The sequence below is a fragment of the Thermoanaerobacterium sp. CMT5567-10 genome (genome assembly GCF_030534315.2).
Classification (GTDB): Bacteria; Bacillota; Thermoanaerobacteria; order Thermoanaerobacterales; family Thermoanaerobacteraceae; genus Thermoanaerobacterium.
In genome coordinates this window covers 755,001-870,343 of record NZ_CP130558.2, presented here as the reverse complement: position 1 = coordinate 870,343, position 115,343 = coordinate 755,001, and the positions used below count along the sequence as shown (strand labels likewise).

Annotated in this window: 110 protein-coding genes, 2 pseudogenes and 3 riboswitches (1 of these 115 only partly in view); of the genes and pseudogenes, 99 read left to right on the top strand and 13 right to left on the bottom strand. The window is 38.1% G+C overall.

What is annotated here, in order from left to right; all coding sequences use genetic code 11:
• The 4 genes and pseudogenes from Q2T46_RS04535 to Q2T46_RS04520 form a co-directional block, all read right to left on the bottom strand.
• Window positions 1–1,224, bottom strand: the 5' portion of a protein-coding gene (locus Q2T46_RS04535; RefSeq protein ID WP_303264089.1) for an APC family permease. It extends 132 nt beyond the left edge of the window; 1,224 of the gene's 1,356 nt are visible here — the first part of the coding sequence; its start codon is at window positions 1,222–1,224; the stop codon falls past the left edge of the window.
• 151 nt (window positions 1,225–1,375) lie between these two features.
• Window positions 1,376–2,292 (bottom strand): annotated as a pseudogene (gene metA / locus Q2T46_RS04530) (homoserine O-succinyltransferase).
• A 63-nt stretch (window positions 2,293–2,355) separates the two neighbouring features.
• A riboswitch (SAM riboswitch) is annotated at window positions 2,356–2,464 on the bottom strand.
• A 93-nt stretch (window positions 2,465–2,557) separates the two neighbouring features.
• The gene (locus Q2T46_RS04525; protein ID WP_303264090.1) at window positions 2,558–3,001 is read right to left on the bottom strand and encodes a hypothetical protein; all 444 of its coding nucleotides are present in this window, start codon (window positions 2,999–3,001) and stop codon (window positions 2,558–2,560) included.
• Complete coding sequence (locus Q2T46_RS04520) at window positions 2,998–3,324, bottom strand: YtrH family sporulation protein (RefSeq protein ID WP_303264091.1); 327 nt, start codon at window positions 3,322–3,324, stop codon at window positions 2,998–3,000. The genes Q2T46_RS04525 and Q2T46_RS04520 overlap by 4 nt, the downstream gene beginning before the upstream one ends.
• 104 nt (window positions 3,325–3,428) lie before the next feature.
• Here Q2T46_RS04520 and Q2T46_RS04515 point away from each other — a divergent pair, with 104 nt between their 5' ends.
• The 11 genes from Q2T46_RS04515 to Q2T46_RS04465 all read left to right on the top strand — a co-directional run bounded on the left by Q2T46_RS04515 (window position 3,429) and on the right by Q2T46_RS04465 (window position 14,981).
• Window positions 3,429–4,592 (top strand): geranylgeranyl reductase family protein, encoded by a 1,164-nt coding sequence (locus tag Q2T46_RS04515; protein WP_303264092.1) that lies wholly within the window; start codon window positions 3,429–3,431, stop codon window positions 4,590–4,592.
• A 76-nt stretch (window positions 4,593–4,668) separates the two neighbouring features.
• Window positions 4,669–4,893: a copper chaperone CopZ gene (copZ, locus tag Q2T46_RS04510; RefSeq protein WP_303264093.1), complete on the top strand. Its 225-nt coding sequence runs from the start codon at window positions 4,669–4,671 to the stop codon at window positions 4,891–4,893.
• 162 nt (window positions 4,894–5,055) lie between these two features.
• Window positions 5,056–5,988, top strand: a complete 933-nt coding sequence (cysK, locus tag Q2T46_RS04505) for a cysteine synthase A (RefSeq protein ID WP_303264094.1) — start codon at window positions 5,056–5,058, stop codon at window positions 5,986–5,988.
• Window positions 5,989–6,035: 47 nt separating this feature from the next.
• Window positions 6,036–6,099: riboswitch (Fluoride riboswitch) on the top strand.
• Between the two features lie 81 nt (window positions 6,100–6,180).
• On the top strand, window positions 6,181–7,716 hold the full coding sequence (locus tag Q2T46_RS04500; RefSeq protein ID WP_303264095.1) for a MutS-related protein: 1,536 nt from the start codon (window positions 6,181–6,183) through the stop codon (window positions 7,714–7,716).
• Complete coding sequence (locus tag Q2T46_RS04495; protein ID WP_303264096.1) at window positions 7,713–9,206, top strand: MutS-related protein; 1,494 nt, start codon at window positions 7,713–7,715, stop codon at window positions 9,204–9,206. The genes Q2T46_RS04500 and Q2T46_RS04495 overlap by 4 nt, the downstream gene beginning before the upstream one ends.
• A 147-nt stretch (window positions 9,207–9,353) precedes the next feature.
• Window positions 9,354–9,743: a type VII toxin-antitoxin system MntA family adenylyltransferase antitoxin gene (locus tag Q2T46_RS04490; RefSeq protein ID WP_303264097.1), complete on the top strand. Its 390-nt coding sequence runs from the start codon at window positions 9,354–9,356 to the stop codon at window positions 9,741–9,743.
• Window positions 9,736–10,164 (top strand): type VII toxin-antitoxin system HepT family RNase toxin, encoded by a 429-nt coding sequence (locus Q2T46_RS04485; protein ID WP_303264098.1) that lies wholly within the window; start codon window positions 9,736–9,738, stop codon window positions 10,162–10,164. Before Q2T46_RS04490 ends, Q2T46_RS04485 begins: the two co-directional genes overlap by 8 nt.
• Before the next feature lie 4 nt (window positions 10,165–10,168).
• Window positions 10,169–11,875 (top strand): DNA polymerase/3'-5' exonuclease PolX, encoded by a 1,707-nt coding sequence (gene polX, locus Q2T46_RS04480; RefSeq protein ID WP_303264099.1) that lies wholly within the window; start codon window positions 10,169–10,171, stop codon window positions 11,873–11,875.
• A gap of 74 nt (window positions 11,876–11,949) precedes the next feature.
• Window positions 11,950–12,052: riboswitch (SAM riboswitch) on the top strand.
• Between the two features lie 130 nt (window positions 12,053–12,182).
• The gene (locus Q2T46_RS04475; RefSeq protein ID WP_303264100.1) at window positions 12,183–13,475 is read left to right on the top strand and encodes a homocysteine synthase; all 1,293 of its coding nucleotides are present in this window, start codon (window positions 12,183–12,185) and stop codon (window positions 13,473–13,475) included.
• A 129-nt stretch (window positions 13,476–13,604) separates the two neighbouring features.
• On the top strand, window positions 13,605–14,324 hold the full coding sequence (locus tag Q2T46_RS04470; RefSeq protein WP_209454776.1) for a PspA/IM30 family protein: 720 nt from the start codon (window positions 13,605–13,607) through the stop codon (window positions 14,322–14,324).
• 6 nt (window positions 14,325–14,330) lie between these two features.
• On the top strand, window positions 14,331–14,981 hold the full coding sequence (locus tag Q2T46_RS04465) for a hypothetical protein (RefSeq protein WP_303264101.1): 651 nt from the start codon (window positions 14,331–14,333) through the stop codon (window positions 14,979–14,981).
• A gap of 161 nt (window positions 14,982–15,142) precedes the next feature.
• On the opposite strand, the gene Q2T46_RS04460 is transcribed toward Q2T46_RS04465, so the two are convergent.
• Entirely contained in the window at window positions 15,143–15,433 is a 291-nt protein-coding gene (locus Q2T46_RS04460) for a hypothetical protein (protein ID WP_045410988.1), read from the bottom strand.
• A 114-nt stretch (window positions 15,434–15,547) separates the two neighbouring features.
• A complete protein-coding gene (locus Q2T46_RS04455) occupies window positions 15,548–16,174 on the bottom strand; it encodes a class I SAM-dependent methyltransferase (protein WP_303264102.1) in 627 nt (208 codons plus the stop codon).
• Between the two features lie 118 nt (window positions 16,175–16,292).
• Here Q2T46_RS04455 and sigY point away from each other — a divergent pair, with 118 nt between their 5' ends.
• The 3 genes from sigY to Q2T46_RS04440 are packed head-to-tail and all read left to right on the top strand — an operon-like array spanning window position 16,293 to window position 17,528.
• Window positions 16,293–16,823, top strand: coding sequence for an RNA polymerase sigma factor SigY (gene sigY, locus Q2T46_RS04450; RefSeq protein ID WP_303264103.1), 531 nt, complete (start codon window positions 16,293–16,295; stop codon window positions 16,821–16,823).
• Window positions 16,820–17,185, top strand: coding sequence for a DUF5345 family protein (locus Q2T46_RS04445; RefSeq protein WP_303264104.1), 366 nt, complete (start codon window positions 16,820–16,822; stop codon window positions 17,183–17,185). The genes sigY and Q2T46_RS04445 overlap by 4 nt, the downstream gene beginning before the upstream one ends.
• A gap of 13 nt (window positions 17,186–17,198) precedes the next feature.
• Entirely contained in the window at window positions 17,199–17,528 is a 330-nt protein-coding gene (locus Q2T46_RS04440; protein WP_303264105.1) for a zinc ribbon domain-containing protein, read from the top strand.
• A gap of 76 nt (window positions 17,529–17,604) precedes the next feature.
• On the opposite strand, the gene Q2T46_RS04435 is transcribed toward Q2T46_RS04440, so the two are convergent.
• The gene (locus Q2T46_RS04435) at window positions 17,605–17,757 is read right to left on the bottom strand and encodes a DUF1540 domain-containing protein (RefSeq protein ID WP_013297273.1); all 153 of its coding nucleotides are present in this window, start codon (window positions 17,755–17,757) and stop codon (window positions 17,605–17,607) included.
• 191 nt (window positions 17,758–17,948) lie between these two features.
• Between Q2T46_RS04435 and Q2T46_RS04430 the strand changes: the two genes are divergently transcribed.
• The 11 genes from Q2T46_RS04430 to Q2T46_RS04380 all read left to right on the top strand — a co-directional run bounded on the left by Q2T46_RS04430 (window position 17,949) and on the right by Q2T46_RS04380 (window position 36,393).
• A complete protein-coding gene (locus Q2T46_RS04430; protein WP_303264106.1) occupies window positions 17,949–18,263 on the top strand; it encodes a DUF2703 domain-containing protein in 315 nt (104 codons plus the stop codon).
• Between the two features lie 21 nt (window positions 18,264–18,284).
• The gene (locus Q2T46_RS04425; protein ID WP_303264107.1) at window positions 18,285–20,681 is read left to right on the top strand and encodes a heavy metal translocating P-type ATPase; all 2,397 of its coding nucleotides are present in this window, start codon (window positions 18,285–18,287) and stop codon (window positions 20,679–20,681) included.
• A gap of 341 nt (window positions 20,682–21,022) precedes the next feature.
• Entirely contained in the window at window positions 21,023–21,928 is a 906-nt protein-coding gene (gene murB, locus Q2T46_RS04420; protein WP_303264108.1) for a UDP-N-acetylmuramate dehydrogenase, read from the top strand.
• Between the two features lie 23 nt (window positions 21,929–21,951).
• The gene (locus Q2T46_RS04415) at window positions 21,952–22,683 is read left to right on the top strand and encodes a PHP domain-containing protein (protein WP_303264109.1); all 732 of its coding nucleotides are present in this window, start codon (window positions 21,952–21,954) and stop codon (window positions 22,681–22,683) included.
• 5 nt (window positions 22,684–22,688) lie between these two features.
• Window positions 22,689–23,543 carry an RNase adapter RapZ gene (rapZ, locus tag Q2T46_RS04410; protein WP_303264110.1) on the top strand — a complete coding sequence of 285 codons (855 nt, stop codon included), beginning with the start codon at window positions 22,689–22,691 and terminating at the stop codon, window positions 23,541–23,543.
• A gap of 53 nt (window positions 23,544–23,596) precedes the next feature.
• On the top strand, window positions 23,597–24,568 hold the full coding sequence (gene yvcK, locus Q2T46_RS04405; RefSeq protein ID WP_303264111.1) for a YvcK family protein: 972 nt from the start codon (window positions 23,597–23,599) through the stop codon (window positions 24,566–24,568).
• A 383-nt stretch (window positions 24,569–24,951) separates the two neighbouring features.
• Entirely contained in the window at window positions 24,952–30,492 is a 5,541-nt protein-coding gene (locus Q2T46_RS04400; protein WP_303264112.1) for an alpha amylase N-terminal ig-like domain-containing protein, read from the top strand.
• Between the two features lie 483 nt (window positions 30,493–30,975).
• On the top strand, window positions 30,976–32,298 hold the full coding sequence (locus tag Q2T46_RS04395) for an ABC transporter substrate-binding protein (RefSeq protein ID WP_303264113.1): 1,323 nt from the start codon (window positions 30,976–30,978) through the stop codon (window positions 32,296–32,298).
• Window positions 32,299–32,382: 84 nt separating this feature from the next.
• The gene (locus tag Q2T46_RS04390) at window positions 32,383–33,261 is read left to right on the top strand and encodes a carbohydrate ABC transporter permease (protein WP_303264114.1); all 879 of its coding nucleotides are present in this window, start codon (window positions 32,383–32,385) and stop codon (window positions 33,259–33,261) included.
• The gene (locus Q2T46_RS04385) at window positions 33,261–34,085 is read left to right on the top strand and encodes a carbohydrate ABC transporter permease (protein ID WP_303264115.1); all 825 of its coding nucleotides are present in this window, start codon (window positions 33,261–33,263) and stop codon (window positions 34,083–34,085) included. Before Q2T46_RS04390 ends, Q2T46_RS04385 begins: the two co-directional genes overlap by 1 nt.
• A 175-nt stretch (window positions 34,086–34,260) precedes the next feature.
• Entirely contained in the window at window positions 34,261–36,393 is a 2,133-nt protein-coding gene (locus Q2T46_RS04380) for an alpha-amylase family glycosyl hydrolase (protein ID WP_303264116.1), read from the top strand.
• Window positions 36,394–36,641: 248 nt separating this feature from the next.
• Here Q2T46_RS04380 and Q2T46_RS04375 read toward each other — a convergent pair whose 3' ends face one another.
• A complete protein-coding gene (locus Q2T46_RS04375) occupies window positions 36,642–38,735 on the bottom strand; it encodes a methyl-accepting chemotaxis protein (RefSeq protein ID WP_303264117.1) in 2,094 nt (697 codons plus the stop codon).
• Between the two features lie 254 nt (window positions 38,736–38,989).
• Here Q2T46_RS04375 and Q2T46_RS04370 point away from each other — a divergent pair, with 254 nt between their 5' ends.
• The 8 genes from Q2T46_RS04370 (at window position 38,990) to Q2T46_RS04335 (ending at window position 48,726) form a co-directional block, all read left to right on the top strand.
• Window positions 38,990–40,264, top strand: a complete 1,275-nt coding sequence (locus Q2T46_RS04370; protein ID WP_303264118.1) for an MFS transporter — start codon at window positions 38,990–38,992, stop codon at window positions 40,262–40,264.
• 474 nt (window positions 40,265–40,738) lie between these two features.
• Window positions 40,739–41,989 carry a maltose ABC transporter substrate-binding protein gene (locus tag Q2T46_RS04365; protein WP_303264119.1) on the top strand — a complete coding sequence of 417 codons (1,251 nt, stop codon included), beginning with the start codon at window positions 40,739–40,741 and terminating at the stop codon, window positions 41,987–41,989.
• 49 nt (window positions 41,990–42,038) lie between these two features.
• Complete coding sequence (locus Q2T46_RS04360; protein ID WP_303264120.1) at window positions 42,039–42,959, top strand: carbohydrate ABC transporter permease; 921 nt, start codon at window positions 42,039–42,041, stop codon at window positions 42,957–42,959.
• A gap of 69 nt (window positions 42,960–43,028) precedes the next feature.
• Window positions 43,029–43,856 (top strand): sugar ABC transporter permease, encoded by an 828-nt coding sequence (locus Q2T46_RS04355; protein ID WP_041587532.1) that lies wholly within the window; start codon window positions 43,029–43,031, stop codon window positions 43,854–43,856.
• Between the two features lie 142 nt (window positions 43,857–43,998).
• A complete protein-coding gene (locus Q2T46_RS04350; RefSeq protein ID WP_303264121.1) occupies window positions 43,999–44,982 on the top strand; it encodes an acyl-CoA dehydratase activase-related protein in 984 nt (327 codons plus the stop codon).
• Window positions 44,979–46,055 (top strand): hypothetical protein, encoded by a 1,077-nt coding sequence (locus tag Q2T46_RS04345; protein ID WP_303264122.1) that lies wholly within the window; start codon window positions 44,979–44,981, stop codon window positions 46,053–46,055. The genes Q2T46_RS04350 and Q2T46_RS04345 overlap by 4 nt, the downstream gene beginning before the upstream one ends.
• A 116-nt stretch (window positions 46,056–46,171) precedes the next feature.
• Window positions 46,172–46,987 carry a RodZ domain-containing protein gene (locus Q2T46_RS04340; protein ID WP_303264123.1) on the top strand — a complete coding sequence of 272 codons (816 nt, stop codon included), beginning with the start codon at window positions 46,172–46,174 and terminating at the stop codon, window positions 46,985–46,987.
• Between the two features lie 14 nt (window positions 46,988–47,001).
• Window positions 47,002–48,726, top strand: coding sequence for a glycoside hydrolase family 13 protein (locus Q2T46_RS04335; RefSeq protein ID WP_192403099.1), 1,725 nt, complete (start codon window positions 47,002–47,004; stop codon window positions 48,724–48,726).
• 73 nt (window positions 48,727–48,799) lie between these two features.
• On the opposite strand, the gene glgP is transcribed toward Q2T46_RS04335, so the two are convergent.
• A complete protein-coding gene (glgP, locus tag Q2T46_RS04330) occupies window positions 48,800–50,419 on the bottom strand; it encodes an alpha-glucan family phosphorylase (protein WP_303264124.1) in 1,620 nt (539 codons plus the stop codon).
• A 189-nt stretch (window positions 50,420–50,608) separates the two neighbouring features.
• Between glgP and Q2T46_RS04325 the strand changes: the two genes are divergently transcribed.
• The 17 genes from Q2T46_RS04325 to Q2T46_RS04245 all read left to right on the top strand — a co-directional run bounded on the left by Q2T46_RS04325 (window position 50,609) and on the right by Q2T46_RS04245 (window position 70,819).
• Window positions 50,609–50,845: a hypothetical protein gene (locus Q2T46_RS04325; protein WP_303264125.1), complete on the top strand. Its 237-nt coding sequence runs from the start codon at window positions 50,609–50,611 to the stop codon at window positions 50,843–50,845.
• Window positions 50,846–50,931: 86 nt separating this feature from the next.
• Window positions 50,932–51,897, top strand: coding sequence for a DNA-binding protein WhiA (gene whiA, locus Q2T46_RS04320; RefSeq protein WP_303264126.1), 966 nt, complete (start codon window positions 50,932–50,934; stop codon window positions 51,895–51,897).
• Window positions 51,890–52,156, top strand: coding sequence for an HPr family phosphocarrier protein (locus Q2T46_RS04315; protein WP_013297295.1), 267 nt, complete (start codon window positions 51,890–51,892; stop codon window positions 52,154–52,156). Before whiA ends, Q2T46_RS04315 begins: the two co-directional genes overlap by 8 nt.
• Window positions 52,157–52,207: 51 nt before the next feature.
• The gene (locus Q2T46_RS04310) at window positions 52,208–53,515 is read left to right on the top strand and encodes a DRTGG domain-containing protein (protein WP_303264127.1); all 1,308 of its coding nucleotides are present in this window, start codon (window positions 52,208–52,210) and stop codon (window positions 53,513–53,515) included.
• 10 nt (window positions 53,516–53,525) lie between these two features.
• Window positions 53,526–56,960, top strand: coding sequence for a DNA polymerase III subunit alpha (locus Q2T46_RS04305; protein ID WP_303264128.1), 3,435 nt, complete (start codon window positions 53,526–53,528; stop codon window positions 56,958–56,960).
• Between the two features lie 73 nt (window positions 56,961–57,033).
• Entirely contained in the window at window positions 57,034–57,231 is a 198-nt protein-coding gene (locus Q2T46_RS04300; protein WP_013297298.1) for a hypothetical protein, read from the top strand.
• 70 nt (window positions 57,232–57,301) lie between these two features.
• Complete coding sequence (pfkA, locus tag Q2T46_RS04295) at window positions 57,302–58,267, top strand: 6-phosphofructokinase (protein WP_303264129.1); 966 nt, start codon at window positions 57,302–57,304, stop codon at window positions 58,265–58,267.
• Window positions 58,268–58,278: 11 nt separating this feature from the next.
• The gene (gene pyk / locus Q2T46_RS04290; protein ID WP_303264130.1) at window positions 58,279–60,030 is read left to right on the top strand and encodes a pyruvate kinase; all 1,752 of its coding nucleotides are present in this window, start codon (window positions 58,279–58,281) and stop codon (window positions 60,028–60,030) included.
• Between the two features lie 44 nt (window positions 60,031–60,074).
• Window positions 60,075–60,497 (top strand): thioesterase family protein, encoded by a 423-nt coding sequence (locus tag Q2T46_RS04285; RefSeq protein ID WP_013297301.1) that lies wholly within the window; start codon window positions 60,075–60,077, stop codon window positions 60,495–60,497.
• A 213-nt stretch (window positions 60,498–60,710) separates the two neighbouring features.
• Window positions 60,711–62,819 carry a glucan 1,4-alpha-glucosidase gene (locus tag Q2T46_RS04280; RefSeq protein ID WP_303264131.1) on the top strand — a complete coding sequence of 703 codons (2,109 nt, stop codon included), beginning with the start codon at window positions 60,711–60,713 and terminating at the stop codon, window positions 62,817–62,819.
• 95 nt (window positions 62,820–62,914) lie between these two features.
• Window positions 62,915–64,282 (top strand): 23S rRNA (uracil(1939)-C(5))-methyltransferase RlmD, encoded by a 1,368-nt coding sequence (rlmD, locus tag Q2T46_RS04275; protein ID WP_303264132.1) that lies wholly within the window; start codon window positions 62,915–62,917, stop codon window positions 64,280–64,282.
• 302 nt (window positions 64,283–64,584) lie between these two features.
• Complete coding sequence (locus Q2T46_RS04270) at window positions 64,585–65,094, top strand: helix-turn-helix domain-containing protein (protein ID WP_125475718.1); 510 nt, start codon at window positions 64,585–64,587, stop codon at window positions 65,092–65,094.
• 505 nt (window positions 65,095–65,599) lie between these two features.
• Window positions 65,600–65,812, top strand: coding sequence for a helix-turn-helix transcriptional regulator (locus Q2T46_RS04265; protein ID WP_303264133.1), 213 nt, complete (start codon window positions 65,600–65,602; stop codon window positions 65,810–65,812).
• 32 nt (window positions 65,813–65,844) lie between these two features.
• Complete coding sequence (locus Q2T46_RS04260; RefSeq protein WP_303264134.1) at window positions 65,845–66,570, top strand: site-specific DNA-methyltransferase; 726 nt, start codon at window positions 65,845–65,847, stop codon at window positions 66,568–66,570.
• Complete coding sequence (locus tag Q2T46_RS04255) at window positions 66,567–67,640, top strand: DNA cytosine methyltransferase (RefSeq protein ID WP_303264135.1); 1,074 nt, start codon at window positions 66,567–66,569, stop codon at window positions 67,638–67,640. Before Q2T46_RS04260 ends, Q2T46_RS04255 begins: the two co-directional genes overlap by 4 nt.
• 1 nt (window position 67,641) lies before the next feature.
• A complete protein-coding gene (locus tag Q2T46_RS04250; RefSeq protein WP_303264136.1) occupies window positions 67,642–69,507 on the top strand; it encodes an McrB family protein in 1,866 nt (621 codons plus the stop codon).
• A gap of 22 nt (window positions 69,508–69,529) precedes the next feature.
• Window positions 69,530–70,819, top strand: coding sequence for an LlaJI family restriction endonuclease (locus Q2T46_RS04245; RefSeq protein ID WP_303264137.1), 1,290 nt, complete (start codon window positions 69,530–69,532; stop codon window positions 70,817–70,819).
• Between the two features lie 23 nt (window positions 70,820–70,842).
• Here Q2T46_RS04245 and Q2T46_RS04240 read toward each other — a convergent pair whose 3' ends face one another.
• Window positions 70,843–72,072 carry a CGNR zinc finger domain-containing protein gene (locus tag Q2T46_RS04240; RefSeq protein WP_303264138.1) on the bottom strand — a complete coding sequence of 410 codons (1,230 nt, stop codon included), beginning with the start codon at window positions 72,070–72,072 and terminating at the stop codon, window positions 70,843–70,845.
• A 256-nt stretch (window positions 72,073–72,328) separates the two neighbouring features.
• On the opposite strand from Q2T46_RS04240, the gene Q2T46_RS04235 reads away from it, so the two are divergent.
• From Q2T46_RS04235 to Q2T46_RS04175, 13 genes are all read left to right on the top strand, one after another.
• Window positions 72,329–72,481: a hypothetical protein gene (locus tag Q2T46_RS04235; protein ID WP_303264139.1), complete on the top strand. Its 153-nt coding sequence runs from the start codon at window positions 72,329–72,331 to the stop codon at window positions 72,479–72,481.
• Window positions 72,482–72,624: 143 nt separating this feature from the next.
• Complete coding sequence (locus Q2T46_RS04230; protein ID WP_028992620.1) at window positions 72,625–73,014, top strand: RNA polymerase sigma factor; 390 nt, start codon at window positions 72,625–72,627, stop codon at window positions 73,012–73,014.
• A gap of 81 nt (window positions 73,015–73,095) precedes the next feature.
• Window positions 73,096–73,299: a hypothetical protein gene (locus Q2T46_RS04225; protein WP_028306835.1), complete on the top strand. Its 204-nt coding sequence runs from the start codon at window positions 73,096–73,098 to the stop codon at window positions 73,297–73,299.
• On the top strand, window positions 73,286–73,456 hold the full coding sequence (locus tag Q2T46_RS04220) for a hypothetical protein (protein WP_156946390.1): 171 nt from the start codon (window positions 73,286–73,288) through the stop codon (window positions 73,454–73,456). The genes Q2T46_RS04225 and Q2T46_RS04220 overlap by 14 nt, the downstream gene beginning before the upstream one ends.
• The gene (locus tag Q2T46_RS04215) at window positions 73,423–74,781 is read left to right on the top strand and encodes a DEAD/DEAH box helicase (RefSeq protein WP_303264140.1); all 1,359 of its coding nucleotides are present in this window, start codon (window positions 73,423–73,425) and stop codon (window positions 74,779–74,781) included. The genes Q2T46_RS04220 and Q2T46_RS04215 overlap by 34 nt, the downstream gene beginning before the upstream one ends.
• Window positions 74,782–74,785: 4 nt before the next feature.
• Entirely contained in the window at window positions 74,786–75,187 is a 402-nt protein-coding gene (locus tag Q2T46_RS04210) for a hypothetical protein (RefSeq protein WP_180367002.1), read from the top strand.
• Window positions 75,188–75,308: 121 nt separating this feature from the next.
• Window positions 75,309–76,061, top strand: a complete 753-nt coding sequence (locus Q2T46_RS04205) for a hypothetical protein (RefSeq protein WP_303264141.1) — start codon at window positions 75,309–75,311, stop codon at window positions 76,059–76,061.
• Between the two features lie 58 nt (window positions 76,062–76,119).
• Window positions 76,120–78,042: a bifunctional 3'-5' exonuclease/DNA polymerase gene (locus Q2T46_RS04200; protein WP_303264142.1), complete on the top strand. Its 1,923-nt coding sequence runs from the start codon at window positions 76,120–76,122 to the stop codon at window positions 78,040–78,042.
• A gap of 4 nt (window positions 78,043–78,046) precedes the next feature.
• Window positions 78,047–78,844: a phage antirepressor KilAC domain-containing protein gene (locus tag Q2T46_RS04195; protein WP_303264143.1), complete on the top strand. Its 798-nt coding sequence runs from the start codon at window positions 78,047–78,049 to the stop codon at window positions 78,842–78,844.
• 15 nt (window positions 78,845–78,859) lie between these two features.
• Window positions 78,860–79,285: a DUF4406 domain-containing protein gene (locus Q2T46_RS04190; protein WP_303264144.1), complete on the top strand. Its 426-nt coding sequence runs from the start codon at window positions 78,860–78,862 to the stop codon at window positions 79,283–79,285.
• Window positions 79,282–81,837: a DNA primase gene (locus tag Q2T46_RS04185; RefSeq protein ID WP_303264145.1), complete on the top strand. Its 2,556-nt coding sequence runs from the start codon at window positions 79,282–79,284 to the stop codon at window positions 81,835–81,837. The genes Q2T46_RS04190 and Q2T46_RS04185 overlap by 4 nt, the downstream gene beginning before the upstream one ends.
• 300 nt (window positions 81,838–82,137) lie before the next feature.
• Complete coding sequence (locus Q2T46_RS04180) at window positions 82,138–82,440, top strand: VRR-NUC domain-containing protein (RefSeq protein ID WP_303264146.1); 303 nt, start codon at window positions 82,138–82,140, stop codon at window positions 82,438–82,440.
• A 91-nt stretch (window positions 82,441–82,531) separates the two neighbouring features.
• Complete coding sequence (locus Q2T46_RS04175; protein WP_311062406.1) at window positions 82,532–82,987, top strand: hypothetical protein; 456 nt, start codon at window positions 82,532–82,534, stop codon at window positions 82,985–82,987.
• A 151-nt stretch (window positions 82,988–83,138) separates the two neighbouring features.
• Here Q2T46_RS04175 and Q2T46_RS04170 read toward each other — a convergent pair whose 3' ends face one another.
• A complete protein-coding gene (locus Q2T46_RS04170) occupies window positions 83,139–84,056 on the bottom strand; it encodes an Abi family protein (RefSeq protein WP_004464047.1) in 918 nt (305 codons plus the stop codon).
• 303 nt (window positions 84,057–84,359) lie between these two features.
• Here Q2T46_RS04170 and Q2T46_RS04165 point away from each other — a divergent pair, with 303 nt between their 5' ends.
• The 13 genes from Q2T46_RS04165 to Q2T46_RS04105 all read left to right on the top strand — a co-directional run bounded on the left by Q2T46_RS04165 (window position 84,360) and on the right by Q2T46_RS04105 (window position 93,307).
• Window positions 84,360–84,590, top strand: a complete 231-nt coding sequence (locus tag Q2T46_RS04165) for a hypothetical protein (RefSeq protein WP_303264148.1) — start codon at window positions 84,360–84,362, stop codon at window positions 84,588–84,590.
• 135 nt (window positions 84,591–84,725) lie between these two features.
• Window positions 84,726–85,085, top strand: coding sequence for an HNH endonuclease (locus Q2T46_RS04160; RefSeq protein ID WP_303264149.1), 360 nt, complete (start codon window positions 84,726–84,728; stop codon window positions 85,083–85,085).
• Between the two features lie 120 nt (window positions 85,086–85,205).
• Window positions 85,206–85,757 carry a P27 family phage terminase small subunit gene (locus Q2T46_RS04155; protein ID WP_003515999.1) on the top strand — a complete coding sequence of 184 codons (552 nt, stop codon included), beginning with the start codon at window positions 85,206–85,208 and terminating at the stop codon, window positions 85,755–85,757.
• On the top strand, window positions 85,757–85,939 hold the full coding sequence (locus tag Q2T46_RS04150; RefSeq protein WP_303264150.1) for a hypothetical protein: 183 nt from the start codon (window positions 85,757–85,759) through the stop codon (window positions 85,937–85,939). Before Q2T46_RS04155 ends, Q2T46_RS04150 begins: the two co-directional genes overlap by 1 nt.
• A complete protein-coding gene (locus tag Q2T46_RS04145; RefSeq protein WP_303264151.1) occupies window positions 85,914–87,212 on the top strand; it encodes a site-specific DNA-methyltransferase in 1,299 nt (432 codons plus the stop codon). Before Q2T46_RS04150 ends, Q2T46_RS04145 begins: the two co-directional genes overlap by 26 nt.
• A gap of 5 nt (window positions 87,213–87,217) precedes the next feature.
• A complete protein-coding gene (locus tag Q2T46_RS04140; protein WP_303264152.1) occupies window positions 87,218–88,471 on the top strand; it encodes a site-specific DNA-methyltransferase in 1,254 nt (417 codons plus the stop codon).
• 116 nt (window positions 88,472–88,587) lie between these two features.
• Complete coding sequence (locus tag Q2T46_RS04135) at window positions 88,588–89,280, top strand: virulence factor (protein WP_303264153.1); 693 nt, start codon at window positions 88,588–88,590, stop codon at window positions 89,278–89,280.
• Entirely contained in the window at window positions 89,273–89,608 is a 336-nt protein-coding gene (locus Q2T46_RS04130) for a DUF6329 domain-containing protein (RefSeq protein WP_023062550.1), read from the top strand. Before Q2T46_RS04135 ends, Q2T46_RS04130 begins: the two co-directional genes overlap by 8 nt.
• Window positions 89,605–89,835: a DUF4314 domain-containing protein gene (locus Q2T46_RS04125; RefSeq protein ID WP_013782362.1), complete on the top strand. Its 231-nt coding sequence runs from the start codon at window positions 89,605–89,607 to the stop codon at window positions 89,833–89,835. Before Q2T46_RS04130 ends, Q2T46_RS04125 begins: the two co-directional genes overlap by 4 nt.
• Window positions 89,836–89,976: 141 nt before the next feature.
• The gene (locus Q2T46_RS04120) at window positions 89,977–90,876 is read left to right on the top strand and encodes an amidoligase family protein (RefSeq protein ID WP_046499168.1); all 900 of its coding nucleotides are present in this window, start codon (window positions 89,977–89,979) and stop codon (window positions 90,874–90,876) included.
• 61 nt (window positions 90,877–90,937) lie between these two features.
• Window positions 90,938–91,405 (top strand): gamma-glutamylcyclotransferase family protein, encoded by a 468-nt coding sequence (locus Q2T46_RS04115; RefSeq protein ID WP_094397705.1) that lies wholly within the window; start codon window positions 90,938–90,940, stop codon window positions 91,403–91,405.
• 3 nt (window positions 91,406–91,408) lie between these two features.
• The gene (locus Q2T46_RS04110) at window positions 91,409–91,603 is read left to right on the top strand and encodes a DUF5049 domain-containing protein (protein WP_014256686.1); all 195 of its coding nucleotides are present in this window, start codon (window positions 91,409–91,411) and stop codon (window positions 91,601–91,603) included.
• A gap of 54 nt (window positions 91,604–91,657) precedes the next feature.
• Complete coding sequence (locus Q2T46_RS04105; RefSeq protein ID WP_303264154.1) at window positions 91,658–93,307, top strand: terminase large subunit; 1,650 nt, start codon at window positions 91,658–91,660, stop codon at window positions 93,305–93,307.
• Here Q2T46_RS04105 and Q2T46_RS04100 read toward each other — a convergent pair.
• Window positions 93,304–93,708, bottom strand: coding sequence for a hypothetical protein (locus Q2T46_RS04100; RefSeq protein WP_008409535.1), 405 nt, complete (start codon window positions 93,706–93,708; stop codon window positions 93,304–93,306). The two genes, Q2T46_RS04105 and Q2T46_RS04100, sit on opposite strands and share 4 nt — an antisense overlap.
• Before the next feature lie 107 nt (window positions 93,709–93,815).
• Here Q2T46_RS04100 and Q2T46_RS04095 point away from each other — a divergent pair, with 107 nt between their 5' ends.
• The 14 genes from Q2T46_RS04095 (at window position 93,816) to Q2T46_RS04035 (ending at window position 105,547) form a co-directional block, all read left to right on the top strand.
• A complete protein-coding gene (locus tag Q2T46_RS04095) occupies window positions 93,816–95,138 on the top strand; it encodes a phage portal protein (protein ID WP_303264155.1) in 1,323 nt (440 codons plus the stop codon).
• Window positions 95,077–95,802 (top strand): head maturation protease, ClpP-related, encoded by a 726-nt coding sequence (locus Q2T46_RS04090; protein ID WP_003516023.1) that lies wholly within the window; start codon window positions 95,077–95,079, stop codon window positions 95,800–95,802. The genes Q2T46_RS04095 and Q2T46_RS04090 overlap by 62 nt, the downstream gene beginning before the upstream one ends.
• Window positions 95,803–95,815: 13 nt before the next feature.
• On the top strand, window positions 95,816–97,012 hold the full coding sequence (locus Q2T46_RS04085; RefSeq protein WP_303264156.1) for a phage major capsid protein: 1,197 nt from the start codon (window positions 95,816–95,818) through the stop codon (window positions 97,010–97,012).
• 20 nt (window positions 97,013–97,032) lie between these two features.
• Window positions 97,033–97,341, top strand: a complete 309-nt coding sequence (locus Q2T46_RS04080; RefSeq protein WP_027622121.1) for a head-tail connector protein — start codon at window positions 97,033–97,035, stop codon at window positions 97,339–97,341.
• A gap of 3 nt (window positions 97,342–97,344) precedes the next feature.
• Window positions 97,345–97,686: a head-tail adaptor protein gene (locus Q2T46_RS04075; protein WP_027622120.1), complete on the top strand. Its 342-nt coding sequence runs from the start codon at window positions 97,345–97,347 to the stop codon at window positions 97,684–97,686.
• Complete coding sequence (locus Q2T46_RS04070; protein ID WP_303264157.1) at window positions 97,673–98,104, top strand: HK97 gp10 family phage protein; 432 nt, start codon at window positions 97,673–97,675, stop codon at window positions 98,102–98,104. The genes Q2T46_RS04075 and Q2T46_RS04070 overlap by 14 nt, the downstream gene beginning before the upstream one ends.
• The gene (locus tag Q2T46_RS04065; RefSeq protein WP_303264158.1) at window positions 98,101–98,445 is read left to right on the top strand and encodes a hypothetical protein; all 345 of its coding nucleotides are present in this window, start codon (window positions 98,101–98,103) and stop codon (window positions 98,443–98,445) included. The genes Q2T46_RS04070 and Q2T46_RS04065 overlap by 4 nt, the downstream gene beginning before the upstream one ends.
• Before the next feature lie 5 nt (window positions 98,446–98,450).
• Window positions 98,451–99,050 carry a major tail protein gene (locus Q2T46_RS04060; protein WP_303264159.1) on the top strand — a complete coding sequence of 200 codons (600 nt, stop codon included), beginning with the start codon at window positions 98,451–98,453 and terminating at the stop codon, window positions 99,048–99,050.
• A complete protein-coding gene (locus Q2T46_RS04055; RefSeq protein ID WP_303265812.1) occupies window positions 99,050–99,433 on the top strand; it encodes a hypothetical protein in 384 nt (127 codons plus the stop codon). Before Q2T46_RS04060 ends, Q2T46_RS04055 begins: the two co-directional genes overlap by 1 nt.
• Complete coding sequence (locus Q2T46_RS15520; RefSeq protein WP_399388097.1) at window positions 99,430–99,621, top strand: hypothetical protein; 192 nt, start codon at window positions 99,430–99,432, stop codon at window positions 99,619–99,621. Before Q2T46_RS04055 ends, Q2T46_RS15520 begins: the two co-directional genes overlap by 4 nt.
• 27 nt (window positions 99,622–99,648) lie before the next feature.
• Window positions 99,649–101,937, top strand: coding sequence for a phage tail protein (locus tag Q2T46_RS04050; protein WP_303264160.1), 2,289 nt, complete (start codon window positions 99,649–99,651; stop codon window positions 101,935–101,937).
• A gap of 12 nt (window positions 101,938–101,949) precedes the next feature.
• Window positions 101,950–102,723 carry a distal tail protein Dit gene (locus Q2T46_RS04045; RefSeq protein WP_303264161.1) on the top strand — a complete coding sequence of 258 codons (774 nt, stop codon included), beginning with the start codon at window positions 101,950–101,952 and terminating at the stop codon, window positions 102,721–102,723.
• Between the two features lie 96 nt (window positions 102,724–102,819).
• Window positions 102,820–105,342 (top strand): phage tail protein, encoded by a 2,523-nt coding sequence (locus tag Q2T46_RS04040; protein ID WP_303264162.1) that lies wholly within the window; start codon window positions 102,820–102,822, stop codon window positions 105,340–105,342.
• Window positions 105,343–105,352: 10 nt separating this feature from the next.
• Window positions 105,353–105,547, top strand: a complete 195-nt coding sequence (locus tag Q2T46_RS04035; protein ID WP_132029513.1) for a hypothetical protein — start codon at window positions 105,353–105,355, stop codon at window positions 105,545–105,547.
• Between the two features lie 13 nt (window positions 105,548–105,560).
• Here Q2T46_RS04035 and erm read toward each other — a convergent pair whose 3' ends face one another.
• Entirely contained in the window at window positions 105,561–106,349 is a 789-nt protein-coding gene (gene erm / locus Q2T46_RS04030) for a 23S ribosomal RNA methyltransferase Erm (RefSeq protein ID WP_058258360.1), read from the bottom strand.
• A 251-nt stretch (window positions 106,350–106,600) separates the two neighbouring features.
• Between erm and Q2T46_RS04025 the strand changes: the two genes are divergently transcribed.
• The 9 genes and pseudogenes from Q2T46_RS04025 to Q2T46_RS03985 all read left to right on the top strand — a co-directional run.
• Window positions 106,601–107,176, top strand: coding sequence for a hypothetical protein (locus Q2T46_RS04025; RefSeq protein ID WP_303264163.1), 576 nt, complete (start codon window positions 106,601–106,603; stop codon window positions 107,174–107,176).
• Window positions 107,173–109,641, top strand: coding sequence for a glycosyl hydrolase family 18 protein (locus tag Q2T46_RS04020; RefSeq protein ID WP_303264164.1), 2,469 nt, complete (start codon window positions 107,173–107,175; stop codon window positions 109,639–109,641). Before Q2T46_RS04025 ends, Q2T46_RS04020 begins: the two co-directional genes overlap by 4 nt.
• An 86-nt stretch (window positions 109,642–109,727) precedes the next feature.
• A complete protein-coding gene (locus tag Q2T46_RS04015; RefSeq protein ID WP_303264165.1) occupies window positions 109,728–110,147 on the top strand; it encodes a holin family protein in 420 nt (139 codons plus the stop codon).
• Entirely contained in the window at window positions 110,144–111,148 is a 1,005-nt protein-coding gene (locus tag Q2T46_RS04010; protein ID WP_303264166.1) for an N-acetylmuramoyl-L-alanine amidase, read from the top strand. The genes Q2T46_RS04015 and Q2T46_RS04010 overlap by 4 nt, the downstream gene beginning before the upstream one ends.
• Before the next feature lie 57 nt (window positions 111,149–111,205).
• A complete protein-coding gene (locus Q2T46_RS04005) occupies window positions 111,206–111,424 on the top strand; it encodes an SHOCT domain-containing protein (protein ID WP_028306865.1) in 219 nt (72 codons plus the stop codon).
• A gap of 61 nt (window positions 111,425–111,485) precedes the next feature.
• Window positions 111,486–113,054, top strand: a complete 1,569-nt coding sequence (locus tag Q2T46_RS04000; RefSeq protein WP_303264167.1) for a recombinase family protein — start codon at window positions 111,486–111,488, stop codon at window positions 113,052–113,054.
• Window positions 113,054–113,509, top strand: coding sequence for a recombinase (locus Q2T46_RS03995; protein ID WP_303265813.1), 456 nt, complete (start codon window positions 113,054–113,056; stop codon window positions 113,507–113,509). The genes Q2T46_RS04000 and Q2T46_RS03995 overlap by 1 nt, the downstream gene beginning before the upstream one ends.
• Window positions 113,472–115,040, top strand: coding sequence for a recombinase family protein (locus Q2T46_RS03990; protein ID WP_303264168.1), 1,569 nt, complete (start codon window positions 113,472–113,474; stop codon window positions 115,038–115,040). The genes Q2T46_RS03995 and Q2T46_RS03990 overlap by 38 nt, the downstream gene beginning before the upstream one ends.
• 76 nt (window positions 115,041–115,116) lie before the next feature.
• Window positions 115,117–115,340: pseudogene (locus tag Q2T46_RS03985) on the top strand (recombinase family protein); the annotation flags it as partial.
• Between the last annotated feature and the right edge of the window lie 3 nt (window positions 115,341–115,343).

The following is a 115,343-nucleotide window of genomic DNA, read 5'->3' as shown; positions in this document are numbered from 1 at the left end:
TGTCCATATTGCGTAAATGAAGCCTAAAAGCGGCACAAATGAATTTTTGATGAAGCTTAGTACATTTACCTTCTTATCTCTTTTTATGAGAAGCATGATTTCAGATGCTGCCGTAAAAGCGTAAACAGGCAAGAAAGAAAGCGTAGCCAGCAATATTATGAACGTAAAGGCTGAGACTAAAGACTTTGTATAGTTCATCAACAACAGCAGATTAACCAGTACAGAACCTATAATCAACGAAACATGAGGTGTTTTGTATTTTGGATGTACTTTAGCAAAGATTTCAGGAAACAATCCATCTTTTCCTGCCGCATACGCAACACGGGCTGTTGATAAAAGCCATCCAACCGTCGTGCCAAGAACGCTTATTACAGAGCCAACAATAATTACAGTTGCTATGTTTTTACCTAAAAACTGTTTAAGTATGTCAGCAATTGGAGAAGCACTTTTTGCAAGTTCGTTTTGAGGCATTGCACCCATCGCAGAGAGATTTATAGCTAGATACATTACTACTGCGATTAATATGCCAAAAATCGTGCTTAACTTCACATTTCTTTCAGGGTTTTTGATTTCTTCAGCAGTTATCGACGCAGTTTCAAGTCCTACAAATGCCCATAATGTGGAAGTAGCTGCTGCAGACAGTGTATTTATGCCCTTTCCTGCTGGAAACAAAGGTAAAACATTGCTTGTTTTGAAATGCACTGCAGACACAATTATGAAAAATAAAAAAAGGCATACTTCAAAGACAGTTATGGTTGTTTGTGTCGAGCCAGCTCTTTTTACACCTATTATATTTATTATTGTAAAAATCCACAAAATAGCGCTTGTGTATAAAAAAGCTGCTAGGTGGCTTTGAGATAAAATTGGAAATAGAGCACTTGAGTAGCTTGCAACTGCTATGACTACAGCGGCATTTCCGATCCAAGAACCATTCCAGTAAAGCCATGCATTTATAAAACCTATAAAGTCGCCAAAAGCTAATTTTGAGTACTCATACGGACCACCAGCCTTTGGAATCTTTGAGCCTAGGTTTGCAAATGACAATGCTAAAAGGATTGACCCTATGCCTGTAATGAGCCATGCAAGTATTGTTGCACCGGGACCGGACTTTGATGCTAATGTAGCTGGAAGCATAAATATGCCAGATCCCATCATGTTGCCTGTCACTAATGCTGTCGCAATAAATAAGCCTATGTCTTTTTTGAGCTTTTGTGTTTTCTCCATATATATGATTCCTTTCTATAAATTTTTAAAATAGCATAATTAAATTAGCACAGAGCAGTAAAAAAGTCAATGAATAATTTTGCAGGATATATATAAAAATATGCAGGAATAGAAGATTATCGACATCTCTATTCCTGCACAAATATATTGTCTATTCAATGGAGTTTATGTCATACGGCGTTTTTTGATATACGTAGTAATTTAACCAGTTTGAAAAGAGCAGGTTTGCATGGCTTCTCCACTTTACAATTGGTTCATTGTTGGGGTCATCTCCCGGGAAATAATGTTTTGGTATTTTTATCGGTATGCCTTTTTTTAAGTCTCTTTCGTATTCCGATTTCAGTGTCAATGGATCGTATTCAGAGTGGCCTGTGACAAATATTTGTCTGCCATTTTTTGCGCTTATTATATATAGCCCTGCTTCATTTGATTCAGCAAGTATTTCAAGGTCATCAACTAATTGGATATCTTCCTTTCTTACTTCTGTGTACCTGGAATGGGGAGCATAAAATTCGTCGTCAAAACCTCGCAGTAAATCGACATTTTTTTGGATACTTTATGCAGAAATACGCCGAACATTTTCTCTTTTAAAGGGTATTTAGGAATGCCATAATGGTAATAAAGACCAGCTTGAGCACCCCAGCAAATATGAAATGTAGAGTACACATTGTGTTTACTCCATTCCATTATCTCTTTAAGCTCATGCCAGTAATCAACATCCGAAAAGTCCAAGGTTTCTACCGGTGCTCCTGTTATAATAAGTCCATCAAATTTTTCGTATTTTATATCATCAAATGTTTTGTAAAAAGTTTCCAAATACTCTGGTGCAGTGTTTTTAGGTTTATGAGAGGCAGTATATAGAAATGTTAAATCTATCTGCAAGGGATTATTGCTAAGAAGTCTTAATAGCTGTGTTTCTGTGACGCTTTTTGTAGGCATTAAGTTTAAGATTGCGATTTTTAGTGGCCGTATGTCTTGATGAATCGCTCTTTCTTCGGCCATCACAAATATGTTTTCCTTTGCTAAAATATCAATTGCAGGTAGTCCGTCAGGTATTTTTATTGGCATTTTTGTACCTCCTTAAGCGTAAAATAAAAACGCCTCCTGAGAAGAGGCGTAAATACTCACATCTTCTCATCTCCCAAAGCTAAACGCTTTGCAGGAATTAGCACCATTTTCATAAAAATATGACGGTTGCCGGGTTTCACAGGGCCAGTCCCTCCACCACTCTTGATGAGTTTTGAATTTATAATATTAAATTGTTAAATTAATTATATATTCGTTAATTGTTAATGTCAATAACAAGTTAACTTGCTCTTTATTTTTCCTTCATTTATTCATTTATCTGTGCGGTTATGTATATTTCTATTGTCGTACTTACTACAATGTGTTTTACTTTTAAAGATACTTTTTTATTCTCAATAGATAGAATTCGACCATCGAATATGTTAAAAATTAAATCTGGATTAATTTTTTCGACTTGCTTTCCATAAATATCTTTCAACTTTTCATTAACATATTTTTCAACTTCTATTCTGATTTTACTGTCACTATTAGAAACATAAGGTTTTATATCAGTTACTACTCTATACGATTGATTCTTTAATGATTCATTCAATTTTTCTATTTTTTCATTTAGTGCTGCATTGTTTAATTTATATGCATCTCTTTCAAATGATATTTTTTCGATCACGATGCCATTTACCACATTTACAATTGATCCCCCTATAATTACACCTATTAAAAAGACACTTACGAATGATGTGATTTTATTCATTTGAATTCACCTATTATGCAGGTAATCAATTTAAATCCGGAATAAGAACCTAGAAAAGCACCAGAAAGAATTAATCCTTGTTTTGCTAGCTGTGTAAATTCACCGCTAAAACCAATTTCAAGACCTCTTATTGTAGTAAAAGATCCTCCAAGCCCCACCAGTATAGCCCAAAGTCTTATATCTTTCAGTATGGAATTAATTATTTTTATGGGAGACTCAAATATGAAAAGGGATGAAAGAGAGCCTAAAATAGTACCACCAACGACTACACCAAGGGATGTAAAATATGGTATGAAAAAAATTCTGAATACTTTTATTAACATAAAACCACCTCATATATTTATATGCTTATCAAATTTAAAATATCTGATGTGCAACTTTTATTTGTTAAGCATTGCAATTATAATTTAATATAGAGGTGAAAAAAATGTATGATGTAATTATCATTGGCGGCGGACCTGCAGGATCTACATTAGCTAGAAAATTATCAACTCAAGGATATAGAGCTTTATTGATAGAAAAGCATACTATACCGAGATATAAAGCGTGCGGCGGTGGAATAACGCCAAGGTGCTATAAAATGTTAGATCTTGATATAAGTGATTATGTGGAGGATACCACATATAAGATTGCTTTTAAATTTCCAAACAATAAATCAGTAGTCCTAGAGACTGAAAAACCTATCATATATCAAGTGGATAGAACTAAATTTGATAAATATTTAATAGACAAAGCGAATGAAATGGGATGTGAAATACATGATGGAGAAACGGTTTTTGATTTTTACAACAATGACAAAGAAGTTGTTGTTGTGACAGACAAAGGCGAATATGAAACAAGGATATTAGTAGGTGCGGATGGAATAAACAGTACTGTGGCACATAAAGCAAATTTATTAAACGGCAAAAAAGGTATTGCACTTGAAGCAGAAATATACGTTGATAATAGCGATGTTGAAAGATTAAAGGGAGAAGTTGTGGTAGACTTTAATGCTATAAAATACGGCTACGGCTGGGTATTTCCCAAAAAAGATAGATTGTCTATCGGCGTTGGAACTTTTTTAAGTAAAACATCAAAAATAAAGGAAAATCTTTCTAATATGATTGACGAAATTGTAGTTGGCAATGTAGAAGAATGCAAAATATACGGGCATCAACTGTCATTTCAGAATGGAAGAAATGGGACATTTAACAATGATAAAATAATGCTAATTGGAGATGCCACAAGGCTTGCCGATCCATTTACAGGTGAGGGAATATACAATGCTTTGCTTACTGCAAATATATCATTTGACGTTATAAAAAAGCATTTCAATGGAGAATGCGAACTTGACGAATATACTCTTAGGCTTAATAGAGAAGTTGTGCCTGACATAAGATGGGCATACAGATTAGCGCAATTTACTTACAATAATATGGACTTCATAGAAAAATCAGTAAGATATTTTCCAAATGTGCTATCATACTTTGTAGATATAATGATGGGGGATAATAATTATATGAATTTTAAGATAAAAGTTCCATTGTATGCACTGGGTATAATGAAATCTAAGACGAAAATGAAAGTAGAAAGAGATGTGAACATAAAATAGTTGACATCAAGATGCAGTTAAATTAAACTATGTATAGGTAATACCCCTAATGAGTATATGAAAGGAGAGTTTAAATATGAGTTTATTTGGTCCAAAAGGCGAGACTACAACGATTGATGTAAGGGGAATGTCATGCAATCATTGCAAAATGACTGTAGAGAAAGCCTTAAAAGCACTTGATGGAGTATCAAAAGCGACAGTAGACTTAGATAAAGCCAATGTCACTGTAACATACGATCCCAAAAAAGTTACAATAGATAACATGAAAAAAGCAATTATTGATGCAGGATATGAAGCTTAAAATATTATAATTGTTTTATTTATGTTTAACCGCTAATGCGGTTATTTTTTTATATTTACTGTATAATAAAATTAAAAATATTATTTACAAAACTTATTAATTGATATATAATAAATACATAAAATCCAATCGGAATACTTAAAATTAAAAGGAGAGGATAAAATGTCAAAAATAGCAAAAAATCTTACGGATCTAATAGGTAATACACCGCTGCTGGAGCTGTCTAATTACAACCAAGAAAACAATCTTAAAGCAAGATTAATTGCAAAATTGGAGTACTTTAACCCATTAAGCAGTGTAAAGGACAGAATTGGATATGCTATGATTAAGGACGCAGAGGAAAAAGGATTAATAAATAAAGACACTGTGATAATTGAAGCGACAAGTGGCAATACAGGTATCGCATTGGCTTTTGTTTCTGCAGCGAAGAAGTATAAGTTAATCTTGACTATGCCTGAGACTATGAGCGTTGAAAGAAGAAATTTACTTAAAGCACTAGGAGCAGAAATAGTATTGACACCGGGTCCTGAAGGCATGTCTGGGGCTGTAAAAAAAGCTGAAGAGTTAGCAAAGCAGTATGGAAATGCATTTATACCACAGCAGTTTAAAAATCCTGTTAACCCTGAAATACACAGGAAGACCACTGCTGAAGAGATATGGAGAGATACGGATGGAAATGTAGATATATTTGTCGCAGGCGTTGGTACAGGCGGAACAATAACAGGTGTCGGTGAAGTTTTGAAATCAAAGAAGCCTAATGTAAAGATCGTTGCAGTAGAACCTGCTGATTCGCCAGTGCTATCTGGTGGCAAGCCAGGTCCACACAAGATACAAGGCATAGGTGCAGGATTCGTACCTGAAGTTTTTAATAAAGACATAATTGATGAGGTATATCAAGTAAAAAATAACGAGGCATTTGAGACGTCAAGAGCATTGGCAAAATCTGAAGGATTATTAGTTGGCATATCATCTGGTGCGGCTGCATTTGCAGCAACTCAGATTGCAAAAAGGCCCGAAAACAAAGGCAAGACTATAGTCGTATTGCTTCCTGATACAGGTGAAAGATACCTTTCGACGACATTGTATCAAGATTAAATAAGGTACTTTAACATAGAGAAATAAAATGATATAATATATGTGACAATAAAAAAGAGGATGAAGCTCCCTCGTTTAAATTGCTGAAAAGCTGATGGCTTCTACAAATAATGTAGATAGCTATCGGCTTTTTAATTTTTTAGATAAAGTATTTTTTAAATGTCACTCTAATTATCTTAGGAGGTGTGATAAATGGCGTTTCAAAGTATATTGTTTATAAATGCTGAAGATATTACAAACGTTGATTTATTAAATGAACCAGTATTTTTTAAGGATTTGAATATTGATCAAATAATAGATGCAATAACATTTGGAAGGAGCGAATACAACCTCAAACCGTTTTTCTATAAATCGCCTGTTGACAAAGAAACAATTAAATATCGTCAGCATATAATGAGGGATCTTGAAAATAATAAACTTTTTGAGTGCATAAAATCTTTTTCTGAGAAATTTCAACATATGCGAGAAAATCTGAAACAGATAGATAAACTTTACTACAAATATCAAAAAGAAAGATGGTTTTTAGATGCAGTTTTGATGTATTGTGATGCTGTAGCTTCTCTTGCCAACGATTTAGCACAGATTGATTTAAAGTCTACAGGCTTTATCGTATTTCGAGAATATATTTTAGATTATGTTAAAAGCGATTCTTTTATATCTTTAAACAATGCGACAAAAAAGCTTGAAGAAGATTTGTCATCTATAAAGTACAGTATACTTATAAAGGGAAACAGTATAAAAGTAAGTAAATACGATTCAGAGATAAATTACAGCGACATAGTAGAAGAAACTTTTAAAAAGTTCAAAGAAGGTGAGACGAAAGATTATAGGAAGAAGTTTTCTGAGCATGTAGATATGAATCATGTGGAGGCAAGAATATTAGATTTAGTAGCCCAATTATATAAAGAAATATTTGAGGAGCTTGATGATTACTGTATTAAAAATATCCATTATATAGATGATAAAATCAGCACATTTGAACGGGAAGTCCAGTTTTATATGTCGTATTTGGAATTTATTTCGAAGTTTAAAGATGTAGGATTGAAATTTTGCTATCCCCAAGTTGACAGCGAATCAAAAGAAGTTTTTGATTATGGATGCTTTGATTTGGCTTTGGCTAATAAACTTATTTCTAATAAATCGACAGTTGTCACAAACGATTTTTATCTAAGTGGCAAAGAGAGAATCTTCGTTGTATCTGGACCTAATCAAGGTGGGAAAACGACATTTGCTAGGACATTTGGGCAAGTTCATTATCTTGCCAGCATTGGATGCCCTGTTCCAGGATATAAAGCACAGTTATTTTTATTCGACAATATCTTTACACACTTTGAAAGAGAGGAAAATGTTAATGAACTTCATGGAAATTTAGAAGACGAATTGATTAGAATTTATGATATTCTCTCCAAAGCTACGCCTTACAGTGTTGTTATATTAAATGAAATATTTACGTCTACTACTTTAAAAGATGCCATTTTTCTCAGCAAAAAGATAATGGATAGAATTATAGAGCTGGATTTGCTTTGTGTTTGGGTGACATTTATAGATGAATTATCGACTTATAGCGAAAAGACAGTAAGTGTAGTTAGCACGGTCGTACCGGACAATCCTTCACTTAGAACTTATAAGGTTGTACGAAAGCCTGCTGACGGATTATCTTATGCCATTACGATTGCGGAAAAATACAAACTTACCTATGAACATATTAAGGAGCGTGTAAAAAGATGAAGACATTTTTGCTGGACAAAGATCGCGATTTTGATATGAAGCATGAATTGCCATGGAATGAACAGATACTGATACAGGATTTGGGATTAAATGTGGTTTTTGATGCTATGGCACAAGGTGATGAATTTTTGTATGATGTAGTTTATAAAGTCATTTTGACAAGTTTGAATGATGTAAATGAGATAATTTATCGTCAAAACATTTTAAGAGATTGCCTTAAAAATCCTTCTGTCGTCAGAACCATTTATGGCATTGCGGTTGAAACATTGGAAAATGAGAAGAAAAATTTTTGGAGCATCTTTAGTAGTTTCCCGTCTTCAATTTTGCACAGCTCAATTGAACTTATGTATATGTATGTGGATATGCTTATAAAATTGAGAAAAATTGCGGAAAAAAACATCGATAACTTTGAATCAGAAGGTTTTAAATCATTATTTTCAATGCTTCAAAGAGAATTAAATGATGAATACATTGAAGCCGTAAAAACGCATTTAAAAGAATTAAAATTTGAAAATGGGGTATTGATAACTGCAGAATTGGGAAAAGGCAATAAAGGGATTAATTACATTCTAAGAAAACCTAACGAAATTAAACAGAGTTTAATTGAAAAGATTTTTTCAAAAAAGACTACGGCTTTTACATTTTACATCGCTGATCGTGATGAAAGTGGCATGAAGGCATTATCAGAATTAAAGGACAGAGGAATAAACCTTGCAGCAAATGCTTTAGCACAATCCGCAGATCACATTAACGACTTTTTTAAAATGCTTAGGACAGAATTAGCATTTTATATCGGCTGCATTAATTTATATGAGCAACTTATGAAGATAGGTGAGACTATATGCTTTCCCGTGCCTTTATCAGCGGATGAACGGAAACACTCATTTGTCGGTCTATATGATATTAGTCTGTCTCTGGCAATGAAAAAGAGAGTAGTATCAAACGACTTAAATGGGGATGAGAAGGACCTTTTTGTCATAACAGGTGCTAACCAAGGGGGAAAAACGACGTTTTTAAGAAGTATTGGATTAGCTCAATTAATGATGCAGTCTGGTATGTTTGTAGCTGCAGAAAAATTTTCTGCTAATATTTGTGCTGGATTGTTTACACACTTTAAAAGAGAAGAAGACGATGAGATGAATAGCGGCAAATTAGATGAAGAATTAAGCAGGATGAGTGATATTGTCGATAATGTAAGGAAGAATTCCATGATACTTTTTAATGAATCATTTGCGGCTACAAATGAAAGAGAGGGCTCAGAGATTTCAAGGCAAATAATAAGCGCATTGCTAGAAGTTCGAGTAAAAATATTTTTTGTCACTCATCTTTATGAATTATCTCGCAGCTTGTACGATAAAAAATTGGACAATGCAGTTTTTTTACGAGCCGAAAGAAAGTCCAATGGTGAAAGGTCTTTTAAATTGGTTGAAGGTGAACCGCTTAAGACAAGCTATGGAGAGGATTTGTACAAGAAAATATTTAAAGAATAATAGTATTGTATTTAGAATAGAAAGGTGTCGCCGTGATAAAAAAAATATCATTTGAAAATGGACCATACTTTATTATTTTTGTTTTACAGTGAAAATGATATAATATATTAAGAATATATTGGCAATTATTTAGGTTGGGTGATATTTATGAATTATTTATCAATACTCAAAGAATTTTTCAAAGATAGAGAAGATATTATTATGGCTTTTTTATTTGGCTCTGTTGCAAAAGGAAAGAGCATGAAAGAGTCTGATATAGATATTGCGGTATATTTTAAAAATTATGATGAAAAGTTGGTATTTAAGTTGTGGAACGATTTAGAAGATTTGCTCAAAAAAGATGTCGATCTCGTAGTGCTAAACATTGCAAATGCTACAATCGCATGGGAAGCATTAAGAGGTAAAAAGATAGTAGTAAACGATGAAAATTTTTATTTAAATTATATGCTTAACGTATCTATGGAAGCTGAAGATTTTAGAGAAGTAGTTTTAGACATATATAAAATAAGGCAAGAAAGAAGGAAAATAAATGCTTAATGAATCAGATAAATTAAATATATTGAAAAGAATAGATTTTATACAAATAGAGTTAAATGATTTAGATGAATACAAAAAATTAACATACGAAGTGTACAATACTGACAGAATTACCAGAAGGAATGTGGAAAGAATAATCGAAAATATATCAAATGCTTTAATAGATATTTCAAAAATAATAATTGCAAATGAAAATATCCATATACCTAATTCTTATAGAGAAATTATTTTAAAGCTCGGTGAAATAGAAACAATAGATGAAGAACTTGCAAAATCGATTGCCGAAGTAGCCAGGTTACGTAATGTACTTGCACATCAATATCTTGACATTAAATGGAGTTATGTAAAGACATTTATAACAGATAAAATAAACGATGTCTATAAATTTATCGACGCAGTAAATAAATATGTAGAGATGTGATAAGATGGATAAGAAAACCGTTATCAATATACTAAATGAAATAGGGCTTTTGTTAGAATTAAAGGGTGAAAATCCTTTTAAGTCGAGAGCATATTATAATGCTGCTCGTACAATAGAAGTCCTTGATGACGATATTGAAAAATTAATAAAAGAAGATAGATTAAAAGATGTAAGGGGTATAGGTGATGCGCTTAATAAAAAGCTTACTGAGCTTATTACTACAGGTAGACTTGAATACTATGAAAATCTTAAAGCATCGATACCTGAAGGCCTCATTGAGATGTTAAAAATACCAGGTCTTGGACCTAAAAAGATAAAAACATTGTACGACAAATTGGATATAAAGACGGTTGGTGAGCTGGAATATGCCTGTATTGAAAATAGACTAGTTGAATTACCTGGATTTGGTGAAAAGACACAGAAAAAAATCCTTGAAGGCATACAATTTATAAAACAGTTTAGTGGTAAGCATCTATTTATGGATGCATATTTAGAGGCCACATCATTAAAACAATACCTTATTGACAGTGGATTGACAATAAGATGTGAGATTGCTGGAAGTTTAAGGCGAAGAAAAGAGATAGTGAAAGATATAGATATTCTTGCTACGTGTGATAATCCTGAGAAGCTAATGGACGTATTTACAAAATATGAAGGTGTAAGGGATATTGTTGCTAAGGGAGAAACTAAGACTAGCATAACATTGAAATCTGGCATAAATGTAGACTTAAGGGTTGTTAAAGATGAAGAATATCCATATGCATTGCACCATTTTACAGGCAGCAAAGAGCATAATACAGCTATGAGGCATAGGGCAAAGCAAATGGGAATAAAGATGAATGAATATGGTCTATTTAAAGATGATTTGCTTATTAAATGCCGTGATGAAGAAGAGATATTTTATAATCTCAATTTATCGTATATCCCGCCAGAACTTCGCGAAAATATGGGTGAAATTGAAGCGGCAGAAAAAGGGCTACTTCCAGTATTAATAGATGAAAAAGATATTAAAGGGGTTTTTCATGTACATACGATATACAGCGATGGTGCAAATACACTTTCTGAGATGGTTAATGCGGCAAGAGATCGCGGTTATAAAATTATTGGTATTACAGATCACAGTAAATCTGCATTTTATGCAAATGGACTTAAAGAAGAAGATATTTTAAGGCAATTGGATGAAATTGATGAATTGAATCATAAATATGCTGATATAAAGATATTAAAAGGTATAGAATCTGATATATTAAGAGACGGTTCACTTGATTATGACGAAGATATTTTGAGAAGATTTGACTTTGTCATTGCATCTGTTCATTCCAACTTTAAAATGAGCAAAGACGACATGACAGAGAGAATGATAAAAGCTATAAAAAATAGATACACAAAAATCATTGGACATCTAACAGGGAGACTTCTCCTTGCAAGAGATGGTTATGACCTTGATGTGTATAAAGTCATAGATAGTGCTGCTGAATATGGTAAAATAATTGAAATAAATTCGAGCCCTTATAGACTGGATCTAGATTGGAGATACATAAAATATGCAAAAGAAAAAGGTGTAAAATTTGCAATCTGTCCAGATGCACACAGGATAGAAGGGCTTGATGACATAAAATATGGCATTGGCATTGCGCGTAAAGGTTGGCTTGAAGCGAAAGATGTGATAAATACGTATGATTTTGATGAGTTGAATAAGATTTTGAGATAAATGTCCAAGAATACCTATTGACATTATTGATTTAAAGTGTTAATATAATTAACAATATAAAGAAAATATCGAACCTCTTATCAAGAGTGGTGGAGGGACTGGCCCGATGAAACCCGGCAACCGGCATATATTTTGCGTCTGGTGCCAAATCCTGCAGGGAAACCTGAGAGATGAGAGGAGCGGCGTAAATTTAGCCCTCTTCTACATCGAAGAGGGCTTTTAATATTCTAAAAAAGCGAAAAGAGGTGAATTATAAGAATAACATTTTAATTTCCTTAAACTAAAACTGTGAAGAGGAGAGATTTAGATGAGTGAAGAAAGAAAGTTAAAATTTGACACATTGCAGGTGCATGCGGGGCAAGAACCAGATCCAACTACAGGTGCAGTGGCAGTGCCAATTTATCAAACATCGTCATATATATTTAAAGATACTGAACATGCCGCTTCTTTATTTAGCCTTAAAGAACCAGGTAATATTTATACAAGAATCATGAATCCCACCAATGATGTATTTGAAAAGAGAATAGCAGCCTTAGAAGGTGGTGTTGGTGCTGTTGCAACAGCTTCTGGCTCTGCTGCTATAACATACTCGATTTTAAATATAGCAGGTGCAGGTGATGAAATAGTATCTGCAAGCACATTATATGGTGGAACATACAATCTATTTGCTTTAACATTGCCTAAACTTGGCATTAAAACGACATTTGTAGATCCAGATGATCCTGAAAATTTCAGAAAAGCAATAACAGACAGAACAAAGGCATTATATATAGAGACAATAGGAAATCCTGGAATAAATATACCTGATTTCGAGGCTATAGCAAAAATAACGCATGAGAATAAAATACCGCTAATTGTAGACAATACATTTGCAACACCATATCTTTTCCGTCCGTTTGAATATGGGGCAGATATAGTAGTACATTCAGCGACAAAATTTATAGGAGGCCACGGGACATCAATAGGCGGAGTAATAGTAGATTCAGGAAAATTTGATTGGGCAGGAAGTGGAAGGTTCCCTGAATTTGTAGAGCCAGATCCAAGCTATCATGGAATTAAATATGTTGAATCATTTGGACCGGCCGCATATATTACAAAATTAAGGGTACAGCTTTTAAGAGACACTGGTGCATCTTTAAGCCCCTTCAATGCATTTTTATTTTTACAAGGACTAGAGACTTTGTCATTAAGAGTTCAAAGACATGTAGAAAATGCACAAAAGGTAGCAGAATTCTTAGCAAAGAATCCAAATGTGACGTGGGTAAACTATCCTGGACTTAAAGAAAATAAATACCATGAGCTTGCAAAGAAATACCTACCGAAAGGTGCAGGTTCAATATTGACATTTGGAATAAAAGGTGGAATAAATGCTGGAATCAAATTCATAAACAGCCTTGAATTATTCTCATTGCTTGCTAATGTTGGTGACGCAAAGTCTTTGGTAATTCATCCAGCAAGCACAACACATTCGCAATTAAACGAAGAAGAATTGTCATTAGCAGGTGTAACGCCTGACCAAATCAGATTGTCAATAGGCATAGAAGACATCGACGACATATTGTATGACCTTGACCAAGCACTTAAAAAAGCAGCAGAATAATTATTATAGAGCTCTCTTCACAATAGAAGAGGGCTTTTAATATAGCTAATTAAAAACGGATAGATTTCACAAGATCTTCACATTTCTGAGGTAATATTAGAATATAAAATTGTAAAGGAGAGATTAATTATGAGTTTAGTAAAACGCATATCTAATATTTTTAAAGCTAAGGCAAATGACATAGTAGAAAAGATGGAGGATCCTGAAGACACCTTAAATTACTCATTAGTAGAGATGAGAGAAAATTTATCTAAAATAAAGAAATCTATGCTAGATGTGGCAACATTAAAGAAAAAATTAGAAAATGAATTAAGCGACATCAATATTAAAATATCAGAATACGAGAAAAATGCTGAATTAGCTTTAGAAAGCGGTAGAGAGGATTTAGCAAAAGCATCAATACAAAATAAAAATGATTTAATAGAAAAAAAGACAAATCTTGAATCACAGATAAAAAGCATAGAGGAGCAGCTTAAGAATATAGAAAAAAGTAAGGAACAAATGGAAGACAATTTAATAAAATTACAGAGCAAAAAAGAAGAACTTATTACTATGAAAAAAGTATCAGATGCACAGGTAATGATAAAAGAAACGTTGACAGGTATTGCAAATGATACAACTGATTTAGGTGAAAGAATAAGAAATGCAGAAGAAAAAATTAAAGAAAAATATGCAAAATCACAAGCTATTGATTATATGGTTGATGCAGGTATGCTTGATAACATATTAGATGATGAAGATAATGTAGAAAAAGAATTAAAAGAAATTGAAAAGCAAAAAAGAGCTGAAGAAGAATTTGAAGAACTTAAAAAGAGAGTAGCTGCAAAAAATCAAGCAATTAAGGAGTGAGTTATAATGGGATGCGGCGGAAGAGGTTTTTATAGGTTCTTTGACTTAATTGATGATTTTGGATGCTGCGGAAATAAAGGATTCTATCATGAAAGACATTACGAATATGACAAATACGATGAGATGATAACTGTAATAGATAGATTGTACGCAGAGGGTAAAATAGATACTGAATACTACCAAAGATTGAGGAAGGAAGCTGCAATTGGCAATCTAACAATGGACGATTTAATGAGAATTGAGATAAATAGCCAAAAGAAATTAAATCGTGAATACAAAGATATGGATCCCGAATTAAAAAAATATTATGATAAATTAAATCAAATTGATAAGGCCAAAGAAGAATCAGAGAAGATAAAAAATGATTTATTATCAGAGATTGAGAATTTGAAAAGAAAATCTGAAAGCCTAGAGAAAGCTGCAGAAACGATGATTTCTGTAGACGAGGCTTCAACAAAAGATTATATTAAAGAAAAAATAGAAATTGAGAGTAAAATATCGACTCTTGAAAAAAGAAAACAAGATCTTGACAAAGATATTTCTGATATGGACGAACTTAAAAATGAATTAAATCTTAAAATCCTTGAATTAAAATCATTAAAGCAAAGAGAGAGGCTAAATGACCTAAAATTTGATATAAAGGATATGAATAAATAGAACTCTAAAAGGGTTCTATTTATTATTGCAGTATAAGGAAATATATTATATAATCTAATTGAGAATGAATTTCAAAATCAAAGAATTGTAAAAATAAATATTTCAGATATGATTTCAGATACGAATTAACTGCGTAAAAAAGGAGCCATGTGGCTCCTAAATTACTTTTGCTGTTCGTTAATTTCGTTCTTTAGCGCGTTTGTGCATGCATTTAACATATTTTGCGCATCTTTTTCATCTATATTTCCACCCATCATATTTTGCACATCTTTTGCTGTCAGGCCTTTCATGTAGTTATACATCGCATTATAGTTGAAATTTGAACCCATCATGTTAAAACCATAGCCGTTATTAATTGTATCGGCTTTTGCTCTTAATGCAGGTATTTGCGTAAATGCTATAGCACCTATTATTAGCACACCTGCAAATATAGCTATAACTTTCTTTCTCATTTAAAATTCCTCCTTGTTTTTTTATTGTGATTTTATTATACAATGCAATTATAAAGATCTTATGAAGATTGAGAAATTTTTTATAGAAATTTTTTATTTCACATATCGACTTTTTTATTTGCCTGCAATTATAAGTTTCATTATGTCAAGAGCCAGATTTTCTTCTTTAAGTATTTTAAATCCTGAAATCTTCAAGTTTTTTACAGTATCTCTATTTATGTTTGCACCCCATGTGTTTACAGTAAGAGGATTGAGGGTATCCATTAGTGTACCTATGATTAGTTTTTTGCTTCTTACGTGTTCAAGCATAAAAAGCTTCCCATCATTTTTTAATACTCTTTTTAGCTCTTTTAATCCTTTTATAGGATCCGGCACAGAACAAAACACACAGCTTGTTACGATAGCATCAAATGTATTATCATTAAACTCAAGGTTTTCTATATCCATTACTCTAATATCGACATCTTTGCCATACCTTTTGGCTTTATCTTTTGCTATTTCTACCATTTTAGGTGAAAAATCAATACCATAAATGTTTTTACCTTCAGGATAATATAAAATATTACTGCCAGTGCCAATACCTGCTTCAAGTATAGTGTTTCCTGAAACCTCGGACCAAAGCATCTTTCTCCACTTTTTACCGCCTGAAGACTCCATAAGGCTTTCCATCAGATCATAATATTTTGCAATTCTTTCATATCTTCTTTTAATAATTTCAGTTCTATTCATTGAGCTTCCCATATTGAATCAACTCCTTCATGTAATATTATACCTTAGTCTACTTTGTAGATAAATCTGTTAAAATAAATGTGAACTTATTTGAAATTTATGCGTTATATTTATGAGAGGTGGGCATGTGATGGATGAGAGCAAACTTATAAATGATGCAAAAAGCGGCGATAAATATGCATTAAATCTGCTTATAACTGAAAATTATAATATTGTTCTCGGGTACTGTATTAAAATGACAGGAAATATATCACTTGCCCAGGACATAGCACAGGAGGCTATGCTAAAAGCGGTATTAAATATTAATAAGTTTACACCGGATTTTAAGTTTTCTTCTTGGTTAATAAGGATTGCCATCAATATTTACAAAGATTTTTTAAGAAAAAACAGAATAACTGAATGTATAGATGATATAGATATATTTTCCGAAAATAGTGTAGAAGATGATATTATAAATAAGGTCCGCTATAAAGAAGTTATGAAAATATTGTTAAGCCTTCCATATGAAAAAAGGGCGGTATTTATATTGAAACATTATTATGGATATAAATACGAAGAAATTTCTAAAATAATGAATTGTCCAGTTGGTACGGTACGTTCAAGGCTGCACTACTGCATTAAGTATATTCTAGATGAGATGGAAAGAAGGGAATTGATATGAAGAAATGTCATAATGATATAGATCCTAAGCTTATAGATTCTTTTTATAATGAGTCAGATAATAAAAGCATTGATAATGATGCATTTAATAAGCTCAATAAAATTTCAGATATGTTTGATATTTTTAATGAGCCTGACGTAAAAATTAATGCATCCGAATTTATTCAAAAAGCTAATGAAATACGTAATAAAAAAAGAGATAGAAAAGAGCTTGTAATTTTCATACTTGCTTCAATTACGTTTATAGTATTTTTAATTCTAGCTGCATTTAAAGACTTTAAGTTAGTAATCATTTGTCAAATTATAATTTATTTATCTTTGCCGTTGACTGTTGTGCCATTATTAAAATTCAGAGAGGAGTAGAGGGGGTTAAAAAATGAAGTATTTATTATTTATTCTATTATTTATGTTACTTGTATTACAGGCAACATGGATATTTATAGATGCAAGGAAAAAAGGTGAAAAATATTATTGGCTCTGGGGTTTGTTTGGACTTTTAAATGTGCCATCATCATTAATAATCTATATTTTAGTGACGCGCTATGAAGTCTCGAAATGTCCGAAATGTGGTGCTTCAATAAAAAGAAGCTACAAATATTGTCCATATTGTGGCAATATGTTAAAAACTTCATTATGTCCGCATTGTGGCAGGGAGATTAAAGATGAATGGGTATATTGCCCGGATTGTTCAAAAAAATTAAAATAAGATAAGAACATAAAAGAAAGCGTTGTATATACGCTTTCTTTTAAGAGTAAAAAAATAATAGAAAATAGACTATTTGCTATCTTGACTTAAATGTTGTACATTCAGTTTCTGCGCTGGTCTTTGCTGTCGGGGTCTTTGGATTTACTTCGATTGATTGTGCATGGCATCTCATATCTTTCCAATATGTGCATGTGTTGACACCGCACTTTACTACGCTTTCTGCATTCATAAAGAACACCTCCAATTGATTTTAATCAAAATTATTATTTGCATATAGGATGCAGTTATGCATAAACTTATGAAAAGTTATCAAAATAATATTGACATAAACATATCGGAATTGTATAATAACATCAAAGATACCTATAGGGGGTATATTAAGTGATCATGTAATGTGATAAATTTTTAGGAGGTGGGAATATGCAGATGAGCTTTTTATACTTCGAAGGATGTCCTAATTCAGATTCAGCATTAAAATTGTTAAAGGAGGTTTTATCAGAAAAAAATATTAAAGATGATGTAGACACAATAAAAATAGAATCTGAAGAATATGCATATAGATATAAATTTTTAGGTTCGCCATCAATTTATATAAACGGAGAAGATATTGAAAAAGAGAGAAGGAATGATGAACCTCTTTATGGTTGTAAGGTATATAAAATTATAGATGGATATTCAGGTATACCTTCAAGAGAAATGATATTATATGCCATTAACGAGGCTTTAATTCAATAGTAAATTAAGGAGATGAACTATATGCCAGAAAAAACTACTTTAAAAATATCAGGTATGTCATGCGCATCATGTGCAGCCAAGATAGAAAAAGGCCTTAAAAATATGGATGGTGTCGATGAAGCAAATGTCAACTTAGCGATAGAAAAGGCAACAGTTATATATGACCCGAATAAAGTTGACATAGATGATATGACGAAAAAAATTGAGGACTTAGGATATGGAGTCATTAAGGATAAAGTAGAACTAATACTAATAGGTATGTCGTGTGCATCTTGTGCTGCAAAGATAGAAAAAGCATTAAATAATTTACAAGGCGTAAATAGAGCTACGGTTAATTTTGCAACTGAAACGGCAACAGTTGAATTTGATTCAAGCAAAGTAGATGTAGCAGCAATGATAAAAGCTGTTAGAAATATCGGCTATGATGCAAAAGAAAAAACTGGCATAGGAATGGATACAGAGAAAGAAGAGAGAGAAAGGGAAGTTAAAACATTAAAAAGGCTAGTTACAATTTCTTCTATATTGACAATACCATTACTTATATCAATGTTTGGAAGGATATTCGGTTTTTCTGCAGGGATTTTGGATAATCCATGGGCGCAAATAATAATATCATTTCCAGTCCAATTTATTATTGGATATAGATACTATAAAGGAGCTTGGCATAATTTAAAAAATATGTCAGCAAATATGGATACATTAATTGCAATGGGAACAACTGCAGCATATTTTTATAGCTTGTATAATGTATTTACAAAACCCATGTCAGAGATACACAATTACTTGTATTTTGAAGCGTCGGCAGTTATCATAACGCTTATAACTCTTGGTAAGCTGCTTGAAGCTATAGCAAAAGGTAAAACATCTGAAGCAATAAAAAAACTTATGGGACTTCAGGCGAAAACTGCAAGAGTCATAAGAAACGGAGAAGAAATAGATATACCGATTGAAGAAGTAGAAGTGGGAGATATAGTTGTAGTAAGGCCAGGTGAAAAAATACCTGTAGACGGTGTAATTGTAGAGGGAAGTTCTGCCATAGATGAATCTATGATAACAGGAGAATCCATTCCTATTGATAAAAATGTTAATGACGAGGTAATAGGTGCCACAATAAATAAGACAGGTACTTTTAAGTTTAAAGCAACGAAGGTTGGGATAGATACGGTACTATCACAGATAATAAAAATGGTTGAGGATGCACAGGGATCAAAAGCACCTATCCAAGAGATTGCTGATAAGGTATCAGGGGTTTTTGTACCTGTAGTCATTGGAATTGCAGTGGTTACATTTTTGATATGGTACTTTGTTTTAGGAAATTTTAATGCGGGTATAATAAGTGCAGTATCTGTACTTGTTATAGCATGTCCTTGTGCATTAGGTCTTGCAACACCGACATCTGTTATGGTAGGTACAGGTAAAGGTGCAGAAAATGGCATACTTATAAAAGGCGGCGAATATTTACAAAAAGCAAAAGAGATTAATGCAATTGTACTTGATAAGACTGGTACGATAACTAAAGGTGAGCCAGAAGTGACTGACATAATATCATTAGGCGATTTAAGTGATAATGAAATATTGTATATATCTGGTATTGCTGAAAAAAATTCTGAGCATCCGCTTGGGAAAGCTATTGTGAATAAATCAAAGGAAAAATACGAAAAATTGCCGGATCCGAACAAATTTGAAGCTATACCAGGCCATGGTATTTATGCTATAATTAACGAAAAAGAATATTACTTTGGCAATAGAAGGTTAATGGAAAAGAATAATATAGATATTTCTAATATAGAGTCCAAATTAGAACAGATAGAGAATGAAGGCAAAACAGCAATGATATTAGCATCAAATGAAAAAGTGGAAGGCCTAATAGCTGTTGCAGATACCCCTAAGGAAGATTCATCAAAGGCTATACAAGAATTGAAAGCTTTAAACATAGATATATACATGATAACTGGTGACAACGCAAGAACTGCTGAGGCTATTGCAAAGCAAGTAGGTATTGATCATGTATTAGCAGAAGTTTTGCCAGAAAATAAAGCAGAGGAAGTTATAAAGTTGCAAAAACAGGGTAAAATAGTTGCAATGGTTGGTGATGGCATAAACGATGCTCCAGCATTAGCACAATCAGATGTAGGTATTGCCATCGGCACAGGAACAGATGTAGCTATAGAGACATCAGATATCACGTTAATTAGCGGAAATCTTATGGGTTTAGTTACGGCTATAAAATTAAGCAGAGCGACGATGAGAAATATCTACCAGAATCTGTTTTGGGCTTTTATCTATAATACAATAGGTATACCATTTGCTGCTATGGGACTTTTGAGTCCTGCCATAGCAGGGGGTGCAATGGCATTCAGTTCAGTATCAGTTGTATCAAACGCCTTAAGGCTGAGGAGGTTCAGATCAGCTAAGTAGTGAGGTGAGTTATATGGAATGCCCAAATTGCAAAAGCACTAATGTGGGCAAGATAGGCAATAACCTATATTTTTGTAGGGATTGCAATTGCGAGATTAAGATTAAAAAATGTACGGCTGTTGTTAGTGTTTATGACTCTGAGGGCTGCATCAGCAAAAGATTTAAAGTTTGCTATAATGTTTGAGAAGGCTTAATAAGCCTTCTATTTTTTTCTTTTTTGTGGTTACGAAAAGTGATATACTTTTAGATAGAGTCAATAAATTGGAATTAAACTGAATGATAATTGATAAAATATTACTATGTAATAATTTTCTTGTAATTCCATGTAGGGAGTTGATATATTGAAAAACATTGTTGAAATATTAAAAAAGGCTATTTCAGAAGAGAATATTTATATAAATGAACCAATGTCAAGACACACCTCATTTAGGATTGGCGGGCCTGCAGAGGTATTCGTGATACCTCAAAATAGGGAAGAACTGATAAATGTGCTTGATATCATAAGAAATGAAAATATACCTTATTTTATACTTGGTAATGGAACAAATATCATAGTTTCAGATAGAGGAATAAGGGGTGTCGTGATTAAACTGACTGCTATTAGAAAAATATCTGTTGAAGGTGAGTACATTGTCTCAGAGACTGGCGCATTGCTTTCAGCCATTGCAAATACAGCTCTTGACAATGAACTTACAGGCTTTGAATTTGCAAGTGGGATACCTGGGACATTAGGTGGAGCCGTGACGATGAATGCAGGTGCATATGGTACCGAAATAAAGGATGTCATCGAAAAAGTTGAAGTTATTGATGAAAATGGGAATATATACGAAATAAAAAATGGAAATATGAAATTTGCTTACAGAAGCAGTGCAATACAGTTAGACAACTTGATAGCTTTAAAAGCATGGATACATTTAAAAAAAGGAAATTATAAAGACATAAGGGCTAAAATGGATGAACTGAACGGTTTGAGAAAAAAGAAGCAGCCGCTGGAGTATCCAAGTGCTGGAAGCGTGTTTAAAAGACCTGAAGGGTATTATGCTGGAAAATTGATTCAAGATGCCGGTCTTCAAGGATACACAATCGGCGGTGCACAAGTATCTGAAAAGCACTGCGGATTTATTATAAATAAAGGTGATGCTACTGCAGAAGATGTTATAAACCTCATAAGGTTTATACAAAAAACTGTGAAAGACAGGTTTGGCGTTGATTTGCACACTGAAGTAAAAATAATAGGGGAAAAGTAACTATATGAAAGGAATACATAAAAATGAAGCTATTTGCTGACTATCACACACATACGGTATTTAGCCACGGAAGGGGTACAATCGAAGACAACGTAAAAGTTGCGATAAAAATGGGACTTAGAGAAATTGCTATTACTGATCATGGACCGGGACACATTTTTTTCGGTATTAGAAGGCACGAATACAAGAAAATTAGAGATGAAATTGACAGGATGAATGATAAATACCCCAATATTAGAGTTTTAATGGGTGTCGAAGCAAATCTTATTAGCTTGGATGGAGATATCGATGTGGATGATGAATTAATGAAATATTTGGATATATTGCTGATGGGCTATCATACGGGTGTTATACCTAAGGACCTATATAATTGCCTTCATATGTTTGGGAAAAATGCAGTCAGCAAATATTTTGGTTCTATGAAATCTATAGTAAGAGATCAGAATACAGATGCAATTATTAAGGCAATTAATAAATACAAGATAAATATTATTACACATCCTGGAGCAAAAGTCGACTTAGATACTAAGAGACTTGCATTAGCGGCAAAATCAAGAGGAACTGCGCTTGAAATAAACTCAAGCCATGGATACATGACTGTAGAATATGTAAGAATCGCAAAATCAGTTGGAGCAAAATTCGTCATCGACAGTGATGCCCATACATCATCACGTGTTGGAGATTTTAGCAAAGGGATTGAGATAGCAAGAGAGGCAGGTCTTACAGCAAAAGATATAATAAATGCAGAGGAGTGATACAAATGAGGTTTGTCATAATAACAGGATTATCAGGTGCTGGAAAGAGTCAAGCATTGAAATCGATGGAGGATATTGGTTTTTTTTGCATTGATAATTTTCCGCCAGCTTTAATACCGAAGTTAGCTGATTTATTCTACGGTTCAAAAGATATCGACAAAGTTGCTCTTGGCATGGATTTACGTGGCGGACAACTATTTAAAGATATTTTTTCTGCAATAGACTATTTAAAGAAAAATAATTATGATTATGAAATAATATTTTTAGAAGCTTCTGATGAAGCTTTAATAAAGAGGTTTAAGGAGACGAGGAGAAGGCATCCTTTGTCAGATGGCGGCTCAATTATAAGTGGTATCAAAGATGAAAGGCAAAAGCTGACTGAAATAAGAAGAATGGCAAATAGCATTATCGACACAACAAATTTAACAGCGGCGCAGCTTAAACAAGAATTGTACAATATATTCATTGAAGGAAGAAAATTTAAAGGGATAATTGTCAATGTTATGTCGTTTGGATTTAAATACGGCATACCGCTTGATGCAGATCTTGTCTTTGATGTGAGGTTTTTGCCAAATCCATACTATATAGATGAGTTGAGGCCACTTACAGGAAATGATAAAAAAGTAAGAGAGTATGTCATGAAATGGGAAGAAGCTAAACAGTTTCTCAACAAATTGGAAGACATGATTGAATTTCTCTTGCCGTTTTATATAAGGGAAGGTAAATCACAGCTTGTAATAGCTGTTGGATGCACAGGTGGAAAGCATAGATCTGTAACTATTGCGAATGCATTGTATGAATTATTGAAAAAAAGGGACTATACTGCTATTCTAAATCATAGAGATGTGGGTGAAGAATAATTCACTTTCACCGTTTTAAATTGTCTTCAATGATAAAAAGGGGTTGCGTGATAATGGGTAATTTTGACTATTTAAATGGGCCCAAAGTCGTTGTGATAGGAGGGGGAACCGGATTATCCACAATGCTTAGGGGGTTAAAGCAGTATACACATAATATTACAGCCATTGTAACTGTTGCAGATGATGGTGGTGGATCTGGAGTATTAAGGGAAGATTTGGGTATTTTACCTCCTGGTGATATAAGAAACTGTATACTTGCACTTGCAAATACTGAACCTACAATGGAAAAACTATTACAGTATCGATTTACAGATGGAATGCTGAAAGGGCAGAGCTTTGGAAATCTATTTTTGGCTGCAATGAATGGTATATCAGACAGCTTTGAAGAAGCTGTAAAAAAGATGAGTGAAGTTTTAGCGGTTTCGGGAAAAGTTTTGCCTGTCACATTGGATGATGTCAAATTAAAAGCTAAGTTGAAAAATGGGGTAGTAATAGGTGGAGAATCTTTAATACCAAAAATGCAGCTAAAGGAAAACAGCCCAATAGAAAGGGTTTTTTTAGAGCCGAAAGATGCCAGACCTGTTGAAGAAGCTATATCGGACATTCTCAATGCAGATGGCATAATTCTAGGCCCGGGAAGCTTATACACAAGCATAATACCAAACCTTTTGGTGAACGGGATATGTGATACTATAGAAGAATCAAAAGCAATCAAAATATATGTCTGCAATATAATGACGCAGCCTGGTGAAACGATTGGATACGATGCTAATGCACACGTTGATGCACTTTTTTCACATGGCTTGAAATCTCTTGATTACGTTATAGTCAATAACGCAGAAATTCCTTATGAATACAAAGACAGATACAGTGAAGACATGGCACAACCTGTAAGTTATGATTTAGAAGACTTTAAAGAAAAAGGCATAAAAGTGATAGAAAAAGATGTCTTGGCTATAAAGAACAATTACATAAGGCATGATGAGCAAAAGCTTGCAGAGATATTGATGGAGTTACTGATTTAGTATAAAAAATTGTTGCAATTTTAAAATAGCAATTTGTTATTTTGTAAAAGTTACATTATCGGGAAATTATAAGTTGGCATAAAAAATTTTTACCTAAAACTTATGTGATACAAAGAAAATAGAAATAAAAATTTTTTAAAGTTCATTTCAAAATGTCTATTATAGGAAATTCATTATAAAACTATATTGACATTATTTGTCATGCATATTATAATATCATTTAAGAGAAATCGATTGCGCAAAAATTGCACATCTATTTGAAATAATGGAAAATCACCTAACTATTTATTAAGCTACACATAAATGATTATATAAAGGTGGTGATGGAATAAGCAAAAAAATTAAGCAAAAAGATCTAAAAATTTTATAGAGGAGGTATTGCCTTGTTTAAAATCGTTTTTAGCAAAAAGAATTTAAGCTTTATCCTTTCATTTTTTTTAGTATTCACAGCAATATTTTCTTCGATGCCAATTCAACGTGTAAATGCGGCAGATAATACAAGCATTGTAGCAAATATCGTAGGAGATTTTCAAAACCAGCTTGGTGACTCTGACTGGAATATATCTAGTAACATTACTATAATGCAGTATGATGGGAATGGACTATATGAATTCACCACACCTGTACAGTTAAAAGCTGGTAGTTATCAATATAAAGTTGCATTAAATCATTCATGGGATGATGGCGGTGTTCCATCTCAAGGGAATTTGACATTGAATTTGACAAGTGATTCTTATGTTACATTTTGGTTTGACTACAATACACAATCTGTAACTGATTCTACAAAATATACTCCAATTTCTAATGACAAATTACCTAGACTAGTTGGAACAATTCAATCAGCAATTGGAGCGGGTAATGATTGGGATCCTGGAACATCAACAGCAATTATGACAGATTATAATTTTGATAACGTTTATGAATATACGGCACATGTACCAAAAGGAAACTATGAATATAAAGTGACATTAGGTTCTACATGGGATGAAAACTATGGTGCAAACGGTGTACTGGGTGGTTCTAACATACAGCTAAATGTTACTTACGATACTGATATAACATTCTATTACGATGCATCTACACATAATATATGGACTAATTATAATCCAACACTTACTGGTTTAGATAATAATATATATTATGATGATTTGAAACACGATACACATGATCTTTTCTTTAGGAATCCTTTTGGTTCTATAAAAGTAGGGCAAACTGTCACATTGCGGATTCAAGCAAAAAATCATGATCTTGAGTCAGCAAGAATATCTTATTGGGATGATGTCAATAAAACAAGGACAGAATCACCTATGACAAGGATAGGTGAAAGTTCTGACGGAAACTATGAATATTGGGAAATAAAGCTAAGTTTTGACCATCCGACTCGAATTTGGTATTACTTTATATTAAAAGATGGGACAAAGACGGCATACTACGGTGATAATGATTATCAGCTGGGTGGGGTCGGAAAAGCGACAGATACAGTAAACAAGGACTTTGAATTAACTGTATACGATAAAAATTTTGATACGCCAGATTGGATGAAAGGGGCTGTAATGTATCAGATATTCCCTGACAGGTTCTACAATGGTGATACATCAAATGACCATGTAAAAACATTGAGCCGTGGCAACGACCCAATAGAGTTTCATGATAATTGGAATGAACTGCCTGACAATCCGAATAATGCTGGTAGCCCAGGTTACACAGGTGATGGCATTTGGTCAAATGACTTTTTTGGTGGTGACTTGAAGGGTATTGATGATAAACTTGATTATTTGAAGAGCCTTGGAATTACAGTAATTTACTTAAACCCAATTTTTGAGTCTCCATCAAATCATAAATATGATACATCAGATTATACAAAGATCGATGAAATGTTTGGAACAACACAAGACTTCGAAAAACTCATGGAAGATGCACATTCGAAAGGTATAAAAGTAATCCTCGATGGTGTGTTTAACCATACAAGTGATGACAGCATATATTTTGATAGATACAGTAAGTATCCTGAATTAGGAACTTATGAAGCGTGGAAGCAAGGCGATCAGACAAAATCTCCATATGGGGATTGGTACACAATAAATTCTGATGGAACTTATGAAGACTGGTGGGGATACGATAGCTTACCCGTTATAAAGTCATTGAATGGAAGTGAGTATAATGTTACTAGCTGGGCTAATTTCATAATCAATGATAAAAATGCAATATCAAAGTACTGGCTCAATCCAGATGGAAATGCAAATGGTGGTGCAGATGGCTGGAGATTAGATGTAGAAACTGAAGTTGCACACGATTTTTGGACGCACTTTAGAGATGCTATAAATACAGTAAAACCAGAAGCGCCAATGATTGCAGAAAATTGGGGAGATGCTTCTTCTGACTTACTTGGTGATTCATTTAACTCGGTTATGAATTATCAGTTTAGAAATGATATTATAGATTTTCTAATTGGGAAGCCGTTTGATGATGGAAATGGACAGCACAATCCTATAGATGCTGTGACGCTTGATCAGAGGCTTATGAGCATTTATGAGAGATATCCACTTCCTGCATTTTATTCAACTATGAACCTGTTGGGTTCACATGATACGATGAGAATATTAACTGTATTTGGGTATAATTCGGCTGATCCGACAGAAAACTCTGATGATGCAAAAAATTTAGCAGAGCAAAAGCTTAAATTGGCTACAATATTGCAGATGGGATATCCAGGAATGGCAGATATATATTATGGCGATGAAGCTGGTGTATCTGGCGGCAAAGATCCAGATGATAGGAGGACTTTCCCTTGGGGCAATGAAGATACGTCATTACAGGAATTTTTCAAAAACATTACAAGCATAAGAAATGACAATCAGGTATTAAAAACAGGTGATTTAGAGACACTTTATGCACAAGGTGATGTTTATGCTATTGGAAGAAGAATAATAAATGGCAAAGACGCCTTTGGCAGTCATTATGCTGACAGTGCTGCAATAGTCGCAATAAATAGAAGCAGCGAAGACAAACAGATTACTATTGATACAACAAAATTTTTAAGAGACGGTGTTATTTTTAAAGATTTACTAAATGGCAATAAGTCATATTCAATAAGTGATGGACAGATAATCATTGATATACCAGCTATGAGTGGTGTTATGCTTATTTCTGATCCTGGACAAGATTTAACTGCGCCACAAGTGCCTTCAAATATAACCGTGAAATCTGGCAATGGCAGTGTAGAACTTTCATGGTCCCCATCTGATGGTGCGACAGGATACAATATATATCGCTCATCTGTAGAAGGAGGGCTTTATGAAAAAATAGCATCAAATGTTAGTGGCACGACATATAAAGATGACTCTGTGACAAATGGATTAAAATATGTATACTCTATATCAGCGATTGATGAATTAGGAAATGAAAGCGACAAAAGCATTGATGCTGTTGCGTATCCATCGTATCCGATTGGTTGGGCAGGAAATTTGACACAAGTAAAAGATGGCCATATAATTGGTGCCAATAATCAAACGGAAGACATTTTTGGTGAAGTATGGGCAGACGGTCTTACAAATAATAGTGGGCAAGGCCCTCACATGATAGCACAGTTTGGTTATAAGTATGTTGGTGGTACGGTTTACAATTCCGTATATGGAAGCGTCTATAACAGCGTCTACGGTGTAGATAGCAGCGATGATTTTATTTGGGTTAATGCAGAATATGTAGGGGATTCTGGCAACAATGATAAGTATAAAGCTAATTTCACGCCTGATAAAATAGGTAAATGGGAATATGCCATGAGGTTCTCAGATGACCAAGGCCAGAATTGGACGATGACAGATGTATTGTCATTTAATGTGGTTCCATCAGATGATTTAGTAAAGCCAACAGCACCCGTTTTGAATCAGCCAGGCATAGAATCGTCGAGAGTATCACTTACATGGAGTCCATCGACAGATAATGTTGGGATATACGATTATGAAGTCTATAGATCCGATGGTGGAACATTCAGCAAAATTGCTACTGTATCAAATAGTGTTTATAACTATATTGATACTAGTGTAATAAACGGAGCTACCTATTCATACAAAGTTGTTGCTGTTGATCCATCATATAATAGGACAGAGTCTAATGTGATAACTATAAAACCAGATGTTGTACCAATACAAGTGACATTTAATGTTACAGTACCTGACTATACACCAGATGCAGTTAACTTGGCTGGTACCTTCCCAAATATAAATTGGGATCCAAGTTCACAGCAAATGAAAAAAGTAAATGATAATACCTATAGTATAACTTTGACACTTGATGAAGGGACGCAAATAGAGTATAAATATGCAAGAGGTAGTTGGGATAAAGTTGAAAAGGATGAGTATGGAAATGAGCTCTCTGCAAATAGGAAAGTGACAATTGTAAATCAAGGCGACAATAAGATGGTAATAAATGATACAGTATATAGATGGAGAGACATTCCGGTATTTATATATTCTCCAAGTAGCAATATGACAGTCGATTCTAATACAGATACAATAGAAATCAAAGGCAATACGTATAAAGGTGCTAAAGTTACAATAAATGGTGATAGTTTTGTTCAAGATGAAAATGGGGCATTTACTAAGGATGTTCATTTAAATTACGGTGTAAATACAATTAAAATACATGTTGAACCAAATGACGGCATCATATATGGAAATGATGAATCTAGAATTTCTGAACTTACCAAAGACATTGAGATTGATGTAAAGAGGCAAGGGGAAGATAACGGCAGTACACCAACCAACAATGGAAGTTCGTTATCAAATGGTAATGTTGGGTATAATGGATCTACAACTTTTGATTTAGGTAGTATCACCACTTCAGGCAGCAATGTGACTGTAAAGATAGATGGAGGAAAATTAAGGGATAAAATAAGCAAGACACAGGAAAGAACTATTACAATTGATTTAACAAGCTTGAAGGATGCAAAGGAAAAGGTTGTGGCTATACCATCCTCTGTTTTGACCAATGCAAATGACAACAATAAAGACATAGAATTAAAATTTAACAATTTAGCAGTATTGCTATCGAAAGATTCAATTGATATGTCGAAAATAGGGAACGATGTGACGTTAAGTGTTAAAGATAATGGAAAACCAAATGTATCAAATTACGTACCGCTTTCTAATACATTAGACATAAGCATTAAATCAGACAATGGAAATGTAGCATTAGTAAAACCAGTAGAAGTAACGATAAACATATTAAAAGCTAACGATCCAAGAAAGGTTGCCGTATACTACTACAATGAAGAGACCAACAAGTGGGAGTATGTTGGAGGAAAAGTAGATGAAGATGCTAATACAATAACATTTAGCGCAACCCACTTCTCACAGTATGCTGCATTAGAATACGACAAGACATTTGATGACATAAAGAATAGCTGGGCCAAAGATGACATAGAAGTATTAGCATCAAGGCACATAATTGACGGAATGACCGAGAGTAAATATGTACCAAATAAAACAGTCACAAGAGCCGAATTCGCATCAATGATACTGAAGCTTTTAAACATGAAAGAAGAGCCATACAGTGGAGAATTTAGCGATGTAAAATCAGGAGACTGGTATGCAAATGCAATAGAAGCAGCATATAAAGCAAGAATAATAGAAGGAGACGGAAAAAACATGAGGCCCAATGACAGCATAACACGAGAAGAGATGACAGCCATAGCCATGAGAGCATACGAGATTCTTACATCATATAAAGAAGAGAATATAGGAAATACGGCATTTAACGATGACAAGGATATAAGCGATTGGGCGAAGAATGTAGTAGCAAATGCAGTAAAGGTAGGGATAGTAAATGGCGAACCGAATAATCTATTTGCACCTAAAGGAAATGCTACAAGAGCAGAAGCGGCTGCCATTATATATGGCTTACTAGGTAAAAGCGGAAATATTTAAAGATATGTCAAAAGAAAAATATGATGCAATATGGCATCACATCTTTCTTGAATTGTATAGCTTTTTACTGTTAAATTATCTAAAAATTTTTTATAAATTTAAAAACTTAACAAATAAATCTATTGACATTTGTGAATTAAGGATATAAAATATAATTAAGTTAAAGCGCAACCGGTTGCAAATGAAGTCGCCTATTTTCAAGAAATAGTAGGGAGGGGGTAATAAAATAAGATTATTTTAATTCCACATATGAAAACGCTTATAAATCAAATAAAAAATTCATCTCATAGTGATATGAGAAAATAAGGAAACTATATGCTGAAATTAAATGCTTATATAGTAGGTATATAAATTAAATGATTGAAAAATTTATTCTAAGATGATTTAACTTCGCAAGTTCATGTTACAATTTTAAATTTAAAATAAAAAAATGGTATAAGTCAATAATTAAATATTGGCTTACCATAAATAGGAGGTTTTATTATGAGTCGTTCTGGCAAAGGAATAGCTTTGCTCTTAGTACTTCTAATGGCTTTTTCAGTATTGATTTCTGGGTGCGGAAGTAAGTCAACAGATCAGAATAATACAAGTCAAAGTAAGACAGAGACAACAAACAAATCTGTCACATTAGATATTTTCCAATTTAAAGTTGAAATAAAAGATGCTCTTCAAAATGCAATAAACACATACATGAAGGAAAATCCAAACGTTAAAATCAATTTAGAAACAGTAGGTGGCGGACAAGATTACGGTGCAGCACTTAAAGCAAAATTTAATTCTGGCTCAGAGCCTGCAATATTTAACGTAGGTGGTCCACAAGATGTTGCAACTTGGAAACCGAAGTTAGCAGATTTATCAGATACAAAAGCTGCAAAAGAGGCAATTAATGGTACTCTTACTGGCGTTACACAGGATGGAAAGATTTATGGATTACCTTTTGACCTTGAAGGTTATGGGTTAATTTATAATAAACAAATATTTAATAAAGCGGGAATAGATCCATCTAGCATAAAGACATTTGATGCATTAGTAAATGCTGTAAAGACGCTTGATTCAAAGAAAAAAGAATTAGGTATAGAGGCAGTTTTCGCTTTCCCAGCTAAAGAGACATGGGTAACAGGCTTACATTTGTCAAATGCATTTTTATCACCTGAATTTGATGGAGACGTCACGAAAGCATTTAATGCGAAAACGGTAGAATTCAAATATGCAGATGCAATGAAGCAAATGATAGATTTGCAAAATAAATACTCAGTACAGCCTACAGCAAGCCTTGATTATAGCACACAGGTTGAAAAACTTTTTGGCACTGGTAAAGTTGCAATGATTCAGCAAGGCAACTGGGTATACCCGACGTTAGAATCACTTGATAAAAATTTTGCAGAAAACGATATAGGAATGCTGCCGTATCCAGTTCCAGGATATAAAGAGGACAGCTATCCGGAAGGTGTTCCAATGTATTGGGCAGTAAACAGCAATAAACCAGCTGAAGTTCAAAAAGCTGCTAAGGATTTCTTAGATTGGTTGTATACTTCAGATGAAGGCAAGAAAATAGTTACACAGCAGTTCAAATTTGTTCCGGCATACAATGGGTATAGCGCTGATAGCATATCAGATCCATTAGGAATGCAGTTATTTGTGGCTGCTAGTCAAGGAAAGACATATGGATGGGTATTTATGGGCTATCCTAATAACTGGGGTCAAAACGTACTTGGTGCAGATATACAACTATACGTAAATGGTTCTCTCGATTGGAATAAATTAATTGATCATACTAAACAAGCTTGGGCAGATGCACGAAAATAATTATTAGAGACGGTTTCAAATAAATATTAGTGGGAGAATAATATTTTGTTCTCCCACTTTATAAATAAGAAAGAAGGTATGGAAATGGTTAAGAAAGCTAAATTTTTAAAAAGTGGAATTTGGTACTGGCTATTTATAGCACCTACTCTTTTATCACTGATTATTGTCGTATTAATACCATTTATTATTGGAATATACTATTCTTTTACGGATTGGAATGGAATAAATCAGCCATTATTTATTGGCCTTAAGAATTTTATTATGCTGAAAAATGATTACGCTTTTTGGAATTCAATATTATTTACTGCGAAGTTTTCTATAGCATGTATAATAATAATAAACATTATAGGATTAGGTTTTGCAATGTTAGTTACAAGAAAAATTTCTGGTAGAAATTTAATGCGTACGGCTTTTTATTTACCAAACCTAATAGGAGGGCTTATATTAGGATTTATATGGAATTTCATTTTTGTAGATGTATTTCAGTCGATAGCTAACGTTACTCATATAGGTTGGCTTAATGGATGGCTGTCTACTACTAACACTGGATTTTGGGGTTTAGTTATAGTGACTTCGTGGCAAATGATCGGATATGTTATGGTAATTTATATAGCATATATAGAAAGTGTTCCAACCGAGTTAATTGAAGCATCAAAGATTGATGGTGCAAATTCTTGGCAGCAGTTCAAAAATGTTATATTTCCATTAATATCTCCAGCATTTACTATAAGCCTATTTATTACACTATCGAATTCTTTTAAGCTTTTTGATCAGAATCTTTCACTTACTGCAGGTGCACCGGGAAATACGACGCAGATGATTACGCTTAATATATACCAGACGGCATTTTCAGCACAAGAAATGGCTTTAGGCCAAGCAAAAGCAGTAGTTATGTTTGTAATAATTGCGATTATTTCAATTGTACAGGTTTATTTTACTCAAAAAAGAGAGGTTGAGATGTAATGAGGAAAATAAATATTCATAAATATATATTAACAATATTTGGCATTTTATTATCTTTGATTTGGATTTCACCATTTTATATAATTCTTGTTAATTCATTTAAAACGAAAAAAGAGCTATTTATTAATACCCTTTCTTTACCTAAAAGTTTATTATTGGACAACTATAAAATAGCAGCTGCAAATTTGAATTTAAGTGAGGCATTTTCTAATTCTCTATTGATTACTATTTTAAGCATTTTAATAATTGCTATATTTTCTTCGATGACGGCATATGCTTTACAGCGAATAAAAAGAAGGAGCAGTACTTTAATATATATGATTTTTACACTTGCTATGCTTATTCCGTTTCAGGCAGTAATGATACCACTTGTTGCAGAATTTGGTAGATTTCATATGCTGTCAAAGTCTGGGCTTATAATAATGTATTTAGGCTTTGGTTCTAGCCTTGGCGTTTTCCTTTATTATGGCGCTCTAAAAGGAATACCAAGGTCGATTGATGAAGCTGCACTTATTGATGGTTGCAGTAGATTTAGAATATATTGGAATATTATTTTACCTTTATTAAGTCCAACGACTATTACCCTGGCTGTCTTAGATATAATGTGGATATGGAATGACTACCTGCTACCGTCATTAGTAATAAATAAGGTGGGATCAAGAACGCTTCCGCTTATGATATTTTACTTTTTCAGCCAATATACGAAACAATGGAATCTTGGTATGGCAGGGCTTACAATAGCAATTTTGCCGGTTTTGATATTCTACTTCTTGGCGCAGAGGAAATTAGTTACGGCTATAATTGCAGGTGCTGTGAAACAATAAGATGAATATTGTATTTAAACAAGTTAATTTAAAATTATAGACAACATGCAATCGGTATAAAAGTATTTTTGTTTAATAATATCGATTGCTTTTATAATAGAAAGGAGTGATTGAAAACCAATAAATTATTAAACAAGTCGCTAATCAAAAAAATAATTAGAAAGGAGTGTTTTGCATGAAAAAAACGTTTAAATTATTATTGGTGCTGGTGCTTTCGCTTACACTTGTTTTTGGATTAACAGCACCGATACAGGCATCTCCTGATACTTCGGTATCAAATGCTGTCAACTACTCGACGGATGTAATTTATCAGATAGTTACCGACCGATTTCTTGATGACAATACGAGCAATAATCCGACTGGAGATTTATATGACTCAACACATACAAGTTTGAAAAAGTACTTCGGTGGAGATTGGCAGGGTATCATTAATAAAATTAATGACGGTTACCTTACTGATATGGGTGTAACAGCAATTTGGATTTCTCAGCCTGTAGAAAACATTTACGCAATTTTATCAGATTCGACTTTTGGAGGAAGTACATCATATCATGGCTATTGGTCACGTGATTTTAAAAAGACAAATCCTTACTTTGGAAGCTTTACAGATTTTCAAAATTTAATTAATACAGCTCATGCACATAATATTAAAGTAATTATTGATTTCGCACCTAATCATACATCACCGGCATCGGAAACAGATTCGACTTATGCGGAGAATGGCAAATTATACGACAATGGAACATTACTTGGTGGCTATACAAATGACACAAACGGTTACTTCCATCATTATGGTGGAACCGATTTTTCATCTTATGAAGATGGTATCTATCGCAACTTATATGACCTGGCAGATTTAGATCAACAGAATAGTACAATTGATTCATATTTAAAAGCAGTAATTAAGCTATGGTTGGATAAAGGAATTGATGGTATACGCTTAGATGCTGTTAAACATATTCCGTTTGGCTGGCAGAAAAATTTCATGGACACTATATTAAGTTACAGACCAGTTTTCACGTTCGGTGAATGGTTCCTTGGCACAAACGAAGTTGATTCAAATAATACGTATTTTGCAAATGAAAGCGGCATGAGTCTTTTGGATTTTAGATTTGCTCAGAAAGTACGTCAGGTATTTAGAGACAATACCGATACTATGTATGGACTTGATTCAATGATTCAATCTACTACTGCTGATTATAACTTTATAAATGATACGGTTACATTTATTGATAATCATGACATGGACAGATTTTATACGGGTAGCAGTACTCGGCCTGTTGAGCAAGCGTTGGCATTTACTTTGACTTCACGTGGAGTTCCTGCTATTTATTATGGTACTGAGCAGTATATGACAGGCAATGGAGATCCTTACAACAGAGCTATGATGACATCGTTTAGTACAACGACCACAGCCTATAATGTTATTAAGAAACTTGCTCCGTTACGCAAATCCAACCCCGCAATTGCTTACGGTACTACCATACAGCGCTGGTTAAATAATGATGTTTATATTTATGAAAGACAATTTGGAAATAACGTTGCGCTTATTGCTATTAATCGAAATCTTTCGACGAGCTATAATATTACAGGATTGTATACAGCTCTTCCGGCTGGTACATATACTGATGTTCTTGGTGGTCTGCTAAATGGTAACAACATTTCGGTTGCAAGTGATGGCTCTGTAACACCATTCACACTTGGTGTTGGCGAGGTTGCAGTGTGGCAGTATGTAAGCTCAAGTAATTCTCCGCTGATAGGACATATTGGCCCAACAATGACAAAAGCGGGACAGACCATTACTATAGATGGAAGAGGATTTGGCACGACAGCAGGTCAGGTTTTATTCGGAACAACTGCGGGTACTATTGTATCATGGGAAGATACGGAAGTAAAAGTAAAAGTTCCTTCAGTTACACCTGGTAAATATAATATAACGTTAAAAACTTCTAGTAGTGCTACAAGCAATACTTATAATAATATTAATGTTTTAACAGGAAATCAAGTATGTGTAAGATTTGTTGTCAATAATGCAAGTACTGTGTATGGAGAAAATGTGTATCTTACAGGCAATGTAGCTGAGCTTGGCAGCTGGGATACATCAAAAGCTATTGGGCCGATATTTAATCAGGTTGTATATCAATATCCTATGTGGTATTACGATGTGAGCGTACCAGCGGGTACAACAATACAGTTTAAATTTATCAAGAAAAATGGGAGTACAATAACATGGGAAGGTGGAAGTAATCACACATATACGGTTCCATCTACTGGAACGGGTACTGTAATTGTAAATTGGCAGCCTTAAATAATATAGGTCAAGAAAGCTTAGCAAATAAGTTTTCTTGACCTTAAATTTTAACTGATTTGCATATAATATAGGCTGTATGTTTGTTAAAACATATTTATGATTTGTGCATTTGCTTAATAGATGTAGCGTTTGTAAGAGTTTACCGTCTTCGCTAAAATATACTATAATAATTTAATGAACCGTCATATACCGAACAGTATGAACGGTAGTTTGAGAGGACACTGAATAAAATAATTATTCAGCTCCTACACACTTATCTTAAATTTGTTTATGGAGTTCATTAAGGTGTTTGCAATAGCGTTTAAATCTTTAGCAGACTTTGATATCTCAGATATTGCCTCTTTTTGTTCTTCAGTAGACGATGATATTTCTTCTGTAGATGCTGCCGTTTCTTCAGTTACTGCTGCTATATTTTGTATAGAAGTTAACATATCAGTTCTACTTTGAGATATTTTTTCCATAGAACTGTTTAGCTTTTTCAGTTCACTGACAATCCTGTTTACTGCTGTCTGGATGTCATAAAAAGTACTTACTGTTTTGTTAAGGGCTTTGTTTTGTTCTTCTATTGATGCGCTAGCATCTTCAACAATTTTATATGTTGTATCAATATTTTGTTGTATTTCGTTTATTATTTGCTCGATATTGCTTGCAGCTTTAGATGACTGGCTTGCAAGTTTTCTGACCTCTTCAGCGACAACTGAAAATCCTCTTCCACTATCTCCAGCCCTTGCTGCTTCAATCGCAGCATTTAATGAAAGAAGATTAGTCTGATCTGCAATTGTTGTAATTGTTTCTACAATTTTGCCGATTTCAAGAGATTTTTTCTTTAAATATGATGTTGATTCCTTCACTTTGTTGTGCATAAAATCTGTTAGCTTAGATTTTTCACTTAAATCTTTTATATTTTCAATACCAAGGTTTGCTGCACTTATTACAGTGTCTGTCTCGTTGTTAATGTGCTTGGAATTTTCAATTGTAATATCGACATTTTTGCTGAGAATATTTGTAAGTGATGCACTATTTTCAGCGTCTTTTGCCTGTTCCTGAGCACCTTCTGCGATTCCTTTCATTGCGAGAGCAACTTCGTTTGTTATAATTTCGGCCTTTTCTGAAGAGGCAAATAGCTTTTCCGAATATACATGTACATTATTTGCTGCATTTAACACATCTGATATAAGGTTCTTAATGCCATCTATCATCGCATTAAAACCTGCGGCCAACTGTCCTACTTCGTCTTTAGCTTTTATATTTATCTTTTGAGTTATATTTCCTTTTGAAGCTTCATTCATGGTTTGCATGATCTTCTTTATATTAGATGTAATGCCTTTTGAGAAGAAATATGCTATTAGAAGCCCTATCAGGAGGCATATTAAGCTAAACAAAATTATATTGTATTTTATTTGTGACACACTATCATTGAGTTCTGAAGAATTCATATCAACAACTGCTTTCCAACCGAAATTGCTGAGATTTTTTATCGTTGCAAATTTTATTATTCCGTTATCAGTATATTGAAAAGTGGTATCATTTAAAGAAATCATCTTTTTGCCATAATCTCTTTCGGTTATATATGTAAAAAGATTATTTTTGTCTTTACTTGCTAATATAATACCATCTTTTGATAAAATATATACATTTCCAGTTTTACCTATCGCAATTGATGAAATCATATTAGAAAGGGAATCAAGGTTAATGTCAAAGGCTAAAACACCTATTACATCAGAGGCGGCAGATGTTAATGAGCTTTTAATAGCTTTTGATACAGTAAAAACTGCACCGTTTGTACCATTATTGCTGTAGGGCCCTGTCCATATTATTGAGTCAGGATTTTCTATTGCATCTTTGTACCATTTTTGTGCGGTTGGGTCATAATTTGAGTCAAGAGGCAAATCTGGTGATTGAATCATTTTTTTGTCAGGTGTTGCAAAATAAATTATTGATATTTTACTGTTTTTTGCATTTAAAATATTTGTAAATAAATCTTGAAGGTTTTGCTTATCTGTTGCAAAATCTTCTTTGCCGTAATTTAATAATTGACTATTATCAGACAGAATAGTAAGCTGAGTCTCCACATCATTTTTAAAAAGATTTACGTAATTATTTATAAGTCCAAGAGTATCCTTGTTAGAAACGTCAATGCGATCTTTTAAAATTTGAGTAGATTTGTTTGCAGACATATAACCTGTAAATGTAAGTGGCAAGATTATAATTAAAGCAATAAAAACCATTAACTTAGTAAAAATGCTTTTGTTAATCATTACAAGTTTTTGTAAATTTGGCTTAATTAAAGTTAATTTTTGCTTACGAGTGGTTTGAGGTATTAACAATTTTTTGCTCATAATTACTCCTCCTCTAAGTTAAATAAGCAAAGAACACAAACGATTGCATAATATATTATAGCATTAATACATAAAATTGTAAATGAAATATATAGAATAGTTTGAACTTAACATCATTTCGATCAGGTTTAATAAAATTTAATAAAAATCATAATTGTAAAAATTTAACCACAATTATATAATGGTATTAATTGTATATCTTTAATATGTTGCTTGAAAATTGCGTAAAAATTAAAATAGGAGGTTTGACGTGGATGATAAAAATTAATCCAAAAATTTTAAAAAAACAATTATATGAAAATACTAACTTTATACTTCTTTTTTCAGGGAAGTTTATTTCTCAGATGGGCGATGTCGTTTATAATATGGCTATCGGATGGTATGTATTATCTATTACAAAATCTGCTCTTGCTATGTCTGTATATATGGCTATTGGAACTGTTATATACGTTTTAGTTGGACCCATAGGGGGCGTTATAGCAGACAGACTTGACAGAAAACAACTTTTAATATGGATGGATATCATAAGAGGTATTGTCGTTGCATTAATTGGCGTGTTGATGTATTTTGGTGTACAGTATATTTGGATTTTTTATATTGCTTCGGCAATTTTAAGTATATGTGGAGCAATATTTGTACCAGCTTCAAATGCTATTATTCCAGTTATAGTTAGTGATGAATATTTAAATAAAGCTAATTCTATGAATTCGGTGATACAAAGCATTACTAGTATTGTTGGACTTGTAAGTGGTGGTGTTCTGTATTCTCTGATAGGTATTAGTGGTATATTTGTATTTAATGCTGTATCATATATAGGTAGTGGAATACTTGAAGCTTTTATTAATATCTCTGCAATGACTAATAAATATATATCATTTGAGAAGAATAAAAAACATGTATGTAGAGAACTTGTTGAAGGATACAATTACATTAAATCACAAAAAGGATTTTATATTTTAATGTGGTTTGCATCAATTGTAAATTTTGTTTTAGTACCAATTAATGCAGTATTTGTCCCATACATATTCAATCAGATCTTAAAAACAAATACTCGAAATTATTCTTATGTAGGAACAGCAAATGCGATAGGAGTATTAATTGGAGGATTTATAATGTCAATACTTTCGCAAAAACATAAAGTAAATAAAACGCTAAAAGTAGGCATGGTATCATTTAGCATATTATCTTTTTTGATTTTTATATCAATGTTTATGTATACAGTTGGAATAATAAAACCGGGATTTTTGATTACAAGCTTAATTATAATTTTTACACTATTCGGGTTATCTAGTTCTTTAGTAAATATTCCTTTATTTACGTTAATGCAAAAAATGATAGCTAATGAGATGCTTGGAAGGGTAACTGCCTTATTTACAACTCTTTCAATGATAGCAATGCCACTTGGAATGATGATCGGCGGTGTTGTGGCAGATGTTTTCCCTATGCGAATGCTTCTTTTAGCCTCGTCGTTACTTGTAATTTTTCTGACATTTGTTTTATACATTCAAAAAGACATACAAAATTTATAGAATTTAATTGAAATGTTAAAAAAACTTTGTAATAAACAAAAAATAATAATTATTATAAAAAGTATATTGACAATTTTTGAATCTGGATATACAATTATATTAAAGATAGCGCAAGCGATTGCAAATTAATTTCAATTAAGGCGCTTTTAAAAATAACATCAAAGAAAGCGATTGCTGTAATTAAATAGTAATCACTAAGGGGATGATACTAGTAAAAGATTATGATTGTGAAGTTTGTCTGCAGCATTTTTAGTTAATGTACATCAATTTGTTATTATGTTGGAGAAAAATAAAATGCGTTGTCGTTTTATTTGGTTGTAGAACTGATATGGAGAAAATCTATGTAAAGCGATGCTATATATGCGATAACTGTATATGTAAACATTGTAACAAAAGCTTAGATTGAGGTTTGAAATAAAATTTTGGGATATACCCAAAAAAATCATAAAATTTTATTTTGTGAGGAGGATTTGTATGAAGAAGTACACAAAAATAGTTGCAATATTGACAACTATGGTATTGCTATTATCAGTTGTTTTAACAGGTTGTGGCAGCAGCAAGTCAAACAGCAATTCTAATTCATCATCTAATAGTACAAATAGTACAAAAAAAGAATCAGTTTCATTAACTGTATGGTCACATTTGACAGATTCTGAGGTTGCTAAAGTTCAAGAGATAGCTAACAAATGGGCTAAAGAAACAGGAAACACAGTTAAAGTTTTAGCAGATCAGAGCGATTTCCAGGCATTTTCTACAGCTGCGCAGAGTGGCAAAGGTCCGGATATAATGTTTGGTATAGCTAATGATAATCTAGGGACTTTCCAAAAGGCAGGATTGCTTGCAGAAGTGCCGGATGGCATAATAAATAAATCAGATTACGTTTCAATGAGCATAGATGCTGTTTCATTTAATGGAAAAATGTATGCGATTCCACTTGCAATGGAAACATATGCTTTGTTTTACAATACAGATAAGGTACAAACACCACCAGCTACAATGCAAGATTTAATTGATCTTGGCAAAAAAGTTGGATTCCAATATGATGTCAATAATTTCTATTATAGTTATGCTTTTATTGCAGCAAATGGTGGATATGTCTTTAAACAAAGTGGCGGAAAACTTGATCCAAATGATATTGGATTAAATAACGATGGTGCTAAAAAAGGTTTGTCTATGATAAGAGATTTTGTAATCACAGATAAATTTATGCCGGCAGATATTAAAGGAGATATAGCTAAAGGAAATTTCCAAAGTGGGAAAATAGGATTATATATAGGCGGGCCATGGGATGTTGATGGTTTTAAGAAAGCTAATGTTCCCTTTAAAGTTGCTCCGATGCCGACGCTGGATGGCAAGGCAATTCCTACTTTTGCAGGAGTTCAGACTGCATTTGTAAGTGCTAGCTCAAAGCATCAAGATGAGGCATGGGATCTGTTGAAGTATTTAGCAGAAAATACAGCATTACCATTATTTGAGACAGGTAACAGAATTCCTGTATTAAATAGTGCATTAGAAAATGACGAAGTTAAAAATAACGAGATAATGAATGCGTTTGCAACACAGGCTAAAAATGCACAACCAATGCCTAATATACCAGAAATGCAGGCTGTATGGACACCTGCTGGTAATGCACTGCAGCTTGTAACATCCGGGAAAGCAACACCTGATAAAGCAGCAGATGATATGGTTAAGCAGATAAAGCAAGGTATTGCTACTCAACAGTGAAATAAGGGGCTATTGGCCCCTTTATACTTATAATAGAGGAGGATGATCTATGAAGACAGGAGCGAAGATACGCGATAAATTGACGCCGTATGCATTTTTGTCGCCTGCAATATTATCTATGACAATATTGAGTTTTTTACCTATTGCGTACACTATATATATTGCTTTTACTAACTTTAGTTTAAATCATTTTAGACAATACCAGTTTGTTGGCTTGAAGAATTTTATAGATATTATTAATGGACCATTAAGAACAGTATTTTTGCCTGTGCTAATATGGACAATTGTTTTTGCGCTTATTGCAACATTGTCAAATTATATTATTGGACTTTTTTTGGCTGTATTATTAAATAATAAGAATATGTGGGAAACTAATATTTACAGGGCCATACTTATAATACCGTGGGCATTGCCATCAACCATTGCAATATTAGCATGGCAAGGGCTATATAATCAAGATTATGGTGGAATAAATACATTGCTAAGCTATTTCCACATTGCAAAAATACCTTGGCTTACGGATCCCTTCTGGGCAAGAGTTGGTATAATAATAGCTAGTGCATGGATGGGCTATCCTTTTATGATGAATGCATCATTAGGCGGACTTCAGGCAATACCGCCAGAACTTTATGAAGTAGCAGACCTTGATGGTGCTACTTGGTTTCAAAAATTAAGACTTATTACAATACCAATGCTAATGTCGTCTGCGCTACCGCTTATTATATCCTCTTTTGCATTTAATTTTAATAACTTTGGTTCGGTATTCTTGATAACAGGCGGTGGACCACCAAGGACGGATACTGCTTTTGCAGGTACAACCGATCTTCTGGTAAGTTCTGCGTATAAGATGACGATGCAATTTAATAGATATGACCTTGCATCGGCCCTATCCATAATTATATTCTTGATAGTAGGCACATTAAGTTTTATCAACATGAAGATGACGCATGCATTTGAGGAGGTGGACTAAGTGGATATTTCTGCAAGTGCAAAAATACCAAAGAGAAGTGCTAAGCATAAACATAGAGCAGATCATAAAATGCGGCCTAATGAAAGAGTCACTTTATGGGTTAGCAGAATAATAATATGGGCATTTATAATTGTTATTCTGTTTCCGGTTGCATGGGTTGTAGGTGCTTCACTTGGCACTGGAGATGCATTTTTTACAGGAACTATATTCCCAAGACGAATAAGTTTTCAGAATTATATAGACTTATTTCAGAAAACGCAACTTTTGACGTGGATAAAAAATAGTTTAATTCTGTGTTTTGGTGTTGCAATTATACAGTCAATATTGACCTCTACTTCATCATATGCTTTTAGTAGGATGAAATTTGTTGGAAGAAAAAATGGATTAATGACACTTTTAATATTACAGATGTTTCCTACTTTTATGTCGTTACCAGCAATTTATGGTATATTGGCAAAATTAGATTTACTTGATAATCTTTATGTATTTATGTTAGTATTAGCAGGTGGAAGTGCATTTAATATCTGGCTTTTAAAAGGATATATCGATGGGCTGCCAAAAGAGCTTGATGAAGCAGCATTGGTAGATGGAGCCTCATATTGGCAGATATTTGTAAGGATTATATTGCCTCTTACTGCTCCAATGCTTGTGGTTATATTTTTATTTAGCTTTATTGGCACATACAGCGAATTTATATTATCAAGTGCAGTCTTAAAATCTCCTGAAAGCTATACAGTTGCTCTTGGACTGCAGCGCTTTATAAATAACCAGTTTTCAGCTCACTGGACATTGTTTGCAGCAGCGTCTGTTGTTGCATCACTGCCACTTGTCATAATATTTATGGCACTGCAGAGGTATTTGCAGCAAGGACTTGCAGCTGGAGCTGTGAAAGGCTAATGATGAATGCTAGAATTGGAAAATGTTACACATGGAACAAAATGTAAGCACTGGAATATATTCTAGTGCTTTTTTGTATATAATCGCATCGCAACGGTAAAAATAATATTATGTGTAAATAAATAAAAATTGGAGGTTAGCGATGGGAAAAATAGTTGGTATTCCAAAAGCGCTTTTATACTATAACTTTTATCCTATGTGGAAGACTTTTTTTGAGGAACTAGGAGCAGAAGTTATTACATCAAGTAACACATGTAAAAAAATAGTAGATGATGGAGTTAAAAGCTGTGTTGACGAAACATGTTTACCTGTTAAGACATTTGTCGGCCATGTAATTGATTTAAAAGAAAAAGGCGTTGATTATATATTTATACCGAGAGTTGTAAGCATCGAAAAACGCAGATATCTATGTTCAAAATTTTTAGGTCTTCCTGATTTAGTAAAAAATCTAGTTACAGATTTACCTGAAATAATTGATATGAAAATCGATTATTATCGTGGTGATGATACCATGAAAAAGGAAATTTTAAAAGTTGGAAAGATATTTGTTAATAATTCGAAAAAGATTTATGATGCATATCTCAAATCTATAGAGATGCAAAAAAAGTTTGAAAGTATCATGAGAAAAGGATTGTCAAATACAGAAGCGATAAAAGCTATTGAAGAAAACAGTGTAGATGTAAAATTAAATGGAAATTTAAAAATAGCATTGCTGGCACATTCGTATGATATTATGGATGATTACATTTGCATGGGTATAATAGATAGATTGAGAAATATGGGGGCAAATGTTTTTACGACATGTATGTTGGACAGAGATAAAATTGAATTAGGTGCAAGTAAACTACAAAAAGATTTATTCTGGACGTATGGAAGAGATATTTTAGGTGCAGGTAAATATTTTATTGAAAATAGAGATATCGATGGAGTAATATCAGTTTCTGCATTCGGATGTGGACCTGATTCACTGACGGATGACCTTCTTGAAAGGGATTATAAAAGAGATGGAAAAATTCCTTATATGTCTCTTACTATTGATGAGCATACAGGTGAAGCTGGCATAACTACAAGGCTTGAGGCATTTATTGATTTATTGAGATGGCGCAAAGGAGAGATTACAATATGAAGATAACATATCCTCATATGGGATCATTAAATATGATTTTAAAGACGATGTTTGAAGGAATTAATATAGAAGTTGTGGAACCACCGCCTGTAACAAGTAAAACACTATCAATTGGCGTTAAATATTCGCCAGAATTTGCTTGCCTTCCTTATAAGATAAATCTTGGAAATTTCATTGAGGCTCTTGAGAAAGGTGCTGATACTATAATAATGTTGGGTGGCGTTGGTCCTTGTAGATTCGGCTACTATGGGCAAGTTCAAAAAGAGACATTGATTGATCTGGGATATGATTTTAAAATGATAATACTCGATCCACCCCATGGAAGATTGATTGATTTTTTGAAGGATCTTTCAGGATATTTTCCAGGAGTTTATTGGAAGGATGCTTTGAAAACCTTTATTTTCGCAGTACAAAAAATGATTGCTGCTGACAATCTAGAAAAACATCTTTTGATTTTAAGAGCCCATGAAGATAAAATAGGAGTTACGACTAAAATTTATGAAAAATATGTTGAAGGACTTAAATATGCCAAAAATAAAAAGGAATTAGATTATATATACAGAGAAGGTGTAGAAAAGATAAAACAAAATGCAAATGTAAAAAGAGACATCCAATTAAAAGTTGCTTTAGTAGGTGAAATTTACCTCATGCTAGAGCCTTTTTCAAACATGGATATATGCAAATCATTAAATGAACTTGGCATAGAAGTTACTAAGACAGATTATCTCTCTGATTATTTGATTAACAGTGCTTTTAAATTACCTCAAAAATTAGAATTTAAAAGATATGCTCATGGATATTTGGAAAGGGACATAGGTGGACATGGCTTAAATACAGTAGCAAATACTGTAAAGTATGCTGAAAAAAATTATGATGGGATAATACAGATTTTTCCATTTACTTGTACCCCTGAGATCGTGGCAGAAAGTATAATCGCTAAAATCAGCGGTGATAAAAATATTCCTGTCATGTCTTTAAGTTATGATGAAAAAACAGGAGAAGCAGGATATCAGACAAGACTAGAAGCATTTAAGGACTTGTTAGAAAGGCAAAAAATCAATGCATTAAAGTAAAATATAAAAAAATTCTTAAATTTTTTTTCTGGATATCGAAAAAATTATAAATTATTGGTATACTTATATTTGTATATAAAAAGATAAATGGAAGATCGACGATGAGGTGATTTTTTATGAATGAACTTGGCGATATACTTAAAAATGCAAGGTTAAAAAAAGGTATGACACTTGACGATCTTCAAGAGATTACTAAAATTCGTACAAAATATTTGAAAGCGATAGAAGATGGTGATTTTAATGTTATGCCTGCTTTAGTTTACGCAAAGGGTTTTGTAAAAAGTTATGCTGAAGCGGTTGGCATTGATCCGTATGAGCTGCTTAATAAGTACAGCTATCTTTTTGAAGATGAGAAAGAGAAAGAAGAAGAGAGACAATATGTAAAGCCGGATATCGAAGAGAAAAGGGATTTTGATATATTCGAAGCTTTAAGAAAGCTAGTTAAGCCTTTTATTGGAGTTATAGTATTATGTCTTTTCGCATTTGGCATTTATTATATGGTTAATCAAATCAATAGAGGCTTAGCTCCGCTTCCAGATACGACACAAAGCAGTAAAGATACAACGTCAAAAGCACCAGATAATAAAAATAATACAACGTCTAATGATGTATACAACAATAATGTAAAAACGACGACGTTTAGCGTGATAAATAGCACAAAAAGTGAAGTGGACTATAAAGTTGTACCTGCAGGAGATTCGTACAAAGTTGACCTATCAATACCGGGGCAAAAGTGCTGGGTCAGTGTAAAAGTAGATGGAGCGAGTACTTATCAATACTTAATGACGTCAGGTATGACTAAAACTTTTGATGTGAAAAACAATATAGAAATCTTGATGGGAAATCCGCCGGATGCTAAAATAACAGTAGACGGACAAGAAATACCACACATCGATATTCAAGCGCCTGTCACCGTCAAATTAGAAAAATGAGAAAGGGGTATTGTATGATAAGACAAGCTGTATATCATAAAAGTGATGTTCCGTTTGCATATCCTTTAAATAAGGATGAGCTTCATATAGTCTTGAGAACTGCTTTTTCAGACATAAAAAAATGTTACATTTTTTATCGTGACAGATATGATTGGATGGGTAAGTTCAAAGTAAAAGAGATGTTTTTAACTCAATCAAATGATTTATTTGATTATTATGAAACGACACTTAAATTAAACAAAAAATTTGCATACTTTTTTTACCTAATATCTACGAGGAATGAAAAAGTCTACTATACGGAGTCAGGTTTTTATAAGAAGAGGCCAGAAAAAAGTTTCCATGGATTTTTCCAGTTTCCTTATATATGTGATATGGATGTTTTTTTTCCACCAAAATGGACAAGCGATTGCATTGTATATCAAATATTCCCTGATAGGTTTAACAATGGAGATAAATCAAATGATCCAGAAAATGTGAGACCTTGGGGTGAGAAACCTGAACCAACTACATTTTTTGGAGGAGATATTCAGGGAATTATTGATAAAGTTGAATATCTTAAGGATCTGGGAATTAATGCAATATATATGACACCAATATTTTTGTCACCGTCAACACATAAATACAATACAACAGATTATTATAAAATAGATCCTCATTTTGGGGATACTCATAAGGCTAAAGAATTAATTGATAAATGTCACAAAAATGGGATAAGAGTTATTTTCGATGCTGTCTTTAACCATTGTGGCTATGAATTTTTCGCATTTCAAGATGTGATTAAGAATGGGAAAGATTCAAAATATTGGGACTGGTTTAATGTTTATGAGTGGCCTATAAAAACAACACCTGTTCCAACATACGAAGCTTTTGCAGATCATGAATGGAGAATGCCGAAGCTTATGACTAAAAATCCTGATGTACAAGAGTACTTGCTTAATGTTGCTGAATATTGGATTAAAGAAGTTGACATCGATGGTTGGAGGCTTGACGTTGCAAATGAAATAGACCATCATTTTTGGAGAAGATTTAGGGAGATTGTGAAAAAAGCGAAGCATGATGCTATAATTGTCGGTGAGGTTATGCATGACGCATCACCTTGGCTTTATGGTGATCAGTTTGATAGTGTCATGAATTATCCTTTTAAGAATGCTCTTGTTGACTTTTTTGCAAAGAGAAGTATAGATGCAAAACGATTTAACACTATTATGACTGAACAATTGATGAGGCATATGGATGGTGTTAATAGGGCTATGCTAAACTTAATAGGAAGCCATGATACAGAGAGATTTTTAACAATGTGCAATGGCATGGTAGTGCGGATGAAGCTGGCGCTTGTGTTTCAATTTACTTATATTGGGGTTCCGTATATATATTATGGAGATGAAGTTGGTATGGTTGGTGGTTATGACCCCGATTGTAGAAGATGTATGATTTGGAATGAAGAAAAACAAAACTTAAAATTATTTAATTTTTATAAAATGCTTATTTTTTTGAGAAAGGAAAATGAAGAATTAAGATATGGAACATACAAGACACTCTATGCAAGAGATGGAATTATAAGCTTCAAAAGAGAATACAAAGGTAAATCGATTATTGTAATAATAAATAATAGCAGCAAAGAGCATTCGATATTATTAAATGGCGTACAAGGGAAGGTAGATATTTTACAAATGGGTAAGATAAAAATAAGGGATAAAATTATGTCATTAGAGCCAAACTGTGCCTATATTTTGAAATAAATTAATGAATATTTTAAGTTAATCTTTATAGGAATAAAGCCGGACTATTTGTCCGGCTTAAAACATAGGAATTTTAACGTTTTGTATACATTAATTCGTAGTATTCTTTAAGCATTCTATTTGCTGAAAAGGCATCATAGGTTGTTCTAATGCTTTCTCTCATCATATTTTCCCATTTTGCCTTATCATTGTAATATGTTGGTACAACTTTATTTAAAAGCACATCATACAAAGCTTCTAGGTCATGTTTGTCTAAAACATCGATATCATCAGATTCAAACCCATCGCCAAATTGCCAGCCATTTACACCATCAATGCAAGCTTCGGGCCACCAACCATCTAAAATACTTAAGTTTAAGACGCCGTTCATAGCAGCTTTCATACCAGATGTACCGCTTGCTTCCTTTGGCCTTCGAGGATTATTAAGCCAAACATCGGAACCTCTTGTCAACATTTTGCCTATTGTCATATCATAATCTGGAAGAAATACGACGCTTTCTGGGTATTTTTTGGTCATCTCAATTAGTTTTGCTACGATTTTTTTCCCAACATCATCTAAAGGATGTCCTTTTCCAGAAAATACCATTTGTATTTTTCTTGATTTTAAGTACTCACCTATAACTTCATCATTTGTGAAAATTAGGTCACTTCTCTTGTAAGGAGCAGCTCTTCTTGAAAAGCCTATTAACAATTTGTCAGAATCAAGTTTTACACCAGTGCGGCCATATACAAAATCAATTAATTCTTGTTTTATTAAATTATGTGTTTCAAGGAGATTTTGACCTTTATGGTATGCTTCCGTGATTCTACTATCTACCCATGTTTTTCTGTCAATACCGTTTGTAATTGATATGATTGGAGCTGCATTATCAACATGTGCCCACATTTTATTTGCCGTTTGTCCGTGTAGTTTTGCGACACCGTTTGCAATTCGTGAAAGTCTTAGCCCTGCAACAGTCATATTAAAAGGAACTCCGCCTATTTGAGCCATTTGCTCAATTGTTAGACCGTTGTTTGCACCCATGTACATGAGAAGCTCTATGTTGTGAGACTCGTTTCCTTCAATTACAGGTGTATGTGTTGTAAATACAACTTCTTGTCGTGTTGCATTCCATGCTTCATTAAACGTCATATTTTTATTTTCCATTTTCTCCCGTATAAGTTCTAATGCTGCTAATGCAGCATGGCCTTCATTAAAGTGATAGACATCGACGTCAATTCCCAACGCTCTTAAAGCTCTTACACCACCGATTCCAAGCACGATTTCTTGTGCAACTCTTTCTTCACCAAACCACCCGTAAAGTTGTCCTGTTATCCATCTATCTCCATTTTCAGGTATATCTGTATCAAGGAGATACAGTGGTGCATTGTCAAAACTATCTACAAGCCAGACTTTACAGTATACATCTTGATTTCTAATTTTAACTTTTACTTTTACACCTGTATCTTTTAAAAAGTCGTACTTGTAGTTATGATATGCATCATAAGGATAACCGTCTTCGCCTATATGTTGTTCTGTATAACCTTGTTTCCACAGTATACCGATGCCTACGAGAGGCATGTCGAGTTCTTTTGCGGCTTTCAAATGATCACCTGCTAAGATCCCGAGGCCTCCAGCATAAAGTTTAAAATCCGAATGAAGTCCGTATTCCATGCAAAAGTATGCTACTCTTGGAAGTTTTTCTCTGTCCATTTTATACCTCCTTATAAAACTTTTAAATATATTATAATATTAAAAAATCAACAATGCAATGGGTTGCACAAAATTTCATAGCCGATGTATGCTAAGTAACCTTATTTGAGATTTGTGAATATTATACAGTGTATATATTAAAAAATATGGCTAAATGCCACCTTTCCATATTGTAATTGGGGTGAGAGTATGGAGGCAAAAGGGAGATACGGAAGAGATTATCAGTATTACAAGGAATACGAAAAGCTGTATGGAAGCCTTGATATTTTCAGATTCTTAACTGCAAAAAAATTAAATGAACTAGGAGAATACGAGGAATGGAAGGACTATAAAGAATTCAAAGAGTGGCTTTCATCAAAGGAAAAATTTGATTGGAAGACTTCTAAGGATTATTTAGACTGGGAAATTAGGAAATTAAATTCATAAATTATTTTTGAACTCCTATAAAATTTATAGGAGTTTTTTTTAAAATTATGTAGTATAATAAACTTAGGACTTGTGAGGTGAATTATATGTCCTTTTCATCAATCACAAAAAATGAGCTGTCAAGAATATACCCTGAGGAAAGGTGCTGTAAATTAGCCGAGCTTGCTGCTTTGATAAGAACTATAGGCGTGATATCTATATATGGACATCAAAGAATTAGTTTGAGCCTTGTCACTGAAAATGCTTCTGTTGCAAGATTGGTATTCAAAGTTTTAAAAGATATATTTAATGTTGTAGCAGAGGTGATGGTGAGAAGAAACAGTCAATTAAAAAAATCTTTAAGTTATCTTATTTTGGTGTCTGATAAGACGGCTGCGGAAAATATCTTAAAAGAAGTCGGATTTATAAAACATGACAACGAAGGCATTAAGCTTAATTACGGCATTGAGAAAAGCTTGATAAGCAAAAAGTGTTGCAAGAAAGCTTATATTAGAGGAGCTTTTCTTGGAGGTGGTTCAATAAGTGATCCAGAAAAGGGATATCATATGGAGTTTATTACTCACAATATTGATCATGCTAAAGATTTAAGTAAATTAATAAATAATTATCATTTGCATTCAAAAATTATTGCAAGAAAAAATAATTATGTAGTATACTTAAAAGAGGGAGAACAAATAGTAGATGTCCTAAACATAATGGGGGCACATAATTCCTTATTGAACTTAGAAAATATACGCGTATATAAAGATATAAGGAACAATGTAAATAGGCTTGTTAATTGTGAAACTGCCAATCTTACAAAGACAATTAATGCATCATTGAGGCAGATTGAGAATATAAATTATATAAAGGATAACGTAGGATTGAATTATCTCCCTGACAATTTAAAAGAGATTGCAATAAAAAGGCTCAAATATCCAGATATAAGTTTAAAAGAATTGGGACAAATGCTAGATCCTCCTGTTGGAAAATCAGGAGTAAATCATAGATTAAGAAAAATTGAAGAAATAGTATCAAAATTAAAAGAGAGGAGAGTCAATAACTATGACTGAAAAGACAGTAGAAATTAAAAATAAGACAGGTCTTCATGCAAGACCGGCAGCTTTATTTGTACAAGCAGCTAGCAAATTTTCTTCACAGATTTGGGTGGAAAAAGAAAATAAAAAGGTGAATGCTAAGAGCATCATGGGTATTATGTCGTTAGGTGTTGCACAAGGGAATACAGTAAAACTTATAGCTGATGGTAGCGATGAGCAGGAAGCTATAAAGGCTCTTGTGGACTTAATTGATTCAAAATTTGGAGAAGAATAATCTAAAAAAGGTTTCTTAGGAAACCTTTTTTGTATGAAGGATGATTTTTTTATGACTAAAAATGAAAGAGTACTGGAATATCTTAAAAGCCTGCCAGAAGGTACAAAAATATCAGTCAGAAGTCTAGCTCAGGCTTTAAAGATAAGTGAGGGTACAGCATATAAAGCCATAAAAGATGCAGAAAGTATGTATATTGTAACTACTATTCCCAGAGCTGGAACAATAAGGACGAAGCCAAAAAATAAACAGATTGATAGGCTTACGTATGAAGAGGTAAAGAATGTGGTTGATGGAGTTGTACTGGGAGGCGAAAATGGGCTTGATATTGAGCTTCATAAGTTTTTGATAGGTGCCATGACAACCGAAGAGATGGTTAAGTATATCCAGCCGGGCGATCTGATAATACTTGGAAACAGGGACAATGCACAGACGGCTGCATTAAAAGCGGGTGCAGCTGTCTTAATCACTGGTGGATTTGATGCTAAAGATGAAGTAAAAAATCTGGCAAATCAACTTTCACTACCTCTGATTTCTACTACCTATGATACTTTCACGGTTGCCACATTGATAAATAAGGCAATTAATGAAAGAATGACAAAGAAAAGAATACTTCTGGTAAATAATATCATGTCTACAAATCCCATTTATATGACGACAAAGCAGACTGTTAAGGATTGGAAAATGTTATTAAACAAGACAAGCCATACAAGGTATCCGGTTGTTGACGATAGCGGAGCTTTGGTGGGTATAGTCACATCAAGAGAGGTAGCCAAAGCTGATGAAGAAGATAGAATTGGGGACATAATGTCAAAAAACCCCATATATGTAACAGAGACTACAACTGTAGCTTTTGCTGCACATTTAATGATATGGTGGAATATAGAAGTTTTACCTGTTACAAACAATAAAGAGCTTGTAGGCATTATAAGCAGAGAAGATGTTATAAAGGCATTGCAGTACATGGCAAAGCAGCCTCAGATCGAAGAAACTATAAATGATACATTGTTAAAGGATTTTCGAGCCGAGAAAATTCAAGATGGTATGAAGTTTTTTGGCACGATACCTCAGAACATGGTAAATCAATTGGGAACTGTAAGCAGCAGTGCGCTTATGATGCTTATGTGTGAATGTGGTGTATCGTCAGTGACGAGAAATAAAAGATTTGATGCTGTTGTTGACAATTTTTTAGTTTATTTTATAAGGCCTCTTCAAACAGAGAAAAGTATTGAAGTAAATACTACAATAATTGATTACAGCGGTAACTTTTGCAAAGTTGAGATATCTGTCATATACGATGGAACTATGATTGCTAAAGCATTAATGTCATTGAGGCTTCTAAAAAACAAGAAATTATTTTAAGGTGATTGACATGTTTGTACATTTGCATGTTCACAGTGAATATAGCCTTTTAGACGGTTCTTGTAGAATAAAAGAACTAGTTAAAAGAGCAAAAGAATTGGGTATGGATTCTATCGCTATTACAGACCATGGAGTTATGTATGGTGCTATAGAATTTTACAAAGAGGCAAAATCTCAAGGGATTAAGCCTATAATTGGATGTGAAATTTACGTTGCTCCAAGGTCATTGTATGACAAAGAGTATGGCATAGATAACTTAAACTACCATTTAATATTGTTATGTAAAAATATGACTGGATATGAAAATTTGATGAAGATCGTATCGAAGGCATCTATTGATGGTTTTTACTACAAACCTAGAGTAGACCATGAATACCTAAAAAAACATAGTGAAGGATTAATAGCACTAAGCTCTTGCCTTGGCGGTGAAATACCGTCGTATCTTCTCTCAGATGATTATGAAAAAGCTAAAGATACAGCTATTTTATACAATTCTATTTTCGGAAAAGGCAATTTTTATTTAGAGCTTCAGTATCATGGCTTAAATGAACAAGAAAAAGTAAATTCTGAATTAATAAAGTTATCTAAAGAGCTTAACATACCGCTTGTTGCAACAAATGATGTGCACTACCTCAATGAAGACGACCACATGGCACATGAAGTTTTACTATGCATACAGACAGGTAAAAATATGGATGATGCTGACAGGATGTCATTTCCAACAGATCAATTTTACTTAAAGTCATCAGATGAGATGTACGAGATGTTTTCATATTGCAAGGACGCTTTAGAAAATACCAGAAAGATAGCGGAAATGTGCAATTTGGAATTTGAATTTAATAAGACTAAGCTGCCTAAGTACGACGTACCAGATGGCACGACATCGGCGGAATACCTGCGAAAGCTTTGCATTGAAGGGCTTAATAAAAGATATGCAAATCCAAGCAAAGAGGTAATTGAAAGGCTTAATTACGAATTATCTGTGATAGAAAAGATGGGCTATGTTGACTATTTTCTTATCGTGTGGGATTTTATAAAATTTGCCCGCGATAATGGTATTATGACTGGCCCAGGCAGAGGTTCTGCTGCTGGAAGCCTTGTGGCATACTGCCTTGGGATAACAAAGATTGATCCTATAAAGTACAACTTGCTGTTTGAAAGATTTTTAAATCCAGAGAGAGTCAGCATGCCTGATATAGATTCTGATTTTTGTTATGAGAGAAGACAGGAAGTAATTGATTATGTTGTAAAAAAGTATGGCGAAGATAAAGTGGCACAGATAATCACATTTGGTACAATGGCTGCTAGGGCCGCAATCAGAGATGTAGGGCGAGCATTAAATTTTCCATACGCTGAAGTTGATGTTATTGCAAAAATGATTCCCTTTGAACCAGGGATGACCATAGATAAAGCTATTGAATTAAATCCAGAGTTAAAGGAAAAGTATAAAAATGATGAAAAGATAAAGCAGCTAATAGATATATCCAGATCTCTTGAAGGACTTCCAAGACATGCTTCAACGCATGCGGCAGGTGTCGTCATATCTAGTGAACCACTTGTAAAATACGTACCATTGCAAAAGAATGAAGGATCTATTGTTACACAGTTTACAATGACGACTCTGGAAGAATTAGGTCTATTAAAGATGGATTTTTTAGGTTTAAGAACTCTTACAGTCATCAGAGATACTTTAAATATCCTAAAAGAAACCCGAGGTATAGATGTAGATATCGACAATATAGATTTTGAAGATAAAGAAGTCTATGCGCTAATATGCAAAGGCGAGACTGAAGGTGTTTTTCAATTAGAGTCATCTGGAATGAAACAGTTTATGACAGAGTTGAAGCCAGAAAAACTTGAGGATATAATAGCAGGGATATCTCTTTATAGACCTGGCCCTATGGATCAAATACCTAGATATATTGAGAATAAAAATCATCCTGAAAATATAAAGTATGAACACCCGCTTCTTAAGCCTATACTTGATGTAACATATGGATGTATGGTGTATCAGGAACAGGTTATGCAAATTGTAAGGGATCTTGCAGGGTATTCGTTAGGAAGGTCTGATTTAGTTCGCCGTGCCATGGCAAAGAAAAAAATGAAGGTCATGGAGGAAGAAAGAAAAAACTTTATATATGGAATAAAGGATGAAAGTGGAAACTATGTGGTACCTGGAGCCATAAATAAAGGTGTCGATGAAGCTACAGCTAATAGGCTTTTTGATGAGATGATCGATTTTGCCAATTACGCATTTAATAAATCACATGCAGCTGCTTATGCTGTTGTAGCATTTCAAACAGCATATTTGAAGAAGTATTATCCAGTGGAATTTATGGCTGCTTTATTAAATAGCTTTGTTGATAATACAGATAAAGTAGCTTTCTATGTTCAAGTTTTAAAGAAGATGGGCATACAAGTATTGCCGCCAGACATAAATGAAAGCTATTCCCATTTCAGCGTTGTAAACGGAAAAATAAGGTTTGGGCTTGCAGCTGTGAAAAATGTTGGATTAAATGCAACATTAGAGATTGTAGAGGACAGAAAAAAGAATGGCAGATACATATCAATTGTAGATTTTTTTGAAAGAATAGATGATATGCAGTTAAATAAAAAGGCTGTTGAAAGCCTAATTAAAGCAGGTGCATTTGATTCATTTGGTGTATATAGATCACAATTGCTTGCTGTTTATGAAGATATTATGGACAGCATACATAAAAACAGAGAGAGAAATATAAAGGGACAAATGTCATTATTCGGGAGCGAAATCGAAAGAAATGAAGTTAACTATTCACTTCCTGATATTAAAGAATTTTCTCAAGACATGATACTTTCAATGGAAAAAGAAACGATGGGACTATACATAAGCGGACATCCCCTTGATGAATTTCAAGAAGACATTCAAAGAGTAGCAAATTGTACGACCCGGGATTTGAAAAACGGCGATGACACATTTGTAAAAAAATCGATTTTTGATAATCAAGATGTGGTTTTAGCTGGAATAATCGAAAGCAAAAAAATAAAATTTACAAAAAACAATAATATGATGGCATTTGTAAACCTGGAAGATTTGTATGGGACGATAGATGTTATCGTATTTCCTACAATATATGAAAGGTATTCAAAATTTTTGAGGGAAGACTTACCTGTGATAATAAAAGGCAAGGTCAGTTTAAAAGAAGAAGAAGAGCCGAAAATTTTATGTGACGAAATTGAGCCACTTACCCACAAAGTTAGAGAAAAACTGTGGCTTAATGTAAAAGAACAAAAAGATATTGAAAAGATTAAGGGAGTTTTATCAAGGTATAGAGGAAATATTCCCGTATTTATAAAATACACGAATAAAAGCCTTGCTGCCAAAAAAGATTTGTGGGTAAATGGAACGAATGAGCTTTTAGATGAGCTTGTCAGTATACTTGGAAAAGAAAATGTTAAAATTGTATAATACATAAATATATATTGATATTATACAAAAAATAAATTAAAATAGTAGTTAGAATAATCAAGGAGGCCTTTTTATGTGGACTGTTATATACATGGCGCACAGCATGGAGATTGCTGAAAAGGTCAAAGATATACTGACAAAGGAAGGCTTTTTAGTAAAATTAAAACCTCTAAAAAAAAATGTAGATAATAGTGAAGGATATTGCGAGGTTATGGTTCCCAATTCAGAAGCACAAGACGCACAAAATACTATTATTGAATATGGTCTTTAATTGCCCCTTACAAGGGGAACTTTTAATAAAATGGGACGCAATAGGACCCGGTTGGTAAGGAGGATATATTATGAAAACTATAGGAGTATTAACAAGTGGTGGAGATGCGCCAGGCATGAATGCCGCAATAAGGGCAGTTGTAAGATGCGGTATATACAATGGACTCACAGTTAAAGGCATCATGAGAGGATATCAAGGACTTATTGACGATGAAATAGAAGACATGACATTGTCATCTGTAGGTGATATTATACAGAGGGGTGGCACAATACTTCGAACAGCCAGAAGTGCTGAGTTTAAAACAAAAGAAGGTAGAGCTAAAGCTGCAGAAGTTCTAAAAAAACATGGAATTGAAGGACTTGTAATCATTGGTGGCGATGGTTCTTTCAGAGGGGCACAATTGTTAAGCAATGAGCATGGAGTCAATACTATTGGAATACCAGGTACTATTGACAACGACATACCATGTACTGACTATACAATTGGTTTTGACACAGCGTGTAACACTGCAATAGATGCTATAAATAAGATAAGAGATACAGCTACATCGCATGAAAGAGCCAATATTATCGAGGTAATGGGGAGAAATGCTGGATACATAGCGCTTTATGCAGGACTTGCTGGTGGAGCAGAAATCATTATAATACCTGAAGTAAAATTTGACATTGATGAAGTGTGCGAAAAAATTTCATACGGCATTAAGAGAGGTAAATTGCATCACATAATTGTATTGGCAGAAGGAGTAATGAGCGGACTAGAGTTATCAAAGATGATTCAAGAGAGGCTTCCTAAGCTTGATTTGAGGCATACTACGTTAGGCCATATACAAAGAGGCGGTGCACCGTCGGTTATGGATAGAATTATTGCAAGTCAAATGGGTTCCAGAGCTGTTGAGCTTCTATTGGAAAATAAATCACAGAGGATAATCAGCATAAGAAACAATCAAATAGTTGATGATGATATTGACACTGCATTAGCCATGAGAAAAGAGTTCAACTTTAAGTTATATGAACTTAGCAAAATATTATCAATCTAAGGAGTGAAGATATGCGTAGAACTAAGATAATATGCACAATAGGTCCTGCAAGTGAAAAATATGAAATACTGAGAGAACTAATTGAAAGTGGCCTAAATATTTGCAGATTAAATTTTTCTCATGGCGATCATGAAGAACATGGAAGCAGAATAGACAATATAAAGAAGATTAGAGAAGAGCTTCAGCTGCCGATTGCTATTATGCTTGATACGAAGGGACCGGAAATAAGAACTGGGAAATTTAAAAATGGAGTTGCTGAGCTAAAAGAGGGACAGACGTTTACGATAACCTCTAGGGATGTTGAGGGCGATGATAATATTTGTTCGGTGACATATAAAGGACTTCCTCAAGATGTGGAGAGAGGTTCTCACATATTGATTGATGATGGTTTGGTATCTTTAAAAGTCAATGATGTAAAAGGCGAAGACATAGTATGTACAGTTGAAAATTCTGGAACGATTGGAGATCATAAAGGTGTAAACGTGCCGGGTACAAAGCTTAATTTGCCTGCTATCACGCAAAAAGATGTTGACGACATAGAGTTTGGAATAAAAAAGGGCATTGATATGATAGCTGCATCTTTCGTTAGAAAAGCAGCAGACGTAATTGCTATAAGAAGGCTATTAGAAGATAACGATGCAGGTCACATACTCATCATCTCTAAGATAGAAAATCGTGAAGGTGTAGAAAATATAGACGAGATTATAAAAGTTTCAGACGGCATAATGGTTGCTCGTGGAGATTTAGGTGTAGAAATACCAATAGAAGAAATACCGATTGTTCAAAAAAGAATAATTGAGAAGTGCAATAAAGCAGGTAAGCCAGTTGTCACAGCTACTCAAATGCTTGATTCTATGATAAGAAATCCAAGACCTACAAGGGCAGAAGTTACCGATGTAGCAAATGCTATATTAGACGGTACTGATGCAATAATGCTTTCTGGTGAAACGGCTCAAGGGAAATACCCTGTAGAAGCTTTTAAGACGATGTCAAAGATAGCTGAAAAAATAGAGACGTATATAAATTACAAAGAAAATTTGGACAAGAATGTGGACTACAATATTTCTATGACAAATGCTATAAGCCATGCAACATGCACTACCGCAAGAGATATAGGTGCAACTGCAATTATCACATCTACAATATCAGGTTACACTGCACGAATGGTGTCTAAATACAGACCGTCAGCTCCTATAATAGCGGTGACACCAAACAAAGATGTGGCGAGAAGGCTTAGTATTGTATGGGGTGTACATCCTTTGATATCACAAGAAGTCAACTCTACAGATGAGATGATAGAAGTTTCGGTAAATACTGCTTTAAACGAAGGTCTAATTCGGAATGGTGATATTGTTGTAATATCTGCGGGGATACCAGTTGCGACTACAGGTACAACAAATATGTTAAAAGTCCATATAGTCGGCGATGTGATAGTAAAAGGAACTGGTATAGGTACGAAATCAATAAGCGGTGTTGTATCTGTCATAAGAGATCCGTATAAAGATAAAGATAAATTTAGAGAAGGCGATATTATTGTTGCTCAAAAAACAGAAAGAGATTATATGCCTATAATAGAGAAGGCATCGGCGATAATAACTGAAGAAGGAGGCCTTACATCACATGCTGCAATAGTCGGATTGAACTATGGATTGCCTGTAATTGTAGGATGTGAGGGAGTTACTGCAAAACTGAAAGACGGCATGACTGTTACGCTTGATGCAGCGAGAGGCTTAGTGTATAAGGGAATAGTAAATATAAAATAGACAGGAAGACATCTTCTTGTCTTACTTTTTTGAGGTGAAAATTTATGTATACATATGATGCTAAGATTCGGGTCCGCTATGGTGAAACAGATAAGATGGGCATAGTGTATTATGCCAATTATCTAAATTGGTTTGAAATAGGTAGAACAGAATTTTTCCGTTCTTTAGGTATGACATATAAGGAACTTGAAGATAATAAAATTATGCTACCTGTAATAGAAACAAACTGCAAGTATATTTGGTCTGCAGAGTACGATGATGTCATTATTATCAGGACTAGGATCGATTTTTTAAAAGGCACCAGAATAAGGTTTGCCTATGATATCATAAGAGAAAATAACAATAGGCTTTTGGCACAAGGAATGACGGAGCATCCATTTACTACACTAGATAAAAAGCCTGTAAATATTAAAAAAGTTTTACCTCATGTATATGAAATGCTTAATAAATGTTATGGCGATCGCTAAGAAATTGCTTAAAAGATATGTTGCAAACATAGCGAGAGGCGGCAGCATAAGATTTTTCTTCAGAAGATGAATATAATTGAATAAGTTGGTTATAATGGTAAGGGTAGCCGATTGTACTGTGGGGCATTATGCCCCTATTTTTTTATTTATAAATATGAAAAACGGTTGCACAAACCAAGATGATAATGTAAAATAATAAAAGGAGGCGATATGATGAGTAGGAAACTTATTAAATATTTACCTTTACTAGTGCTGGCATCCAGTGTTTTAAGCGGATGTTCCAACAATGTGTCAAGTATCAAAATAGATAGATTTAATAATATTAGCGCAGTAAATGGACCTGGTGAAGAAGATACATGGGCCAGTGCTCAAAAACAGGGTGTTGGTACAGCAAATAATTACGTATCAAAAGTTTGGTTTACGCTGGCAAATGGCGCCATATCAGAGGTGTACTATCCAACGATAGATACTGCAGATGTAAAAGAAATTAAATTTATTGTCACTGATGGGAAATCGTTTGTCTCAGATGAAACAAAGGATACAATAAGCAAGGTAGAGAAGTTTACCGATAAGTCATTAGGTTATAAGCTAGTCAATACAGATAAAAAAGGAAGGTATAGGATAACAAAAGAAATATTTACAGATGTAAAACGCAATTCTCTGATAATGAAAGCAAAGTTTGAAGCATTAGAAGGAAGTATACATGACTATAAGCTGTATCTTGCATACGACCCACATATTAAAAATCAGGGAAGTTACAATGAAGGTTATGTAATAAAGGCTAATAACAATAAGATGTTGATGGCAAAAAGAGATAACATATATACTGCTTTATCATCTAACATAGGTTGGAAAGGATATTCGATTGGGTATTATAAAGTTAATGATATTTTGACTGACCTTGATGAAAATAAGCAAATGACTAAACATTATGATAGTGCAAGGGGCAATATCATAGAAGGGGCAGAGATTGATTTAACGAAAAACAGCGAATTTGAAATCATTCTGTCTTTTGGACAAAGTGAAGATGAGGCAGTAAAAACAAACATAGAAACATTAAATGACAATTATGACAGCTTAAAGAAGGTATATATAGACGAATGGGAGAAGTATTGCAATAGCCTTAATAATTTTGATGGAAAGGCAAATTCACTATATTTTAACAGCATGATGATATTAAAAGCAAGTGAAGATAAGACAAATAAAGGTGCATACATTGCATCTCTTTCGATTCCATGGGGAGATGGACAAAGGGATGACAATACAGGTGGCTATCATCTTGTATGGTCAAGAGATCTGTATCACGTAGCGAATGCTTTCATTGCGGCTGGAGATGTTGATTCTGCCAATAGATCGCTGGATTACCTTGCCGAAGTGGTTAAGGACAATGGGATGATTCCTCAAAACACGTGGATTAGTGGTAAACCGTATTGGACAGGCATTCAGCTAGATGAGCAGGCAGATCCAATAATATTAAGCTACAGACTGAAAAGATATGATCTTTATGAAAGCCTTGTCAAGCCTTTAGCGGATTTCATCGTGAAAATAGGCCCTAAGACGGGACAAGAAAGATGGGAAGAAATAGGCGGATATTCACCAGCAACCCTTGCTTCAGAAGTAGCAGGACTTACATGTGCTGCGTATATAGCTGAACAAAATAAGGACTTTGAATCTGCTAAAAGGTATCAAGAAAAGGCGGACAATTGGCAAAGGCTTATTGACAGCCTAACTTACACAGAAAAAGGTCCTTTTGGGAATGGTCAATACTATATTAGAATAGCTGGTTTGTCTGATCCAAATGCAGACTTTATGATAAACATAGCAAATGGCGGTGGTGTATACGACCAAAAAGAAATTGTGGATCCAAGTTTTCTGGAGCTTGTAAGGCTTGGAGTTAAATCGGCAGAGGATCCTAAAATATTAAATACGTTAAGAGTTGTTGATAGCACAATTAAAGTTGATACGCCAAAGGGACCGTCGTGGTACAGATATAATCATGATGGGTACGGTGAACCATCAAAGGAAGAACTATATCACGGCGTAGGAAAGGGAAGATTGTGGCCTCTCTTGACAGGTGAAAGAGGCATGTATGAAATTGCTGCAGGAAAAGATGCGACACCGTATTTAAAAGCAATGGAGAATTTTGCCAACGAAGGTGGTATAATATCTGAGCAAGTATGGGAAGATACTGGACTTCCTACTGATTCAGCATCACCGCTTAATTGGGCACATGCTGAATATGTGATATTATTTGCATCAAATATAGAACACAAGGTGCTTGATATGCCAGACATAGTTTATAAAAGGTATGCTTTAAAGTGATACAGATTTTCCGGTGTAATATCCGGGAAATCTGTTTTTCATTGTTTAAATAGAGTATAATTGTGTATGAAAATATGAATTTGGAGTGATAATTATTGCAAAACATCAACATTGGCGATATATATGAAGTATACATTGACAATATGGCACATGAGGGACAGGGTGTTGGAAGGTTAGATGGAATTGCTGTTTTTGTAAAAGGTGCTTTAAAAGGTGAGAAGGTCTTAGCCCAAATAGATGAAAAACACAAAAATTACTTAAATGCACATGTGGAAAAAATCTTATTGCCATCACAGGAAAGAATTATGCCGAAATGTATCTACGCTGGCAAGTGCGGCGGTTGCACATTACAACATTTAAGCTACAAAGGACAATTGGAATTTAAAAAACAAGTCGTTGACGACAGCCTATCAAGAATCGGAAAGATAAATACTATTGTATATGATACTATAGGAATGGATAACCCACTTTATTACCGCGACAAGGCAGAATATCCAGTTGGCATTGAAGATGGCAATATTAAATCTGGATTTTATGCTTCAAAATCCCACAACATCATTGCAATTGATTCATGCATGATTCAAAGCGATTATAGTATAGAAGCCATGAAAACTGTAAGAGAATGGGCAAACAATTATAAGATTACAGTTTATGACAAAAAAACTGGGAAAGGGCTTTTAAGGCATGTGATAACAAAGATTGGTTTTGCAACAAAAGAAGTCATGGTTATTGTTGTGGTAAATGGCAAAAATATTCCACACAAAAAAGAACTTGTAAGCCGACTTAAAAGAAATATTGAAAACGTAAAAAGCGTTGTTTTAAATGTAAACAAAAATTACGGGAATCAAGTTATGGGTAACGAAAATATTGTCATATACGGCCATGAGTATATTACAGATTTTATTGGAGACAAAAAGTTTGAAATATCCCCTTTGTCATTCTTTCAAGTAAATCCCGTTCAGACTAAAGTGCTGTATGAAAAAGCGTTGGAATATGCTGATTTAAAAGGTGATGAAACCGTCTTTGACGTGTACTGCGGTATAGGTACAATATCTATATTTTTTGCAGAACATGCAAGAAAAGTGTACGGAATAGAGGTAATACCAGATGCTGTCGAAGATGCGAGGCGAAATGCAGCTATAAACGGAGTAGATAATACAGAATTCATTGCTGGAAAAGCAGAAGATGTCATGAAAGATCTTTGTAATAAAGGTTTAAAGCCAGATGTCGTAGTGTTTGACCCTCCAAGAAAAGGATTAGACAAAGATGTTGTAGAAGCATCCATAAAGATGAATCCTGAAAAAATAATTTACGTTTCCTGCAACCCGACTACATTGGCAAGGGATTTAAGGATTTTTGAAGACAATGGATATAAAATAAAAAAAGTACAACCAGTCGACATGTTTCCATACACATATCACGTTGAGACGGTGGTATTGATGTCAAGGAAAGAGGATAAATAGGCTCTGAAAGGCTTGATTTATGGGCTTTTCTGGTTTTTGGGCAAGACCGGAAGACGGAAACGAAACGATCTATAGAAACATATCTACGGAGCGACTTCCGGGAGATTTTCACATAGTTGAGTTGCCAGATTAGATATTGCTCTTTGAGTGTCGAGGATAGATGTTTTTGACCGCTGAGTGAGCGGATTAGATGTTAAAGCCGGAAGGCTTGAAAATAAAGAGTTTTGCCGGATGTTAATAAGCGTTGCTTGTGGCAACGGCTGCTATTGGACTAAAATGACTGTGAAAGGAGGTTTTCGCATATGTTAAACGAAAACATTAAGGCAATCAGAAAATCTAAAGGGCTTTCACAGGAAGAACTTGCAATAAAGCTGAATGTTGTCAGGCAAACTGTATCCAAGTGGGAACGTGGTTTATCAGTTCCGGATTCTGAAATGTTGATTTCTATCTCAGATGCACTCGAAACGCCGGTAAGCACTTTGCTTGGTGAGACTTCTGTTGAAGCTCCTGCCGATGATTTGAAAGCAATCTCTCAGAAGCTGGAAATTATTAATTTGCAGTTGGCAAGAAATAAGGCTGCGAAACGAAAAATCATTCACTGGCTGTTTATCGTGCTATGTACACTTATAGTAATAACTGCAGTGATTTTTATTTCTCTGAATAGTCCCTACTTAGGATGGGACTTCAGTGATCCTGAAACTGCAGTAGTAGGAACATTCTTTCATGCGTTTGAATGGTTCTTTTTCAGATTAGCGCCCATTGTGTTGATAGGCGGAATCATCGGTATAGTCCTGACAAGAAAAAAGCAGTAGGATAACAAAGAGAGCAAGCCACCCTATAGGTAAATTTCCTTCAGGGCAGCTTGCTCTTATTCGTTTATATCGACGTTGACGCCGGACTTGAACTCGACCCCACTGTTCTACTCTATCAAGGGTAGAGAAATAGAAGGATTACAAATACCTATAAATAAAGGGTTTCCAGACATTGTTTTTCTCTCGGCTACTTTGCCAGAGGTGATAATGTCAGTAAACCCTTATTTTTAATGTTCGCGGGAACATATCAATAACCTTGAAAGTTTATAGTTGAGTTACCAGATTAGATAAACGCCTTTTTTACGGGGGGTTGAGAAAATAGGTTAGATTTATATAGCTTAATACCATTGTCATATTAAATTCCGTGATATTATTCACCATCATAGTAGATTCGATTTTTCAAACTATTTTACGAGAACTCGAAATATTAATTGAAAAGTCAAATTAACGATGTTATAATATTTATAATGTGATTATATTATCCAAGTAAAAATGAGGTGCAAAAATGGGAGTCAATTATAAGAGATTTTGGAAAAAACTAATCGATGATGATTTAGATTTATCCGATTTGCATCTTTCTACTGGCATTGCTCCAAGTACATTTTCTAAGATGCGTAAAAATGAATACGTTTCATTGGATGTATTGGTACGTATATGCGAAGCATTGAAATGCCAACTAAGTGAGATAGTCGAGGTTGAACTTGGCGAACGGAGCTGAACTAATAAATAGTGAAAAGAAGGAAATGAACTATGGCTGATTCAATTTTATATAACGAAGATTGCATACGCGCTATGAAGCGCCTAGCGAGTGATTCTATCGATCTTATTTTAACTGATCCTCCATATAATTTAGGTAACTTTATGAAAGATAGGGACACAAATCTAAAGAAAATGCGTGATAACTTTTTTGCTGCAGCTGGCTGGGACAATTTGAGTTTTGAAGAGTGGGAAAAATCAATGGATAACTTTTTTGAGGAAGCGGTTCGAGTTCTTAAAAAAGGTGGTGCAATGCTTGTTTTTATGTCAATTATTAAAGTGGAGACTCTCATTAAAATTGCGGAGAGACACGGATTATATTACAAAACTACAGGTATCTGGCATAAATTAAATCCAATGCCACGTAATATGAATTTACATTTTGTAAATTCAACGGAAGCGTGGGTATATTTCACATATAAGAAAAAAACAGGTACATTTAATAATGATGGAAAAGTATTACATGATTTTATAGAAACGGCAGTAGCAGCAAATGGCGAGCGTAAATATGGCAAACATCCTACACAGAAACCAGTTCAGTTGATGGAGTTCTTCATTAAAGTTTTAACTAATGAAGGTGATACAGTTCTTGATCCTTTTATGGGTAGCGGGAGCACTGGTGTAGCTGCCAAAAAAAATAATAGGAACTTTATTGGAATTGAAATAGATGAAAACTATTTTCAGATTGCAACACGTCGTATACAAGAGGTGAAAGAATGAAACCAACAGTAATTGATTTATTTGCGGGGGTTGGTGGCCTTTCACTTGGGTTTGAAATGGCAGGATTTAATGTTGTTCTTGCAAATGAATACGATGAATCTATTGCAGAGGCCTATAAATTGAATCATCCCAATACTAAAATGATTGTTGCAGATATAAAAAGTTTACCGATAGAAAATACATTTGCTGAGTATCGTGATAAAATAGATGTCATTATTGGTGGGCCACCTTGTCAGGGATTTTCTCAGAAAGGACAACGGAGAACAATTAATGACGAACGGAATTTTTTATTTAAATATTTCGTTGCTGTCGTCGATTATATCCGTCCTCAGTATTTTGTAATGGAAAATGTACCGAACCTTCTTACAGCTGAAAATGGTTATTTTAAAAAAGAGATAAATGAGTTATTTAATAAGTTGGGTTATTCACTTAATATGGGTATTTTAAATGCAGCTGACTACGGGGTACCTCAGAATCGAAGAAGAACAATTATTATTGGTAAAAAAGGGGCTCCTGCTCCTGATTTACCAAAACCACATAATACTAGAGTAACTATATGGGATGCAATAAGTGATTTGGCATTTTTAAATTCCGGAGAGGGTTCTGAAAAGCAAGAGTACAAGTTTGAACCACAGAGTGAGTATCAAATAAAAATGCGAGATGGGAGTAAGTATCTTTATAACCATGTTGCTACAAGACATTCAGAGTTAGCACTTAAACGGTTAGCGATGATCCCACCGAATAGTGGGAAAGAAGTTTTACCGAAGGAGCATTTAACAAAATCAATTTATAGTGGAACATGGACACGAATGTGTAAAGATGAAGTATCTGTAACAATTACAACGAGATTTGATACACCTTCTTCTGGGAAATTTACACATCCATTTTTGGATAGAGCTATCACTGTACGTGAAGCTGCACGTTTGCAGTCATTCCCAGATACCTTTAGATTTATAGGTACAAAGGGTTCGCAAATGAAACAAGTAGGAAATGCCGTGCCACCTTTACTTGCCAAAGAAATTGCTAAAATAATAAAATTAGATATGGGAAAAGATGGGGGAATCAGATAACATGAAAAGGCCTGATAATATTACAAACTATAGTGAGATCGACTTAAAATTGGGTATTAAATCTTCATTGCCCAATGCTAAATCAACTCTTGCTTTATTAATTCTTTTATGGGAAAGCTCTGATAAACCTGCTGAGTTAGTGTATTCACAACAAAAAAATGAGGGTATTATTTTAGATAAAAAAGTTGAAGAATCGTTAATAACTACTTTAAAGCCAATTTACTCTTCTGTGGGTATATCAGATGAAACTTTTATTTCAAAAGTGAATGAAAACCAAATGTTTAAATCACAATTGGAATCTCTGATAGTTGCATTTGAATTAGTTTGGAGAATGGCTAGAATTAAGTTTACAGATGAGAATAAGCCTGCAAGTGCAGAACGTACTGGACGTATTAGGTATCCTAAAAAATTATACTATACAGTACACATGGATATTTTAGACTCAGTTATTTCGGCAAACAATGAAAATTATTATGCAGTTTTACTTAATTGGCTCGGCATTCCGATAGATTTTGATAAGTCTTATGAGTCTAGATTGATTAAAATTCTCACTGTTTTTTCGGAAAATGCTGTTTTTAAACTTGTTGATGGAGATAAAGATGTAATATTTAATTTAAATAGCATATATAAAAAAATTATTGAAACTAATGATTCTGTAGATATTAACGGTGATGGAGAAGCAAAAGGTCCTCTTAGAATTCTTAAATCATTATTATCTGATGGGCTAAATCCTTATTTAAACTATAATGCTGGAATAGTACAAGCTAAAGAAAATATCGAATTATATCAAAGACGAGTAGATACTTATTTGGCTTTATCATCTAGTAGGATTTATGAAGTTGAAGTAAAACCGAATGAAGACATAGTGGCTGAATCAGTATCGGATTACTTGGTACAAAGAAAAACTGGCGGATGTAATATTCTTTTATATGGTGTACCTGGTGCCGGTAAAAGTTATACTATAAAAACTGAATATTGTGATGATCCATTACGTATGGAGAGAGTTGTCTTTCATCCTGATTATACATATTCAGATTTTGTGGGGCAAATTTTGCCGAAAGTATCGGAAGACGGGTTAGTAAGTTATGAGTTTACAGAAGGCCCTTTTACTCGTTTACTGAAAAAAGCATACCAAAATCCTGGCGCAGAATACTACCTTATAATTGAAGAAATAAATAGAGGCAATGCTCCTGCAATATTTGGGGATGTATTCCAATTATTAGACAGAGATGCTGAAGGAAATAGTGAATATGGAATTTCAAATGCAGATATTGCTAGAAGAGTTTATGGAGATGAAAGCAAGCTGGTACGTATTCCTTCAAACATGTATATTATTGGAACTATGAATACTTCTGACCAAAATGTTTTCACTTTAGATACAGCATTTCAGCGCAGATGGATTATGAGAATGATTGAGAATGATATGGATAAGGTAGACCCAAATTTCGCAAATCATAAAATATTGGACACTGATATCACATGGAAACAATTTAATACTGTTATAAACGATATTATTCTAAAAAAGAACTTACATATGACTTCATCTGAGGATAAACGTCTTGGCGTGTTTTTTGTTCATGAACGGGACTTAGAATACAACTTTGCGGAAGATGATATTTCACTTCCAATGGAAGAAAGGATTAAAGCATCTCATGACAATAGCCGCTTTCCGGAAAAAGTATTAAAATATTTATGGGACGATGCGTTTAAATTTTCAAGAGATACTGTTTTTGAAACGAATTTATATTTTAGTTTAGAAGATATTGTTAGAAAATTCAAATCTTCCAAAGGAAATGAACGGTTTACTATTTTTAAAGAAGAGATTTATAATGCGTTTTTGTCACCGGAGAATGCAACCAATGAATAGTGAATAAAGGCGGTGAGATAATTTGGCAATTGATTCTGATTTGTTCAATCGATGCCGAGTGAATAAAAATGATGATGGAGATCGATTTGTCGGTGTTAAAGCCGAAGGAGATAATGTAGTGGTTTATTTTCCTATTGGCTATGAATTACCGAAAACTGAGCAAGATTTACGTCAGGACATACTTCATCTTTTCTCAGTCTTAGCTGAATTTACAAGCCGAGATGACAGAATTCTTCCCATGAAGAAATTTGAAGCACCTCAATCAGTGGACTTCCCTATTAATGCTTATTTGGAAATAATCAATTACTTCATGGAGCAAAATGGATATTATACTGAAAAGGAACCAAAGTATAAAACAAACGACCGAGGAAAAATAGACTGGCCAAGAACAATAAAAAGACAGCGTTCGTTAATTCAAGCTAATGGTTCTCCTATTTATACAAAGTATACTGTAAGGGTCTCGTCTCCAAATGATAAGAATTTGATTACTCAAATACACAAGTATTGCGTTTATGAGAGTTTTTCTAAATTGGGATGGCTGTTTACTCCGTATCTACCTGAGAAGCCATTATTGCAAAGAGATGATAAAATGTTTTTATCAGTGTTGTATGAAAAAATGGCTAATACATATAATGATAGAGATAAAAGGCTTTTCTCAGCAATGATTTCCATGATAGAATATTTGGATGAGCAACCTAATCAGAAACAGTTTTATTTCGGTACAGATCGTTTTGAATATGTATGGGAGAAACTTATTGATAGAGTGTTTGGAATAAAGGATAAACAGTACTATTTCCCTAGAACCAGATGGTTACTTAGAACAGGAAAAAAGAGAATCAATGCTGCTTTGGAACCCGATACTATAATGTTATATGATGGAAAAATATATGTGTTAGATGCAAAATACTATCGTTTTGGTATCACCGGGGATCCTAACGATTTACCAGAATCTTCATCAATAAATAAGCAAATTACATATGGCGAATACATATATACACAGCAGAAGTTTAAAGAAAAATATGGCGAAGATGTGCCGGTATTCAATGCATTCATTATGCCATATAACGCAAAAGATAATTTATTCAACTCAAATGAAATATTTTTAAATATTGGTGAAGCTACAGGAGACTGGAAAACAAAAGGGCATAAGTATGAGAGAGTGCAAGGAATTGTCGTCGATATCCATTATTTAATGCATCATTATATCGGTAAAACAGAAAACCAAATTATGCAGTTGGCAAAATCTATTGAAAGTGCTTTTGAACGGAATAAGGGTGCACTACCAACGGATAGCATCTCAGCTGTAGTTTAAAAAAATAAACCCCTGACCATGGTTCAGGGGTTTATTTTTTCTAATTCCTTCTTTCGCTTTCGATGGTTTCTTTGTGCCATGGAATTACTACATGATGAGGAACAATATTTTTTCTTAGTGGATGTAGTTTTAACTAAGAACCATCTATCACAGTTAGGGTTTTCACATTTACGATATAGTTCTAAGCCGGGTCTCATATAAAATATAGAGAAATATATTCCTGTTAACATATCAGAAATTGCCCAGGAAGGAGACATGGTTTTAACATCATAGCGAGGATATATACCTTGAAGGTTATACTCCAGTTCCTCACTGATTGTTATTTTTGCAATTTCAATCAATGCTTTTTTCATTTTATCATCAAAATTTAAATTATAACGTATGCAGATGTTCTCGTCAGTATCATAATACTCAACTTTTCCGAAATCATCAAAACTCTTAATGATTCCAATATTTTTTTGATAATGGAAAAGAAAATCAATCATAAGACGTAACTCATAAGATAAATTAGGAGCATTTCGATATAAGCGTGTAACATTCTTATAAAACTGAGACTGGGTTGCTCCTGGTGTATCTTTATCATACCCATTTACTATATTGGTATACTCTTCGATATCTAACTGATACGATGGGGGATATATTGTATCAACAATCGTATAAAAATCACTGTTAAATTCTTCATATGGATTGTTAATCTGAGGCAAATCTGATGCTCTTTCTATTTCGTAATATAGCTGGTGTTGGCAAGTGACATATGGTTGTTGAAAGCAATGGAAAGATAATTGTATTGGCGGCTTTAGTTGAAGATATAAAACCATGCTTAACATTTTTTTATAATCTTTTTTTACATCACCTAGCTCATTCATTAAGAAAACAACAGCTTTTATACGATTCACTAAATCAAATAATGAAAAAATATCAATAGCTTCGTATTCATCAGTGCTTATAGGAAAAAAGAAACCATAATCTTTGAAAAACTCAAATAGTTTATCTATGTTGTTTTCTGGAAGTGATAATAATTGTGTTAATATACGATCGCTATCAATAGAACCCGATTTTGCTAAACGTACCATACCCTTATCTGGTGCAAATGCAAAACGAATTGGCTGATCTGCTAAGCCCTGTATCTTTAGCGTTTTCTTTACTTCTCCTGGTCTAATGTTTTCAATATCTGTTACACAGTCACATGAGTAACTATCGAAGGTAAATAGATTATTCGTCATAATTAAAAATTTCTCTTTTGGGTTGTCCATTTTATTCTCCTTATTACTTTAAAATAAGCTATTAAATAATAAGTTTATAAAGTAGAACAAAGTAGTAATTTATAAAATAATATCTTATATAATTATAACTTATAAAAGTAATATTTACAATAATAAAATATATAATTTATAAAAATAGTAATATGAATTTTAATAAATTCACTTACTATTTGTGCTTGCTTAGAATAGATAGCAGAGATGAGGACAAGTCTCACATCTCTGCTATCTATTTTTTGGAGGAGATTGAATGACAAAGATTAGAAATGCAAATGGAAAGTTAGTCTGCTGTGTAGATGAAAGATCAAAGACTGTAGAAATAGTGCACAAGGGTTATAAAACAATATTGAAATTCAACTCAGATGGATCATTGACTGTTATTAATCAAAGACCAAAATCCTAAACAACTTAAATTATTACCCGCAGAGCCGCTAGACGGACAGGTTTAACACTAAAGAGTGTTTCCTGCCCGTCTTTCTGCTTTGCGGATAAAAAGACGTTGGCTCTGCGGATTTCAAAGATTCGAAATTCAAGGAGCCGAGTCAAATGAAAATCAAATATCACTTTAATACTGAAACCATTGAAATTGAAGTGTCTGAAGAGTGGGGAGAAATTCTGGTCGAACTTGACCGCCAGGAATACAACATTAACCATAAAGAGACTCGCCGACATACATCACTTGATGCAATGAAATATGAGGGAGAGATTTTCGCAAGCAATACCAACATTGCCGCAGAGTACATAAGAACTCAAGAAAATGAGACATTGCTAAAAGCCATCGATAGTCTTCTCCCACAGCAAAAAGAACTGGTACGAAGGGTGTACTTCAATAATGAATCCCTTGCTTCAATAGCACGAGAAGAAGGGGTCAGTAAGATGGCTATTACAAACCGCATGAAAAAGATCCATGAAAAACTAAAAAAAATTTTGAGTTAGGGGGTTTACTTTTACTGTTTTCGTGGCCTAACAGTGAGGGCCAAAACATCAGTCCTAAGAAAGATGAGGTGAAAAGAGCATATGAAACACAAACTCAAAATCAATATCTCGGATAATGACAGAGATTTAGGTATTGTGAAATGTCGCAATGTCACTCTACGAGAAAGGTTTTTGCAATATCTGCTGGGGAGAAAACAGAGAGTAACGATTATTGTTCCTGGTAACAGTGTAAAGTCTGTCGATATCCGCGAAGTTTCGGAGGTAGATGATCTTGATGCATTCTAAACGCGAAGAAATTATTCCAATGCCCATAAAGGGCAGACCATATAAGCATCAGATTCGTGCTTTCAATTTCATCTGCAGTCTATTTGGGCTTTTGAAGGGTGGTGGTGTTTCTGCCATTTCCGGATGGGGTGCAGCGCTCCTGATGGAAATGGGCTGACCAGCACCGGGAAAACTCTTGTCTCAATCGCCATTATAGGAGCATTGCTTGCTGCAGGAAGAATAACACGTGTGCTGATTGTTGCACCGCTTTCCATTCTTGGAGTGTGGGAAGACGAGTTTAAACGGTTCGCAGATTTCCCATATCAGCTTATAGTCCTTAATGGCACGATTCAAAAGAAAATCCAACAGCTAAGATTTTTAACTGGCGAAGGTGTCCATGTGGTGGTAGTCAATTACGAATCTGCATGGAGAATGGAAAAGGAACTGGCAAACTGGCATCCTGACCTTATCATAGCCGATGAAGGACATAAAATTAAAACTCATAATACAGCGGTTTCAAAAGCAATGCACCGATTGGGCTTGCTTGCCCAGTATCGGCTCCTATTGACAGGAACGGTTATAACCAACAAAGCCATAGATGTATTCAGTCAATATAAGTTTCTCGATCCACGCATCTTTGGAAACAGCTTCTATGCCTTCAGAAACCGTTATTTCAACATGGTCGGCTATGGCAACCATACGCCAGTGCTGAAAAAATCAATGGAACAGGATTTAATGAAAAGGATTCACAGCATTGCATTCCGGGCGACCAAAGCGGAGTGCCTGGATTTGCCGGAAACCACCGATATTATTCGCCATATTGAGCTTGAGCCTGTCACTTTAAAGAAATATAAAGAGCTTGTCAAACAAAGCTATACTGAGCTGTCAGCAGGAGAAGTAACAGCTACAAACATACTGACACGCTTGCTTCGTCTTTCGCAATTAACCGGCGGCTTCATCGGAAGCGATGACGGTGGGAAAATCGAGCAAGTCAGTGATGCCAAGTTGAAAGCTCTTGAAGATATCCTTGAAAGCAGTATTCAAGAAGGACATAAGCTGGTTGTTATAGCAAGGTTTATCCCTGAGATTCATGCCATATGCAGGTTGCTGGAGAAGAAGAACATCGGTTATGCGTGTATTTATGGTGCAACTAAGGATCGCCAAGAGCAAGTCCACCGGTTTCGATGTGATCCTGACTGCATGGTGTTTGTAGGCCAGATTGCAACCGCTGGACTCGGTATTACACTAACCGCTGCAAGCACAATGGTATTTTACTCCCTTGATTATTCCATGTCGAATTTCGAGCAGACAAAAGCCCGTATCCATAGAGTTGGACAAAAGAACGGTTGCACATATATCTACCTTATCGCCAAGGGTACTGTAGACTCAAAAATCCTGACTGCTCTGCGCAATAAGGCAGATCTTGCAAAAATGCTGATAGACGACTACCGCAAAGGAGCAAATCCTTTTGCCCCAGAGGGAGGTGAAAGCTGTGAGCAATAATGCGATGTTTGAACTTGCTGACCGTCTTAAGGAGCTGCGCGAGGCAAAGAAGGCTGTTGAAGAGGAACTGAAAAGCATAAATGCGGAGATTGACGAGGTCGAATACCGTCTGTCTGAGCTGATGATCAGCAGTGAGACGCAAAACTTCACAAGAGCAGGAACAATGTTCTGCCTTTCAACGACAACAAGAGCCAGTGCTGCCGCAGGCATGAAGGAGGAACTGTTTGACGCACTACGCAGTAAAGGCTTTGGAGAACTCATCTATGAAACAGTCAATGCAAATTCCCTGTCAGCATTTGTTAAAGAACAGATTGCGGAGAATGGGGACGAGCTTCCGGACTGGCTGAAAGGCCTTGTGAATGTCTTCGAAAAGACAACAGTAACTGTGCGGAAAGCAGCAAGGTGAATAGGTTCAAAGAGCAATGCTCCAATATTAATGTTCAAAGAATAACGATTCGAAGAACGATGTTTCAAAGAACAATGATATTGATTACATTTCAAATTCATAATTACGGAGGTATAAAAGCATGAAAAACAATGAACTCGTAACTATTAACGAAAATACAGGTTTCCTTCAACTCGCTGATTTCAACCTTGATGAGGCAATGGCATCAGAGCTTGACGGTCTTGACATGACTTTTGAACGCATAAAAATCCCGTCCGCAGGCAGCACAGTATTTGAAGTGCCTGGGGAGAATCCCGGAGAACCGGATACCGTCAAGGAATTTTCAGCTGTTATCCTTTATCATCATCCACTTTACGCATATTTCAAGGACAAGTATACCGGAGGCAGTAACCCGCCAGATTGTGGAAGCTTTGATGGTGTAACCGGTGAAGGAGACCCCGGAGGAAGCTGTGCCAAATGTCCATATAATCAGTTCGGTTCGGGGGAAAACGGCAGCAAAGCTTGCAAGAACCGCCGCAGGATATATGTACTGCGTGAAGGGGAGATTTTCCCGTTGATACTCTCATTGCCTACTGGATCGCTTAAAGAGTTTTCCCGCTACATCAAAAGGCTGCTTTCTAAAGGTAAAAAATCGAACAGCGTAGTTACCCGCTTTTCATTGAAAAAGGCGACCAATTCAAGCGGTATCACCTATTCACAGGCTCAGTTTGCTGTAGATCGGGATCTGACCGCTGACGAATATGCGTTGATATCCAAGCTTTCCGAGCAGGTCAAAGCATTCAGTACCCGAGTCGGCCATGACACTGAACCTGCCGGTGAAGAGGTAATAAATGTAGACCCTGAATCAGGTGAAATTACTGAGCCGCTTAAGTGATCAAAGGCCCTATCGGAGAGGAACTTTCTATCTCCGATAGGGCGGAAAGGAGAACCGCATGGGATACAAATGTGTTTATATGCTGTCTGAAATAAAAGAGTATCTGAAAAACACTGTCCTATTTGCTTTCGACTTTGAAACGTCACCCCGCGATAAATGGAGGAACGATAAAAGTGCAGCTCTGGATGCTCATAAAGCAGATATTACAGGGATCAGTTTTTCAGTATCAGAAGGGACTGCTATATATGTTCCACTTAAACATCGTAGCGGGCGAAATGCAGAGAACCAGGCGGCAATATGGGATTATCTGAAATTACTATTCGAATCAAAAGATGTAATAAAAGTTGCTCATAATCTGGCTTTTGAGTCTATGTTCCTTTACGCAAGAGGTATCGTCCTTCAAAAGCCTTGCTATGACACGATTGCAGCATCACAACTTACATTAAAAAGCAAGTGGGAATTCAGAAGTCTTGCTGACAGCGGACTTAAAACGCTTGCGCCTGCACTCTGCAAAGCAGAAATGACAGAATTCTCAACGGTTACTGAAGGTCGGTTTTTCGATGAATTGAACCCTCAGGATGAGAAGACTGTCCGCTACGCTTGTGCTGACAGCGACTACACTCTTCGCTTGTATCATGTTTTCAATCAGTGGTTTGATAGATTTTTACCCAAACACAGAACTATTGTGGAAGAGGTAGAATCGCCTACATCAGTATATGTCGGGATAATGAAGTATAACGGCATATTGGTGGATAAGTCAGCCATGCTGAAGAAACAAGCGGAAGCCGCAGAAAAGATTGTCAGTATCAGAAAAGAGATTGCCGGAATTATCGGCAATGTAGAGATTGGGGCAAATGCTTCAACTTCAGCATTTAAAAAATATCTTTTTGTGAATCTCGGTCTTCCGGTAATGAAAACGACCGCAAAACATCAGGAAGCTGCCGATGATGAAACCATGATCCTGTTAAAAGAATGGTGTGAATCCAACAGGCCTGAACTTGCTCGCTTATTTGATCTGGTGCAAGAGTACCGCAAATGGGGCAAACTCAAATCCACCTATATAGACGGTTATCTTCGATTTATTGATGAGGATACCGGCAGGATTCATCCGGACCTTATGCCACTGGGGACAGAGACAGGCAGATTTGCGTCAAGAAACCCGAATATGCAGAATTGCCCGCAGAAAGATAATGACCCAATAGGCGTACGGAAATTTATCATTTCGCCAGCCGGAAAGGTTCTTTTATCCCTTGACTTTTCACAGATAGAACTGCGCGTCGGAGCATTTTATTGCAGGGACAAACGTATGCTGGAAACCTATCGTACTGGCGGTGATATCCATGCTCAGACCACTTCTGTTATTTACCGCATTCCTTTTGAGGAGGCAGCAGACAAAAATGCTCCACATTATAAAGAGCGCAGGACCATTGCAAAGAACTGCAATTTCGGTGTGTTCTATGGCCTGTTTCCTACTGGCTTACAGAGAACACTTAAATTTAAAGCTGGGCTGAACCCAACTTTGTCCGAATGTGAGACCATCATTCAAAACTTGAAATCCGGATACCCCGGTCTTGCCAAATGGCAGGATGAGGTAAAAAAGCGGGCTGCTGTAAGCTGCTATTCAGAAACATGGTTGGGCAGGCGAAGATACTTGCTGGGAATTCGGTCATCAGATTGGGGCAAGAAGTCGTTTGCCGAGCGGTGCGCATTAAATACACCCATTCAAGGTACTGCGGCAGATATTCTAAAGCTTGCCTGTGGGCGCATCATCAGTGGACTTCCCGAAAGGCTCTGGCTGAAACCTATACTGCAGATACATGACGAGCTGGTTTTTGAATTACCGGAAGACAAGGCGGACGAAGCAGTTGTTTTTATAAAAGAGTGTATGGAAACACAACCCTTCCCTGAATTTGATGTACCTATTGTGGCAGAGGCTTCGGTAGGAAGAAATTTTGGAGAAATGAAAGAAATGGAGGATTGATATTATGAATAATTTACAGGTTTTTAAGAATACAGAATTTGGCGAACTTAAAGTACTCGTTATTGATGGAAAGGAATACTTCCCTGCAACAGATTGTGCAAGGATGCTGGGATACAGTAACCCACACAAGGCAGTAATAGATCATTGTAAGTACCTAACAAAACGTGAGGTACCTCATCCGCAAAATCCTGAAAAAACCATCAACATAAATTATATTCCTGAAGGTGATTTGTTCAGACTGATAGTTAAATCCCAACTTCCTGCTGCTGAACGCTTTGAAAGATGGGTCTTTGATGAAGTGCTGCCCATGATCAGAAAATATGGAGTTTATGCTACAGATAAAGTTATCGAAGAGATGATTTCTAATCCGGAGTATGGCATCAGGATTTTCTCTGAACTAAAGGCAGAACGCGACAGGCGGAAAGCTTTAGAAATAGAAAATGCAAAGAATAAACAGATTATCAGTGAGTTGAAGCCCAAAGCGAGCTATTATGATCTCATATTGCAAAATAAAAGCCTTGTGCCGATCAGCAAGATTGCCAAGGATTACGGAATGTCTGGCCGCGCTTTCAATAAGCTGCTTCATGAGCTTGGAGTACAGTACAAAATGGGAAACTGCTGGCTTTTATATCAGGAGTACGCCGATCAAGGATACACGCAGTCCAAGACTCATGCTATTGATGCAGAAAGAAGCGTAATGCACACGTATTGGACACAAAAAGGAAGGCTATTTATCTATGACCTTCTTAAAAACAAGAAAGGTATATTGCCTGTAATCGAACGTGAACAAAAAAGCGCATAGGCAGGGGGTAATACCATGAGCATCAGCAAGTTTAACGTGGAAGGATATTATGACCCCACAGCCTATGAAGCACTGCTCCGGATTGAACGGGAAGCCAGGAAAGCGCCTTACAGACCGATGGTATTTATCTGCAGCCCATATACTGGTGATATAGAACGTAATATCCGTAAGGCTCAGGGGTACTGCCGCTTTGCAGTGAGCAGGAATTGCATACCTATTGCTCCGCACCTCTTGTTTCCGCAGTTTATGGACGACGATGATGAACAAATGCGAAATCTGGGCTTGTACTTTGGCATGGTATTGATGTCAAAGTGCTCAGAAGTGTGGGTATTTGGCAGAAAAATTACTAAAGGGATGTCCATTGAGATTGAAAAGGCAAAGCAGCGCAGCATTCCGATCCGGTATTTTAATGAACGATGCGAGGAGGTGCAGTGTAAATGAGCATCTCATTCCCTAAAGAATTGGCAAACCGGAAGCAATGGATCTGCTGGCGTCTGGAACCAAACACAAAGGACGGAAGAGACAGTAAAATCCCTTATAATCCCTTAACTGGTAGAAAAGCCTCAAGCACTAACCCAAACGACTGGTCGACGCTTGACGATGCGATTGCGGCAAAAGAACAATACCTCTATACCGGATTAGGTTTTGTATTCGCAAAAAGCGGAGGTTTAGTGGGGATAGACATAGATCACTGCCGCGACAAAAACACTGGGGAATTAAGCGATACCGCCAAGGATATCCTTGAGCGGTTTCCGTCCTATACGGAAATCAGCCCTTCAGGAACTGGGCTTCATATTTTCTATAAAGGGGAGATGCCTGCTAAGGGCAATAAAAACACTAAAACCGGCGTTGAAATGTATGCCCACAGCAGATACTTCACAATGACTGGCGAGCGACTGCCAGGGACTCCTGATTACATTGCTGAAGATAATGGAGCTCTAGCCTGGATACATGAGAATTATATCAAAAGTAAAAAGCGGAGAGGAAAAAGCAAGAAAGACAGTAAGGTGGTTAAGCTAGAGCCGCTTACAGATGAAGAAATTCTGGAGAAAGCCCGGACAGCCGAAAACCATAAGGAATTTAATCTGCTATGGGAAGGAAAATGGCAGGAAGCAGGGTATCCGAGCCATTCCGAAGCCGACCTTGCCCTTTGCTGTATGCTAGCTTTCTGGTCAGGCAAAAACAAAGAGCAGATGGACAGGCTGTTTAGAAATTCCGGGTTATTCCGGGAAAAGTGGGATACGGTACATCATGCAAGTGGAGCAACATATGGGCAGGAGACACTGGATAAGGCCATTGAAGTCACAGAGAACGTATACAGCCGCGAAAGCGAGTCAGTTATCTTTGAACATGAGGGCAGGTATTACCGCACCAGAGGCGAAAGTGTGTATCCTATAACAAACTTTATCATTCAACCGGTGGAGATGATTGTATCAGAAGATGAAACGCAGATGACTGCTGATCTTATTACAATTCGTGATGAAATATACCGCCAGACATTTATGACTACCGACTTCAATAACATCCAAAAATTTAAAAATATCTTGAACCGCCGGACAATATCCTTAGGCTATTTTGGCTCAGAAGGAGATTTGGAACTGCTGAAAGGTTATATATCTGAAATGGAGTGGGTACAAAAAACTGGGGTCAAGGCTCTTGGGATTTATGAGCATGGCGGGCGGATGGTATATGTTTCAACGGATGGTGCCATTGAAGCAGGAGGCAACATTGTTGAAGATATCGTACAGCTTGATAAGTATAAAAGCATAACAACCGATATCCTAACCTATGAACCATTGACAAAGGAACAGCTTATTATGCTTGGTGAATGGCTTCTCAGCTATAACGAACCCATAAAAACGGTATCAGTAATGGCCTGGGTGGCCGGGTGCTTTATCAAACCGCATCTAAAAAAATCAGGTATCAAGTTTCCTCATTTATTGCTTGTCGGAGAACAAGGCAGCGGAAAAAGTAATACATTGGAGCGGGTTATTCTGCCGGTATTTTCATGCAGTAAAATCCGCGCGGCTACACAGGTTACTGCATTTACGCTGATGAAGGAATCTGCATCATCGAATCTGATACCGCAGTTGATGGATGAGTTCAAGCCTTCAAAGATAGATAAGTTAAGGCTAAATGCCTTATACAACCATCTTCGAGATGCATATGACGGCCATGAAGGTGTCCGCGGTAGGGCGGATCAAAGTGCTGTTACTTATGAACTGTTGGCGCCTATTATTGTAGCTGGTGAGGAATCGCCGGATGAAGCGGCCATCAGAGAACGGAGCATAGAATTGCTATTCAGCAAGAAGGACTTAAAACCAGCCAGCCATAGACAAGCATTTTATAAGCTGTGTGCAAAAGCGGATCTGCTTGGCAGCTTCGGTCGGAGCCTGCTGGATATAGCACTCAGAGTATCGGTTGCTGAGGCAGAGAAGTGGTATGAGGAAGCAAAGTCAGAGATATCTGATGAGTTTCCATCTCGTATCGTCAATAATCTCGCCTGTTGCTATGCCGGATTGAGCCTAGTAAACAAACTGTGTGAATTCCTTAATGTAACGTGGGCTGAAGTATTTCCCATTAACAAAGGGGCATGTATTCGATATCTTCAAAACGGTGTGCAGGAGTACTTGCTGGATGGCGGCAGCAATAACAAGACCATTGTAGAACAGACCCTGGAAATCATGGCCCGGATGAAACTGGCTCCAAATCAGGATTACACTTTTGATAAAGGCGGCAAGGTTATCGGGATTCGTTTCTGCGATGTATATGACCGCTATACCAAGTATAGGCGCGATTATGCAGTCACAGGGGAATGCCTTCCATATAACCAGTTTCTGAAGCAATTGAGGCAAAGTGACTTTTTTCTGGAGAGCAATAAAACGATGCGTTTCGGGAACGAAACTAAGAAAGCGTGGGCTCTTGATTTTTCGATATTGAAAGAGCGATGCGATGTGAGCGGCTTTGAGATCACAGATATTGAACCTCTTTAACCTCGAAAAAGGTAACAAGGTAACAAAAAGGTAACACCCGAAACGCTGATGAATAGCCACTTGTTACCTATGTTACCTTTGTTACCTCAACTTTATATATACGCGCGAAAGTACCATTGCTTTTTAAGAATAAAAAATATATAAAAATAAAAATATTTGTGTATACACCTACCCCAAAAAGAGGTAACAAGGTAACAAAATCCTGAAAAGCGCTTGGAAAGCGGATTTATGAAATGACCTTTTTGGATATTACGAGGTTACAAGAGGAAAAAAGGTAACATTTTTGGAGGATAAGAGGTTATGTCCGAAAAAAGTATTGTGACTAAAATCCTCCGGTACTTAAAGACTATACCGGGGTGTTTCTGTTGGAAAGAACATGGCGGTATGTACGGCACAGCCGGGATACCGGACATTATTGCCTGTGTAAATGGGCGGTTTATAGCTTTTGAAGTAAAAACCCCATCGGGAAAGGCAACAAAACTGCAGGGAGCCACTATTAGCAAAATCCTCAATGCCGGAGGCGTGGTAGCGATTGTCCATTCGGTAGATGAGGTGAAGGTTATTCTGGAAAAGCATGACCTTCTGCAAGGAACGAAGCAATAACGGACAAGGAAATAAGTGCTGCAAAGCAATGCAAAAAAGCACACTGCTTCAAAGATCAAGGTTTTTTATCTTGATTTTTTGGAGGTGCGATATGCTGATTGCATGGCAGTATTTAGATAAAAAAGCGGCTGCTGTTGAAGCATTGAAAGATTACAGCAGCATGCAGTACATTATCGATCACAGTGATGAGGATATATATGAAGTTGAAACCCGTATGACAAGCCCACATAGTGCAAAGATTACCGGAGTTCCGGTCAAACATAATCCCAAAAGCGGCGAAGAACGCCTTGCTGCTTGCCTTGACGAAATTGATGTATTGAAAGAACGTTACAGGCGGGCATTGGAATATATGGAGTGGTTCAAGCCTGCATGGGAAGCCTTGTCGGAGGAAGAACAGTTTATACTGACAGAATTTTTCGTCAATGATGTGAGCAAGACAGAAGCCGTAGCAAACATCGGAGAGAAACTGTTTCTTGAAAGAGCACAGGTGTACCGCAGGAAGGACAAGGCACTTAATCATCTGGCACTGCTTTTATATGGGAAGTAGTTTAAGATAACATCATTTTGCATATAAATAGGAAACCCACTTAGATAGAGCAATCTACCTAAGTGGGTATTTTTTATGGCCTACTGTATTGCGCTTAATATAAGCTCGTAGGATCTGTTATTTATTAATATGCATAATTAGTATGAATTTATTACAGTATTTCTTGCCAATTTTCAGGAAATCCATAATGCCTAAAGTCAACCAAAGGATATTGTTCTTGTATCTGAGTTATGTGTTCAACAACCAGCTTAAAGTCTTGAGGAAGAGTGATTGATTTAAGTACTAATATGTATGAAAACAACTTATCGTAAATTATATTGCCATTTTCGACTCGGAGAAGACTTTTTTCCTTTTTTGAAAGCCAAGGCTTTCTAGTAAATAGACGGTTATATAAACGTCCACCATGAGCACAAATATTCCTGAGAATGGTAATACAATGCAATAAATTTTCAACAATCTTATGTCTATTATTCGATTTAAAGCCCAAATGGAGGGCTATAGTTTTTCGTAATTCTTCGTCTAAAATCGTATATAGTTTTGAGGCATCTGATATGGTGAGAACTTCGACATAAACCCAAAATGGTAGAATATCATTTTTGTGTTCTTTATGATGTTTTAGAAACAATTCTGATTCTGTCATTGCATTTTTTTGAGAATCTGCTTTTCTAGTTATGTAAAGGTAATTCTCTATTATTGGTAGATCAATTTTACCATTATTAGTACAGCAGAAATTATTTATATCGAGATAACCTAAAGGGCCATATTTTTCGCTATGGAAGTAAGCAATCATTGATTTTATTCGAACTTCAACTGCTTCAATAACCGATAACATTATATGTCGCATACGACGATCGGCTTCATATATTTGCATCAATGTTTCTAATGAAGCACTATCAAAAAAAGTATCGTTTTTACGTAGCGTTAAAGAGTACCCGCTTACTCGATAATAGTTGTTATTCAAAAGAAACTCTTTCGCCTTTTCGTATTGATCATCGTTAATGATCAATTTCCTCTTTTTCAATAACTTTATCTGATCGTCAATTGATAAGAACGGTTTTACTGTATCCATATTTTTCTCCTTAAATGCAAAAAGCCCACTAAGTGTGCATGTCAACGACAGAGGCCTGTGGGATTTGTTAATATTATATTACACCATGGCACATGATTTGTCAATACTTTGCGAAATGCTTTCAAAGAATTTGATTATATAAATATTTTATAGTCTGCATAGAATAAAGTCAATTATGCATGAGATTTTTATGAGATGTAAAATACAGATATCCAAAATATAATGATATCGTGGAAAAATGACATAAAAATGCATAAGCCCTTCGGGGCTATTTCTTATGCCATAAAACGGGAGGGAGGAAAGATGGTCGATAAATGTTTTGGCAGTAACGGAAAGAATAGCTGCAATATACTGACTGTACGCAAGTGTCAACAAGAGAAATGTTCATTCTATAAAAGCGCCCAAGATTTAGAGGAAGACAGGAAAAAGGTTTACCGTTTGCTGGCGGCTTTACCATCCGATATGCAGCGGTATATTTCGGATAAGTATTATAACGGCAGAATGCCATGGGCGAAAAGTAAATGTGCTGTTTAGTATTCTATATGAGATTTTTATGAGATGAAATTCAATAAAAATCCGAATATAATGGTATTGTGAAAAGTTATGGATAAGCCTTCATGGGATGAAGCCGTGAGGGCTTTTTTTATACCCGTAAAGGAGGTGGCCAAGATGCCAAGAAAGCCAAAAAGGCCTTGCTCCTTTCCCGGCTGTCCTGAGCTGACGGACGGAAGGTACTGCGATAAGCATCAAAAGCAAGTTGATGCTTATTACAACAAATATGAACGAGATCCCCAAACAAGAAAACGCTATGACCGGAGATGGAGACGCATCAGAGACAGATATATCTCAGAGCATCCGCTTTGTGAGGAGTGTCAAAAGTACGGAAGTCTCACTCCGGCCGAAGAGGTGCACCATATCATCCCTTTGTCTAAAGGCGGAACCAATGCAGACAGCAACCTTATGAGCCTGTGTAAAAGATGTCACTCTTCGATCACTGCCCGCGAAGGAGAGCGGTGGGCAAGACGGTAGGGGGGTCAAAATCTCTAGTGGATATGTTTCGTGCAACGGGCGGGGGGTCACGCGCGAAAAATCGCAGTTTCAAACGGGGTATATCCCCTGTTTATTTTTACATGAATCGAGGTGATGTGTATGGCAAAGGACGGTACCAACCGCGGCGGGGCACGTATTGGTGCAGGACAGAAGAAAAAGCCTCTGGCGGATAAGATTTTGGAAGGAAACCCCGGCAGACGAAAGCTCATGGTAATGGAGTTTACGGATGCTGCGGAACTGGAAGGAGAGAGCATGCCGCCACCGAGGGATTATCTTGCTGCAAAGCAGAAGAACGGAAAAACAACACTGGCGGTGGAAATATACGAAAAAACATGGCAGTGGCTTAAGGAACGTAGGTGTGTTCACCTTATCCCTGCGCAGCTTATAGAGCAATATGCCCAGAGTGTAGCGCGGTGGATCCAGTGCGAGGAATGTATCACTGAATTTGGCTTTCTTGCCAAGCATCCGACGACTGGCAATGCCATCCCGTCACCTTATGTGGCCATGAGCCAAAGTTTCATGAAACAGGCCAATAACCTGTGGTATCAGATTTATCAAGTTGTGCGGGAAAACTGTGCTACCGAATACAAAGGGGCTACTCCTCACGATGATGTGATGGAAAAACTCCTGACAGCCAGGAGGGGTGGCTGATGAATAAAACAAAGTCATGCTTTCTTAGAGAAGTTAGAAAATATAAAGACCATTTAACGAGGCAGCAGTTTAAGACCCTGCGGGGACAAGTAATAAACGGAGAGTGTGAGGGTGCTAAAAAGGGTCTTGAGAAAATATTGAACAGGAGAATGCAACATGAACATACAAAAAATATCTGTTGACAAACTTAATCCAGCAGTATACAACCCGCGCAAGGATTTAAAACCCGGCGATAAGGAATATGAAAAGCTAAAACGGTCAATAGAGGAATTTGGCTATGTGGAGCCTGTTATCTGGAACCAAAAAACAGGAAATGTGGTAGGCGGGCATCAACGCTTAAAGGTTTTGCTGGACTTGGGACAGACAGAGATAGATTGCGTCGTTGTAGATCTTGACCTGCAGAGAGAAAAAGCGCTTAATCTTGCTCTTAATAAGATTCAGGGAGAGTGGGACGAGAATAAACTGGCTGAACTGATGGCTGAGTTGGACGCAGGTGCCTTTGATGTTTCGCTTACAGGGTTTGACGCTTCTGAAATAGACGAACTGCTTAACCGATGGTACTCCAAAGAGGCGATACAAGACAGCTTTGACATAGATAAAGCGCATGAGGAAATTGTGCAGCGCGAGCCTGTAACGAAGCGGGGCGACATCTGGATTCTCGGAAATCATCGCTTGATGTGCGGCGACTCTACTAAGGATGAGGATTTTGAGAAGTTGATGGAAGGGTGTCACGCACAGATGGCAGTGACTTCCCCTCCATATGGGGTAGGCAAAGAATATGAAAAAGCCGGGATTGAGCCATGGTTCGAGACAGTACGCCCAGTGATTAGAAACCTGTGCAGGTATGCAGATATTGTCTGCTGGAACTTAGGTGATCTCTATGCCACCGGCTCTCAGTTTATTGAACCCACCAGTGTTTACAGCGTGAATATGTTCTTGGACAACGGTTACCGCCCTATCTGGATCCGCATTTGGAAGAAACAAGGGCAAAATTTCGGCGTAGGACCTTATCATCTTGTTTCAAACAAGCCGGTTCAGCAGTATGAGTATATTTCAGCCTTCAGCAATAAAGGAGAAGTTGAGGAATATAACGATCAGGAATATGTATGGCTTTCAGCCTTTGCGGGACACAGTTATAAATTTGTGAAACGGCTTACAAAGGAAGAACGCAAGAAATGGGGTTATGCTGGGATATGGGAGATGACCACTGTACGGGCAAACAAGGAGCATCCTGCAATGTTCCCTGTGGAGCTTCCATGGCGGTGCATCAAAATGCACAGCGACAATGGCGGTATTGTGCTTGAGCCGTTCTCTGGTAGCGGAACTACTATAATTGCGGCTGAACAGACCGAGCGTAAATGCTACGCAATGGAGTTATCCCCTGTTTACTGTGATTTAGCTGTTAAGCGCTGGGAGGAATTCACCGGTGAAAAAGCCATCAAACTGGAGGGTTAAGATTTATGGATATACTGAAAATACCAACAGAAAAACTAAAACCATCTAAATATAATCCGCGGAAAGATTTAAAGCCTGGTGACCCTGAATATGAAAAATTACGTCGGTCTATTGAAGAGTTTGGATATGTAGAGCCGGTCATATGGAATAAACGCACCGGGAATATTGTCGGTGGTCATCAGCGATATAAGGTATTGACAGCTTTGGGGTATAAGGAGATCGACTGTGTTGTAGTTGATTTGGATGAACAGCGGGAAAAGGCGCTCAATGTCGCGCTGAATAAAATCAGTGGTGAGTTTGATATTCCGCTTTTGACCGATCTGCTTATGGATTTAAATGAAGATGGTTTTGACGTTTCTCTTACCGGGTTTGATGCTGCGGAAATTGATGAGTTGTTCCGTGATAAATCAACCGCTAATGTCAAAGAGGATAATTTCGATACAGAAAAGGCAATTGCAGAGATTAAAATTCCGGTTACCCAAAAGGGCGACATATGGGTACTTGGCAGCCACCGTCTGATGTGCGGTGATAGCACCATGCTTTCAGATGTGCAAAAGCTGATGAACGGACAAAAGGCGAGATTTGTTTTCACCGACCCACCATGGAATGTTGATTACGGTTCAGATACCAGGCATCCAAGCTGGAAGCCAAGACAAATTCTAAATGACAATATGAGCACCGAAGAATTCGGCGCTTTTTTATTGCGCGCTTTTAAATGCATGAAAGAGGTTTCTGAAGCCGGATGCATGACCTATATAGTAATGAGTGCTCAGGAATGGGGCAGTTTGATGAACGTCATGCGGGAGGTAGGGTATCACTGGTCGAGCACAATTATATGGAAAAAAGACAGCTTGGTACTGTCAAGAAAGGACTATCATACCCAGTACGAGCCGATCTGGTACGGTTGGCTTGAAGGAACACGCCTTTGCCCGCTTAAAGACCGTAAACAGTCAGATGTTTGGGAGATACCCCGTCCTAAAGTATCGGAGGAGCACCCTACCATGAAGCCGGTATCACTTGTAGCAAAGGCAATGCTCAATAGTTCCCATATTGGAGATTTAACTCTTGACCTGTTCGGTGGTTCTGGTACGACAATGATTGCGGCACAGCAGACCGGGCGGGTTTGTTTTATGATGGAGCTTGACTCGAAATACTGCGATGTGATTGTAAAGCGCTATGTTTCACAATTTGGCGCAGATTCAGTATTCTTGGTAACAGGTAGTGAAAAAATACCTTACGCGGAAACACAGATTGATTAAAAATGTCCTTGCTTTCCCCTCAAAACAGAGCGTTAATGTACCCCACCAAAAAGGAAAGGTGGGATTTTTTATGGGAATCAAAAATGTTTTAGCTTATTTGAGGGGAGGTGTATGGCATGAGCAATAACAGCATTCGCTTTTCACAGAAGATTGTCGGTCAGGAGAGAAAAGCCATTGCCTCGGTCATAGCTGAAGCCCTTGAAGGCCAGGTGCGCTATGCCGGAGCACCGGAGTTTTTGTATGAGATTAAAGACGAAAAATCTGCTGGCAGTTGGACGATTGACAGGGACAGTGTGGTTCACTCACCGAAAATCAGTCTCAATGAAATAAAAACCATCCGTTCAGTTATTGACACGTTGAATGTGGAGGGCTTTTCAGCAGAGGGGACCATGACAATTACTCTTTCGTTGGAGGGCTTTAGCGCGATTAGCCTTGAAAACCTAAATAATATGCTGGCCAGCAAAGAGACATTGATAAAGAAGGCAATGTTGATTGAGGGGGAACTTGTAGTCTTAGCTGAAAATGATGAGATTTCCTTCCCTTTCTGGAACGCGACTTTAAATGCTGATGAAGTGCAGACCTATATAACGCTGGCAAAGCAGATGGCAGAACAGGCAAAATTACAGAAGCGAGTACTACGAAAAGAAAAACCAACAGATAATGAAAAATATGCTTTTCGCTGTTTCCTGCTTAGGTTGGGGTTTATAGGTGATAACTTCAAAACTGAACGCAAGGTGTTACTTTCAAGGCTGTCCGGTAACGGGGCGTATCGGAAAGGCAGAGCAAAGGCGGTGGACGAAAATGAATGATTTTCATAGCACCGCCTTCTTTGTCAAGCATCCGTTTAGAATAGAGGATTTAAAAGTGCCGCATCGGTATGAGACGAGAAAACGATTTGTAGTTGTAAAAACTATCGAGCTATCAAAGATTGATTATGATAACTTCGTTGCCGACCTATGTGTTGATCGCATTTTCATTGAGGAAAATAAAGGGCTTTGTCACGTTAATGAGGATGGAGTGTGGCGTTGCCTGCTGGTTAAGCAGCGGGGACGGTCTGATGGAGTGTTGGTAATGCCGGATGGTAGAGATTACCCAAAGTATGCCGCATATTATCCTGGAGAGGAGGACGAACTATGAGTGCAAGAGGCTTCCCTTCAAAAGAAACAGTCCTTCGCATTAAAGAGCAGTATCCGCCGGGAACACGTGTTGAGCTTATCTGCATGGATGATCCGTATTCTAAGCTGAAACCGGGAGACCAAGGAACAGTATCTTTCGTGGATGATATCGGAACTGTTCATATCAACTGGGACTGCGGTTCTTCTTTGGGTGTAGCCTATGGTATAGATGTGATCAGAAAGCTGTAAATGTACACAACTCAAGATGTGTAAAATTGTTCAAAATCCAGTGGAAACTCACGCAGAATTGCCTTGCTATCCTGTGTTTTCAATGGCCTAATGTACACTGCCAAAGGGCAAAAAACACAGAGAAAGCGAGGAGAAAGCGCAATGCTTACAACGAGATTTGGAATCGAGGTAGAATTGACGGGGATGACAAGAAAACAAGCGGCAAAAACTGCAGCAGCTTTTCTTGGAGGGAGGGTTGAATCCAGCGGAGATTATTACGATACCCAAAAGGTTATTGCACCGGATGGACGGATATGGAAATTCATGAGCGACGGGAGCATCCGGACTCAGAAAAAGGAAAACGGCAGGATTGTGGCGACTGGCCGGGAATATAGCGTCGAGTTGGTAAGCCCGATACTGACATACCGCGAAGACATTGAAACCCTGCAGGAATTGATAAGGAGGCTTCGCAAGGCTGGAGGTTTTGCAAACACAAGCTGTGGAATTCATATCCATATAGACGGTGCAGACCACACACCGCGAAGCATCCGTAATTTTATCAACATTATCGCCAGCAAGAATGACCTTTTCTATAAAGCATTGCAGATTGAGCCGGACAGGATGCGGTTTTGTAAAAAGATGGATGCGGCACTGGTTGAGAAGATGAATCGGCGTAAGCCCAAAACCATGGCGGCGATTGAGAGCATCTGGTACGAAGGTTACAGCGAAAGCCGAAGCACCCATTACCATAATAGCAGATACCACTTTTTGAACCTGCACAGCTTTTTTAATGGCAATGGGACAATTGAGCTTCGAGGCTTTAACAGCGAACTTCATGCGGGAAAAATTAGAAGCTACATAGTGCTTGCCCTTGCGTTAAACCATCAGGCGTTAACGCAAAAATGCGCTTCCAGCAAGAAACCACAGGTTGAAAATGAGAAGTTTGCCATGCGGACATATCTCAACCGCATAGGACTTATTGGTGATGAGTTCAAAAACTGCCGGGAGCATCTTTGCAAACACCTTGATGGTAACGCAGCATGGCGGTTTCGGGCAGCATAGATAGACAAGCGCAGGGGTGGATCTCCGCCTCTGCCTTGGTAAATACAAGGAGGATGATACGATGAGCAAAGAAAAAGGAACCATATATTTAGCATACGGAAGCAATCTGAACTTAAGGCAGATGGCATACCGCTGCCCAACGGCAAAAGTGCTGGGGAGTGCAAAACTCACAGGATACCGGCTGTTATTCAGAGGAGGGAATGGCGGCGCAGTAGCGACAATAGAAAAACAAAAAGGTGAAAGTGTACCGGTAATGCTTTGGAGAATCATGCCTAATGATGAGAAGGCGCTGGACAGATATGAAGGTTATCCGCATCTATACCGGAAAGAAACGGTTAAGGTACGTTTCAAAGGGCAGTGGGTACCCGCAATGGTGTATATCATGAATGAAGGTAGACCTTTGGGAGCACCGGGTCGTTACTATTACGAGGTGATTCGGCAGGGCTATATAGATGCGGGTTTTGATATTTCGTTTCTCAATAAAGCGGTAAGAGATTCAATTTCAGCGGCAGAGAAGTCAGAGGTGTAGGACATGGGTAACGAGAATCTGATAACTGATAAGATTTATCGGCAGATTATAGCCATACGGGACAGCGGTGCCTGTAATATGTTTGACTTGCCAAGAGTACAGGAAGAGGCATATAAAATGGGGTTTTATGAATTAGTAGTATTTCTTAATGAACACAAGAAAGAATATGCCGAGTTTATCCTGACAGGCAAACGATAACGTTTATAACGTAACAAGTTTCATAGAAATCCACTAAGGAGAGGAACTTCATCCATGAGGTTCCTTTTTTCTTGCTCAATTTTAGGAAAGGAGGCGGCAAAGCTGCGGAAGTTAAAACGGTATAAACCAACCAAGTTTATGGCGGAAGGTTCTCGATATGACAAGGAAGCGGCTGATGCCGCTGTTACTTTTATAAACTGCCTGAAGCATACCAAGGGTGAATGGTATGGAATGCCTTTTGAATTAATTGACTGGCAGGAACAGATTGTCCGGGATATATTCGGAATCTTGAAACCTAACGGATACAGGCAGTTTAACACTGCCTATATAGAAATTCCAAAAAAGCAGGGTAAGAGCGAACTTGCAGCGGCAATTGCTTTATATCTTACCTGTGGTGATTTCGAGCATGGTGGCGAGGTTTATGGATGTGCGTCTGATCGTCAGCAGGCATCCATTGTTTTCGATGTTGCAGTAGATATGGTGGAACAGTGTCCGGCATTAAAATCTCGAATTAAACCAATGCTGTCACAGAAGCGGCTGGTTTATAAACCGTTAGGCAGTTTTTATCAGGTGCTTTCAGCGGAGGCATATACAAAACATGGCCTAAACGTCCATGGTGTGGTATTTGACGAACTTCATGCTCAGCCAAACAGGGATCTTTATGATGTAATGCTTCACGGATCTGGCGATGCAAGAAAACAACCGCTGTTTTTCCTGATCACAACTGCTGGCACAGACCGCAATTCCATCTGCTGGGAAGTACATCAAAAGGCTGAGGATATTCTTCAAGGGCGTAAGATAGATCCGACTTTCTACCCTGTTATCTACAGCGCAGCCGATACCGATGACTGGACAAGTGAAAAGGTATGGAGAAAGGTTAACCCGTCACTGGGCATTACAGTCGACATCGAAAAATTGAGGGTGGCTTGTGAAAATGCCAAGCAAAATCCTGCAGAGGAAAATTTATTCCGTCAGCTCCGCTTAAATCAGTGGGTGAAACAATCGGTGCGCTGGATGCCAATGGATAAATGGGATAAGTGTGCGTTTCCTGTTGATGCAGAAAAATTGCGCGGCAGAACCTGTTACGGAGGACTTGACCTGTCATCTACTACCGATATTACCGCCTTTGTGCTGGTGTTTCCACCGCTTGATGAATCTGATAAATATCAGATTCTACCTTTTTTCTGGATACCGGAGGAGAATATTGATCAGCGTGTGCGGAGAGATCATGTGCCTTATGATGTCTGGGAGAGGCAAGGCTTTTTATATACCACTGAGGGTAACGTCGTGCATTATGGCTTTATCGAAACCTTTATTGAGGAACTCGGAATGAAATATAACATTAAGGAAATAGCCTTTGACCGCTGGGGCGCAATTCAGATGACGCAAAACCTCGAGGCTTTGGGGTTTACGGTTGTTCCATTCGGTCAGGGTTTCAAGGATATGTCGCCGCCTACAAAAGAGTTGATGAAGCTGACATTGGAAGAACGCATCGCCCATGGTGGTAATCCAGTACTGCGGTGGATGATGGACAATATCTATGTCAAAACCGATCCCGCCGGAAACATTAAGCCGGATAAAGAAAAATCCACCGAGAGAATAGATGGTGCGGTAGCGTTAATTATGGCGCTTGACCGCGCGTTAAGGCATGGAGGAGAAAATATCGGTTCAGTCTATGATGAGCGTGGGCTTTTAATACTCTAAATTTCTTCTATAGTTCGAACAATCCGCATTGAAGCCGTACCGGTTTTTTCATAACAGGATGCTGAAGTAAAGTATTTAGCGGGTGTAGCCTTAGGTAAGTCTTTTTGAACGCTAGGTTCATAACCAAATGGTGCAAGAATCGACTTTACCATACGACCGATGACAGTTCTTGTGAAACCGTCCCTTAAGTCTATGGTGGGGTTATTGCTATTATCAAAAAAGCTCTCGACTTCGCTGACACAAGCTGATAATGCTGGCTTGCCTGCATTTGAAGCATCTATCATAGCAATTATGTTTTCTTCTTTCGAGAGAATGTTGAAAATAGCAATTGCATCAGGATTATTGGCAAATTTTGAGCAATTAGGATTTTCCTTGAGAAAATCATTAAAAGTAGCTTTCATTATACAAATCCCCTTTCAGGTAGTTAATTTTACATATGTAATATAACATATGTAAAATTAGATGTCAATGAGTTATTTATAAAAAGTATTATCGGAGAGTGATGCCTATGAAAATCTTTTCCCGTTTGTTCAAAGCAAGGGATAAGCCGAAAAACAGTCTGTTCGGTAATGCATATAGCTTTTTCTTCGGCGGCACATCCAGCGGAAAGACTGTCAATGAGCGGACTGCAATGCAGACAACGGCAGTGTATGCCTGTGTAAGGATACTTGCAGAAGCCATCGCCGGGCTTCCGCTTCATGTGTACCGCTATAAAGAAGACGGTGGCAAAGAAAAAGCGTTGACCCACCCGCTCTATTATTTGCTCCATGACGAACCAAATCCTGAGATGACTTCATTCGTGTTCCGAGAAACACTGATGAGTCATCTTCTTTTATGGGGAAATGCTTACGCTCAAATTATTAGGGACGGTTCAGGACGAGTGCTGGCGCTTTATCCCCTTTTGCCAAACAAAATGACGGTAGACAGGGCTCCAAACGGAGAACTGTTTTACACTTATCGGCGCGACAGCGATGAGAGCAGGGTTAATCCAAAAGCAGGCCTTATATACCTACGAAGTGATGAGGTTCTTCACATCCCGGGACTCGGTTTTGACGGACTGATCGGATACTCCCCTATTGCTATGGCCAAGAACGCCATAGGCATGGCTATTGCCTGTGAGGAGTATGGTGCATCCTTTTTTGCCAACGGAGCAAATCCGGGTGGCGTTCTGGAACATCCCGGCGTATTAAAGGATCCGGCAAAGGTGCGAGAAAGCTGGAATGCTGTTTATCAAGGAAGTGCCAATGCTCATCGCATTGCAGTTCTGGAAGAGGGAATGAAGTTTCAACCAATCGGCATTCCACCCGAACAGGCACAGTTTTTAGAGACAAGAAAGTTTCAGATAAATGAAATTGCTCGGATATTCCGAGTACCTCCCCATATGGTTGGAGATCTTGAAAAGTCAAGCTTTTCAAACATCGAACAGCAATCTCTGGAATTTGTTAAATACACGCTTGACCCGTGGGTGGTGCGTTGGGAACAGGCTCTCCAAAAAGCGCTGCTTTTACCATCAGAGAAGCGGGCATACTTTGTCAAATTCAATGTAGATGGCCTTCTGCGCGGTGATTATGCAAGCCGCATGAATGGTTATGCTGTAGCTCGACAGAACGGCTGGATGTCTGCTAACGATATCCGCGAGCTTGAGGACATGAACCGGATTCCGGCGGAGTTGGGCGGAGATCTGTATCTTGTTAACGGTAACATGACCAGGCTTGCCGATGCAGGTGCCTTTGCAGGCAAAAACAATGCTAAAACGGAGGGATCAAAAGTTGAACAAATCACAAAAACCAAAACCGGTTCGCCGCTTCTGGAACTGGATACAAAACGATGATGGCAGCCGGACATTATATATTGACGGCCCAATAGCTGAAGAAAGCTGGCTGGGAGACGAAGTAACTCCCAAACAGTTCAAATCAGAGCTGTTGTCCGGAGAGGGTGATATAACGATCTGGATCAACAGCCCTGGCGGAGATATATTTGCAGCTAATCAAATTTACAACATGCTTATGGATTACAAAGGCAAAGTGACGGTAAAGATTGACGGTATTGCAGCCAGCGCCGCTTCGGTCATAGCTATGGCCGGAGGTGACGTCTTTATGTCACCAGTCAGCATGATGATGATTCACAACCCTATGACAATAGCCATCGGTGATACGGAAGAAATGGAGAAAGCTATCGCAATGCTGGAAGAAATAAAGGAATCCATCATCAACGCTTATGAGCTGAAAACCGGACTTTCCAGGGCAAAAATATCGCACTTAATGGATGCAGAAAGCTGGTTTAACGCAAGAAAAGCGGTGGAACTTGGCTTTGCCGATGGAATCTTGTTTATGGAGGATGAATCATTCCCATCCGAATTTGAAGTATCAGGAGGAATGATCTTCAGCAGGCAGGCAGTAACAAATTCCATCCTGCAAAAGCTTAAACCAAAAGAAAAACCAAAAGGAACACCAATTGAGTCGCTTGAAAAGCGGCTTTTTTTATTAAAACCTTAAGGAGGATTTGATTATGAGCAAAATACTGGAACTGCGTGAAAAACGCGCTAAAGTATGGGAAGCTGCTAAAGCTTTCCTCGACAGCAAACGCGGGAACGACGGACTGCTTTCACCGGAGGATACCGCGACTTATGAAAAAATGGAAGCCGACGTAGTTGCGCTCGGGAAAGAAATAGAGCGTCTCGAACGTCAGGCCGCCATTGATCTGGAACTGTCAAAGCCGGTCAGCAATCCCATCACCAACAAACCCGCTCCTCAAGGCGAAACCAAAACCGGCAGGGCAACTGACGAGTATAGGAACGCGTTTTGGAAGGCCATGCGCAGCAAGCTCAGTTTTGACGTACAGAACGCTTTGCAGATAGGAACCGAAAGCGAAGGCGGGTATCTTGTCCCCGACGAATTTGAGCGTACTCTTGTGGAAGCGCTGGAAGAGGAGAATATCTTCAGGCAGATCGCCAATGTCATTACAACGTCCAGCGGAGACAGAAAAATCCCGGTGGTGGCAAGCAAGGGCACAGCATCCTGGGTGGACGAGGAAGGCCAGATTCCGGAAAGCGACGACTCCTTTGCGCAGGTATCCATCGGGGCTTACAAACTGGCGACTATGATCAAGGTGTCCGAGGAGCTCTTAAACGACAGCGTATTCAACTTGGAGCAGTATATCGCCAAAGAGTTTGCCCGCCGCATCGGGGCCAAAGAGGAGGAAGCTTTCTTTGTCGGGGATGGTTCCGGCAAACCTACGGGAATTTTGGCCAATAACGGAGGCGGCGAGGTGGGAGTGACCGCGGCAAGCGCGGCAGCCATTACCCTTGACGAGATCATGGACTTGTTCTACAGCCTTAAGTCTCCCTACCGCAGAAACGCGGTGTTTATAATGAACGATTCAACCGTCAAGGCCATCAGGAAGCTTAAAGACAACAACGGCCAATACCTCTGGCAGCCTTCCGTTACCGCCGGAACGCCTGACACCATCCTCAACCGCCCGGTCAGGACGTCGGCCTATATGCCTGCCATTGCCGCGGGAGCAAAAACGATTGTATTCGGCGATTTTTCTTATTACTGGGTGGCAGACCGTCAAGGCAGGGTTTTTAAGCGGCTTAATGAGTTGTATGCTGCGACCGGACAAGTTGGATTCATGGCAACACAACGTGTAGATGGCAAACTGGTACTGTCTGAAGCAGTCAAGATACTGCAGCAGAAATCAGCTTAATGAAAACGGAGGGCTGCGGCATGGAACTTATAGAGAAGGTTAAAGCCAACCTCATACTGCAGCACAGCCAAGATGACGCGCTTTTGCAGGAATACATCAAAGCTGCGGTAGCCTACGCGGAAAGCTACCAGAAAAAGCCGGAGGGGTATTATGCCGAAAACCCCATGCCGCCTACCACCGAACAGGCTGTCATCATGCTGTCGTCCCACTTTTATGAAAGCCGGGACGGCAGCACAGGCGGCTTTTTTGCTGACAACGTGCAGGCCGGGCAGCAGGTGTGGAATACGGTGAATATGCTGCTGCGGCTGGACAAGGACTGGAGGGTTTGAGGGATGAGCTTCGGGAAAATGAACACATTTGTTGACATCATCTCCCCCAAGCCGGTTAAGGACAGCGAGGGTTTTGCGGAAAAAGGAGATATTATTCTTGCTTCGGTAAGGGCGTACAAGGAAGACAGGCATGGCAGCGAAATATGGGCAAACAGGGCAGCGTTTTCACAGGCGTCTGCCCTGTTTCGTTTTCGCAAGATCCCGAACCTTGAAATCACCACAGATCTTGTGCTTGTCTGTAACGATGGCAGATATAACATCATCAGCGCAGAGGACGTAAAGGGGCGCGGGATGTACATTGAGGTGCTTGCGGAGAAGGAGGCGAAGGCCAGTGGCAAAAGTTGACGTTAAGATGCCGGAGGAGTTTTTGCTCCGGCTTTCCAAGCTTGGCGAAAGGACAGATGAAATCATACCGAGGGTGCTTGAGGCAGGCGGTGAAGTAGTGCTTTCCAAAGTGAAGTCCAACCTGCAGTCGGTTATCGGAAGCGGCACTAAATACCCGTCTAGAACAACCGGAGAGCTGGTAAACGCATTGGGCCTCTCCCCTGCCAAGCAGGACAGGGATGGAAACCATAACATTAAGGTCGGCTTTACGGAGCCGAGAAAAGACGGGGAAAGCAACGCCAAGATTGCCAACATCATCGAGTACGGTAAATCGGGACAGCCCGCAAAGCCGTTTTTAAAACCAGCGAAATCGGCTTCGAGGAAGTCCTGCATCGAAGCAATGAAAACAAGACTTGAACAGGAGCTGGGGCGGATATGAGCATATTGTCAGAGTTAAATTCGTTATTGGATGTTTTGGGCATCCCCATTGAAACTGGCGTATTCAGCGGTGTACCGCCGGATGAGTACCTTGTCATAACCCCGATGACAGATACATTTGAGGTTTTTGCAGACAACCGGCCTCAGGCTGAAACGCAGGAAGTTCGGCTGTCTTTGTTTGTTAAGGGCAGCTACACCGCCCGCAAAAATGAGATAGTGAACGCACTGCTCCAGGCGGGCTTTACCATTACCGACCGGAGGTATATAGGACATGAGGACGATACCGGCTATCATCACTATGCCATTGATGTGGCAAGAGAATACGAAGTAAAGGAGGAATGAGAGACATGGCGACAATCGGACTGGACAGGTTGTATTATGCAAAAATAACCGAGAATGAAAACGGAGAAGAGACCTATGACACGCCTGTTCCGCTGGCTAAGGCGATTACGGCGGAACTTTCGGTAGAGCTGGCCGAGGCGACGCTTTATGCCGATGACGGAGCGGCAGAAGTGGTCAAGGAATTTCAAAGCGGTACCTTATCTCTTGGAGTTGCAGACATCGGTGTTGCTGCTGCAGAGGTTTTGACGGGAGCTACCCTTGACGACAACAAGGTGCTTATTTCCGCAAGCGAGGACGGAGGCGCTCCGGTGGCAATCGGCTTCAGAGCCAAGAAAGCCAATGGCAAGTACAGGTACTTCTGGCTGTACCGCGTAAAATTCGGCATCCCGGCGACAAATCTGCAAACAAAAGGCGACAGCATCACATTTTCCACGCCAACTATCGAGGGGACGGTTATGCGGCGAAACAAGCTGGACGGTCAGGGCAGGCATCCGTGGAAGGCGGAGGTCAGCGAGGACGATCCCGGTGTATTGCCTGACACAATTACCGGCTGGTATACGGAAGTTTATGAACCTGTCTTTGCTGTGGGAGGAGGCGGTGAATGATGCAGGGTACGGACAGAAGCGCAAGCATCAGCATCGGAGGCGAGAAATATCAGCTTATTCTAACCACCAGAGCGACAAAGGAAATTGCTAAAAGGTATGGCGGACTTGAAAATCTCGGCACCAAGCTGATGAAAACGGAGAACTTTGAAATGGCGCTGGACGAAGTGGTATGGCTGATTACACTGCTGGCCAACCAGAGTATTCTTATACACAATCTGAAAAATCAGGATAAGCGGGAACTTCTGACCGAAGAGACAGTTGAACTTCTTACATCCCCGCTGGAGCTGGCGGCATATAAAGACGCTATTATGGAAGCGATGTTCAAAGGCACGAAAAGAAACGTTCAAAGTGAGGATGACTTAAAAAACACACCGGCCGGGTGAGCGATGAGGAATTGTTCACTCGGCTTTTGTATTACGGCACTGTCCAGCTAAACCGTACAGAGGAGGAAGTATGGCTCATGCCTATTGGGTACCTGCTGGACTTGTGGGAGTGCCACAAGCAGTTCTTAGGTATTTCCAAACCAAAGCGGGTGCTGACCATTGATGATGTGATACCCTATGGAATTTAAAGATTTTACAGGAAAGGAGGCGGTTTTATGGCAGACGATTTTGGCCTGAGGATCGGCATTGAAGGCGAGAAAGAATTTAAAAATGCCATTCGGGAAATCAACCAGAGCTTCAAGGTGCTGGGCAGTGAAATGAACCTTGTCGCATCCCAGTTCGACAAGCAGGATAAATCAATTGAAGCTGTTACAGCGCGAAACAGGGTGCTAAGCAAAGAGATCGACGCGCAGAAAGAAAAAATTGCCACCTTGGAGAAAGCGCTTGTCAATGCCGCCTCCTCTTTCGGGGAAACCGACAAGCGGACGCAAAGCTGGCAGATACAGCTTAACAACGCCAAAGCCGAGCTGAACAAAATGGAGCGCGAGCTGGAGGCAAACAACAAAGCGCTGGATACTGCGGAAAAAGAGTTTAACGAAGCGGAAAAACAGGCGGATGAATTTGGCAGTGAGATCAAAAAGGCCGCGGATCAGGCGGACGATGCAGGCGGGCGCTTCGAAAAACTGGGCGGCGTTTTGAAAGGGATCGGGGTGGCCATGGGAGCGGCCCTGGCCGCCATTGGTACGGTGGCGGTCGGCGCGGGAAAGGCTCTTGTGGATATGTCGGTAAATTCGGCGGCTTATGCCGACGAGATCCTTACCGCCTCGACCGTAACCGGCATGTCCACCGACAGCCTGCAGGCGTATAAATACGCCGCGGAGCTTGTGGATGTCTCATTGGAAACGCTGACGGGCAGCATGGCAAGGAACGTCAGATCCATGTCTTCAGCACGGAAAGGCACCGGTGAGATCGCGGACGCTTACCGGCAGCTCGGCGTTTCGGTCACAGACGCCAACGGCAATCTGCGCGACAGTGAAACCGTATACTGGGAAACCATAGACGCTCTCGGCAAGGTATCAAACGAAACCGAGCGTGACGCGCTGGCTATGCAGATTTTCGGCAAGTCGGCTCAGGAACTCAATCCCCTGATTGCGCAGGGTTCGGCAGGCATAGCTGAACTTACCGAAGAAGCCAGGCGCATGGGCGCGGTTATGAGCGAGGATTCGCTGAACGCCCTCGGCAAATTCGACGACAGCATCCAACGGCTCAAGGCGGGCGGCGAGGCGGCAAAAAATATGCTGGGCACCGTGCTGCTTCCCCAGCTTCAGGTACTGGCCGACGATGGAGTTGCGCTTCTTGGGGAATTTACTCGTGGATTATCTGAAGCCAACGGCGACTGGACGAAGATAAGCGAGGTTATCGGCAATACGGTGGGAAGCCTTGTAAATATGCTGATGGAAAACCTGCCGAAGCTCATTCAGGTAGGATTGGATATCGTCACCTCCATCGGCGGGGCTATTGTGGACAATCTGCCGGTTATTATCGATGCGGCGGTGCAGATTGTCATAACGCTGCTGCAGGCTTTAATCGACGCCCTGCCGCAGATAACCGACGGCGCTTTGCAGCTTGTCATGGCGCTGGTGCAGGGCATAATCGATAATCTTCCCGCTTTGGTGGAAGCCGCGGTGCAAATGATTGCGACGCTGGCATCCGGCATCGGGGAGGCGCTTCCGGAGCTGATTCCGGCTGTTGTCGAAGCCATTCTCCTCATTGTCGAGGTGCTTCTCAATAATATGGATAAAATCCTTGACGCGGCATTTCAGATCATACAGGGATTAGCGCAGGGCCTTTTGAATGCCTTGCCAAAACTTATCGAGGCGCTGCCGGAGATAATTGCATCCATCATCAACTATATTACCAACAACCTGCCGAAAATCATCGAGATGGGCATAACGCTCATCGTCCAGTTAGCGGTTGGACTGATCAAAGCCATCCCTGAGCTGGTCAAGGCGCTTCCGCAGATTGTTGCGGCCATTCTTGAAGGCTTGGGCAAAGCGGCCGTTTCGGTGGTCGAGATCGGCAGAAACATTGTCAGGGGCATCTGGGAAGGCATCAAAAGCCTCGGAAGCTGGCTGTGGGACAAGGTCAGCAGTTTCTTCTCCGGAATTGTGGACGGCGTGAAAAATTTCCTTGGCATCCGCTCACCGTCCACCGTTTTTGAAGGCATCGGCGGCAATATGGCGCTGGGCCTCGGCGAGGGCTTTAACAAGGCCATGGCAAGAGTGGCGGACGATATGCAAAATATGGTGCCGACGGACTTTAATATATCGCCTGACATTAGCGTAAGCGGACGCGGCGGATCCGCCGCTTCAGCTTCCGGCCCGCTGATCGTGGTGCAGCAGATGATTGTAAGGAGCGAAGACGACATCCGCAGGATCTCGCAGGAGCTGTACAACCTGATGCAGACCGGATCAAGGGCGCAGGGCCGCTTCAGCACAGCGTAGAGGAGGGGGCTTATGGGATTTATCTACAACGGCATATCGTCGCAAAGCATGAAAATCCGGGCCAGGCTAACCGGCTGGCAGGTGTCCCCTGCCCTGCGCAACTCCTTTGAAACTGTGCCGGGTAAAGCGGGTATAGCCGATTTTGGATGCGACATCTCCGAACGAACCATCACAATAAGCTGCGGAGTGCTTCCCCGGCGCAGCTTTGCCGAACTGGTGTCGGTTCTGGATAACGCGGCAGAGTGGCTGAATCCGGCAAATGGCCTCAAGCAGATTATCCTCGACGACGTGCCCGATCGCTATTTCATGGCGCGGCTCTCGGAGGCGGTGGACTGCGAGCGGCTGCTTCGGACTGCGGGAAGCTTCGAGCTTCGTTTCGTCTGCCCCGACCCGTATGCTTACGCGCTGGAGGATGAGACTTTCACGCTTTCCGCGACGGGAACGCACGTGGCGGAGAGGCTTGCGGGAAACGCCGATTCCGAGCCGGTGTATCTCTTGAAGGGCGTGATCTCCGCATCCTCTTCAAGCTATATATCTCTCATAACCAACGGCGAGGAATTGCGGATTACCGGACCATTATCTGAGGGCGAAACGCTGGTCATTGTTTCCGGCATGCTGACCGCAAAGGTGACGGACGCCGCCGGAAACACTCTGCGCAACGGCCTGCCATGTTTGCAGGAGCTGAACTTCCCGGTTCTCAGGAAGGGCGTGAACAATATAGGGATCAGCGCCGTGAACGCGACATTCACGGAACTGAAAATACAGGCGAAAAGCCGCTGGAGGTGACCGGCGCGCCGCCGGCGGCAATTCGCGCCCCAATTTTTATACATAATCCGACTAATGCGCCGCGCCTAAAATGCGCGCTGAACGGAGGTGGCTTTAGTGGCGATAAAATCAGTATTAACATCACAAACCGACTTTACCGGCGAATTTCCGGTGACGGAACGGACGTCCGCGCTGTGGCTTTTCAACGAAAGCGCGCCGGACGGCAATCTGCGGCTTCTGGATTCGTCAGGGCATGGCAGGCATTTTACCGTCTCCGGCTGGTCGGGCACTTCGGCGAGTCTGATTGCCGGAAGGTTCGGGCGATATTTCCGTCAAAACATCGTCAACCCGACCTCTGAAAAGACCTACCTTAAAGCGGCAAACGACGGCAGCTTTTTCAGCAGTCTGGGTGAAAAGATTGCGGTGGGCGGCTGGATCAACCCCACCACTTATTCGGTGGGGCAGACATATTGCCCTATCTTCAACACCCGGCAAGGACCCGGCCAGCCGATCTTCTATGTGTCATTGTATCAGGGCAGGCCGCGCATGATGCTGTATAACTCCGCTGGTTCCCTTATTCTTGATCAGAGCGAAACGCCGGGATTCTCCATGGTCAACGGCGGCTGGTACTTCATCGCGGCCGTCATTGAGGTGACGGCCAAGACCTCACAGTTTATCCTCTGCGACCGGAGCAGCGGCGCGGTCTGGATTGCACCCAAGCGCACCTTTACCGGCACGCTCAACCCGTCCTGTACGGCGAATATTGTCATGGGCATGCACGCCGATACCTATTATTTCGCGGGCGGCTTCGACGACTGGTTTCTGGAGACCGATTCGCGCCTGACCATCGACGACCTGGCGCAGCATTTTAAGAATGCGCTGCTGGCCAACGGCGCTGACAGCGCCGCAAGCGTGGACGCCTTGACGGAGCCGGGCGCGGTTGCGCTGAAAGCGTCAAACGGCGTATACCCTGCCAGCGGTGTGCTGTATACCAAGGCAGTTCCCTGCGCTTTATCAGGCAGCGGGCGTGTGGCGGTGACAAGCGAATATGCCGCAGGCATAACGTCGGTGTCTTTGGTGGAGACATGTACAAGTGATGATCTAGTAGAATGGTCGGCATGGCAGGCGGTGGGAACCAGCGGCGAGCTTCAGTCTCCAAACCGGCAATACATCCGCTTTCGGGCGACGCTGACCACCGCCGACTCGTCAAAAACGCCGAAACTGCTGGAAATCCAGCTTCACGACATCCCCAAACCGCCCTATGAAAAGCTCGGTTTTGCCCGTCCGGTGGTGCTGGATGAAAACGGCGCATGGGAAGCTGTTCTTGAAAACGCTTTTGACGTCATCGTCACCGGCGAAGTCAACGGCGCGGATACGCTGGAGTTCAAGCTCCCGTTCCACGACCCGAAAAGAAGCGCGCTGGAAAACGAAAAACAGGTGCAGATCGCAAGCGACATCTACCGAATCCGCACTCTGACCGACAACAAAAGCGAGGACAGGCGCATCATTACGCAGGTTTACGCCGAGGCGGCGTTTTACGACCTGTCCTTCAGCACGGAAAAGGAACCTGCGGACTTCAATACGGATACTGCAGATGTTCCAATGAAATATGCATTGCTGGGCACCGGCTGGTCGGTGGGAAACGTAACCGTTACCGCGAAGCGGACATGGCGGTGCACCGAGAAAAATGCTCTGTCCATCCTGCGCATGGTGCAGAACATCTACGGCGGCGACCTTGTTTTTGACAGCGCCAACCGGCTGGTGCATCTTTTGACTTTCAGCGGCACCGACAGCGGAGCGCTGTTTTCGTATAGAAAGAACCTGAAAAGCATCCAGCGGGTGGTCGATACGCGGGAACTGGTGACAAGGCTATATGCCTACGGGAAGGACGGAATGACCTTTGCTTCAATTAACGGAGGCAAGGAATATGTGGAAGATTACAGTTTCTCCAGCGAAGTGCGGATATCTACGCTTGACTGTTCCTCTTTCAGCAATCCGTATCAGATGCTGGAATATGCAAGGATGCGGCTTGCAGAATATTCGAAGTCTCGCGTTTCTTATGTACTGTCTGCAATGGATTTATCTGCGCTAACCGGTTATGAGCACGAAGCATGGAAACTGGGTGATATTGTTACAGTGGACGATAAAGAACTAGGCCTTTTGGTAAAGACTCGTGTTGTGAGAAGGCAGTATAACTTGCAGGAGCCATGGAAAACAGTGATTGAGCTTTCAACTAAACTGCGGGAACTCGGCGATTCTTCAGCACAGTGGGACAAGGCAGCGGATGCGCTGTCCTCAGCAGAGTTGATAAACCGTCAGGAAATTAAAGATATGGTACCATTCAACCATCTGCGCAATTCCAGAGCGGATGATGGTTTTGCCTACTGGGTCAATTCCGGCTTTGAAGTGGATACTGAGAATGGTGTTTCGGGAACTGCTTCCTTCAAGGCTGTTGGTGTACCTGGTATGACAAAGAGTCTGTCACAGACGGTATACCCAGCAACACGTAAAAGTTATACATTTTCAGCGCAGATTGCTTCCGAAAACCTTGAAAAGGGCGAAAACGGCCAAGTTGGTGTTGAGATAGTCATTGAATACGAGGACGGTACAACAGAAACAAGATTTATAGACCTGATTTGAGGGTGATGATATGGCATATTTCAATCAGATTGCACACAGTATTTCTCCCAAAAGTATCAGCAGAGTCAAATCTATCACCATCAGGCTGTGCGTCACTGACTGCACCGGCACAGTGTACTTTACAGACTTATTGCTTCAGGGCGGTTCGGTTTCCACTGGATGGATCGGGCATGTATGCGAAATCCGGTGGACATTGGACGGGTAATGAGCCGCTAAAATTATTTTCTGCCTAACACATGCTCCCAGTAGCATCGGAAAAGGCAGAGCCACTGAACATAAAGAATCTCTGTAGGAGTAATATTTTTATTTTGCACACCAGCCTGACGGAATGCCCTAGATAACTGCTTGCTTGTAAAAAGACTGCGGAATCCATATTTTAGTGCCTTTGAAACAAATTGTTCATAGGCAAACCACTGGTTTGCGGGTATGTCCGGTTGGCTCTTTTTCTTAAGGTGAAGAAGTACTGCATCAACGCTTGGTTTGGGATGGAAATCCTCCCTGCTGAAATAGTAAGCAATATCTAAATCGAACTTGGGCTTTATAAGCAGAGAACGCAATGATTCTGAAGGCTCACCCATAAAACGTTTGGCTGCGCCTTTTTCCATGGTAAGCCATGCTTCAGAAGGTGCGTTTTTGCATTCCGTCAATTTTCGCATAATATCCGTAGTGAAGCAAAAAGGGATATTTGAAAAAACTTTATAATCTTCATAATTAGGAAGTTTCCATTTCAAAAAGTCCTGATGATATATACGGATATTTTTGACGTCCTTGAATTTTGCTGTCAATTTATTATATAAACGGCCGTCAATTTCAATTGCCGAAACTTTCCGGCATCTTTTTATCAAGAAACCTGTTATATGACCCTTTCCCGGACCAATTTCAATAACATGATCTTTTTTGTTAAGGGTTGTTCTGCGAATAATTCTGTTGATAATTTTGTAACTTGTTAAAAAGTTTTGAGATACCCAAATGGGCGGAGTTGTCCCTTTTTTTCTATTTTGGGGCATAAAAATACACCTCTTTCGTTTTTTCGTAATCGAATTTTGGGGCATAAAAATACACCTCTTTCGTTTTTTCGTAATCGAAAAAGGTGCACAAAAACAAAGATGCTGCTATGAGCTATCTTTCTTTCTGTGCACTTTTATTTACGAATACGAAAAATACCATACATAGGTGTATACTAGCCTCCAAATATAAAATCAAATTATAGTTTAGCATTAATGCCTATGTTTGTCAAATGGTTTTGGAGGAAAAAACTATGAAGTTTTCAAGGTTTGCAGAAACCATACAATTAAAAAACAATAATCATGTGGTGAGCGTAACTGTGACACTCAAGATTTCCGACTGTAACGGAATTATCTATTTCACCGACCTGCAGCTTCAGGATGGAGATCAGCTGACAGGCTATACCGTCCACACGAGCAAGATGCTAACGAAAATGCAGGAAAACGGGCAGCCAGTTCCGCCCCGGCATTATAACGGTGTGGTGCGAACAGCGGAGACTGTAGTCTTATTCAACCTGGGCAAAACTTCTGTTGGTCTTGACTGCTATATCTATCCTATACAGGATATGGCCGCAGGAAGTATTGAAATGTCCCAAGGTATGGGCGCGCATAAGGTAAGGTTTCTTGACTCGGTTAACGCAGGCGATGAGCTGACACTCAAGGCTTCCACCCGCCAATGCCTAAAAAACGGAAGTCAGACTCCTAAGGATGGGTTTTATCAATATTCTGCGGCATGGGACAGCAAACATACAGTGAAACTGGAAGAGAGAAAATCGGCGCGGGTGCTCTTTGAATTTCAGGAGATGCAAGAAGGCGGTGACCGGTTGTGAGGGATTATTTAAAAGGTAAGCGGTGCATGGTGTGGAGTTTTATGGGAAATGCCCGAATGTATGAAGCACTTAGAGACTACGGCGACCGCTTTGATACGGTAGGCATTTTTACTTTTGAGGTTGACGCAACAGGCACAATTACTGAAACCGGTACCAGCATCAGCAGCATGCTACCGTATATTCAGAAATGGCCGCACATTAAGTGGCTGCTCACTATTATGAATCATGGAATAGCCAATATTTTTACTGCACTTCGCAACAACGAAAACGGTGCAAAGGATAAGTTTCTCACTGAAATCATCCGAATAATGAACAAGTATCCATGGTGCGCTGGGGTAGATATTGACCTTGAGCGCGGTGGAGGTTATGAAAACAAGGATGCGGCGAATGCTTTATTTAGGGATATATATAATACAGTTAAGTCTTATGATGCAACAAAGCTTGTCAACATCTGCCTTCCGGGTATGACCGGCGTTCAAGGCTCAGTGGGCGGTGAAAACTGGTGTGTTTATGCCGATCTTAACGACTATTGCGATACCGCCGCTATCATGAGCTATGGCATGGCATGGGCGGGCTCTGCTCCCGGCCCGGTATCTCCTCGTGACTGGCTTGAGGGCATATATGATTATGCTGTTTCCGTTATGTCACCCAACAAGATATTCATGGGGTTGCCTGCTTATGGCTGGAACTGGAGGATTCATGATACACCTGAAAACCTCGGAATAACCTATCGAGGAGTGTCTAATACCTACTATGCGGCAAAATACTGGATGACTGGGGTTTACAATTTCACAGGCGATGCACCGCCCCAGCCGTTTATTCCAATTGTGGCTTACTGGGATGACTATAACAAAGTACCTTGGGCTCTTCCTCATGTATATGACTATATGGAAGGATGGGATGCTGTATCTTGGGAATATCCGCTGCTAAAAGGGGTTTACAACAGGCGAAGATATTTGACAAGCTATGGCAAGGAGCAGAAAGCGGAGTTCGGAACCATTTATATTGACAGGAACGGAGTTCCGGATGAATACGAAGGAAATGTCATTATTACTGATGAGATGGCCTCACTTGGAGATGACCAGGCGTCAGCAGAGTACCGTTTTGAGATAAGAGAAGCGGGATATTACGATATTGCAGTACAGCTTTGCTTTCCTTACTGGGACAAAAATGCGATTATCGTTTCCCTTGATGGTATATCAAAGACTTTCAGCGAGAACCGTTTATGGTGGCCATACTGGAGAAGAGTTTGCTGGTTGACACTTGCAAAAGGTGTATTTCTCCAAGAGGGAACGCATGCTGTCAGCATAAGTGGTGGTGTGCCGGGAGTCCAGTTTTACGGTTTTAGGGTTTGCAGTGGATTTTCGGAGTATCCCTTTGCCGGTGAAGCCAGCTTTATGCTCTCTCCCCGTCGGTTCAAGGATGTAAATGGTGTGATGGTTGAGCCTGATCGAGGGTTTAAACTGACCTTTGAAGTGCTGCGAAGAAAACCCGACTCGGCGCTTATTTGGTATGAGGATTTTCGGGACAGGAACATCCTGCCCGAAAACTACTGGACTGTGTTGGATGGCGAATGGGATGTTTGGCAGGACCCAGACAGCACAGAAAGCCGCCCATATTCCCAGCTCGAGGGATATGGCAAACTTGCATGGAAATACGACGGGTTTTCCGATATTCATATCCGGGCAAGGCTGGCCTTCCCTCAAAATAGCAGCGGACGGGCTGGGGTGTTCCTTGGAGATATTTTCTGCTGCTTAAATTATGACACGCAAAGAGTCGAGCTTTATCAAGGTGCTTCCTTGCTTGGCAGCTACTCCGCCAGTTTCTCAAAAACTGCAGATGCCGATCTTCGTGCTAATCCGAATATGTATACTATAGAGATGCGAAAACGCGGCAATAAGGTAAGAGTATATTCAGGTGCAGCTTCAACCCTGCGTTTCACAGTGAATGTAAACGGTGGTAGTGGTTATGCAGGGTACTGCTCGGACAACCGGACGGTATGCGAGCTACTGCGGCTGGGCGATGCATGGGTATATGAACCATACGAGCGTTTTGATGTGGAACTCCCGGATGGAACTATAACCAGCTTTGGCAGGCTTGCTCGCACTGGTGTCACGTGGGATGATGAATTTCAGGTGTTTTCAGTAAATAGCGATGTGGAGGAATCGGCAACTCGCAATGAGGACATTTCGATGGACTATGACTTCTTCCACTCACAACTTTTGGCTCTTTCTTGCGGTAATGACTATGAAGTAAAGATTATACCGAAAGACATCAATATCTGGATATCCCGTCTCTTCCTCGGAGATGCGGATGGTTTTTCTATTCTGTATTATCAGGATGCAGACAGCCTTGTTTACTGGGCAAATGAAGCGGCTTATCGGTGGAAACTGCGAGGTATAGCCATCTGGTCTCTTGGGCAGGAGGATATGCGACTGTGGGAAGCGCTTCCGAAGCAAATATAGATTAGAAGTTTTAATTTTCAGCGCTTTGCTTTAAGGCAGGGCGCTTTTTTATATGCAAAATTCAAGTTGAACGGAGGGTTAAGACAATGAAAACAGTATGGAACTGGGTGCAGGCGGTTTTTACTGCTATTGGCGGATTTCTTGGCTGGTTTCTTGGAGGGCTGGATGGATTTTTATATGCGCTCATCGCTTTTGTAGCCATTGACTATGTGACCGGCGTGATGTGTGCCATTGTAGACAAAAAGCTTTCGAGTGAAGTCGGAGCCAAGGGCATCTTTAAGAAAGTGCTTATATTTGTACTTGTGGGTGTGGGACACATAATCGACAGCCAGGTTCTCGGCAACGGAGGGGCAATCCGGACAGCGGTGATTTTCTTTTACCTGAGTAACGAGGGAATTTCAATTCTTGAGAATGCAGCACATATAGGACTGCCCATTCCTAAAAAGCTGAAGAACGCATTGGAACAACTGCATGGCCACTCAAATGAGGAGGATGAAAAGAAATGAAGCTTTTTACAAAATACATGACGCGAAACGATTGCTATACAGCAGGCCGCAAAATCACGCCTAAAGGAATCATGGTACATTCGACGGCTGTGCCGGGTGTAATGGCGGCTGAGTGGTTTTCCCGTTGGAACAAATCTTACAAGGCCGGCGAAATAAATAGGCAGGTATGTGTTCACGCTTTTGTAGACGATAAAGAGGTTTGGCAATACCTGCCTTGGGATCATCGCGGGTGGCATGCAGGAGGAGCAGCCAACAATACCCATATTGGCTTTGAAATTTGTGAGCCTGCTGGGTTTTCGTATAAATCTGGGTCGGTAATGGTGGGTTATAATGCAGAAAAACAAGAAGATTATTTCCGTAAAGCGTGGCAGAATGCGGTTGAACTCTGCGTTATGCTCTGCAAGAAGTACAGCCTTAATGAAAATGACATCATCTGCCACTCCGAGGGATATAAGCTCGGTATTGCCAGCAACCATGCTGATGTGATGCACTGGTTTCCCAAGCATAGGGAGAATATGGATACCTTCCGTAAAGCAGTAAAAAAAGCGCTGGAGAACAGTACAGATACCAATACTGATATTGGAATTGGAGATATGGTGGAGTTTAAGGTCAGTGTAAAGAATTACTACCCCGGCAGTGTGGAAGTTCCAACGTGGGTCAAAAATGACTATTACCACAGGGTCACACAAACTTTATACAAAGGCAAGCCGGTCATAAAAGGCGGCAAAGAATGTGTTTTGCTTGGCAAAAAGGTTAAGAAATCCGGCGGCCAAGAGATTGCAGGCATAAACACTTGGGTAGCAAAAGAAAACCTTGTAATTGTAAACAGCATTCCTGATAACAAGGGCAATAGAACCTATACAGTGCAAAAAGGCGACACCTTATGGAGAATAGCGGAAAAAGAACTCGGCAGAGGAACAAGATATCCGGAGATTAAGAAACTCAATGGCCTGACTTCAGATACTATTTACCCCGGACAAGTTCTCAAATTGCCGGAATAACGATAAAGGACAGCCAGTCGAGGCTGTCCTAAGTTTTTATAGGAGGTGCTTTCTTGAATGATAGAGACGGCTAATCATATACCATATAACCCGCAGGAAACTAACTATACAAAGATAACGCAGGAGGAACTTCAAAGAGAGGTTGATTACTGGCGGGCATACAAAATTCTGCAGAGGATGCTTAAGGCGGGACTGATTTCAGAAGAAGAATTCAACAAAATCGACAAATTGAACCGCAAAACTTTCTCGCCGATGTATGCACAGCTTATGGCCTAATTGGCTTGCTATTAGCGGCACACAGAGGTAACATGTCACATACCCAAAGGAGGTGAAAACAGTGAGAAAGGTAACAAGGATTGATGGAAACAATGCTCTCCAAGCTTTCAAACCAAAGGTAAGAGTGGCAGCTTATTGCAGGGTTTCAACCGATAGTGATGAGCAAATGGCAAGCCTGGAAGCGCAAAAGGACCATTATGAATCCTATATAAAAGCAAATCCTGATTGGGAATTTGCAGGGATTTACTATGATGAAGGCATTTCAGGTACAAAAAAGGAGAATCGGACTGGACTTTTAAGGCTGCTTGCAGATTGTGAAAACAAGAAAATTGACTTTATTATAACCAAGTCGGTCAGCAGATTTGCCAGAAACACAACCGACTGTATTGAGATGGTGAGAAAACTTACCGATCTCGGTGTTTTCATCTATTTCGAGAAAGAGAATATAAACACGCAGCGCATGGATGGCGAATTAGTGCTGACAATTTTGAGCAGTCTTGCAGAAAACGAGTCATTATCCATTGCAGAAAATAGTAAGTGGTCTATCAGGCGCAGGTTCCAAAACGGAACATACAAAATTTCGTATCCTCCCTATGGTTACGATTATGTGGATGGAAAGCTATTTATCAATAAAGAACAGGCTGAAATCATAAAGCGGATTTTTTCCGAGGCTTTGGCTGGTAAAGGCACACAGAAAATTGCAGATGGGTTAAATTCGGATAAAATCCCAACAAAGAGAGGTTCACATTGGACAGCGACCACTATCCGCGGTATCCTTAGCAATGAAAAATATACCGGGGATGTCCTTCTGCAAAAAACATATACAGATGAGAATTTTAAGCGGCATTATAATCGTGGTGAAAAGGATCAATACATGATAAAGGATCATCATGAAGCCATTATATCCCTTGAGGAATTTGAAGCTGCCCAAGAGATATTAAGGCAAAGAGCAAAAGAAAAAGGTGTAATTAAGGGAAGCAGCAAGTATCAAAAACGTTACCCATTCTCGGGGAAAATCAAATGCGCAGAATGTGGCAGTAATTTTAAGCGTCGAATTCATGGCAGCGGTAATCATAAATACATTGCCTGGTGCTGCGCAAAGCATATAAAGGACGCATCAAGCTGTTCCATGAAGTTTGTCAGAGAGGATGCAATCCATCAGGCCTTTGTTGTAATGATCAATAAGCTTATTTTCGGTCATAAGTTCATTCTAAGGCCATTGCTGCAAAGCTTAAAGAAGACAAATTACTCAGATAACATAACAAAGATTCAGGAGATGGAAACAAAAATCAAAGAAAATACAGAGCGGGTTCAGGTAATTATGGGACTTATGGCCAAAGGATACCTGGAACCCGCTCTTTTTAATACACAGAAAAATGAGCTGCTTAAAGAAGCGGCTTTATTAAAAGAACAAAAAGAAGCCATAAAACGCACAATCGATGGGAGTCAGACTATCCTCGTTGAGGTTGAAAAGCTTCTTAAATTTGCAACGAAAGCTGAAAAACAGATTGATGCATTTGATAGTGAAATATTTGAGGATTTTACCCGCGAAATCATTGTGTTTTCACAGGAGGAAATAGGTTTCAAAATGAAATGCGGATTGAACCTGAGGGAAAGGATGGTGAGATGATGAGCCATATACCTTTTGGGTATGCCATTAAAAACGGCAAGGCTGTTGTTAACGAAAAGGAAGCGGTTAAGATAAAGGAGCTGTTTGGGGCTTATCTTTCCGGGCTTTCTTTAACTGAAGCGGCCAAAAACGCGGGTATTAAGCGCTGCCATATATCTATTGCAAGAATGCTGACAGATAAACGGTATGTTAAGGATAAATTCTATCCGCCCATTATCAGCAGGGATACATTCGAAGAAGTACAACTGGAAAGACGCAGGCGAGCTGAGGCACTTGGCAGGATTTATGAACATAAAGGAAATGAAAAGAAAATCTTAAATTTTAAGTTTCATGCTTCAATGCCAGATAATCTATACGATGATCCGTTTCAGCAGGCAGAGTATGCTTATAGTCTTATTAAGAGCGAGGTGATTTTAGATGACAACCAGGAATGTTACGGTAATTCCTGCCCGTAAGCGAATTGGGAATAGTGCAAATGCCGAGGAATTACCTAAGCTTCGGGTAGCAGCCTATTGCCGCGTATCTACGGACAGCGAGGAGCAGGCAACCAGTTATGAAGCGCAAATTGAGCACTACACAAACTACATTAAAAGCAATCCCGAATGGGAGTTAGCCGGTATATTCGCAGATGAAGGTATTACCGGCACTAACACGAAAAAGCGTGAAGAGTTTAACCGGATGATAGAAGAATGCATGCAGGGTAAAATCGATATGATAATTACGAAATCTATCAGCCGGTTTGCAAGAAATACGCTGGACTGCCTAAAGTACATAAGGCAGCTTAAAGAAAAAAATATTCCGGTTTACTTTGAAAAGGAAAATATAAACACATTGGATACCAAAGGAGAAATCCTGTTGACCATTATGGCATCTTTGGCACAGCAAGAAAGCCAATCGTTAAGCCAGAATGTAAAACTGGGGATTCAATACCGATATCAGCAAGGGAAAATCCATATCAATCACAACCGGTTTCTTGGCTATACAAAGGATACGGATGGCAACTTAGTTATCGTACCTGAAGAAGCTGAAATTGTTAAGCGTATCTACCGAGAATACCTTGAAGGTTCCAGTATGTTGCAGATAGCAAGAGGTTTGGAGGCTGACGGAATTCTGACGGGTGCAGGCAATCCCAGATGGCATACCAGTACCATCAATAAGATTTTGAGGAATGAAAAATATATCGGTGATGCGCTGCTGCAGAAAACCTATACGGTAGATTTTTTATCAAAGAAAAGGGTGGCCAATAACGGCATAGTTCCTCAATACTATGTAGAAAACAGCCATGAGCCTATAATCCCGCGTGAAATTTTTATGCAGGTTCAGGAACAGCTTGTTAAAAGAAGATGTGTGCATATAAGTAAGAATGGAAAGAAAAGAAACTATAGCAACAAGCATCCTTTATCACAGATGGTCTTTTGCGGCAACTGTCATGAAATATTCCGCAGGGTTCATTGGAATAACCGAGGAAAGAAATCAATCGTATGGAGATGCGTCAGCAGATTGGAAAACAGCGGTTTGTTTTGTACCGCTTCCACTATACTTGAAGATACGCTTAAAGAGAAAATTGTAGAGGCCATCAATGTAGCGGTCAGCGGAAAAAACTCTTTTCTGGCTATACTGAAAAAGAATATTGAAACCGTATTAAGCGAGGATTTGGATGAGAGTACAGCAGATATTGATAAAAGGCTGGAAGAACTCCAAACCGAGTTGATCCAAAAGGCAAATTCAAAGGAAGCATACGATAATATTGTCAACGAGATTTACCGCTTACGGGACTTAAGGCAAGAAACACTTTCAAGAAACGCTCTTCGCCAAGATAAGAGGGATCGGATTGCTGAAATGTCGGACTTCCTTAACACGCAAACCGGTGATATTACGGAGTTTGATGATAAACTGGTTAGAAAACTAATTGAAAAGGCAACGGTATATGATGATAGGTTAGTGGTGGAGTTCAAGTCGGGGTTGGAAATAGAAGTAAACTTATAGGATTGTAATAAGATTGCCGCCAGTAGGGGAAGAGTACTTATACTATTATAAATAACTACAGGAGACATAATTGGATTACCGATTGCGGGAGCAGAAGCAAAATGCGCTGGTTAAAAATGCAGAGCGTGAAGGAAGAAGCAGCGAATAGCTGAAATGACAGACTTCTTGAATGAACAGTCCTATGAGCTGGAGGAATATGATGAGCAACTGGTAAGGCGGCTTATTGAAAAAGTTACGGTATTTGATAATAAGCTGACCGTTGAGTTTAAGTCTGGAGTAGAGATTGATGTATTAATTTAAAAT

Coding starts and splice junctions, on each gene's coding strand:
- Q2T46_RS04525 (WP_303264090.1), bottom strand. CDS start 3,001: ATGAATAAAATCACATCATTCGTAAGTGTCTTTTTAATAGGTGTAATT.
- Q2T46_RS04520 (WP_303264091.1), bottom strand. CDS start 3,324: ATGTTAATAAAAGTATTCAGAATTTTTTTCATACCATATTTTACATCC.
- Q2T46_RS04515 (WP_303264092.1), top strand. CDS start 3,429: ATGTATGATGTAATTATCATTGGCGGCGGACCTGCAGGATCTACATTA.
- copZ (WP_303264093.1), top strand. CDS start 4,669: ATGAGTTTATTTGGTCCAAAAGGCGAGACTACAACGATTGATGTAAGG.
- cysK (WP_303264094.1), top strand. CDS start 5,056: ATGTCAAAAATAGCAAAAAATCTTACGGATCTAATAGGTAATACACCG.
- Q2T46_RS04500 (WP_303264095.1), top strand. CDS start 6,181: ATGGCGTTTCAAAGTATATTGTTTATAAATGCTGAAGATATTACAAAC.
- Q2T46_RS04495 (WP_303264096.1), top strand. CDS start 7,713: ATGAAGACATTTTTGCTGGACAAAGATCGCGATTTTGATATGAAGCAT.
- Q2T46_RS04490 (WP_303264097.1), top strand. CDS start 9,354: ATGAATTATTTATCAATACTCAAAGAATTTTTCAAAGATAGAGAAGAT.
- Q2T46_RS04485 (WP_303264098.1), top strand. CDS start 9,736: ATGCTTAATGAATCAGATAAATTAAATATATTGAAAAGAATAGATTTT.
- polX (WP_303264099.1), top strand. CDS start 10,169: ATGGATAAGAAAACCGTTATCAATATACTAAATGAAATAGGGCTTTTG.
- Q2T46_RS04475 (WP_303264100.1), top strand. CDS start 12,183: ATGAGTGAAGAAAGAAAGTTAAAATTTGACACATTGCAGGTGCATGCG.
- Q2T46_RS04470 (WP_209454776.1), top strand. CDS start 13,605: ATGAGTTTAGTAAAACGCATATCTAATATTTTTAAAGCTAAGGCAAAT.
- Q2T46_RS04465 (WP_303264101.1), top strand. CDS start 14,331: ATGGGATGCGGCGGAAGAGGTTTTTATAGGTTCTTTGACTTAATTGAT.
- Q2T46_RS04460 (WP_045410988.1), bottom strand. CDS start 15,433: ATGAGAAAGAAAGTTATAGCTATATTTGCAGGTGTGCTAATAATAGGT.
- Q2T46_RS04455 (WP_303264102.1), bottom strand. CDS start 16,174: ATGGGAAGCTCAATGAATAGAACTGAAATTATTAAAAGAAGATATGAA.
- sigY (WP_303264103.1), top strand. CDS start 16,293: ATGGATGAGAGCAAACTTATAAATGATGCAAAAAGCGGCGATAAATAT.
- Q2T46_RS04445 (WP_303264104.1), top strand. CDS start 16,820: ATGAAGAAATGTCATAATGATATAGATCCTAAGCTTATAGATTCTTTT.
- Q2T46_RS04440 (WP_303264105.1), top strand. CDS start 17,199: ATGAAGTATTTATTATTTATTCTATTATTTATGTTACTTGTATTACAG.
- Q2T46_RS04435 (WP_013297273.1), bottom strand. CDS start 17,757: ATGAATGCAGAAAGCGTAGTAAAGTGCGGTGTCAACACATGCACATAT.
- Q2T46_RS04430 (WP_303264106.1), top strand. CDS start 17,949: ATGCAGATGAGCTTTTTATACTTCGAAGGATGTCCTAATTCAGATTCA.
- Q2T46_RS04425 (WP_303264107.1), top strand. CDS start 18,285: ATGCCAGAAAAAACTACTTTAAAAATATCAGGTATGTCATGCGCATCA.
- Q2T46_RS04415 (WP_303264109.1), top strand. CDS start 21,952: ATGAAGCTATTTGCTGACTATCACACACATACGGTATTTAGCCACGGA.
- rapZ (WP_303264110.1), top strand. CDS start 22,689: ATGAGGTTTGTCATAATAACAGGATTATCAGGTGCTGGAAAGAGTCAA.
- yvcK (WP_303264111.1), top strand. CDS start 23,597: ATGGGTAATTTTGACTATTTAAATGGGCCCAAAGTCGTTGTGATAGGA.
- Q2T46_RS04395 (WP_303264113.1), top strand. CDS start 30,976: ATGAGTCGTTCTGGCAAAGGAATAGCTTTGCTCTTAGTACTTCTAATG.
- Q2T46_RS04390 (WP_303264114.1), top strand. CDS start 32,383: ATGGTTAAGAAAGCTAAATTTTTAAAAAGTGGAATTTGGTACTGGCTA.
- Q2T46_RS04385 (WP_303264115.1), top strand. CDS start 33,261: ATGAGGAAAATAAATATTCATAAATATATATTAACAATATTTGGCATT.
- Q2T46_RS04380 (WP_303264116.1), top strand. CDS start 34,261: ATGAAAAAAACGTTTAAATTATTATTGGTGCTGGTGCTTTCGCTTACA.
- Q2T46_RS04375 (WP_303264117.1), bottom strand. CDS start 38,735: ATGAGCAAAAAATTGTTAATACCTCAAACCACTCGTAAGCAAAAATTA.
- Q2T46_RS04370 (WP_303264118.1), top strand. CDS start 38,990: ATGATAAAAATTAATCCAAAAATTTTAAAAAAACAATTATATGAAAAT.
- Q2T46_RS04365 (WP_303264119.1), top strand. CDS start 40,739: ATGAAGAAGTACACAAAAATAGTTGCAATATTGACAACTATGGTATTG.
- Q2T46_RS04360 (WP_303264120.1), top strand. CDS start 42,039: ATGAAGACAGGAGCGAAGATACGCGATAAATTGACGCCGTATGCATTT.
- Q2T46_RS04355 (WP_041587532.1), top strand. CDS start 43,029: ATGCGGCCTAATGAAAGAGTCACTTTATGGGTTAGCAGAATAATAATA.
- Q2T46_RS04350 (WP_303264121.1), top strand. CDS start 43,999: ATGGGAAAAATAGTTGGTATTCCAAAAGCGCTTTTATACTATAACTTT.
- Q2T46_RS04345 (WP_303264122.1), top strand. CDS start 44,979: ATGAAGATAACATATCCTCATATGGGATCATTAAATATGATTTTAAAG.
- Q2T46_RS04340 (WP_303264123.1), top strand. CDS start 46,172: ATGAATGAACTTGGCGATATACTTAAAAATGCAAGGTTAAAAAAAGGT.
- Q2T46_RS04335 (WP_192403099.1), top strand. CDS start 47,002: ATGATAAGACAAGCTGTATATCATAAAAGTGATGTTCCGTTTGCATAT.
- glgP (WP_303264124.1), bottom strand. CDS start 50,419: ATGGACAGAGAAAAACTTCCAAGAGTAGCATACTTTTGCATGGAATAC.
- Q2T46_RS04325 (WP_303264125.1), top strand. CDS start 50,609: ATGGAGGCAAAAGGGAGATACGGAAGAGATTATCAGTATTACAAGGAA.
- whiA (WP_303264126.1), top strand. CDS start 50,932: ATGTCCTTTTCATCAATCACAAAAAATGAGCTGTCAAGAATATACCCT.
- Q2T46_RS04315 (WP_013297295.1), top strand. CDS start 51,890: ATGACTGAAAAGACAGTAGAAATTAAAAATAAGACAGGTCTTCATGCA.
- Q2T46_RS04310 (WP_303264127.1), top strand. CDS start 52,208: ATGACTAAAAATGAAAGAGTACTGGAATATCTTAAAAGCCTGCCAGAA.
- Q2T46_RS04305 (WP_303264128.1), top strand. CDS start 53,526: ATGTTTGTACATTTGCATGTTCACAGTGAATATAGCCTTTTAGACGGT.
- Q2T46_RS04300 (WP_013297298.1), top strand. CDS start 57,034: ATGTGGACTGTTATATACATGGCGCACAGCATGGAGATTGCTGAAAAG.
- pfkA (WP_303264129.1), top strand. CDS start 57,302: ATGAAAACTATAGGAGTATTAACAAGTGGTGGAGATGCGCCAGGCATG.
- pyk (WP_303264130.1), top strand. CDS start 58,279: ATGCGTAGAACTAAGATAATATGCACAATAGGTCCTGCAAGTGAAAAA.
- Q2T46_RS04285 (WP_013297301.1), top strand. CDS start 60,075: ATGTATACATATGATGCTAAGATTCGGGTCCGCTATGGTGAAACAGAT.
- Q2T46_RS04280 (WP_303264131.1), top strand. CDS start 60,711: ATGAGTAGGAAACTTATTAAATATTTACCTTTACTAGTGCTGGCATCC.
- Q2T46_RS04270 (WP_125475718.1), top strand. CDS start 64,585: ATGTTAAACGAAAACATTAAGGCAATCAGAAAATCTAAAGGGCTTTCA.
- Q2T46_RS04265 (WP_303264133.1), top strand. CDS start 65,600: ATGGGAGTCAATTATAAGAGATTTTGGAAAAAACTAATCGATGATGAT.
- Q2T46_RS04260 (WP_303264134.1), top strand. CDS start 65,845: ATGGCTGATTCAATTTTATATAACGAAGATTGCATACGCGCTATGAAG.
- Q2T46_RS04255 (WP_303264135.1), top strand. CDS start 66,567: ATGAAACCAACAGTAATTGATTTATTTGCGGGGGTTGGTGGCCTTTCA.
- Q2T46_RS04250 (WP_303264136.1), top strand. CDS start 67,642: ATGAAAAGGCCTGATAATATTACAAACTATAGTGAGATCGACTTAAAA.
- Q2T46_RS04240 (WP_303264138.1), bottom strand. CDS start 72,072: ATGGACAACCCAAAAGAGAAATTTTTAATTATGACGAATAATCTATTT.
- Q2T46_RS04235 (WP_303264139.1), top strand. CDS start 72,329: ATGACAAAGATTAGAAATGCAAATGGAAAGTTAGTCTGCTGTGTAGAT.
- Q2T46_RS04230 (WP_028992620.1), top strand. CDS start 72,625: ATGAAAATCAAATATCACTTTAATACTGAAACCATTGAAATTGAAGTG.
- Q2T46_RS04225 (WP_028306835.1), top strand. CDS start 73,096: ATGAAACACAAACTCAAAATCAATATCTCGGATAATGACAGAGATTTA.
- Q2T46_RS04215 (WP_303264140.1), top strand. CDS start 73,423: ATGGGGTGCAGCGCTCCTGATGGAAATGGGCTGACCAGCACCGGGAAA.
- Q2T46_RS04210 (WP_180367002.1), top strand. CDS start 74,786: ATGTTTGAACTTGCTGACCGTCTTAAGGAGCTGCGCGAGGCAAAGAAG.
- Q2T46_RS04205 (WP_303264141.1), top strand. CDS start 75,309: ATGAAAAACAATGAACTCGTAACTATTAACGAAAATACAGGTTTCCTT.
- Q2T46_RS04200 (WP_303264142.1), top strand. CDS start 76,120: ATGGGATACAAATGTGTTTATATGCTGTCTGAAATAAAAGAGTATCTG.
- Q2T46_RS04195 (WP_303264143.1), top strand. CDS start 78,047: ATGAATAATTTACAGGTTTTTAAGAATACAGAATTTGGCGAACTTAAA.
- Q2T46_RS04190 (WP_303264144.1), top strand. CDS start 78,860: ATGAGCATCAGCAAGTTTAACGTGGAAGGATATTATGACCCCACAGCC.
- Q2T46_RS04185 (WP_303264145.1), top strand. CDS start 79,282: ATGAGCATCTCATTCCCTAAAGAATTGGCAAACCGGAAGCAATGGATC.
- Q2T46_RS04180 (WP_303264146.1), top strand. CDS start 82,138: ATGTCCGAAAAAAGTATTGTGACTAAAATCCTCCGGTACTTAAAGACT.
- Q2T46_RS04175 (WP_311062406.1), top strand. CDS start 82,532: ATGCTGATTGCATGGCAGTATTTAGATAAAAAAGCGGCTGCTGTTGAA.
- Q2T46_RS04170 (WP_004464047.1), bottom strand. CDS start 84,056: ATGGATACAGTAAAACCGTTCTTATCAATTGACGATCAGATAAAGTTA.
- Q2T46_RS04165 (WP_303264148.1), top strand. CDS start 84,360: ATGGTCGATAAATGTTTTGGCAGTAACGGAAAGAATAGCTGCAATATA.
- Q2T46_RS04160 (WP_303264149.1), top strand. CDS start 84,726: ATGCCAAGAAAGCCAAAAAGGCCTTGCTCCTTTCCCGGCTGTCCTGAG.
- Q2T46_RS04155 (WP_003515999.1), top strand. CDS start 85,206: ATGGCAAAGGACGGTACCAACCGCGGCGGGGCACGTATTGGTGCAGGA.
- Q2T46_RS04150 (WP_303264150.1), top strand. CDS start 85,757: ATGAATAAAACAAAGTCATGCTTTCTTAGAGAAGTTAGAAAATATAAA.
- Q2T46_RS04145 (WP_303264151.1), top strand. CDS start 85,914: ATGAACATACAAAAAATATCTGTTGACAAACTTAATCCAGCAGTATAC.
- Q2T46_RS04140 (WP_303264152.1), top strand. CDS start 87,218: ATGGATATACTGAAAATACCAACAGAAAAACTAAAACCATCTAAATAT.
- Q2T46_RS04135 (WP_303264153.1), top strand. CDS start 88,588: ATGAGCAATAACAGCATTCGCTTTTCACAGAAGATTGTCGGTCAGGAG.
- Q2T46_RS04130 (WP_023062550.1), top strand. CDS start 89,273: ATGAATGATTTTCATAGCACCGCCTTCTTTGTCAAGCATCCGTTTAGA.
- Q2T46_RS04125 (WP_013782362.1), top strand. CDS start 89,605: ATGAGTGCAAGAGGCTTCCCTTCAAAAGAAACAGTCCTTCGCATTAAA.
- Q2T46_RS04120 (WP_046499168.1), top strand. CDS start 89,977: ATGCTTACAACGAGATTTGGAATCGAGGTAGAATTGACGGGGATGACA.
- Q2T46_RS04115 (WP_094397705.1), top strand. CDS start 90,938: ATGAGCAAAGAAAAAGGAACCATATATTTAGCATACGGAAGCAATCTG.
- Q2T46_RS04110 (WP_014256686.1), top strand. CDS start 91,409: ATGGGTAACGAGAATCTGATAACTGATAAGATTTATCGGCAGATTATA.
- Q2T46_RS04105 (WP_303264154.1), top strand. CDS start 91,658: ATGAGGTTCCTTTTTTCTTGCTCAATTTTAGGAAAGGAGGCGGCAAAG.
- Q2T46_RS04100 (WP_008409535.1), bottom strand. CDS start 93,708: ATGAAAGCTACTTTTAATGATTTTCTCAAGGAAAATCCTAATTGCTCA.
- Q2T46_RS04095 (WP_303264155.1), top strand. CDS start 93,816: ATGAAAATCTTTTCCCGTTTGTTCAAAGCAAGGGATAAGCCGAAAAAC.
- Q2T46_RS04085 (WP_303264156.1), top strand. CDS start 95,816: ATGAGCAAAATACTGGAACTGCGTGAAAAACGCGCTAAAGTATGGGAA.
- Q2T46_RS04080 (WP_027622121.1), top strand. CDS start 97,033: ATGGAACTTATAGAGAAGGTTAAAGCCAACCTCATACTGCAGCACAGC.
- Q2T46_RS04075 (WP_027622120.1), top strand. CDS start 97,345: ATGAGCTTCGGGAAAATGAACACATTTGTTGACATCATCTCCCCCAAG.
- Q2T46_RS04065 (WP_303264158.1), top strand. CDS start 98,101: ATGAGCATATTGTCAGAGTTAAATTCGTTATTGGATGTTTTGGGCATC.
- Q2T46_RS04060 (WP_303264159.1), top strand. CDS start 98,451: ATGGCGACAATCGGACTGGACAGGTTGTATTATGCAAAAATAACCGAG.
- Q2T46_RS04055 (WP_303265812.1), top strand. CDS start 99,050: ATGCAGGGTACGGACAGAAGCGCAAGCATCAGCATCGGAGGCGAGAAA.
- Q2T46_RS04050 (WP_303264160.1), top strand. CDS start 99,649: ATGGCAGACGATTTTGGCCTGAGGATCGGCATTGAAGGCGAGAAAGAA.
- Q2T46_RS04045 (WP_303264161.1), top strand. CDS start 101,950: ATGGGATTTATCTACAACGGCATATCGTCGCAAAGCATGAAAATCCGG.
- Q2T46_RS04035 (WP_132029513.1), top strand. CDS start 105,353: ATGGCATATTTCAATCAGATTGCACACAGTATTTCTCCCAAAAGTATC.
- erm (WP_058258360.1), bottom strand. CDS start 106,349: ATGCCCCAAAATAGAAAAAAAGGGACAACTCCGCCCATTTGGGTATCT.
- Q2T46_RS04025 (WP_303264163.1), top strand. CDS start 106,601: ATGAAGTTTTCAAGGTTTGCAGAAACCATACAATTAAAAAACAATAAT.
- Q2T46_RS04015 (WP_303264165.1), top strand. CDS start 109,728: ATGAAAACAGTATGGAACTGGGTGCAGGCGGTTTTTACTGCTATTGGC.
- Q2T46_RS04010 (WP_303264166.1), top strand. CDS start 110,144: ATGAAGCTTTTTACAAAATACATGACGCGAAACGATTGCTATACAGCA.
- Q2T46_RS04005 (WP_028306865.1), top strand. CDS start 111,206: ATGATAGAGACGGCTAATCATATACCATATAACCCGCAGGAAACTAAC.
- Q2T46_RS03995 (WP_303265813.1), top strand. CDS start 113,054: ATGAGCCATATACCTTTTGGGTATGCCATTAAAAACGGCAAGGCTGTT.
- Q2T46_RS03990 (WP_303264168.1), top strand. CDS start 113,472: ATGACAACCAGGAATGTTACGGTAATTCCTGCCCGTAAGCGAATTGGG.